This is a genomic window from Pseudomonas sp. PME37.24/025, from assembly GCF_055556615.1.
The window spans coordinates 57532-171301 of the sequence record NZ_JBVHNK010000007.1 but is presented as its reverse complement, the minus strand read 5'-3'; the positions used below and the strand labels follow the sequence as shown (position 1 = coordinate 171301).

Annotated in this window: 98 protein-coding genes and 1 pseudogene (2 of these 99 running past the window's edge); 46 read left to right on the top strand and 53 right to left on the bottom strand. The window is 58.6% G+C overall.

Annotation, left to right across the window (positions count from 1 at the left end; translation table 11 throughout):
• A protein-coding gene (locus tag ACZ3HH_RS14575) for a putative bifunctional diguanylate cyclase/phosphodiesterase (protein WP_465805578.1) crosses the window boundary here: on the top strand, nucleotides 1-225 show its end. 1476 nt of this gene lie to the left of the window's left edge; only the last 225 of its 1701 coding nucleotides appear in the window; its start codon lies off the left edge, out of view; its stop codon occupies nucleotides 223-225.
• Nucleotides 226-230: 5 nt separating this feature from the next.
• Here the strand turns inward: ACZ3HH_RS14575 and ACZ3HH_RS14570 are convergent, their stop codons facing one another.
• A complete protein-coding gene (locus ACZ3HH_RS14570; protein WP_465805576.1) occupies nucleotides 231-971 on the bottom strand; it encodes a substrate-binding periplasmic protein in 741 nt (246 codons plus the stop codon).
• A 134-nt stretch (nucleotides 972-1105) separates the two neighbouring features.
• On the opposite strand from ACZ3HH_RS14570, the gene dnaX reads away from it, so the two are divergent.
• The 4 genes from dnaX (at nucleotide 1106) to recR (ending at nucleotide 5589) form a co-directional block, all read left to right on the top strand.
• Nucleotides 1106-3205 carry a DNA polymerase III subunit gamma/tau gene (gene dnaX / locus ACZ3HH_RS14565; protein ID WP_465805574.1) on the top strand — a complete coding sequence of 700 codons (2100 nt, stop codon included), beginning with the start codon at nucleotides 1106-1108 and terminating at the stop codon, nucleotides 3203-3205.
• Between the two features lie 67 nt (nucleotides 3206-3272).
• Complete coding sequence (locus ACZ3HH_RS14560) at nucleotides 3273-3611, top strand: YbaB/EbfC family nucleoid-associated protein (protein ID WP_007905413.1); 339 nt, start codon at nucleotides 3273-3275, stop codon at nucleotides 3609-3611.
• Between the two features lie 263 nt (nucleotides 3612-3874).
• On the top strand, nucleotides 3875-4912 hold the full coding sequence (locus ACZ3HH_RS14555; RefSeq protein ID WP_465805571.1) for an NADP-dependent oxidoreductase: 1038 nt from the start codon (nucleotides 3875-3877) through the stop codon (nucleotides 4910-4912).
• 74 nt (nucleotides 4913-4986) lie between these two features.
• The gene (gene recR / locus ACZ3HH_RS14550) at nucleotides 4987-5589 is read left to right on the top strand and encodes a recombination mediator RecR (RefSeq protein ID WP_465805570.1); all 603 of its coding nucleotides are present in this window, start codon (nucleotides 4987-4989) and stop codon (nucleotides 5587-5589) included.
• A gap of 59 nt (nucleotides 5590-5648) precedes the next feature.
• Here the strand turns inward: recR and ACZ3HH_RS14545 are convergent, their stop codons facing one another.
• The 8 genes from ACZ3HH_RS14545 to ccoG all read right to left on the bottom strand — a co-directional run bounded on the left by ACZ3HH_RS14545 (nucleotide 5649) and on the right by ccoG (nucleotide 14247).
• Entirely contained in the window at nucleotides 5649-6197 is a 549-nt protein-coding gene (locus tag ACZ3HH_RS14545) for an adenine phosphoribosyltransferase (protein WP_367372239.1), read from the bottom strand.
• Nucleotides 6198-6276: 79 nt separating this feature from the next.
• Complete coding sequence (gene fnr / locus ACZ3HH_RS14540) at nucleotides 6277-7011, bottom strand: fumarate/nitrate reduction transcriptional regulator Fnr (protein ID WP_123360018.1); 735 nt, start codon at nucleotides 7009-7011, stop codon at nucleotides 6277-6279.
• A 130-nt stretch (nucleotides 7012-7141) separates the two neighbouring features.
• The gene (hemN, locus tag ACZ3HH_RS14535; RefSeq protein WP_465805567.1) at nucleotides 7142-8524 is read right to left on the bottom strand and encodes an oxygen-independent coproporphyrinogen III oxidase; all 1383 of its coding nucleotides are present in this window, start codon (nucleotides 8522-8524) and stop codon (nucleotides 7142-7144) included.
• A 214-nt stretch (nucleotides 8525-8738) separates the two neighbouring features.
• On the bottom strand, nucleotides 8739-9422 hold the full coding sequence (locus ACZ3HH_RS14530) for a sulfite exporter TauE/SafE family protein (protein WP_465805566.1): 684 nt from the start codon (nucleotides 9420-9422) through the stop codon (nucleotides 8739-8741).
• Entirely contained in the window at nucleotides 9415-9633 is a 219-nt protein-coding gene (ccoS, locus tag ACZ3HH_RS14525; protein WP_007905420.1) for a cbb3-type cytochrome oxidase assembly protein CcoS, read from the bottom strand. The genes ACZ3HH_RS14530 and ccoS overlap by 8 nt, the downstream gene beginning before the upstream one ends.
• A gap of 22 nt (nucleotides 9634-9655) precedes the next feature.
• Nucleotides 9656-12106, bottom strand: coding sequence for a heavy metal translocating P-type ATPase (locus tag ACZ3HH_RS14520; RefSeq protein ID WP_465805563.1), 2451 nt, complete (start codon nucleotides 12104-12106; stop codon nucleotides 9656-9658).
• A gap of 174 nt (nucleotides 12107-12280) precedes the next feature.
• A complete protein-coding gene (locus ACZ3HH_RS14515; RefSeq protein ID WP_460146948.1) occupies nucleotides 12281-12820 on the bottom strand; it encodes a FixH family protein in 540 nt (179 codons plus the stop codon).
• Between the two features lie 11 nt (nucleotides 12821-12831).
• Nucleotides 12832-14247, bottom strand: coding sequence for a cytochrome c oxidase accessory protein CcoG (ccoG, locus tag ACZ3HH_RS14510; protein ID WP_465805561.1), 1416 nt, complete (start codon nucleotides 14245-14247; stop codon nucleotides 12832-12834).
• Nucleotides 14248-14613: 366 nt separating this feature from the next.
• Here ccoG and ACZ3HH_RS14505 point away from each other — a divergent pair, with 366 nt between their 5' ends.
• The gene (locus ACZ3HH_RS14505; protein WP_465805559.1) at nucleotides 14614-15612 is read left to right on the top strand and encodes a metallophosphoesterase family protein; all 999 of its coding nucleotides are present in this window, start codon (nucleotides 14614-14616) and stop codon (nucleotides 15610-15612) included.
• 117 nt (nucleotides 15613-15729) lie between these two features.
• Here the strand turns inward: ACZ3HH_RS14505 and ccoP (ACZ3HH_RS14500) are convergent, their stop codons facing one another.
• From ccoP (ACZ3HH_RS14500) to ccoN (ACZ3HH_RS14465), 8 genes are all read right to left on the bottom strand, one after another.
• Nucleotides 15730-16713 carry a cytochrome-c oxidase, cbb3-type subunit III gene (ccoP, locus tag ACZ3HH_RS14500; RefSeq protein ID WP_123360010.1) on the bottom strand — a complete coding sequence of 328 codons (984 nt, stop codon included), beginning with the start codon at nucleotides 16711-16713 and terminating at the stop codon, nucleotides 15730-15732.
• Complete coding sequence (locus ACZ3HH_RS14495) at nucleotides 16710-16895, bottom strand: CcoQ/FixQ family Cbb3-type cytochrome c oxidase assembly chaperone (RefSeq protein WP_003175465.1); 186 nt, start codon at nucleotides 16893-16895, stop codon at nucleotides 16710-16712. The genes ccoP (ACZ3HH_RS14500) and ACZ3HH_RS14495 overlap by 4 nt, the downstream gene beginning before the upstream one ends.
• 5 nt (nucleotides 16896-16900) lie before the next feature.
• A complete protein-coding gene (gene ccoO / locus ACZ3HH_RS14490; protein ID WP_009042961.1) occupies nucleotides 16901-17509 on the bottom strand; it encodes a cytochrome-c oxidase, cbb3-type subunit II in 609 nt (202 codons plus the stop codon).
• Entirely contained in the window at nucleotides 17509-18951 is a 1443-nt protein-coding gene (gene ccoN / locus ACZ3HH_RS14485) for a cytochrome-c oxidase, cbb3-type subunit I (protein ID WP_123360008.1), read from the bottom strand. The genes ccoO (ACZ3HH_RS14490) and ccoN (ACZ3HH_RS14485) overlap by 1 nt, the downstream gene beginning before the upstream one ends.
• Before the next feature lie 482 nt (nucleotides 18952-19433).
• Nucleotides 19434-20387, bottom strand: coding sequence for a cytochrome-c oxidase, cbb3-type subunit III (ccoP, locus tag ACZ3HH_RS14480; protein WP_465805548.1), 954 nt, complete (start codon nucleotides 20385-20387; stop codon nucleotides 19434-19436).
• The gene (locus tag ACZ3HH_RS14475; protein WP_123360719.1) at nucleotides 20384-20587 is read right to left on the bottom strand and encodes a cbb3-type cytochrome oxidase subunit 3; all 204 of its coding nucleotides are present in this window, start codon (nucleotides 20585-20587) and stop codon (nucleotides 20384-20386) included. Before ACZ3HH_RS14475 ends, ccoP (ACZ3HH_RS14480) begins: the two co-directional genes overlap by 4 nt.
• 21 nt (nucleotides 20588-20608) lie before the next feature.
• Nucleotides 20609-21217, bottom strand: a complete 609-nt coding sequence (ccoO, locus tag ACZ3HH_RS14470) for a cytochrome-c oxidase, cbb3-type subunit II (protein ID WP_465805547.1) — start codon at nucleotides 21215-21217, stop codon at nucleotides 20609-20611.
• A 10-nt stretch (nucleotides 21218-21227) separates the two neighbouring features.
• Complete coding sequence (ccoN, locus tag ACZ3HH_RS14465; protein ID WP_465805545.1) at nucleotides 21228-22652, bottom strand: cytochrome-c oxidase, cbb3-type subunit I; 1425 nt, start codon at nucleotides 22650-22652, stop codon at nucleotides 21228-21230.
• 109 nt (nucleotides 22653-22761) lie between these two features.
• Between ccoN (ACZ3HH_RS14465) and ACZ3HH_RS14460 the strand changes: the two genes are divergently transcribed.
• The gene (locus ACZ3HH_RS14460) at nucleotides 22762-23439 is read left to right on the top strand and encodes an alpha/beta family hydrolase (RefSeq protein ID WP_465805543.1); all 678 of its coding nucleotides are present in this window, start codon (nucleotides 22762-22764) and stop codon (nucleotides 23437-23439) included.
• 202 nt (nucleotides 23440-23641) lie between these two features.
• On the opposite strand, the gene ACZ3HH_RS14455 is transcribed toward ACZ3HH_RS14460, so the two are convergent.
• From ACZ3HH_RS14455 to acnA, 3 genes are all read right to left on the bottom strand, one after another.
• The gene (locus ACZ3HH_RS14455; protein WP_465805541.1) at nucleotides 23642-25207 is read right to left on the bottom strand and encodes a methyl-accepting chemotaxis protein; all 1566 of its coding nucleotides are present in this window, start codon (nucleotides 25205-25207) and stop codon (nucleotides 23642-23644) included.
• A 103-nt stretch (nucleotides 25208-25310) separates the two neighbouring features.
• Nucleotides 25311-26102: a lysostaphin resistance A-like protein gene (locus ACZ3HH_RS14450; RefSeq protein ID WP_465805539.1), complete on the bottom strand. Its 792-nt coding sequence runs from the start codon at nucleotides 26100-26102 to the stop codon at nucleotides 25311-25313.
• A gap of 297 nt (nucleotides 26103-26399) precedes the next feature.
• The gene (gene acnA / locus ACZ3HH_RS14445; protein ID WP_465805537.1) at nucleotides 26400-29141 is read right to left on the bottom strand and encodes an aconitate hydratase AcnA; all 2742 of its coding nucleotides are present in this window, start codon (nucleotides 29139-29141) and stop codon (nucleotides 26400-26402) included.
• A gap of 222 nt (nucleotides 29142-29363) precedes the next feature.
• Here acnA and rlmM point away from each other — a divergent pair, with 222 nt between their 5' ends.
• Both rlmM and tusA read left to right on the top strand, forming a co-directional pair.
• Nucleotides 29364-30437 carry a 23S rRNA (cytidine(2498)-2'-O)-methyltransferase RlmM gene (gene rlmM / locus ACZ3HH_RS14440; protein WP_465805535.1) on the top strand — a complete coding sequence of 358 codons (1074 nt, stop codon included), beginning with the start codon at nucleotides 29364-29366 and terminating at the stop codon, nucleotides 30435-30437.
• A 176-nt stretch (nucleotides 30438-30613) separates the two neighbouring features.
• Entirely contained in the window at nucleotides 30614-30865 is a 252-nt protein-coding gene (gene tusA, locus ACZ3HH_RS14435; RefSeq protein ID WP_095634243.1) for a sulfurtransferase TusA, read from the top strand.
• 102 nt (nucleotides 30866-30967) lie between these two features.
• Here tusA and ACZ3HH_RS14430 read toward each other — a convergent pair whose 3' ends face one another.
• Nucleotides 30968-32377: an MATE family efflux transporter gene (locus ACZ3HH_RS14430; RefSeq protein WP_465805532.1), complete on the bottom strand. Its 1410-nt coding sequence runs from the start codon at nucleotides 32375-32377 to the stop codon at nucleotides 30968-30970.
• Nucleotides 32378-32723: 346 nt separating this feature from the next.
• On the opposite strand from ACZ3HH_RS14430, the gene pdxB reads away from it, so the two are divergent.
• On the top strand, nucleotides 32724-33866 hold the full coding sequence (pdxB, locus tag ACZ3HH_RS14425; protein WP_465805530.1) for a 4-phosphoerythronate dehydrogenase PdxB: 1143 nt from the start codon (nucleotides 32724-32726) through the stop codon (nucleotides 33864-33866).
• A 188-nt stretch (nucleotides 33867-34054) separates the two neighbouring features.
• Here the strand turns inward: pdxB and ACZ3HH_RS14420 are convergent, their stop codons facing one another.
• On the bottom strand, nucleotides 34055-34234 hold the full coding sequence (locus ACZ3HH_RS14420) for a PA1571 family protein (RefSeq protein WP_465805528.1): 180 nt from the start codon (nucleotides 34232-34234) through the stop codon (nucleotides 34055-34057).
• Between the two features lie 266 nt (nucleotides 34235-34500).
• Between ACZ3HH_RS14420 and ACZ3HH_RS14415 the strand changes: the two genes are divergently transcribed.
• Nucleotides 34501-36285, top strand: a complete 1785-nt coding sequence (locus ACZ3HH_RS14415) for an ABC transporter transmembrane domain-containing protein (protein ID WP_465805526.1) — start codon at nucleotides 34501-34503, stop codon at nucleotides 36283-36285.
• 80 nt (nucleotides 36286-36365) lie between these two features.
• Here ACZ3HH_RS14415 and ACZ3HH_RS14410 read toward each other — a convergent pair whose 3' ends face one another.
• Nucleotides 36366-38294 carry a transglycosylase SLT domain-containing protein gene (locus tag ACZ3HH_RS14410; RefSeq protein WP_465805524.1) on the bottom strand — a complete coding sequence of 643 codons (1929 nt, stop codon included), beginning with the start codon at nucleotides 38292-38294 and terminating at the stop codon, nucleotides 36366-36368.
• A 213-nt stretch (nucleotides 38295-38507) separates the two neighbouring features.
• On the opposite strand from ACZ3HH_RS14410, the gene ACZ3HH_RS14405 reads away from it, so the two are divergent.
• Complete coding sequence (locus tag ACZ3HH_RS14405; protein ID WP_465805522.1) at nucleotides 38508-40427, top strand: ATP-binding cassette domain-containing protein; 1920 nt, start codon at nucleotides 38508-38510, stop codon at nucleotides 40425-40427.
• Between the two features lie 206 nt (nucleotides 40428-40633).
• Here the strand turns inward: ACZ3HH_RS14405 and ACZ3HH_RS14400 are convergent, their stop codons facing one another.
• Entirely contained in the window at nucleotides 40634-41071 is a 438-nt protein-coding gene (locus tag ACZ3HH_RS14400) for a universal stress protein (RefSeq protein ID WP_030128421.1), read from the bottom strand.
• 104 nt (nucleotides 41072-41175) lie between these two features.
• Between ACZ3HH_RS14400 and ACZ3HH_RS14395 the strand changes: the two genes are divergently transcribed.
• From ACZ3HH_RS14395 to ACZ3HH_RS14365, 7 genes are all read left to right on the top strand, one after another.
• Nucleotides 41176-41613, top strand: a complete 438-nt coding sequence (locus ACZ3HH_RS14395) for a hypothetical protein (RefSeq protein ID WP_465805519.1) — start codon at nucleotides 41176-41178, stop codon at nucleotides 41611-41613.
• 535 nt (nucleotides 41614-42148) lie between these two features.
• The gene (fadB, locus tag ACZ3HH_RS14390) at nucleotides 42149-44296 is read left to right on the top strand and encodes a fatty acid oxidation complex subunit alpha FadB (RefSeq protein ID WP_465805517.1); all 2148 of its coding nucleotides are present in this window, start codon (nucleotides 42149-42151) and stop codon (nucleotides 44294-44296) included.
• Nucleotides 44297-44326: 30 nt separating this feature from the next.
• Nucleotides 44327-45502, top strand: a complete 1176-nt coding sequence (fadA, locus tag ACZ3HH_RS14385; protein ID WP_008007076.1) for an acetyl-CoA C-acyltransferase FadA — start codon at nucleotides 44327-44329, stop codon at nucleotides 45500-45502.
• Between the two features lie 96 nt (nucleotides 45503-45598).
• Nucleotides 45599-45835, top strand: coding sequence for a DUF1653 domain-containing protein (locus ACZ3HH_RS14380; protein WP_007907781.1), 237 nt, complete (start codon nucleotides 45599-45601; stop codon nucleotides 45833-45835).
• A gap of 114 nt (nucleotides 45836-45949) precedes the next feature.
• On the top strand, nucleotides 45950-48577 hold the full coding sequence (gene topA, locus ACZ3HH_RS14375) for a type I DNA topoisomerase (protein ID WP_052965460.1): 2628 nt from the start codon (nucleotides 45950-45952) through the stop codon (nucleotides 48575-48577).
• Nucleotides 48578-48715: 138 nt separating this feature from the next.
• Nucleotides 48716-49240 carry a DUF6586 family protein gene (locus tag ACZ3HH_RS14370; RefSeq protein ID WP_465805514.1) on the top strand — a complete coding sequence of 175 codons (525 nt, stop codon included), beginning with the start codon at nucleotides 48716-48718 and terminating at the stop codon, nucleotides 49238-49240.
• Between the two features lie 141 nt (nucleotides 49241-49381).
• On the top strand, nucleotides 49382-49615 hold the full coding sequence (locus ACZ3HH_RS14365) for a hypothetical protein (protein WP_007907774.1): 234 nt from the start codon (nucleotides 49382-49384) through the stop codon (nucleotides 49613-49615).
• Nucleotides 49616-49708: 93 nt separating this feature from the next.
• On the opposite strand, the gene sulA is transcribed toward ACZ3HH_RS14365, so the two are convergent.
• Together sulA and lexA are read right to left on the bottom strand one after the other, a co-directional pair.
• On the bottom strand, nucleotides 49709-50182 hold the full coding sequence (gene sulA / locus ACZ3HH_RS14360; RefSeq protein ID WP_465805512.1) for an SOS-induced cell division inhibitor SulA: 474 nt from the start codon (nucleotides 50180-50182) through the stop codon (nucleotides 49709-49711).
• Nucleotides 50183-50192: 10 nt separating this feature from the next.
• A complete protein-coding gene (gene lexA / locus ACZ3HH_RS14355) occupies nucleotides 50193-50801 on the bottom strand; it encodes a transcriptional repressor LexA (RefSeq protein ID WP_007907770.1) in 609 nt (202 codons plus the stop codon).
• A 229-nt stretch (nucleotides 50802-51030) separates the two neighbouring features.
• Between lexA and ACZ3HH_RS14350 the strand changes: the two genes are divergently transcribed.
• From ACZ3HH_RS14350 to ACZ3HH_RS14340, 3 genes are all read left to right on the top strand, one after another.
• Nucleotides 51031-51738 carry a TetR/AcrR family transcriptional regulator gene (locus tag ACZ3HH_RS14350; protein WP_123434312.1) on the top strand — a complete coding sequence of 236 codons (708 nt, stop codon included), beginning with the start codon at nucleotides 51031-51033 and terminating at the stop codon, nucleotides 51736-51738.
• Between the two features lie 170 nt (nucleotides 51739-51908).
• The gene (nagZ, locus tag ACZ3HH_RS14345) at nucleotides 51909-52907 is read left to right on the top strand and encodes a beta-N-acetylhexosaminidase (protein WP_465805687.1); all 999 of its coding nucleotides are present in this window, start codon (nucleotides 51909-51911) and stop codon (nucleotides 52905-52907) included.
• Nucleotides 52908-52919: 12 nt separating this feature from the next.
• Nucleotides 52920-53657 (top strand): S-methyl-5'-thioinosine phosphorylase, encoded by a 738-nt coding sequence (locus ACZ3HH_RS14340; protein ID WP_465805510.1) that lies wholly within the window; start codon nucleotides 52920-52922, stop codon nucleotides 53655-53657.
• A gap of 123 nt (nucleotides 53658-53780) precedes the next feature.
• Here ACZ3HH_RS14340 and ACZ3HH_RS14335 read toward each other — a convergent pair whose 3' ends face one another.
• From ACZ3HH_RS14335 to mfd, 3 genes are read right to left on the bottom strand one after another with little or no spacing between them, the layout of a single operon-like run.
• Complete coding sequence (locus tag ACZ3HH_RS14335) at nucleotides 53781-56474, bottom strand: SNF2-related protein (protein ID WP_465805508.1); 2694 nt, start codon at nucleotides 56472-56474, stop codon at nucleotides 53781-53783.
• Between the two features lie 11 nt (nucleotides 56475-56485).
• Nucleotides 56486-57064 (bottom strand): CsiV family protein, encoded by a 579-nt coding sequence (locus ACZ3HH_RS14330; RefSeq protein ID WP_465805506.1) that lies wholly within the window; start codon nucleotides 57062-57064, stop codon nucleotides 56486-56488.
• Nucleotides 57065-57074: 10 nt separating this feature from the next.
• Nucleotides 57075-60524: a transcription-repair coupling factor gene (gene mfd / locus ACZ3HH_RS14325; protein WP_465805505.1), complete on the bottom strand. Its 3450-nt coding sequence runs from the start codon at nucleotides 60522-60524 to the stop codon at nucleotides 57075-57077.
• A gap of 354 nt (nucleotides 60525-60878) precedes the next feature.
• Here mfd and ACZ3HH_RS14320 point away from each other — a divergent pair, with 354 nt between their 5' ends.
• A complete protein-coding gene (locus ACZ3HH_RS14320; RefSeq protein WP_465805502.1) occupies nucleotides 60879-62342 on the top strand; it encodes a glyceraldehyde-3-phosphate dehydrogenase in 1464 nt (487 codons plus the stop codon).
• A gap of 195 nt (nucleotides 62343-62537) precedes the next feature.
• On the opposite strand, the gene tcuC is transcribed toward ACZ3HH_RS14320, so the two are convergent.
• On the bottom strand, nucleotides 62538-63839 hold the full coding sequence (gene tcuC / locus ACZ3HH_RS14315) for a tricarballylate/proton symporter TcuC (RefSeq protein ID WP_465805501.1): 1302 nt from the start codon (nucleotides 63837-63839) through the stop codon (nucleotides 62538-62540).
• Between the two features lie 205 nt (nucleotides 63840-64044).
• Here tcuC and ACZ3HH_RS14310 point away from each other — a divergent pair, with 205 nt between their 5' ends.
• Both ACZ3HH_RS14310 and sthA read left to right on the top strand, forming a co-directional pair.
• A complete protein-coding gene (locus ACZ3HH_RS14310) occupies nucleotides 64045-65094 on the top strand; it encodes an FAD:protein FMN transferase (protein ID WP_465805499.1) in 1050 nt (349 codons plus the stop codon).
• A 206-nt stretch (nucleotides 65095-65300) separates the two neighbouring features.
• Nucleotides 65301-66695, top strand: coding sequence for a Si-specific NAD(P)(+) transhydrogenase (gene sthA, locus ACZ3HH_RS14305; RefSeq protein WP_008073074.1), 1395 nt, complete (start codon nucleotides 65301-65303; stop codon nucleotides 66693-66695).
• Nucleotides 66696-66737: 42 nt separating this feature from the next.
• Here sthA and ACZ3HH_RS14300 read toward each other — a convergent pair whose 3' ends face one another.
• Complete coding sequence (locus ACZ3HH_RS14300) at nucleotides 66738-67460, bottom strand: glycerophosphodiester phosphodiesterase (protein ID WP_465805496.1); 723 nt, start codon at nucleotides 67458-67460, stop codon at nucleotides 66738-66740.
• Nucleotides 67461-67474: 14 nt separating this feature from the next.
• A complete protein-coding gene (locus tag ACZ3HH_RS14295) occupies nucleotides 67475-68056 on the bottom strand; it encodes a PilZ domain-containing protein (protein ID WP_123359981.1) in 582 nt (193 codons plus the stop codon).
• A 94-nt stretch (nucleotides 68057-68150) separates the two neighbouring features.
• Between ACZ3HH_RS14295 and ACZ3HH_RS14290 the strand changes: the two genes are divergently transcribed.
• The 3 genes from ACZ3HH_RS14290 (at nucleotide 68151) to ACZ3HH_RS14280 (ending at nucleotide 71402) form a co-directional block, all read left to right on the top strand.
• A complete protein-coding gene (locus ACZ3HH_RS14290) occupies nucleotides 68151-69401 on the top strand; it encodes a lipoprotein-releasing ABC transporter permease subunit (protein WP_465805494.1) in 1251 nt (416 codons plus the stop codon).
• Nucleotides 69402-69408: 7 nt separating this feature from the next.
• Complete coding sequence (gene lolD / locus ACZ3HH_RS14285) at nucleotides 69409-70092, top strand: lipoprotein-releasing ABC transporter ATP-binding protein LolD (RefSeq protein ID WP_020700644.1); 684 nt, start codon at nucleotides 69409-69411, stop codon at nucleotides 70090-70092.
• Nucleotides 70093-70157: 65 nt separating this feature from the next.
• Nucleotides 70158-71402: a lipoprotein-releasing ABC transporter permease subunit gene (locus ACZ3HH_RS14280; RefSeq protein ID WP_465805492.1), complete on the top strand. Its 1245-nt coding sequence runs from the start codon at nucleotides 70158-70160 to the stop codon at nucleotides 71400-71402.
• Nucleotides 71403-71525: 123 nt separating this feature from the next.
• On the opposite strand, the gene ACZ3HH_RS14275 is transcribed toward ACZ3HH_RS14280, so the two are convergent.
• Both ACZ3HH_RS14275 and ACZ3HH_RS14270 read right to left on the bottom strand, forming a co-directional pair.
• A complete protein-coding gene (locus ACZ3HH_RS14275; RefSeq protein ID WP_465805490.1) occupies nucleotides 71526-72875 on the bottom strand; it encodes a heavy metal sensor histidine kinase in 1350 nt (449 codons plus the stop codon).
• Nucleotides 72875-73555 carry a heavy metal response regulator transcription factor gene (locus ACZ3HH_RS14270; protein ID WP_465805488.1) on the bottom strand — a complete coding sequence of 227 codons (681 nt, stop codon included), beginning with the start codon at nucleotides 73553-73555 and terminating at the stop codon, nucleotides 72875-72877. The genes ACZ3HH_RS14275 and ACZ3HH_RS14270 overlap by 1 nt, the downstream gene beginning before the upstream one ends.
• Nucleotides 73556-73709: 154 nt before the next feature.
• On the opposite strand from ACZ3HH_RS14270, the gene copI reads away from it, so the two are divergent.
• Both copI and queF read left to right on the top strand, forming a co-directional pair.
• Entirely contained in the window at nucleotides 73710-74246 is a 537-nt protein-coding gene (gene copI / locus ACZ3HH_RS14265) for a copper-resistant cuproprotein CopI (protein ID WP_465805486.1), read from the top strand.
• A gap of 61 nt (nucleotides 74247-74307) precedes the next feature.
• The gene (gene queF, locus ACZ3HH_RS14260) at nucleotides 74308-75138 is read left to right on the top strand and encodes an NADPH-dependent 7-cyano-7-deazaguanine reductase QueF (protein ID WP_465805484.1); all 831 of its coding nucleotides are present in this window, start codon (nucleotides 74308-74310) and stop codon (nucleotides 75136-75138) included.
• 84 nt (nucleotides 75139-75222) lie between these two features.
• On the opposite strand, the gene ACZ3HH_RS14255 is transcribed toward queF, so the two are convergent.
• On the bottom strand, nucleotides 75223-75486 hold the full coding sequence (locus tag ACZ3HH_RS14255) for a DUF4404 family protein (protein WP_465805482.1): 264 nt from the start codon (nucleotides 75484-75486) through the stop codon (nucleotides 75223-75225).
• Between the two features lie 109 nt (nucleotides 75487-75595).
• A complete protein-coding gene (locus ACZ3HH_RS14250; protein WP_465805481.1) occupies nucleotides 75596-76216 on the bottom strand; it encodes an HAD family phosphatase in 621 nt (206 codons plus the stop codon).
• Between the two features lie 200 nt (nucleotides 76217-76416).
• Here ACZ3HH_RS14250 and ACZ3HH_RS14245 point away from each other — a divergent pair, with 200 nt between their 5' ends.
• On the top strand, nucleotides 76417-77106 hold the full coding sequence (locus tag ACZ3HH_RS14245; protein ID WP_465805479.1) for an MlaA family lipoprotein: 690 nt from the start codon (nucleotides 76417-76419) through the stop codon (nucleotides 77104-77106).
• A gap of 71 nt (nucleotides 77107-77177) precedes the next feature.
• Here ACZ3HH_RS14245 and ACZ3HH_RS14240 read toward each other — a convergent pair whose 3' ends face one another.
• Nucleotides 77178-77477: a PilZ domain-containing protein gene (locus ACZ3HH_RS14240; RefSeq protein WP_123720896.1), complete on the bottom strand. Its 300-nt coding sequence runs from the start codon at nucleotides 77475-77477 to the stop codon at nucleotides 77178-77180.
• A gap of 277 nt (nucleotides 77478-77754) precedes the next feature.
• Between ACZ3HH_RS14240 and rssB the strand changes: the two genes are divergently transcribed.
• The gene (gene rssB, locus ACZ3HH_RS14235; protein WP_038979995.1) at nucleotides 77755-78936 is read left to right on the top strand and encodes a two-component system response regulator RssB; all 1182 of its coding nucleotides are present in this window, start codon (nucleotides 77755-77757) and stop codon (nucleotides 78934-78936) included.
• Entirely contained in the window at nucleotides 78936-79418 is a 483-nt protein-coding gene (rssC, locus tag ACZ3HH_RS14230; RefSeq protein ID WP_007897104.1) for an anti-sigma factor antagonist RssC, read from the top strand. Before rssB ends, rssC begins: the two co-directional genes overlap by 1 nt.
• Nucleotides 79419-79657: 239 nt before the next feature.
• Here rssC and tal read toward each other — a convergent pair whose 3' ends face one another.
• From tal to ACZ3HH_RS14200, 6 genes are all read right to left on the bottom strand, one after another.
• Nucleotides 79658-80584: a transaldolase gene (gene tal, locus ACZ3HH_RS14225; protein WP_123720897.1), complete on the bottom strand. Its 927-nt coding sequence runs from the start codon at nucleotides 80582-80584 to the stop codon at nucleotides 79658-79660.
• A 187-nt stretch (nucleotides 80585-80771) separates the two neighbouring features.
• Nucleotides 80772-82763 (bottom strand): DEAD/DEAH box helicase, encoded by a 1992-nt coding sequence (locus tag ACZ3HH_RS14220; RefSeq protein ID WP_465805475.1) that lies wholly within the window; start codon nucleotides 82761-82763, stop codon nucleotides 80772-80774.
• On the bottom strand, nucleotides 82760-84496 hold the full coding sequence (locus tag ACZ3HH_RS14215; protein WP_465805473.1) for a DEAD/DEAH box helicase: 1737 nt from the start codon (nucleotides 84494-84496) through the stop codon (nucleotides 82760-82762). The genes ACZ3HH_RS14220 and ACZ3HH_RS14215 overlap by 4 nt, the downstream gene beginning before the upstream one ends.
• A gap of 181 nt (nucleotides 84497-84677) precedes the next feature.
• Nucleotides 84678-85673 (bottom strand): tRNA dihydrouridine(20/20a) synthase DusA, encoded by a 996-nt coding sequence (dusA, locus tag ACZ3HH_RS14210; RefSeq protein ID WP_465805471.1) that lies wholly within the window; start codon nucleotides 85671-85673, stop codon nucleotides 84678-84680.
• 293 nt (nucleotides 85674-85966) lie between these two features.
• Nucleotides 85967-86389 (bottom strand): hypothetical protein, encoded by a 423-nt coding sequence (locus ACZ3HH_RS14205; protein ID WP_465805469.1) that lies wholly within the window; start codon nucleotides 86387-86389, stop codon nucleotides 85967-85969.
• A gap of 2 nt (nucleotides 86390-86391) precedes the next feature.
• Nucleotides 86392-87345: a hypothetical protein gene (locus tag ACZ3HH_RS14200; RefSeq protein WP_465805467.1), complete on the bottom strand. Its 954-nt coding sequence runs from the start codon at nucleotides 87343-87345 to the stop codon at nucleotides 86392-86394.
• Between the two features lie 368 nt (nucleotides 87346-87713).
• Between ACZ3HH_RS14200 and ACZ3HH_RS14195 the strand changes: the two are divergent.
• The 3 genes and pseudogenes from ACZ3HH_RS14195 to ACZ3HH_RS14185 form a co-directional block, all read left to right on the top strand.
• Nucleotides 87714-87860: pseudogene (locus ACZ3HH_RS14195) on the top strand (DUF6124 family protein); the annotation flags it as partial.
• A 36-nt stretch (nucleotides 87861-87896) separates the two neighbouring features.
• Nucleotides 87897-88163: a hypothetical protein gene (locus ACZ3HH_RS14190; RefSeq protein WP_465805465.1), complete on the top strand. Its 267-nt coding sequence runs from the start codon at nucleotides 87897-87899 to the stop codon at nucleotides 88161-88163.
• A gap of 180 nt (nucleotides 88164-88343) precedes the next feature.
• Nucleotides 88344-88541: a hypothetical protein gene (locus ACZ3HH_RS14185; RefSeq protein WP_465805463.1), complete on the top strand. Its 198-nt coding sequence runs from the start codon at nucleotides 88344-88346 to the stop codon at nucleotides 88539-88541.
• Between the two features lie 132 nt (nucleotides 88542-88673).
• Here the strand turns inward: ACZ3HH_RS14185 and ACZ3HH_RS14180 are convergent, their stop codons facing one another.
• The 7 genes from ACZ3HH_RS14180 to ACZ3HH_RS14150 all read right to left on the bottom strand — a co-directional run bounded on the left by ACZ3HH_RS14180 (nucleotide 88674) and on the right by ACZ3HH_RS14150 (nucleotide 95028).
• The gene (locus ACZ3HH_RS14180) at nucleotides 88674-89465 is read right to left on the bottom strand and encodes a transporter substrate-binding domain-containing protein (protein ID WP_465805460.1); all 792 of its coding nucleotides are present in this window, start codon (nucleotides 89463-89465) and stop codon (nucleotides 88674-88676) included.
• A gap of 154 nt (nucleotides 89466-89619) precedes the next feature.
• Nucleotides 89620-89961, bottom strand: coding sequence for a hypothetical protein (locus ACZ3HH_RS14175; RefSeq protein WP_465805459.1), 342 nt, complete (start codon nucleotides 89959-89961; stop codon nucleotides 89620-89622).
• A 154-nt stretch (nucleotides 89962-90115) separates the two neighbouring features.
• Nucleotides 90116-91039: a copper homeostasis membrane protein CopD gene (gene copD / locus ACZ3HH_RS14170; protein ID WP_465805457.1), complete on the bottom strand. Its 924-nt coding sequence runs from the start codon at nucleotides 91037-91039 to the stop codon at nucleotides 90116-90118.
• Nucleotides 91040-91042: 3 nt separating this feature from the next.
• Complete coding sequence (copC, locus tag ACZ3HH_RS14165; RefSeq protein ID WP_465805455.1) at nucleotides 91043-91426, bottom strand: copper homeostasis periplasmic binding protein CopC; 384 nt, start codon at nucleotides 91424-91426, stop codon at nucleotides 91043-91045.
• A 55-nt stretch (nucleotides 91427-91481) separates the two neighbouring features.
• Complete coding sequence (locus tag ACZ3HH_RS14160) at nucleotides 91482-92372, bottom strand: copper resistance protein B (RefSeq protein WP_465805453.1); 891 nt, start codon at nucleotides 92370-92372, stop codon at nucleotides 91482-91484.
• Between the two features lie 10 nt (nucleotides 92373-92382).
• Nucleotides 92383-94176, bottom strand: coding sequence for a copper resistance system multicopper oxidase (locus ACZ3HH_RS14155; RefSeq protein ID WP_465805451.1), 1794 nt, complete (start codon nucleotides 94174-94176; stop codon nucleotides 92383-92385).
• Between the two features lie 147 nt (nucleotides 94177-94323).
• On the bottom strand, nucleotides 94324-95028 hold the full coding sequence (locus ACZ3HH_RS14150) for a murein L,D-transpeptidase catalytic domain family protein (RefSeq protein WP_465805449.1): 705 nt from the start codon (nucleotides 95026-95028) through the stop codon (nucleotides 94324-94326).
• A gap of 81 nt (nucleotides 95029-95109) precedes the next feature.
• Between ACZ3HH_RS14150 and ACZ3HH_RS14145 the strand changes: the two genes are divergently transcribed.
• Nucleotides 95110-96861, top strand: a complete 1752-nt coding sequence (locus ACZ3HH_RS14145) for a L,D-transpeptidase family protein (RefSeq protein WP_465805448.1) — start codon at nucleotides 95110-95112, stop codon at nucleotides 96859-96861.
• 3 nt (nucleotides 96862-96864) lie between these two features.
• Here the strand turns inward: ACZ3HH_RS14145 and ACZ3HH_RS14140 are convergent, their stop codons facing one another.
• Entirely contained in the window at nucleotides 96865-97347 is a 483-nt protein-coding gene (locus tag ACZ3HH_RS14140; RefSeq protein ID WP_465805445.1) for an SH3 domain-containing protein, read from the bottom strand.
• A 361-nt stretch (nucleotides 97348-97708) separates the two neighbouring features.
• Between ACZ3HH_RS14140 and ACZ3HH_RS14135 the strand changes: the two genes are divergently transcribed.
• The 5 genes from ACZ3HH_RS14135 (at nucleotide 97709) to ACZ3HH_RS14115 (ending at nucleotide 105705) form a co-directional block, all read left to right on the top strand.
• Complete coding sequence (locus ACZ3HH_RS14135; protein ID WP_465805444.1) at nucleotides 97709-99280, top strand: diguanylate cyclase; 1572 nt, start codon at nucleotides 97709-97711, stop codon at nucleotides 99278-99280.
• A 185-nt stretch (nucleotides 99281-99465) separates the two neighbouring features.
• A complete protein-coding gene (locus ACZ3HH_RS14130) occupies nucleotides 99466-102051 on the top strand; it encodes a bifunctional diguanylate cyclase/phosphodiesterase (protein WP_465805441.1) in 2586 nt (861 codons plus the stop codon).
• Between the two features lie 85 nt (nucleotides 102052-102136).
• On the top strand, nucleotides 102137-102931 hold the full coding sequence (gene xth, locus ACZ3HH_RS14125) for an exodeoxyribonuclease III (RefSeq protein ID WP_465805439.1): 795 nt from the start codon (nucleotides 102137-102139) through the stop codon (nucleotides 102929-102931).
• Between the two features lie 113 nt (nucleotides 102932-103044).
• Nucleotides 103045-103872, top strand: a complete 828-nt coding sequence (locus tag ACZ3HH_RS14120; protein ID WP_465805437.1) for an arylamine N-acetyltransferase family protein — start codon at nucleotides 103045-103047, stop codon at nucleotides 103870-103872.
• A gap of 315 nt (nucleotides 103873-104187) precedes the next feature.
• Complete coding sequence (locus ACZ3HH_RS14115) at nucleotides 104188-105705, top strand: nucleobase:cation symporter-2 family protein (RefSeq protein WP_465805435.1); 1518 nt, start codon at nucleotides 104188-104190, stop codon at nucleotides 105703-105705.
• 428 nt (nucleotides 105706-106133) lie between these two features.
• Here the strand turns inward: ACZ3HH_RS14115 and ACZ3HH_RS14110 are convergent, their stop codons facing one another.
• On the bottom strand, nucleotides 106134-106562 hold the full coding sequence (locus ACZ3HH_RS14110; protein ID WP_465805433.1) for a MarR family winged helix-turn-helix transcriptional regulator: 429 nt from the start codon (nucleotides 106560-106562) through the stop codon (nucleotides 106134-106136).
• A gap of 104 nt (nucleotides 106563-106666) precedes the next feature.
• On the opposite strand from ACZ3HH_RS14110, the gene surE reads away from it, so the two are divergent.
• Nucleotides 106667-107461, top strand: coding sequence for a 5'/3'-nucleotidase SurE (gene surE, locus ACZ3HH_RS14105; RefSeq protein ID WP_465805686.1), 795 nt, complete (start codon nucleotides 106667-106669; stop codon nucleotides 107459-107461).
• Between the two features lie 197 nt (nucleotides 107462-107658).
• On the opposite strand, the gene ACZ3HH_RS14100 is transcribed toward surE, so the two are convergent.
• Nucleotides 107659-109128 carry an efflux transporter outer membrane subunit gene (locus tag ACZ3HH_RS14100; protein ID WP_465805432.1) on the bottom strand — a complete coding sequence of 490 codons (1470 nt, stop codon included), beginning with the start codon at nucleotides 109126-109128 and terminating at the stop codon, nucleotides 107659-107661.
• Between the two features lie 87 nt (nucleotides 109129-109215).
• On the opposite strand from ACZ3HH_RS14100, the gene ACZ3HH_RS14095 reads away from it, so the two are divergent.
• From ACZ3HH_RS14095 to ACZ3HH_RS14085, 3 genes are all read left to right on the top strand, one after another.
• Nucleotides 109216-109836, top strand: a complete 621-nt coding sequence (locus ACZ3HH_RS14095; protein ID WP_465805430.1) for a TetR/AcrR family transcriptional regulator — start codon at nucleotides 109216-109218, stop codon at nucleotides 109834-109836.
• Nucleotides 109837-110013: 177 nt separating this feature from the next.
• Entirely contained in the window at nucleotides 110014-111135 is a 1122-nt protein-coding gene (locus ACZ3HH_RS14090) for an efflux RND transporter periplasmic adaptor subunit (RefSeq protein WP_465805428.1), read from the top strand.
• Nucleotides 111132-113770, top strand: the 5' portion of a protein-coding gene (locus tag ACZ3HH_RS14085) for an efflux RND transporter permease subunit (RefSeq protein WP_465805426.1). The gene runs 448 nt beyond the window's last position; only the first 2639 of its 3087 coding nucleotides appear in the window; it begins with the start codon at nucleotides 111132-111134; its stop codon lies beyond the right edge, outside the window. Before ACZ3HH_RS14090 ends, ACZ3HH_RS14085 begins: the two co-directional genes overlap by 4 nt.

The following is a 113770-nucleotide window of genomic DNA, read 5'->3' as shown; positions in this document are numbered from 1 at the left end:
CTGGCCCTGACCAAGGCGGTGATTGGTCTGGCCCGCGCGTTCGGTCGGCAGGTGATTGCCGAGGGGCTGGAAAGCCTTGAGCATGGTGAGTTGCTGTTGCGGCTGGGATGCGAAGTCGCTCAAGGCTATTTCATCGCTCGCCCGATGCCGCCCGGTGAAGTGCCGAGCTGGGTGGCGGGATTTGTCGCCCCGTCACAATGGCAGACGCTTGATCAGACAGCCTGAACTGGCTAAGGCTTGTTACCGGTATAGAGCCGGATAATGTCATCGATCTCCCCGGACGTTTTCATTTGCAGCAACGTGTTCAGAATGCGTTGCACGGGTACTTTGGGGTCATTGCGCACGTAGCAGCCGACGGTTTGTTCATGTACCAGCGCTACGCTTTGCAATTGCTGGTCGGGTAGCAGGCGCTGGTTGAACCAGTCCAGGGTCCATTGGTTGCTCACCGCGTAGCGGTAGCGTCCGACCAGCAGTTTTTCCAGCACCTGTTCCTGATTGCGCGCGTCATCGCGGTGCAGTTGGTCGGCGTCGAACAGCGATTGCAAGGTCGGGTAGCTATAGCCACGCACGGTGCCGATCGACTGGTGCGGCAGCTCTGCCGGGTTGACCGTGTCGGGTGAGCCTCGCCGACCAATCAGCAAGTCGCGCTGAACCAGCAGCGGAACGCTCCAGATATAGTTGCCGGACTGATTAGGCAGCCAGGATGTTGAGATATAACAGCGCACATCGACTTCGCCATGCTCCATGGCGTTCTGCACCCGTGCCCGAGGCAAAATGTGAAACTCAGCCGGCACGCCGACTTGAGTCGCCAGGCTGATCATCATGTCGAGCAGGATGCCTTGGGTCGGTCGGCCACGCTCGATCTGCACCATGGGCATGGCCCAGCTGTCGGACACGACAAACCGCAATGGCGCCTCGGCGGCCGCGACGCTCAGGCTGATCAACAGCAATGCCCCCAAGGCAAAACGCATAAACGCTCCGATATGAGCCAATAAAAGCCTCCACAAAGTGCAGCTTAGCCAGAATAGGCGAGCGCACCGGATGCAATTTTGGCCTTGCTCCGCTAGCATTAGCCGCTTCTGTTCCTTCGTTGCGACGGTTTTCGATGAGTTATCAGGTTCTTGCACGTAAATGGCGTCCGCGCTCGTTCCGCGAAATGGTCGGCCAGACCCATGTGCTCAAGGCTCTGATCAATGCCTTGGACAGCCAGCGGCTGCACCACGCGTACCTGTTTACCGGTACCCGCGGGGTCGGCAAGACCACCATCGCGCGGATCATCGCCAAATGCCTGAACTGTGAAACAGGTATCACTTCGACCCCCTGCGGCGAGTGCTCGGTGTGCCGCGAAATCGATGAGGGTCGCTTCGTCGACCTGATCGAGATCGACGCCGCGAGCCGGACCAAGGTCGAAGACACCCGCGAGCTGCTCGATAACGTGCAGTACGCGCCGAGCCGCGGGCGCTTCAAGGTCTATCTGATCGACGAAGTGCACATGCTCTCCAGCCATTCCTTCAATGCGCTGTTGAAAACCCTTGAAGAGCCGCCGCCCTACGTCAAGTTCATCCTGGCGACCACCGATCCGCAGAAGCTTCCTGCAACGATTCTTTCGCGGTGCCTGCAGTTCTCCCTGAAGAACATGACCCCGGAACGGGTGGTCGAGCATTTGACCCATGTGCTCAGCGTCGAGAACGTGCCGTTCGAAGACGACGCGCTGTGGCTGCTGGGCCGCGCCGCCGACGGTTCGATGCGCGACGCCATGAGCCTGACCGACCAGGCCATCGCCTTCGGTGAAGGCAAGGTCATGGCTGCCGACGTGCGGGCCATGCTCGGTACCCTTGATCACGGCCAGGTCTACGACGTTTTGCATGCGCTGATCGAAGGCGACGCCAAGGCGTTGCTCGAAGGCGTGCGCCATCTGGCCGAACAAGGCCCGGACTGGAACGGTGTGCTCTCGGAAATTCTCAATGTGCTGCACCGTGTCGCCATCGCCCAGGCCCTGCCTGAAGGCGTCGACAATGGTCATGGCGACCGTGATCGCGTATTGGCTCTGGCCCAGGCATTGCCGGCTGAAGACGTGCAGTTCTATTACCAGATGGGCCTGATCGGTCGCCGGGACTTGCCGCTGGCGCCGGACCCGCGCGGCGGTTTCGAAATGGTCCTGCTGCGCATGCTCGCGTTCCGGCCGGCAGACACTACGGACGCACCGAGGCAACCGCTAAAGACAGTGGGGATCAGCCAGGCCACAGTTGATTCCGCAAATTCAGTGGCTGCCGCGCGGGTTGTTGCGCCGGTAGTCGCTACGGCCGTTACACCGGCTCCAGTTGCGCCCGTAGTGGCACCGGCCCCTGTCCCGGTAGCTGCGCCTGAGCCGGTCGCGCCTGTGGCTGTGCCCGTGGTCGCGCCAGAGCCTGAGCTTGTTGCCGAACCCGTAGCGGTCGAAGAAGTCGTCGATCTGCCGTGGAACGACCCGGTAGAGCCGGAAGTTGTCCAGCAGCCCGCCGTCGAGCCGGTGCTGGAAACGGCTGGCGAACAACCCGAATTGCCGCCGATGCCCATGCCGACCCCGGACAGTGTGGTGCCGGATGCGCCGGAATGGGCAGCTGCGCCGATTCCGGAACCGTCCATGGCCGAAGTCGATGCCGCCACGCCAGGTATGGACCAGGACGACGAGCCGCCGCTGGACGAGGACTACATCGAGCCAGACATGGATTCGGCCTACAGTTACCTCGACGAACTGGCCAGTGAGCACACCGCCGAACCTGCGCCGGAGCCCGAGCCTGAACCGGCCGCGATGCCGGCCACCGGTCTGGCCCTGCAATGGCTGGAGGTGTTCCCGAAACTGCCGGTGTCCGGCATGACCGCCAGCATCGGCGCCAACTGCACGCTGATCGCCGTCGATGGCGACAATTGGCTGTTGCACCTGGACCCGGCCCACAGCGCCTTGTTCAACGCGACTCAGCAACGTCGCCTCAACGATGCACTGAACCAGTTCCACGGGCGTACGCTGACCTTGAGCATGGAGCTGATCAAGCCCGAGCAGGAAACCCCGGCTCAGGCCTCATCCCGCCGTCGTGCCAACCGTCAGCGTGAGGCCGAGGAATCGATCCACGGCGATCCGTTCATCCAGCAAATGATGCAGCAGTTCGGGGCGGTGGTCCGTCACGATACTATTGAACCTGTCGAGGCCCTGGTCAGTCAGGACTAATAACTGAAGGCGCTTGGCCGCATTTGCCGGGCGCTGTTTTTATCCAAGTACTTTTGAGGTGATTCCCATGATGAAAGGTGGCATGGCCGGCCTGATGAAGCAGGCGCAGCAGATGCAGGAAAAAATGGCCAAGATGCAGGAAGAACTGGCCAACGCCGAAGTCACCGGTAAAGCCGGCGGCGATATGGTCACCGTGGTGATGACCGGTCGTCACGACGTCAAGCGCGTGACCATCGATCCAAGCCTGGTCGAAGGCCTGAGCGAAGACGACAAGGAAATGCTGGAGGCGGTATTCGCCGCAGCCGTCAACGACGCCGTACGCAAGATCGAAGCCAACAGCCAGGACAAAATGTCCGGCGTGACCGCTGGCATGCAATTGCCACCGGGTATGAAACTGCCATTCTGATTCGCCAACGCGCATCGGATGGGTTACAAAAAAATGCCAGGCATCGCGCCTGGCATTTTTGTTTCTGTCTGTTGGAAGTAGGGTGCCTGTGAGGCAGCCATCGCGGGCAAGCCCGCTCCCACAGGGATCACCTGAATCCTGTGGGAGCGTGGCTTGCCCGCGATGAAGTCACCTAGGTACAACTGACGAAACTTCGAACGCGACAGCGCCACAAAGGTCTGCTCCCTATACAGCCGAAATTCATCGATCAAGGAGACGTTCACATGCCGCAAGCATTGACCCTCAACCAGCGTATCGTTCTGGTGTCCCGCCCGGTGGGCGCGCCGACGCCAGAGAATTTCCGCCTGGAACGGGTAGCGCTGCCAGACCTGGCCGATGGTCAGGTACTGCTCAAGACGCTTTATCTGTCGCTCGATCCCTACATGCGCGGTCGTATGAGCGACGCGCCGTCCTACGCTGCACCGGTAGAAATCGACGAGGTGATGACCGGCGGGGCTGTCAGTCGTGTCGAGCGCTCGTTGCATCCTAAATTCCATGAAGGCGATCTGGTGGTCGGCGTCACGGGGTGGCAGAGTCACAGCATCAGTGACGGGCGCAACATCATTCCGATCCCGTCCGGGCTACAGAGCCCGTCGATGGCCCTGGGTGTACTGGGCATGCCCGGCATGACCGCCTACATGGGGTTGATGGACATCGGCCAGCCCAAGGAAGGCGAAACCCTGGTAGTAGCCGCTGCGTCCGGCGCGGTGGGGTCGGTGGTCGGCCAAGTGGCGAAGATCAAGGGCTTGCGAGTGGTCGGTGTGGCCGGCGGCGCGGATAAATGCCGCTACGTGGTCGAGGAGCTGGGCTTTGATGCCTGTATCGATCACAAGCGCCCGGACTTCGCCGAAGAGTTGGCGCTGGCCTGCTTCAAAGGTGTCGATATCTACTTTGAAAACGTCGGTGGCAAGGTGTTCGATGCGGTGCTGCCGCTGCTCAACCCCAAGGCGCGGATTCCTCTTTGCGGTCTGATTGCGTCCTACAACGCCAATGAGAAGCCGAGCGGGCCAGATCGCTTGCCACAATTGCAGCGCACGCTGCTGACCAAGCGCGTGCGGATTCAGGGCTTCATTGTGTTCGACGACTACGGTGACCGTCAGCCAGAGTTCATCAGCGCAATGGCGCCATGGGTGCGTGACGGCAAGGTGAAATTCCGTGAAGACGTGGTCGACGGCCTGGAGAACGCGCCCCAGGCGTTCATCGGTCTGCTGGAGGGACGCAACTTCGGCAAACTGGTGGTGCGGGTTGCGCGGACTGAGTAATTGACGCTGCTATTTGACGCTAAACAGAGGCGCGGGTATAAACCGCGTCTCGTTGTTATGTCGGACTTTTTTCCATGAGCTTCAGCCCTTTGATTCGCCAACTGATCGATGCCCTGCGAGTTTTGCCGGGTGTGGGTCAGAAAACTGCCCAGCGCATGGCGTTGCAACTGCTTGAGCGGGATCGCAGCGGCGGTTCGCGACTGGCCCAGGCGCTGAGCCAGGCCATGGAAGGAGTGGGCCACTGCCGCTTGTGCCGCACGCTGACCGAGGACGATCTGTGCCCGCAATGCGCCGATCCACGCCGCGACGACACCTTGCTGTGTGTGGTGGAAGGTCCGATGGATGTTTACGCAGTGGAGCAGACCGGTTTCCGCGGTCGCTACTTCGTGCTCAAAGGCCACCTGTCGCCGCTCGACGGGCTAGGGCCGGACGCCATCGGCATTCCACAATTGATGGCGCGGATCGAAGAGGCGGGCACGTTTGCCGAAGTCATCCTCGCCACCAACCCGACAGTAGAAGGCGAAGCCACGGCGCATTACATCGCCCAGTTGCTCAGCAACAAAGGCCTGATCGCCTCGCGCATCGCCCATGGTGTGCCGTTGGGTGGCGAGCTGGAATTGGTGGACGGCGGGACATTGGCGCATTCGTTTGCCGGGCGTAAGCCGATCTCGTTGTAACGGTGCTGTCTGGACGGACGCCTTCGACTTGCCCGCGATGGCGTCAGTACAGACGCTGCTTATTTATCGGTAAGGGCAAACTGCGTCAGACAGAAAGTAGGAATCCCCATGTCTTCCAGCCGCTGCGAACCACCCAGCTCCGGCAAATCAATGATCGCCGCCGCTTCATGCACCCGCGCGCCCATGCGCCGAATCAGGTTGGCCGCCGCGATCAGCGTGCCGCCAGTGGCGATCAGGTCATCGAACATCACCACCGCATCACCCTCGCACAGGCTGTCGGCATGGACTTCGAGAAACGCTTCGCCGTACTCGGTGGCATAACCCTCGGCCAGCACGTCGGCCGGAAGTTTGCCCTGCTTTCGGAACAGCACCAGCGGTTTGTTCAACTGATAGGCCAGGATCGAACCGATCAGGAAGCCACGGGCATCCATGGCGCCGATGTGGGTGAAGTCGGCTTCGACGTAACGATGGGCAAAGCTGTCCATCACCAGGCGCAGGGCCGTGGGTGACTGGAACAATGGGGTGATGTCGCGAAAGATCACGCCCGGCTTGGGGAAGTCGATTACGGGGCGGATCAGGGATTTGATGTCGAAGGAGTCGAAGACCATCGTCGAGGTGTCCTGGCGGGCTGCAAACGTCGCAGTATAACGGCGGCTGAACCGTTTCGCTCAGCCGCAATCGTCGCTATCAGCCTTCGAGCGAACCGCCGGCCAGGGCGCAGAGCTGGATCGGGTCGAGGATGTGGATTTCCTTGCCTTCAGCGGCGATCAGTTCGTTTTGCTGGAAACGGGTGAACACCCGGGACACGGTTTCTACCGCCAGGCCCAGGTAATTGCCGATTTCGTTGCGCGACATGCTCAACCGGAACTGGTTGGCCGAGAAGCCCCGGGCGCGGAAACGTGCCGACAGGTTGACCAGGAAAGTGGCGATGCGCTCGTCGGCGGTTTTCTTCGACAGCAGCAACATCATTTGCTGATCGTCGCGAATCTCGCGGCTCATTACCCGCATCAACTGACGGCGCAGTTGTGGCAGTTGCAGGGCCAGTTCGTCGAGGCGATCGAAAGGAATTTCGCACACCGAGGTGGTTTCCAGGGCTTGCGCCGAGACCGGGTGCTTTTCAGTGTCCATGCCCGATAGGCCGACCAGTTCACTCGGCAAGTGGAAGCCAGTGAGCTGCTCTTCGCCACCATCGCTCAGGCTGAAGGTTTTCAGGGCGCCGGAGCGTACTGCATAAACGGAATCGAACGTGTCGCCCTGGCGAAACAGAAACTCGCCTTTTTTCAGCGGGCGACCACGTTTGACGATATCGTCCAGCGCATCCATGTCTTCCAGATTCAGAGAAAGTGGCAGGCAGAGCGGGGCCAGGCTGCAATCCTTGCAATGGGCCTGACTATGAGCGCGCAGCTTTACTGGCTCGGACATTTCTTTAATCCTTGTGGGAAAAACACACATAAGCTGTAAGGGTAACCCACGGGAGGACATTCAGGCACGCGGCGATTTTGTCGCAGGGTCGTAAAATCAGCATTTAGCAGACCGGCCAGTGAGCTGATGGCTAGATAACCCGTGAAAACCGCTGGCGATTTTGCTGTTCCAGGTACGCGTCGAACACCATGCATACCGAGCGCACCAACAATCGTCCGGCGGGCAGTACGGTAATCCGTTCATTATCAAGTTCGATCAGTCCGTCGTCGGCCATTCCCTGCAACTGTGGCCAGAGTTCGCCGAAGTAACCCTGAAAGTCGATGTTGAAGGCTTGTTCGATCTGGGCGAATTCCAGGCCGAAAGTGCAGATCAGTTGTTGGATGACCGCACGTCGCAGGCGGTCATCGGCGTTGCACAGCAGACCACGGCTGGTGGCCGGCTGTGCGCTGGCCAGCGTGTTCTGGTACTGATTCAGGTCGCTGCTGTTTTGGCAATACAAGTCGCCGATCTGGCTGATGGCCGACACGCCCAGGCCAATCAGGTCGCAATGACCATGGGTGGTATATCCCTGGAAGTTGCGTTGCAGGGTCGATTCTTCCTGAGCAATCGCCAGTTCATCGTCGGGCAGCGCGAAGTGGTCCATGCCGATATAGCGGTAACCGGCCTTGGTCAGCTGCTCGATGGTTCCCTGGAGCATTTCCAGTTTTTGCGCCGGTGTCGGCAGTTCGTCGCTGTTGATCCGCCGTTGTGGCATGAAGCGTTCCGGCAGATGGGCGTAGTTGAACACCGAGAGCCGATCCGGTTGCAGGCTGATGACTTCGTCGACGGTGCGGGCGAAGTTTTCGGGTGTCTGCTTCGGCAGGCCGTAGATCAGATCGATGTTGATCGAGCGAAATTGCAGGGTCCGGGCGGCATCGATCACCGCACGGGTTTCTTCCAGGCTTTGCAGGCGATTGACCGCCCGTTGCACCGCCGGATCGAGGTCTTGAACGCCAATGCTGACCCGGTTGAAGCCCAGTTCCCGGAGCAGGCCCATGGTCGACCAGTCGGCCTCGCGAGGGTCAATCTCGATGCCGTAGTCGCCGGAATCGTCGTTCAGCAGATTGAAATGCTTGCGCAGCTGAGCCATCAACTGGCGCAGTTCATCATGGCTGAGAAAGGTCGGTGTGCCGCCGCCGAAATGCAATTGCTCGACTTTCTGCGAGGGGTCGAGATGGCAGGCAATCAGCTGGATTTCCTGTTCCAGGCGCTGCAAATAGGGCAGGGCGCGGCCGCGGTCTTTGGTGATGACTTTGTTGCAGGCGCAGTAGTAGCAAATGTTCGCGCAGAATGGCACGTGCACATACAGCGACAGCGGCCGCAAGGCTTTACGGCTGTCGCGCAGGGCGTGAAACAGGTCGAAGGTGCCGACCTGGCCGTCGAATTGTACGGCGGTCGGGTACGAGGTGTAGCGCGGTCCCGCCAGGTCGTAACGGCGGATCAGATCAGTGTCCCAACGAATGGCGTCGAGCATGCGGGCATTCCCCCGGATAGGCTGGCAGTGTGGGCGAGTCTAGGGGGAGGAGCGTATGGGCATGTTGATTTGCATCAACGGTCGGGATTTGTGTTGTCGGTGCGGGCCTCATCGCGGGCAAGCCCGCTCCCACAGGGTTGTGCTTGGACCACCAAACTGGGCAATCCTCAATTCCTGTGGGAGCGGGCTTGCCCGCGATGGGGCCGACGCCGATCTAATGGCCCATCAACCAATGCTGATGCGGCCCCGGCAAGGTCCAGATACCAAACACCATCACCAGCAAGCCACCGGTCATGCGTACGCTGCGTTTGCGCAACAACGCTGTGACGCGCTCGGCAGCCAGCCCTGTGGCGAGCAGCACCGGCCAGGTGCCCAGCCCGAATGCCAGCATCAGCAATGCACTGTCCAGCGCATTGCCCTGGCTCGCCGACCACAGCAATGTGCTGTAAACCAACCCGCACGGCAGCCAGCCCCAAAGTGCGCCCAGCAGCAGGGCGCGGGGCACGTTCGACACGGGTAATAGTTTGTTGGCAATCGGCTGGATATGCCGCCACAGGCCGCGACCGAGGCTTTCGATGCGGGTCAGACCGCTCCACCAGCCGGCCAGGTACAGGCCCATGGCGATCAGCAGCAGTCCGGCGAGGATGCGCATGAACATCGCCGCCGGGCTATTGGCCACGGCCCAACCGGCCAGGCCGATCAGCAGGCCGGCCGCGGCGTAGCTGAGAATTCGCCCCAGGTTGTAGGCCAGCAACAATCGAAAGCGTCGGCTGCGCTGTTCCTTGGGAATTGCCAGGGTCAATGCGCCCATCAATCCGCCGCACATGCCCAGGCAATGCCCGCCACCGAGCAGGCCGAGGATCAGCGCAGACACCAACAGTGGCGCCAACTCAAGCATGGGGCGGCGCCTTGTCGTCCGGTTTGGCCGGATGGCCGCTGGCCTCGTCGACCGCTGCCTTGTGGTTCGGGTCCTGATCGTCGAACAGGATGCTGTGGGCCGGACCGTCGAGGTCGTCGTACTGACCGCTGTCGACTGCCCAGAAGAAAATATAGATAGCGATGGCCACGATCAGCAGCGCGGCCGGGATCATCACGTAGAGAGCTGGCATCTGGACTCCATGCCCGCGCAGCTCAGGCCGGCAGCGGGCGGGTTTCTGGCGTGGTGCTGGTAGCCGGCGCGCTTGGCAGGCGAGTCAGGCGCAGGGCATTCAACACTACGGTCAACGAACTGATGGACATGCCAACCGCAGCCCATACCGGAGTGATCCAGCCGAGGGCGGCGAACGGCAACATGAGGCCATTGTACAGCGCTGCCCACAGTAAGTTCTCGATGATGACCCGACGGGTCCGACGGGCCAGGCTGAAGGCTTGCACCAGCGCGTCGAGGCGGTTCGACAGCAGCACCGCGTCGGCACTGGTTTTCGCCAGATCGGTAGCCGAGCCCATCGCCACGCTGATGTCGGCGGCGGCCAGCACCGGCACATCGTTGACTCCGTCACCGAGCATCAACACCTTGCGACCTTCCTTGTGCAGTTGTTGCAGCACCTGCAATTTATCGTCCGGACGCAAACCGCCACGGGCCTCGTCGATGCCCAATTCGGCAGCGACGCTGGCAACCATCGGTGAGCTGTCGCCGGACAGCAGCAACGTGCGCCAGCCGCGAGCCTTGCAGGCCGCCAACAGGACGGGGGCGTCGGCGCGCAAACGGTCGTCGAGTACAAACCACGCCAGCGGCCCTTGATTGTCGCCGAGCAGCAGCCATTGGCCGGGCTCATCGGGCATTACTGGCACTTGAGCGCCGCTGAGTTCGCAGACAAACCCTGGCTGGCCAATGCGCAGGCGTTGTGCGCCGACCAACCCCTCCAGGCCCAGGCCCGGCGTGCTGTGCACTTCTTCAGCGGCCAGCGGCGCGCGACCAAAAGCCCGGGCAATCGGGTGTTCGGAGCGGTTTTCCAGGGCGGCGGCGAGGCTCAGGCATTGATCGCTGGTGAAGGCACCAAGCGGCCGGATCGAACGCAAGGCCAAGCGGCCTTCGGTGAGGGTGCCGGTCTTGTCGAAAATCACCGTGTCGATCTGATTCAGGCCTTCCAGCACATGACCGCGCGTCAACAAAAGACCGAGCTTGTGCAGCGTGCCGGTGGCGGCGGTGAGGGCGGTTGGCGTGGCCAGCGACAAGGCGCACGGGCACGTGGCAACCAGCATCGCCAGGACAATCCAGAAGGCTCGCGATGAATCCAGTTCCCACCACAGCAGGCCTATGGCGGCCACCGCGATAAGCGACAACAGCAAAAACCATTGGGCGGCGCGGTCGGCGATTTCCGCCAGTCGCGGCTTTTCGGCCTGGGCGCGATCCAGCAGGCGGACGATGGCCGACAGTCGCGTGTCCTGTCCCAGCGCCAGGACTTCCACGGTCAGCGCCCCTTCAACGTTCAAGGTGCCGGCGGTGACGGCGTCACCCGGGGTCCGTGGTTGTGGCAGGTATTCGCCGGTGAGCAGGGATTCGTCGATGCTCGACTGACCGTCGAGGATCTTGCCGTCGGCCGGCAGAATTGCGCCGGGATGCACCAGCACCTGATCGCCGACACGCAACTCGCTGAGCAGAATCCGCTCGCTTTGGCCGTCAGCGCTCAGCCGCAGGCAGGAAGCGGGCAACAGATTGACCAGTTGAGCGGTCGCGGCGGCGGTGCGTTCGCGGGCACGACGTTCCAGATAACGCCCGGCCAGTAGAAACAGCGCGAACATCCCTACCGCATCGAAATACAGCTCGCCGACCCCGGTGATTGAGGTCCAGATCCCGGCGATATAGGCACTGCCGATCGCCAGCGACACCGAGACGTCCATGGTCAGGTGACGGGTGCGCAGATCACGCATCGCGCCCTTGAAGAACGGCGCGCAACTGTAAAACACAATCGGAGTGGTCAGAAACAGCGCGACCCAGCGCAGGATGGTGTGTAGCTCGGGGCTGAGGTCAATGTTGAATTCCGGCCAGGTGGCCATGGTCGCCATCATCGCCTGGAACCACAGAAGCCCGGCAACGCCGAGTTGACGCAGGGCCAGACGGTTTTCACTGGCCAGTTGTTCACTGGCGCGGTCGGCCTGATAAGGGTGGGCGGCGTAACCGATGTGGCGCAATTCGCTGAGCACTTGGCTCAATGGCAATTGCGCGTCGGCCCAGCGCACATGCAGGCGATGGTTGGACAGGTTCAGACGTGCTTCGGCCACCGCTGGCAAGGCGCGCAGGTGCTTTTCGATCAGCCAGCCGCAGGCGGCGCAGCTGATGCCTTCCATCAGCAAGGTGGTTTCGGCGAGTTCGCCTTCGTGGCGGACAAAGGGTTGCTGCACATCGGCGCGGTCGTAGAGCTCCAGCTCGTCCACCAACTGTACCGGCAAGGCTTCGGGGTTGGCCGAGGCCTCACTGCGATGCTGGTAATAGCTTTCCAGCCCACCGGCCACGATTGCCTCGGCCACTGCCTGGCAACCCGGGCAGCAGAACTCGCGGGTTTCCCCGAGGACGGCGGCCGTGAAGCGACTGCCGGCCGGGACGGGCAGGGCGCAGTGGTAGCAGGGGGTTGGACTGGTCATGTTTGTTGCCATGAAAACCATTGTGGCGAGGGAGCTTGCTCCCGCTCGGCTGCGAAGCAGCCGTAATACTGAGAACTCGCTATGTCTGAAAGGACCGGTTTGCAGGTTTCAGGGCCGCTTCGCACCCCAGCGGGAGCAAGCTCCCTCGCCACATTTGATCGCATTCGCAGGTGCTTATTTTTTCAGGTCTTCCGCACCCTGCAGCGGCTCATCACCGAGCAGCAGATCCTTGGCATGGCTGACCTGTTCCTCTTCGAACATGCGCCAGGTCTTGTCATCCTGCACACCCAGCAACTCGACAAAGCGACGACCTTCAATCTTGTCGCTCAACTGGCCGATGTAGCGGCCTTGTTCGGTTTCGCTGCGGGCCAGGGTGATCTTGCGATCTTTCTCCGGTTGGGTTGGCGAAATCAGGTTCAGCTCAAGGGTTTTCGGCTGGCTGTTGCCGCTCAGGCGCAGGTCGACTTCGCCGGTCACGTCATCCAGGTGCACACTGGCACGCAGCTGCAGGGTCTGGGCCAGCAGTTCGCGGTCCAGCGAACGGTTAATACCCTTGCCGGCCTCGTAATAGTTGTCGTTGACCAGGTTGTCCGGGTTGTTCACCGCGATGGTCACCATCGACAGGGTCAAAGTCACCGAGCAGGCCAGGATGGCGATGATGATCCACGGCCAAAGGTGCTTGTACCAGGGACTTGCGGCAGTTGCTGCGGGCATGATCACTTCTCTCAACGAATTTGTGGGCCGATGAATCGGCTCTTGGCTTCAACGTGGACGTTGGCGTCATCGGCATCCTTGAGGATGAATTTCACCTCGTTGGTGCTCGACGGCAGTTGTTCCGGTGCGCTGGACAGTTCGACCGGCTGACTGAAAATCTCCCCGGCGGCAACTTTGATCTCGCGCTTGCCTTGCAGCTTGAGATCCGGCAGGCCGGTGGCTTCCAGCACATAGGTATGGTCGCGCTGATCCTTGTTCATGATCTTCAGGCTGTAGACGTTTTCGATCCGGCCTTCGGCGTTCTCGCGGTACAACACGCGGTCTTTGCTGACATCGAAACCCACCAGCGAACGCATGAAGAATGCAGTCATCAGCAACGCGATCATCGCCAGCAGCACCGTGGCATAGCCGATCAGGCGCGGACGCAGTTTATGGGTTTTTTGCCCCGACAGGTTGTGCTCGGTGGTGTAGCTGATCAGGCCACGCGGGTAGTCCATCTTGTCCATGATGCTGTCGCAGGCGTCGATGCACGCCGCGCAGCCAATGCATTCGACTTGCAGGCCGTCGCGGATGTCGATACCGGTGGGGCAGACCTGGACGCACATGGTGCAGTCGATGCAATCGCCCAGGCCCTGAGCCTTGTAGTCGATGCCTTTCTTGCGCGGGCCACGGCTCTCGCCACGGCGCGGGTCGTAGGAGACGATCAGCGTGTCCTTGTCGAACATTACGCTCTGGAAACGTGCGTACGGGCACATGTAGATGCACACCTGCTCGCGCAACCAACCGGCGTTGCCGTAGGTGGCGAGGGTGAAGAACCCGACCCAGAAATACGACCAGCCATCGGCCTGGCCGGTGAAGAAATCGAGCACCAGTTCGCGAATCGGTGAGAAGTAACCGACGAAGGTCATGCCAGTCACTAAACCGATCAGCAGCCACATCGTGTGCTTGCTGAATTTACGCACGAACTTATTGGCGCTCATCGGCGCCTTGTCGAGCTTGATGCGCTGGTTGCGATCGCCTTCGGTGACTTTTTCGCACCACATGAAGATCCAGGTCCAGACGCTTTGCGGGCAGGTGTAGCCGCACCAGACCCGACCGGCATACACGGTGATGAAGAACAGGCCGAAGGCACTGACGATCAGAATGCCCGAGAGCAGGATGAAATCCTGAGGCCAGAAGGTCGCGCCAAAAATGAAGAATTTACGCTCCGGCAGGTTCCACCAGACGGCCTGATGACCGCCCCAGTTCAGCCACACCGTGCCGAAATACAGCAGAAACAGCCCGGCACCGCCGATCATCCGCAGATTGCGGAACAGGCCGGTGAAGGCGCGGGTGTAGATTTTTTCTCGAGAGGCGTAGAGGTCGACGCTGTTGTTCGCGTTCTTGGCAGGCGGAGTGACGTCGTGTACCGGAATCTGATTGCTCATCATTGCATCCCACGGCAGTGGAAAAATGCCTCGGTCAGTACGTGCCGACCGCGGTCAAAAAGAGGTGTTGCAGTGGCGCAATGATACGCCTGTAGCTCTGGGTCAAGGGTGCGACCTTTGGTCGCGTTGGGTGACGGGGGCGGATGGTGTAGCGGATGTAACAAGTCGTGACCCAGATCAATTGACTATAGCTGCTTCATGGCGCTGGCCTTGGCCGGTTACGGTGGAAAATGGGAGGTCGACATATCTGTTAGTAATCCAAAAGGTTGCACTAATTGTCTTGTCGTTCGTATTGCCATAAGTTTGGAGGCGCAGCATATAACGCCTGTGTATTTAAATAACTATCGTGTCATGAAAAGGATTTCTATGAACTTAACCTTTAGTTCCCCGCGATGGCTGGGACTATTTTTAATATTGACCGGGTTTCCGGCATGGGCCGTTGAAGAATTGCCCGGGCACTTGATCTTCGCCTCTGATTCGCAATATCCGTGGAGTGATCTGACCGATGCCGATATCCGTGATCCGAATGTCGAAAAGCGTTCGGCTGAGCTGATTGACGCGCAATATTCCAGTATGGCCAGTTTTCGCAAGCTCAATGGCGGCGCGGCTCGCGTACCCGTCATGATCAATGGAGACATCACGTCGTACGGGCATGGTGGCGAACGTTCGTTCATGCGTACCGTGTTCGAGGACAAGCTGGAGGGCGCGTATGACTACGGCCTGGGTAATCATGATTACGCCAATAACGTAGATGATTGTTTTCTCAATAACTGTGCGGCCGGGAGTGTTGATGATTTAAAAAACCGTTATTGGGGGCGTGTTGATTCGATGGACTTGGCTGCCCGAGCATCGGGGTTAGGCAAGACTTATTACGGCAGCCTCGCCTATTCAAAAACCTTCGGTGATGTGCACATGGTTCAGTTGCACAAGGAGCCGACTTATACCGTGACCTTCACTTCAGGGATCGTTAAGACAACCACCTATGAAATCACCGATGCGCTTGACTGGCTGGATAAAGATCTGGCTCGGGCACGGGCTGACGGAAAGATCATTATCTTGAACATGCACAAGGTCTATGACTGGAGAAAGGCTAGCGCGGCTCAGATCAAGCGCTTCAGGGAGATGATCAACACCTACAAGGTTACCGCGGTGTTCGGTGGTCATGACCATTGGGGCGTTGGATGGTATGGCCGTGGGGAAGAGCTTTTTGGCGATGTGCCGGTTTTCCTGAGCGGATCGTCTTCGCAACAAACGTATCTGATCGCCAGTTTTATCGAGGACAGGCAGAGCCTTGAGGTCAGCGTCGTCAAAGGCAACAACTGGTCCACTCGTCGAATAGCCGCCGAAGCGCGAGTGCACAAATAACAGGAACCGACCCACGCCTCGCGTCATCTGTACAGCCACCGCTTAAGCCGAGGGCGAATAAAAAGGCCCCGCCAACTTTCATTGGCGGGGCCTTTATGCATCGCTCAGGCTTGGATCTTACTGGGCGTCTTCCGCCGGGGCTTTCTCACCATGAGACAGGCTGTAGACGTAAGCGGCCAGCAGGTGAACCTTGTCGTTGCCTTGCAGCTGTTCTTGCGCAGGCATCTGGCCCTGACGGCCATAACGGATGGTCTGCTGCAGTTGAGCGAAGCTCGAACCGTAGATGAACGCCGCCGGGTGGGTCAGGTTAGGTGCACCCATCGCTGGAGTCCCTTTGCCTTCCGGGCCGTGGCATGCCACGCAGTTGGCGGCAAACAGTTTCTGGCCCGCAACCGGGTCAGCCTTGGTGCCTTCCGGCAACTTGCGACCATCGAGGTTGGTCACCACGAACGCGGCAACGTCAGCGACGCCTTGCTCGCCGATCACTGCAGCCCAGGCCGGCATCACGGCATGACGACCGCCCATGATGGTGGTCTTGATGGTTTCTGCCTCGCCACCCCAGCGCCAGTCGGCGTCGGTCAGGTTAGGGAAACCGTAGGCGCCTTTGGCGTCGGAACCGTGGCAGACCGAGCAGTTGGAGGCGAACAGGCGGCCACCCATCTTCAGGGCTTGCGGGTCTTTGGCGACTTCTTCGATCGGCATGGAAGCAAACTTGGCGAAGATCGGGCCGAACTTGGCGTCCGACCTGAGCATTTCCTTTTCCCACTCGTGAACACCGGTCCAGCCAGTCTGGCCGTTGGCGAACGCGGTCTGCTTGTCGTTATCGAGGTAGTTGTAACCCGGCAACAGGCCTTTCCAGTTACCCAGGCCCGGGTACAGCACCAGATAGCCGAGGGCGAAGATGATGGTGCCCACAAACAGCATGAACCACCATTTCGGCAACGGGTTGTCATACTCCTCGATCCCGTCGAAGGAGTGACCGACCGTTTCATCGGTGGATTCGCTGCGCTGGCCCTTGCGGGTGGACAGCAGCAGCCAGGTCAGGGCGAAGATGGTGCCGAGACTGAGGACTGTGACGTACAGACTCCAGAACGTAGTCATTCTTTGTTACTCCTAGAAGCTTGCTCGACGTGCTTGATGGCTTCGGGATCATCCGCGAAAGGCAGCAAGGTCGCGTCTTCAAACTCCGACTTGCGCTTGGGGCTGAACACCCACAGCGCCAGACCGATGAAGGCCACCATCACAACAACGGTGCCCAGGCCACGAATCATCCCGATATCCATCTAAATCACCGTTTGCTTTTGATGATGGTGCCCAGGCCTTGCAGATAGGCCACCAGCGCGTCCATTTCGGTTTTGCCCTTCACAGCATCCTTGGCGCCGGCGATGTCTTCGTCGGTGTAAGGGACGCCGAGCGTGCGCAAGACTTCCATTTTCTTGGCGGTGTCTTTGCCGTCGAGCTTGTTTTCCACGAGGAACGGGTAAGCCGGCATTTTCGACTCAGGCACTACGTTGCGCGGGTTGTACAAGTGCGCACGCTGCCAGTCATCGGAGTAACGACCGCCGACACGGGCCAGGTCCGGACCGGTACGCTTGGAACCCCACAGGAACGGGTGGTCCCAAACGCTTTCACCGGCGACCGAGTAGTGGCCGTAGCGTTCGGTTTCAGCACGGAACGGGCGGATCATCTGCGAGTGGCAGCCGACACAACCGTTGGCGATGTACACGTCACGGCCTTCCAGCTCAAGGGCGGTGCGAGGCTTCATGCCCTCGACCGGCTTGTTGGTGACGTCCTGGAAAAACAGCGGAACGATTTGAGTCAGGCCGCCGATGCTGACGGCGATAACCATGAAGAAGGCCAGCAGGCCAATATTCTTCTCGACTGCTTCATGCTTCATCAGTGAGCTCCAACTACAGCAATCTGTTCAGCAGCTTTGGCTTCAGCCGGGTTCGAGGCACGTACGGTACGCCATACGTTGTAGGCCATGAACAGCATGCCGCTGGCGAAGAACGCACCGCCCAGGGCGCGAACGATGAAACCAGGGTGGCTGGCTTGCAACGCTTCAACGAACGAGTAGGTGAGGGTGCCGTCATCGTTGATTGCACGCCACATCAGACCTTGGGTGATGCCGTTGACCCACATCGACGCGATGTACAGAACGGTACCGATGGTCGCGAGCCAGAAGTGCGTGTTGATCAGGCCGATGCTGTGCATCTGCGCACGACCGAACAGTTTCGGGATCATGTGGTAGATCGCGCCGATCGAAATCATCGCTACCCAGCCAAGAGCGCCGGCGTGTACGTGGCCGATGGTCCAGTCGGTGTAGTGCGACAGCGAGTTGACGGTCTTGATGGCCATCATCGGGCCTTCGAAGGTCGACATGCCGTAGAACGCCAGCGATACCACGAGGAAACGCAGGATCGGGTCGGTGCGCAGCTTATGCCAGGCGCCCGACAGGGTCATCATGCCGTTGATCATGCCGCCCCAGCTTGGTGCCAGCAGGATGATCGACATCGCCATGCCCAGGGACTGAGCCCAGTCTGGCAGTGCGGTGTAGTGCAGGTGGTGCGGACCGGCCCAGATGTACAGGGTGATCAGCGCCCAGAAGTGCACGATCGACAGACGATAGGAGTAGATCGGACGCTCGGCCTGCTTCGGAACGAAGTAGTACATCATCCCCAGGAAGCCAGTGGTCAGGAAGAAGCCCACGGCGTTGTGGCCGTACCACCACTGGATCATTGCGTCAGTTGCACCGGCATAGGCCGAGTAGGACTTGAAGAAACTGACCGGCAGGGAGGCGTGGTTGACGATGTGCAGCATCGCCGTCACGACGATGAAGGCACCGTAGAACCAGTTACCGACATAGATGTGCTTGGTCTTGCGCTTGGTGATGGTGCCGAAGAACACCAGACCGTAAGTAACCCAGACGATGGCCAGCAGAATAGCCAGGGGCCATTCCAGTTCCGCGTATTCCTTGGTGGTGGTGTAACCCAGCGGCAAGGTCACGATCGCGCCGACGATCACCGCTTGCCAACCCCAGAAGGTGAAGGCCGCGAGGCTGTCGGAAATCAGTCGCGTTTGGCAGGTTCGCTGCACGACGTAATAGGAAGTGGCAAACAACGCACAACCACCGAAGGCGAAAATCACCAGGTTAGTGTGCAACGGGCGTAAGCGTCCAAAAGTCGTCCACGGCAGACCGAAGTTCAATTCCGGCCATACGAGCTGTGAGGCGATGAAGACACCAAGCCCCATGCCAAGGATCCCCCAGACCACCGTCATGATGGCGAACTGGCGGACTACCTTATAGTTATAAGCAGTCGGACTGATTGCTGTGCTCATTCTAAGGTTCCACGGTTTGGGTGTTTTATTAGGAGTAAAAATCGGCCGCAAGTATGGAGAAAGCGGGGGGTCATTGCAACGCGCCATGACGTGGGTCAATGCTTTCAAAAGCTGATTCTGCGGCCTTTCCATGCGCCGCGTAAGGACAAAATTGCCCCTGGACAAATGTCGCAGCGGATGAAAATGGTGAGGGGGTCAGGTCGGATGTAACGGGGTGTGTTCAAACACAACGATCGGGCGCTGAATGGCAATTGGCATGGCAGCCGGTATCTACCAGCCTTTGCGGCCTGTCATCGAGCAGATTCGTCGAACACATCGGGTTGGGTCGACCTGGAACCGGCGCTGACCAGTCCGCATCGCAGGGAAGCTTAGACCCGAATCCGACGAACCGAAAGGAAGACCAAGGGAGGGTGCGACAATGCGTCGCAAAGGGGCAGGGAACTGCCGCATCCGGGTGAATGCGGCAGCAGAGCGGACGAGATTTATTTGCTTTTGCCTTCAGCCTGTAAACGCTCGGTGCTCAACCCCTGAGACAGGCTGTACACATAAGCGGCCAGCAATTGCACCTTGTCGTTGCCGAGCAGTTCGTTCTGCGCCGGCATATGGCCCTGGCGGCCATGACGAATGGTTTGTTGCAGCTGCGCCAGGCTTGTACCGTAGATAAATCCGGCCGGTTGCGTCAGATTCGGCGCCCCCATGGCTTCAGTGCCCTGGCCGTTTGCCCCATGACAAGCTACGCAGGTGGTGCTGAACGCTTGCTGTCCAGCGTGCAGATCAGCTGTGTTGCCTTCCGGCAAGGGCAGGCCGGCCAGTTCATGACGCACATAAGCGGCGACGTTTTTCACGCCAGCGTCGCCGAGGATTTCACCCCAGGCCGGCATCGCGGCCATGCGGCCACCCATGATTGTCGTTTTGATCATGTCGGCATCACCGCCCCAGCGCCAATTGCTGTCGGCCAGGTTCGGGAAACCAAACGCGCCCTTGGCATCCGAGCCGTGGCACACCGAGCAATTGGACGCAAACAGGCGACCGCCCATTTTCAGTGCTAGCGGGTCCCTGGCCACTTCTTCGATGGGCATGGCAGCAAATTTGGCGAAGATCGGCCCGAACTTCGCGTCAGCCTTGTTCATCTCCTTTTCCCATTCGTGGACGCCGGTCCAGCCGTTTTCATAACCGGGCAATATGCCTTTCCAGTTACCCAGCCCCGGGTAAAGGATCAGGTAGCCGACGGCAAACACCAACGTGCCGGCGAACAGCATGAACCACCACTGCGGCAGCGGGTTGTCGTACTCCTCGATGCCGTCGAAGCTGTGGCCCATGGTCTGGTCGGTGCTGCCCTTGGTTTCCCCTCGACGCGTACCAATCAGCAGCCAGGTCAGGCCGATCAGGCTGCCGATGGTCAGTACGCAGATCCACGTACTCCAGAAGGTGGTCATGGCCGGGTACTCCTCGTGGCGGATTCTTGTTGGGTGCTGTTTTCGGATTGCGGCTCGTCGGCGAACGGCAGCAGGCGCGCTTCGGCGAACTCCGGATTACGCTTGCTATTGAACACCCACAGTGTCAGGCCGACGAAGGCCACGAACACCACGACCGTGCCCAGGCCGCGGATCATTCCACTGCTCATTTCGCTTACTATTTCAAAGGGCATGGACATGGCTCACCTCTTGCTCTTGATGGCGGTACCGAGCACTTGCAGGTAGGCGACCAGCGCGTCCATTTCGGTTTTGCCCTGGAGCGAAGCCGTTGCACCGGAGATGTCTTCGTCGGTGTACGGCACGCCGAGGGTGCGCATGGCGCGGATCTTGGTTTCGGTGTGGCTGCTGTCGACCTGATTGGCGACCAGCCATGGGTAGGCTGGCATCTTCGATTCCGGCACCACGTTGCGCGGGTTGTACAAGTGCGCGCGGTGCCAGTCTTCGGAGTAGCGACCGCCGACGCGCGCCAGGTCAGGTCCGGTCCGTTTCGAGCCCCAGAGGAACGGGTGATCCCAGACGCTTTCCCCGGCCACCGAGTAATGGCCATAGCGCTCGGTCTCGGCGCGGAACGGGCGGATCATTTGCGAATGGCAGCCGACGCAGCCTTCGCGGATGTAAATGTCGCGACCTTCCAGTTGCAACGCGGTATAGGGCTTCATGCCTTCGACCGGTTTATTGGTCACGTCCTGAAAGAACAGCGGGACGATCTGGGTCAGGCCGCCGATGCTCACGGCCAGCACCATCAGCAACATCAGCAGGCCGACGTTTTTCTCGATTGTTTCGTGTTTCATCGCGGACTCCTCAGGCTATCTGCGCGGCAGCGGCGGCTTCGGCAGGCTGCGAGGCCCGCACGGTGCGCCAGGTGTTGTAAGCCATCAGGAACATGCCACTGAGGAAGATCGCGCCGCCCACCAGTCGCACGACGAAGCCTGGGTGGCTGGCCACCAGGGTTTCGACGAAGGAATAGGTCAGCGTGCCGTCCTCGTTAACGGCGCGCCACATCAGGCCCTGGGCGATGCCGTTGACCCACATCGACGCGATGTACAGCACGGTGCCGATGGTCGCGAGCCAGAAGTGCGCGTTGATCAGGCCGATGCTGTGCATCTGCGCGCGGCCGAAGACTTTCGGAATCATGTGGTAGAGCGCGCCGATGGAAATCATCGCCACCCAGCCGAGCGCGCCGGCGTGAACGTGGCCGATGGTCCAGTCGGTGTAGTGGGAGAGGGCGTTGACCGTTTTGATCGCCATCATCGGCCCTTCGAAGGTCGACATGCCGTAGAACGCCAGCGACACCACGAGGAAACGCAGGATCGGGTCGCTGCGCAACTTATGCCAGGCGCCCGAGAGCGTCATCATGCCGTTGATCATCCCGCCCCAGCTTGGCGCCAACAGGATCAGCGACATCACCATGCCCAACGACTGCGCCCAGTCCGGCAGCGCGGTGTAGTGCAAGTGGTGCGGGCCGGCCCAGATGTACAGGGTGATCAGCGCCCAGAAGTGCACGATCGACAAACGATAGGAATACACCGGACGCTCGGCCTGTTTCGGCACGAAGTAGTACATCATCCCGAGGAAACCGGCGGTGAGGAAAAAGCCTACGGCGTTGTGTCCGTACCACCACTGCACCATGGCATCGGTCGCACCGGCGTACACCGAGTAGGACTTGGTGAAACTCACCGGCAGCTCAAGGTTGTTGACGATGTGCAGGATCGCCACGGTGATGATGAATCCACCGAAGAACCAGTTGCCGACATAGATGTGTTTGGTCTTGCGCTGCATGATCGTGCCGAAGAACACGACGGCGTAGGCCACCCAGACGATGGTGATCAGGATGTCGATCGGCCATTCCAGTTCGGCGTATTCCTTGGAGCTGGTGTAACCCAGTGGCAGGCTGATGGCCGCCAGCAGGATCACCAGTTGCCAGCCCCAGAAGCAGAACGCGGCGATCTTCGGTGCGAACAGGCGAGTCTGGCAGGTGCGTTGTACCGAGTAGAACGAACTGGCGAACAGGGCGCAGCCGCCGAAGGCGAAAATCACCGCGTTGGTGTGCAGTGGACGTAACCGGCCGAAACTGGTCCATGGCAGATTGAAGTTAAGTTCGGGCCAGACCAATTGGGCGGCGAGAAAAACCCCGAGCCCCATGCCGACGATGCCCCACACCACCGTCATAATGGCGAATTGGCGGACCACCTTGTAGTTGTAGGCGGTACTGATTGAAGTGTTCATGGTTCCCCATCCACGGTTCAGCCGAAGTGAGGGCCTGTCTTTGCGAGTAAGCCGCACGGCAGACGCTCCCTTCGCCTGGAGTTATAGGCAGACTAAAAGCGAGGCAAGCATGGACAAAGAGCACAAGGCCAGTATTGACGGGGATCAATGGGCGCAGTGCGTGCGGGATCATGGATGGTTGTGGAATGCCGCCTCGACGCCGGCCTCGGCAACGCTGATTCTCGCTCACGGCGCCGGTGCGCCGATGGACAGTGGCTGGATGAGCGACATGGCTGCGCGCCTTGCTGCGCATGGGGTCAACGTGCTGCGTTTCGAGTTTCCGTACATGGCGCAGCGGCGTATCGATGGCGGTAAACGTCCCCCGAACCCAGCGCCAAAATTGCAGGAATGCTGGCGTGAGGTGTATGCCGTGGTGCGACGCCATGTCGCTGGGCGCCTGGCCATTGGCGGCAAGTCCATGGGCGGGCGGATGGCGAGTTTGTTGGCCGATGAGTTAGGCGCGGATGCGCTGGTGTGCCTGGGGTATCCGTTTTATGCGGTGGGCAAACCGGAGAAGCCGCGGGTTGAACATTTGGCGGCGTTGAAGACTCGCACATTGATTGTGCAGGGTGAACGGGATGCATTGGGTAATCGGGCGGCCGTCGAGGCTTATAACTTGGCGCCGAGTATCGAGGTGTTTTGGCTCGCAGCGGCGGACCATGACTTGAAGCCGTTGAAGGCTTCGGGGTTTACGCATGAGCAGCATTTGGCGGCTGCGGCGGGGAAGGTGTCCGAGTTTCTTCAGTGAGATTTGCAGTGCCAGTTCGGGTCTCTTCGCGGGCAAGCCCGCTCCCACAGGGTTTCGTGTCGATCCCAAAATCCAGCCACACCACAGTTCACTGTGGGAGCGGGCTTGCCCGCGATGGCGGCCTCACAGCTAACAAATTTTCAAAGGGATAATAAAAAACCGGACGCTTTCGCCGTCCGGTTTTTTTTGCCTTCAAGCGCTATCAGCGATTAAACCGCTCCACCAACGAATACTGGGTATTCGCCGTTTTGGTCAGCTCTTCACTCAACAGTGCCGAGTGCTGCGCCTGTTCCGAGGTCTGATCCGCCAGGTGCGAGATGTTGCTGATGTTGCGGCTGATTTCTTCGGCCACTGCACTTTGCTCTTCGGTGGCGGCAGCGATCTGGGTGGTCATGTCGGTGATGTTGGCTACCGCTTCGCTGATGCCCACCAGCGCCTGATCCGCTTCCAATACCCGCGCCACACCTTCTTCGGCCTGGCGGTGGCCAGTCTCCATGGTTTGCACTGCAGTGCTGGCGGTTTGTTGCAGCTTGGCAATCAAGGCGTGGATCTGCCCGGTGGATTCGCTGGTGCGTTGCGCCAATTGACGCACTTCATCGGCCACTACCGCAAAACCGCGGCCCATCTCACCGGCACGCGCGGCTTCAATCGCGGCGTTCAAGGCCAGCAGGTTGGTCTGGTCGGCAATGCCTTTGATTACATCGACCACGCCGCCGATTTCGTCGCTGTCCTTGGCCAGTTGCGTGACCGTCAGGCCGGTTTCACCGACCACCGCCGACAGACGCTGAATGGCTTCGCGGGTTTCCCCGGCGATGTCACGACCGCGACCGGTCAGGCGATTGGCTTCTTGAGTGGCGTCAGCGGTGCGCTGCACGTGGCTGGCGACTTCCTGAGTGGTGGCGGCCATTTGATTCACAGCGGTCGCCACTTGCTCGGTTTCGACGCGTTGACGTTCCAGGCCGGTGGAGCTGTTGTGGGCCAGGGTGTCGGACTGTTTCGCTTGTTCGGTCAGGTGTTCGGCGGTGTCCTGCAAACGGGTCAAGCAGGTTTTCAGGCGTGCTTCCTGACTGAGGATCGACATCTCCAGGCGTGCCTGGGCGCCACGACTGTCGGTGTACATCTGCGCGATCAGCGGGTCAGACGTGGTCTGTTCGGCCAGGCGCAGCAAACGCTTGATACCGCGCTGTTGCCAGCTCAAACCCATCAAGCCCAACGGCACCGAAAGGCCGGCGGCGAGGGCGAAGCCCCATTGGGACGTCAGGGTGGCGCCGATCATGAAGCTCAACTGGCTGACCAGAATGAACGGCAGCCAGTCCTGAAGCACCGGCAGCCATTTGTCTGTAGCGGGAATCGCAGACTTGCCCTGATTGATGCGTTGGTAAAGCGCTTCGGCGCGGCGGATCTGCTCGGCGGTGGGTTTGACCCGCACCGACTCGTAACCGATCACCTGATTGCCGTCGAACACCGGTGTGACATAGGCGTTAACCCAGTAGTGGTCACCGCTCTTGCAGCGATTCTTGACAATGCCCATCCATGGCAAGCCTTGTTTCAGCGTGCCCCACATGTGCGCGAACACCGCAGCCGGAACGTCGGGGTGACGGACCAGGTTATGCGGCGCACGGATCAGTTCCTCACGAGAAAACCCACTGATTTCGATAAAAGCATCGTTGCAGTAGGTGATCACGCCCTTGGCATCGGTGGTGGAAATCAACCGTTGCTGAGCCGGGAAGGTCCGTTCGCGTTGTGTAATGGGCTGGTTGTTACGCATGGCTTTTTCAATCCGCAAGGCTTTGAGGGCGTATCGGCATCGTCAGGTATTTATTGAAGTGTTTTTTTCAATAATCAGAGATGCGTCGCGAAACGACCGTGCGTCAGCCGGCGAGCATTGGATAGGTGAACAGCCCGAAATGCAGCAGATTCAAACCAAAATGGGTGGCGATGGCCGCGCCCAACCCACCAAAACGATAGGCCAGGCCATAACCGACCCCCGCCAGGCCCGCCAGCAACACCCATTGCCAGCCGGCCCCCAGATGAACGAGACCGAACAGTAACGAGGCGAGCAACAGCGCGAGGTTTTCCCCATAAGGCAAGTGTTTGAAGTGCCGGCTCAGACCGCCCTGGATGTAGCCGCGAAACAGCGCTTCTTCTACCAGCGTCACCAGCAACAGATTGTTCAGTACCCACAACCAGGCTTGATCCGGCCACTTCGGCGTCCAACTGATCACGCCCAGTAACAACGCGCCACCCAAAGCCAGCACGGCGCTTACGGTCAGGGCGAGGGCGGTGGCATAAACGGACAACCGCAACGAGCGCCGGCCGACAATCCATGGACAAACCAGCAACAGCCAGAAGCCGATCAGCGGTTTGTCCTGATTCAGGTACATGGCAAACGACACGGCATCGTCGGTGAAGCGCTGGGGATTGATGGCGCGACCGTTATAAAAACCGGGAAGCCAGTGCATTGCCAGTGCCACCGCCAGGACGATAAACAGGCCGTGGCCGAGGTAGCGGCCAATGGGAACGTGTTGTTGGCGAACGGCGAAACCGGCGAACAGCAGCAATGCGAAAGAGATAGCGGCGAGCCAGCCGAGATGGCCGTAGATCAAAGCCAGGCCGTAGCCAATGGAGAGAAGTGCCAGATAAGTCCATGGCAGAGCGATCATTTGAAGTCCTAGTGTCTGAATTCTGCAGATTGCCTCGGTCCATGTGGGAGCGAACTGTGGCGAGGGGGCTTGCCTCCGTTGGGCTGCGAAGCAGCCCCCAAAATCTCTGATATGCCAAAGATCTTGTGAGTGCTACGCACTCAAACGGGGCGGTGCGGCGTTCCGACAAGCCCCCTCACCACAGGGCTCCCACATTTGATCTGTGATCGACACAAAATTAATGGGCGCGCGATTATAGAGACGTACACCGCACAAACAAAAACACCGCCCAAAGGCGGTGTCGTTGTCGGCAGGCTGTTACGAAGCAATCAACTGCCGCAACACGTAATGCAAAATCCCGCCGGCCTTGAAGTACTCCACTTCATTGAGGGTATCGATCCGGCACAACACCTCTATCTTTTCCTTGCTGCCGTCTTCGCGGGTGATGACCAGTGTCAGGTTCATGCGCGGAGTCAGTTCGACGCCCGTCAGGCCAAGGATATCCACGGTTTCCTTGCCGGTAAGGTTCAGGCTCTTGCGGTTCTGATCCAGCTTGAACTGCAACGGCAACACGCCCATGCCGACCAGGTTGGAACGGTGAATCCGCTCGAAGCTCTCGGCGATGACGGCTTTGACTCCCAGCAGATTAGTGCCTTTGGCTGCCCAGTCGCGGCTCGAACCGGTGCCGTATTCCTGGCCTGCGATTACCACCAGCGGGGTTCCCGACGCCTGGTAACGCATGGCCGCGTCGTAGATCGGTATCTTCTCCCCGGTGGGAATGTAGATCGTATTGCCGCCCTCTTCGCCGCTGAGCATCTCGTTACGAATGCGGATGTTGGCGAAGGTGCCGCGCATCATCACTTGATGGTTGCCGCGACGGGAGCCATAGGAGTTGAAGTCCCGCGGTTCCACCCCTTTCTCGCGCAGGTAGTGGCCTGCGGGGCTGTCGACCTTGATGTTGCCGGCCGGGGAGATGTGATCGGTGGTCACCGAATCACCCAGCAGCGCGAGGACTCTGGCACCGACGATGTCCCTGACCACCGGCGGCGGCCCGCCGATGTCATCGAAGAACGGTGGATGCTGGATGTACGTCGAATCGTCCTGCCAGACATACGTCGCCGCTTGCGGCACTTCAATCGCTTGCCATTGCTCGTCTCCGGCAAACACTTCGGCGTATTCCTTGTGGAACATCGCGGTGTTGACCTGAGTCACCGCATCGGCGATTTCTTTGGTGCTCGGCCAGATGTCCCGCAGATAAACCAGGTTGCCCTCTTTGTCGGTACCCAAAGGCTCGCTGCTGATGTCGATGCGCATCGTGCCGGCCAGCGCATAGGCGACGACCAGCGGCGGGGAGGCCAGCCAATTGGTTTTCACCAGCGGATGCACGCGGCCTTCGAAGTTGCGGTTGCCCGACAACACCGAGGCGACGGTCAGGTCGGCGGCCTGAATGGCTTTTTCGATCGGCTCCGCTAATGGCCCGGAGTTGCCGATACACGTGGTGCAGCCGTAGCCGACCAAGGCAAAACCCAGTTCATCAAGGTACTGGGTCAGGCCGGCAGCCTTGTAGTAATCGGTGACCACTTTCGAGCCGGGGGCCAGCGAACTCTTGACCCACGGTTTACGCTTCAGGCCTTTCTCCACGGCTTTCTTCGCCACCAGGCCGGCGGCCATCATCACGCTCGGGTTGGAGGTGTTGGTGCAGGAGGTGATCGCGGCAATCACTACCGCGCCGTTTTTCAACCGATAGGTCTGACCGTCGTATTCGTAGTCGGCCTCACCGGCCAGATCGGCATTGCCCACCGCGACGCCACCGCCGCCTTCACTTTCGAGACGACCGACTTCCTTGCTGGTGGGTCTGAATTGCAGGTCGACGAAGTCACTGAACGCTTGCGCGACATTTGGCAGCGATACCCGGTCCTGGGGGCGTTTCGGCCCGGCAAGGCTGGCTTCGACGCTACCCATGTCCAGCGCCAGGTTGTCGGTGAATACCGGTTCCTGGCCCGGCAGGCGCCACAGGCCCTGGGCTTTGCTGTAGGCCTCGACCAATTTCACGGTTTCGCTGGTGCGACCCGATAAACGCAGGTATTCCAGGGTGATGTCATCAACCGGGAAAAAGCCGCAGGTGGCGCCATATTCCGGGGCCATGTTGGCGATGGTCGCGCGATCGGCCAACGGCAGGTCGGCGAGGCCGTCGCCGTAGAACTCGACGAACTTGCCGACCACCCCTTTCTTGCGCAGCATTTGGGTCACCGTCAGCACCAGGTCGGTGGCGGTGATGCCTTCTCTGAGCTTGCCGGTGAGTTTGAAACCGATCACTTCGGGAATCAGCATCGACACCGGTTGACCGAGCATCGCCGCTTCCGCTTCGATCCCGCCCACGCCCCAGCCGAGTACGCCGAGGCCGTTGATCATGGTGGTGTGGGAGTCAGTGCCAACCAAGGTGTCCGGAAAGGCATAGGTGCGACCGTCCTCGTCCTTGGTCCAGACCGTGCGGCCCAGGTACTCGAGGTTGACCTGGTGACAGATGCCGGTGCCCGGCGGCACCACGCTGAAATTGTCGAAGGCGCTCTGGCCCCAGCGCAGGAAGGCGTAACGCTCGTGGTTGCGCTGCATTTCGATGTCGACGTTCTGTTCGAAGGCACTTGAACTGGCGTACTTGTCGACCATCACCGAGTGGTCGATCACCAGATCCACCGGCGACAGCGGATTGATTCGCTGCGGGTCGCCACCGGCCTTGGCCATGGCGGCGCGCATGGCGGCCAGGTCGACCACGGCGGGAACGCCGGTAAAGTCCTGCATTAATACCCGCGCGGGCCGGTACTGGATTTCGCGATCGGAGCGACGCTCCTTGAGCCAGGCGGCAATCGCCTTGAGGTCGGCGCCGGTAACGGTTTTCTCGTCCTCCCAGCGCAGCAGGTTTTCCAACAGCACTTTCAACGACATCGGCAGCTTGTCGAGATCGCCCAGGCTTTTGGCGGCTTCGGGAAGGCTGAAATAGTGATAAGTCTTGTCGTCGACTTGTAAGGTTTTAAGGGTTTTCAGGCTATCGAGGGACGGCATTGAAATGACTCCTTTAAATCCGCACGGCTACGGACTGAGGGAACGAACTGAGGCTTAAACCTAGTCCTGTTTGATGCTTAAGGCTAATTACTGGACCCTAAGGACAAGTCCAAGGTTCCGATCTCGGCTATCATGCGCCGGTTTTCGTGACAGGCTTTGCTTCAACGCAAGTCTGGGCATCGCGCAGTGGCTGAATTCTTCGCCAACTGCCCAGGAGTAAGAATGAACACCCTCTTTATGCATTGCCGGCCGGGCTTCGAAAGTGAAGTCTGTTCCGAGATTTCCGAACATGCCGCGCGGCTCAACGTGGCCGGTTATGCCAAGGCCAAAACCGCCAGCGCCTGCGCCGAATTTATCTGCACCGAAGAAGACGGCGCCGAGCGTCTGATGCGTGGCCAGCGTTTCGTTGACCTGATTTTCCCGCGTCAGTGGGCCCGTGGGATCTTCATCGATCTGCCGGAAACCGACCGCATCAGCGTGATCCTTGCGCACATGGCGGACTTCCCGCTGTGCGGCAGCCTGTGGCTGGAAATGGTCGACACCAACGATGGCAAAGAGCTGTCGAACTTCTGCAAGAAGTTCGAAGGCCACCTGCGCAAGGCGCTGATGGCGGCCGGCAAACTGGTGGATGACGCCCACAAGCCGCGGCTGCTGCTGACCTTCAAGAGCGGTCGAGAAGTGTTCATGGGCCTGGCGGAGTCGAACAATTCGGCGATGTGGCCGATGGGCATTCCACGCCTGAAATTCCCGCGTGAAGCGCCGAGCCGTTCGACCCTCAAGCTGGAAGAGGCCTGGCACCATTTCATCCCCCGCGACCAGTGGGATGAGCGCCTGCACAGCGACATGACCGGTGTGGACCTCGGCGCCGCACCCGGTGGCTGGACCTGGCAACTGGTCAACCGCGGCATGCTGGTGACCGCCATCGACAACGGCCCGATGGCCGAAAGCCTGATGGACACCGGTTTGGTGCAGCATTTGATGGCTGACGGTTTCACCTTCAAGCCCAAGCAGCCGGTGGACTGGATGGTCTGCGACATCGTCGAGAAACCGGCGCGCAACGCGGCGATGCTGGAAGAATGGATTGGCGAGGGGCATTGCCGCGAAGCGGTGGTCAACCTCAAGTTGCCGATGAAACAGCGTTATGCCGAAGTGAAGCGCTTGCTGGAACGTATTGCCGACGGGTTCAAGGCGCGGGGCATTCGGGTCGAGATTGGCTGCAAGCAGCTGTACCACGACCGTGAAGAAGTGACCTGCCACCTTCGCCGGCTCGACGTAAAGAAACCGAAATCCCGTTAAGGTACACGGACGCTGTGGGAGCGGGCTTGCCCGCGATGAGGGCGGTACATTCAGCATTTATGTTGGCTCAACAACCGCTATCGCGGGCAAGCCCGCTCCCACAGGTACGGTGTACGCGACAGATGACCGAACACCCGGCAATGCGCGACAATGCCGGCAAGTTTCAGGAGTAAATCATGAGTGAAATGATCGATACGCCGGTAGACGGCACCCTCGACGCCACCGGCCTCAATTGCCCGGAACCGGTGATGATGCTGCACCAGCACATCCGTGACCTGGTGCCTGGCGGCCTGCTGAAGGTGATCGCCACCGACCCGTCGACCCGTCGCGACATCCCCAAGTTTTGCGTGTTTCTCGACCACGAACTGGTGGGGCAGCATGAAGAGGCAGGCACTTACCTCTACTGGATCCGCAAGAAACTCGCTTAATAGGCACAAAAAAAGGGCCTGCATAGCGATCCGACTTGCCGGCGAAGGCGTCCTTGAGAGCGCTTTCGCCGGCAAGTCGGATCGCCGCACTGCTGGCTCCTACTAACCCGCCGAACGACTGATGCGGATCCGCTTGCGTGCACTGCGCGTCAGGCGGATCGACAGCATCAGCGCCGCGCAACTCAAGCCCACGATCAAACCCTGCCACAGCCCGCTCGGGCCGCTCGGCGCACCGAGCCAGTCGGTCAGGCCCAAGGCGTAACCCACCGGCAAACCAATTCCCCAGTATGCGAACAGCGTCAGGATCATCGTCACCCGCGTATCCTGATAGCCGCGCAGTGCGCCGGCCGCCGTCACCTGGATCGCATCGGAAAACTGGAACAGTGCCGAATACACGATCAGCATTGCGGCCACCTGAATCACCGTCGGGTCGGCGGTGTAAATCGCAGCGATGGGTTCACGCAGCCACAGCATCATGCTCGCCGACAGGCACGCATACGCCAGCGCGGTGCCCATGCCGACACCGGCGGCGAAGCGGGCTTCGCGTGGTTCCTCTCGGCCGAGCGCCTGGCCGACTCGTACGGTCACGGCCATGCCGAGGGAGTAGGGGATCATGAACACCAGCGAGCTGAAGTTCAGCGCGATCTGGTGCCCGGCGACCACGGTGGCGCCGAGGCTGCCGATCAGCAGGGCAATCACGGCGAAGATGCTCGACTCGGCGAACACCGCGATACCGATCGGCAGGCCGATGCCCAGCAAACGCTTGATCACTGACCACTGTGGCCAGTCGAAACGGCTGAACAACTGGCTCGACTGATAGGCCGGCGCCCAGCGTTCCCAGCAGGCCATGCCCAACGCCATCACCCACATCACGATTGCCGTGGCCCAGCCGCAGCCGACGCCACCCATGGCCGGCACACCAAAGTGGCCATAGATGAAGATGTAATTGAGCGGAATATTCAGCGCCAACCCGCACAGGCCAAGGACCATGGCCGGGCGGGTACGACCCAGGCCATCACTGAAGCAGCGCAGCACGTGATAGAACGCGACGGCAGGCAAGCCGCTGGCGATGCCGTGCAGATACTGCATGCATGGGCCGATCAGCTCGGGATCAACCTTCATGATGTGCAGGATCGGTTCGGCGCTGAACAGCATGCCGGTCGCCATCAAACCCACCACCAGCGCCAGCCACAAGGCCTGACGCACGATCGGGCCAATCTCGCTGTGCGTGCCGGCGCCAAAGCGCTGGGCGACTTTCGGGGTGGTGGCGAGCAGTGTGCCGGTCATCAGCAGAAACACCGGCACCCAGATCGAGTTGCCCAGCGCGACGGCCGCCAGATCCCGAGGCCCGACACGACCGGCCATCACCGCATCGACGAAGCCCATGGCGGTGGTCGCCAGCTGCGCGATCATGATCGGCAACGCCAGGCCGAGCAGGTTTTTCAGCTCCAGGCGAACCCGGGCCGGGCGGTTGAGAGAAATAGCGGTGGGGCGGTCAGTCACGGAATTCAAGGCGAAACGTCCAGAGGGTTTTGATGCGCAGGCGGCGCATTCTACGCCTTGACGCAGTGGTCAGGAAAAGTCCTGTGTTAGGGATTTGTAATCAGTTTTGCAGACGTCCCAACTCTCTGTGGCGAGGGAGCTTGCTCCCGCTGGGTTGCGCAGCAGCCCAAAAATCAGCCACCCCTTTTCTTCTGGTACACCGAGGTATCAGCCTTGGCGACTGCTTCGCTGCCGGACGGGAGCAAGCTCCCTCGCCACAGGGGGAAGTGGTGCCCTTGCAATTAAGGTGAACAATGCCTGCTGGCCCATCACGGTCATCTGCGCCTAAACTGCCGATCCGCCAAAGGAGCCTGCCATGCTGATTGTTGCTGACGAAAATATCCCGCTGCTCGATGCCTTCTTCGCAGGTTTCGGTGAAATCCGCCGGGTACCGGGACGTGCCATCGACCGGGCCACTGTCGAGCAGGCCGATGTGCTGCTGGTGCGTTCGGTGACCAACGTCAACCGCGAATTGCTTGAAGGCAGCAAGGTGCGCTTCGTCGGCACGTGCACCATCGGCACTGATCACCTGGATCTGGATTACTTTCAACAGGCCGGCATCTCCTGGTCCAGCGCGCCAGGCTGCAATGCCCGGGGTGTGGTCGATTACGTGCTGGGTAGCCTGCTGACGCTGTCCGAAATCGAAGGTGCCGACCTGACTCAGCGCACTTACGGCGTGGTCGGCGCCGGTGAAGTGGGCGGGCGGCTGGTCAAGGTTTTGCGAGCTCTGGGCTGGAACGTGTTGGTCTGCGATCCACCACGGCAAGCCGCTGAAGGGGGCGATTACGTCAGCCTCGAGCAGATCATCGAACAATGCGACGTCATCAGTCTGCACACTCCGCTGGACAAGCAAGGCCCTCAGTCGACCTGGCATCTGTTCGATAAAAACCGTTTGAACCAACTTAAGCCGGGCACCTGGCTGATCAACGCCAGTCGTGGCCCGGTGATCGACAACGCCGCTCTGCGCCAGGTGCTGTTGCAACGTGAAGATCTGCAAGCGGTGCTGGATGTCTGGGAGGCTGAGCCTGAAGTTGATGTAGCGCTCGCGGAGTTGTGTGTAATCGCGACGCCGCACATTGCCGGTTACAGCCTCGACGGCAGGCAGCGCGGGACGGCGCAGATTTATCAGGCGCTTTGCGAGTTCCTTGGGCAGCCGGAACAGATCAACCTGAACGACTTGCTGCCAGCGCCGTGGTTGTCGGCAGTGACGTTGAACGCCGACAGCGATCCGGCCTGGGCGCTGGCGATGTTGTGCCGTGGCGTGTACGACCCACGCCGTGACGACGCGGATTTCCGTCGCAGCCTTGTCGGCAATGTGAACGAGCAGCGGGCGGCGTTCGATGCGCTGCGCAAGCATTACCCGCTACGGCGGGAGATCGATGGGTTGAAGGTGCGGATCGAGGGGGATTCGCCGGCGTTGCAGCAGATCGTGGCGGCGTTGGGTGCTTCGGCTGTCTGAGTCCGCGTTGGCCTTATCGCGGGCAAGCCACGCTCCCACAGGTCATGCGTCAATTTTGAAATCGCGGTAATCCTGTGGGAGCGGCGGTGCGGCGATCCGACTTGCCCGCGATAGGGTGCGCAGCACCCTCAAAAGGCACCCATAAAAAACCCGGCCAAAAGAGCCGGGTCAAGAAGACGGTGGCTATATCACTCTTGTTCGGCAGGCTTGACCAATCGTTTCTCCAGTTCGCGGCAAGCGTCCTGGATCATGTTTTCAGTGATCGGTACTTCGTGCCCATCCTTATCGATGATCGAGCAACCCAGAGACTGGTCTGGCTGTGTGCGGATCACTTCAATTTTGTCATCGCTGCTGTTTTGCAAGGACATGGCCTGTCTCCTCATCAGGTTGTGTGCTTACTGTAGAACCGCCAGGTGACCGGGCTGTGACAACTCCCTGCGATCTTCAGGTCGGCATCCTCAGTCCATCAGAAATACCCTGACGTTTCCACCCGGACTTTAGACCAATAATCTCTAGCCACTAGTCTTGGCGGTCATAATTAACCTGACTCATTATGATTTACAGCGTTCAATCCCGTTGACGGTGTAGGCTTGATCGAGTCAAAGCCCATTGGTTGCGCCATCGGATGATCTTCATGCTCTCTTCTCGTCACCGCCGCGCCATTCGTCTGGCCAGTCGTTTCCTTGCGCCTTACCGCTGGCCGGCGTTCGGCGCCTTGTTGGCGTTGATCGTCACTGCCGGCATCACCTTGTCCATGGGGCAAGGGATTCGCCTGTTGGTGGATCAGGGTTTCATGACCCAATCACCGCATTTGCTCAACCGATCCATCGGCGTGTTCATGCTGCTGGTGGTCGGCCTGGCGATTGGCACCTTTGCGCGTTTTTACCTGGTGTCGTGGATCGGCGAGCGTGTTGTCGCGGACATTCGCCGTCGGGTGTTCAACCATCTGGTCTACCTGCATCCGGGGTTTTATGAAGACAACCGCAGCTCCGAGATCCAGTCACGGCTGACCGCCGACACCACGCTGTTGCAATCGGTAATCGGCTCTTCGCTGTCACTGTTCCTGCGTAATGGGTTGATGGTGATCGGCGGGATTGTCTTGCTGTTTATCACCAACCCCAAACTCACCAGCATCGTGGTAGTCGCGTTGCCGCTGGTGGTCGCGCCGATCCTGATTTTTGGTCGCCGGGTGCGTACCCTGTCGCGTCTGAGCCAGGACCGGATTGCCGATATCGGCAGTTATGTCTCCGAAACCCTGAGTCAAATCAAAACCGTGCAGGCCTACAACCATCAGGTTCAGGACGAACAGCGTTTTGCCACGACCGTGGAAGAGGCTTTCAACACTGCCCGCAAGCGCATCTTTCAGCGGGCCTGGTTGATTACCCTGGTGATCCTGCTGGTGTTGGGCGCGGTTGGGGTGATGCTCTGGGTCGGTGGCATGGATGTCATCGCCGGGCGAATTTCTGCGGGTGAACTGGCAGCGTTTGTCTTTTACAGCCTGATCGTCGGCGGTGCCTTCGGCACGTTGAGTGAAGTGATCGGCGAACTGCAGCGAGCGGCGGGGGCGGCGGAACGAATTGCAGAGTTGTTGCGTTCGGAAAACATCATCCGGCCACCAACCCAAGGCCTGGTGACCTTACCTGAACGAGTGAAGGGCGATCTGGTGCTGCAGGATGTGCGCTTTTCCTACCCGTCGCGTCCGCAAAGCTATGCCGTCGATGGTCTGAATCTGACGATCAACGCTGGCGAAACCCTTGCATTGGTCGGGCCGTCCGGGGCCGGCAAGTCGACAGTGTATGACCTGCTGTTGCGCTTTTACGACCCCGCTCAAGGACGCATCCTGTTGGACGGTGTGCCGCTGACTCAACTCGACCCACTGGACCTGCGCCGCTGTTTCGCCCTCGTCTCGCAAACCCCGGCACTGTTCTACGGCAGTATCGAAGAGAACATTCGCTACGGCCACCCGACGGCGACGTTGGCTCAGGTCCAGGAAGCCGCGAAAATCGCCTACGCCCACGACTTCATCGAGCAAATGCCCAACGGCTACCAGACACACCTCGGCGACGCTGGTCTCGGTTTGTCCGGCGGGCAACGCCAGCGCCTGGCCATCGCCCGGGCGCTGCTGGTGGACGCGCCGATCCTGCTGCTGGACGAAGCCACCAGCGCCCTCGATGCCCAGAGCGAGCACCTGATCCAACAAGCGCTGCCCAGCCTGATGAAAAATCGCACCACATTGGTCATCGCCCACCGATTGGCCACAGTGAAAAACGCCGACAGGATCGCAGTGATGGACCAAGGGAAACTGGTGGCGGTGGGGACGCATCAGGCGTTGATTGCGAGTAATGCGCTGTATGCACGGCTGGCGGCGTTGCAGTTTAGTGATGGGCTCCATGCCCCAACCGACCAAGTAACCGACTAAGTAACCGACCCAGTAGAGCACCATAAAAAATGCCCGCATCAATCGATGCGGGCATTTTTTGTCAGTGTTTCAAAGCAGGCTCATTGATCGTCGAAATACCGTTCATGCCAATCCACCAACGGTTGTGGTGAGTTGAGCTTCTGGCCGTAGATCACCGAGTACGACAGCACGTTTTGCACATACTGTCGGGTTTCGTCGAACGGGATGCTTTCCACCCACACATCGAAGCTCAGGTGATCGGCGCCACGCAGCCATTGACGTACGCGGCCGGGGCCGGCGTTGTAAGCGGCGGAGGCGAGGACGCGGTTGCCGTTGAACTGACTGTGGACCTGGCTCAGGTAAGCGGCACCGAGCTGGATGTTCTTGTCCGGATCGAACACTTGCTGCGGCGAAGCGAGAGGAATGCTGAACTTGCGCGCGGTTTCCTTGGCGGTGCCAGGCATCAGCTGCATCAGGCCGCCGGCGCCGACACCGGAACGGGCGTCGTCCATGAAGGCACTTTCCTGGCGGGTGATGGCGAACACCCAACTCGAGTGCAGGCCTCGGACCTTGGCTTCGCGCACCAGGGTTTCGCGATGGGCCATCGGGAAGCGGATGTCCAGGTCGTCCCAATACTGCGCCTGACTGATGGTACGGATCGCGGGGAAATACCATTTCAGGTCGTAAGCCAGTTTCGCCTGGGCGACCATTTCGTCACGGCTGAAGTGCCGGCTGACGTGGTACCACTCGCGCCGACCATCGACGATCTGCCCGCGGGCATGGAATTCCAGGGCGCGCCGCACGCCCGGGGTATTGCGCACCTTGTTGATCAGCGCTTGACTGAGCACCAGCGGTTTGTTGTTCAGCGAATAGGGTGATTGCGAGCGATCAGCCGCCAGAAAACCGTAGAAGTCGCGCTCGCGAGCCAGGCCCTTGTAAAGCGTCTGCGCTTGCGGATTCTGTGGCTGCGCCAGCTCCAGGCTGCGAGCCTGCCAGTAACGCCAGCGGTTGGTGGTGGCCAAGTCCTGGGGCAGGCGGCGGGTCAACTGATAGGCATCGTCCCAACGGGCCAGGCGCAACAGCAGGCGCAAGCGCCATTCAGAAACGGTGTTGTCCCGCAGTTCCGGGTCGTATTTGGTCATTACATCCAGCGCGCGGCTGTCGAAACGACGAGCGAGGGTCAGCCCGATTTCCCGGGCAATCGCGACTTTTTCGTCGCGGGAGAAGTGCATGCTGCTGGCGTAACCGTCGAGCAGGGCCATGGCCTTGTCCGGATCCTGACGGGCCAGACGGCGCAGGCCGAGGCTGACGATGTCGGACATCGGTTCATCGGCCGGGATAAAGCGCGATGGCTGATTGAGCAGCTCGGGATTCTGCGCCACATCCACCAGCAGGCGACCGCGCGGGGCGAGTGTCGTCAGGCCATTGATCAGGCTGTTGGCCAGCGGATAATTGCGCGCCTGGGCGGCGAGCTTGGTGCGTTCCCAGCGTTTCTGTTCGGTCAATTGGCCCTCGGCGGCCCACATGCCGAACAAACCATCGCATGCTTCGGGCTGGGTTTTGCCGCTCAACCAGAGCTTGTCGGCGTTGGCGTAGCCTTCGACCTTGCGGTTGTGGCTGATCTGATACTGCGCGTTCAGGCAGTCCAGTTCGGTGAAATTGAGCTTGGGGTCATAATATTTGACGAAGGTCGCCCAATCGCCGCGTTCGGCCAGCCAGCGCAACCAACGCAATTTCATCCAGTTGGCTTGCGGCAGGTCACCGTGTTCGGCGAGGAATTTCTCGATTTCGGCGTTGCTCGCGGTTTTCAGACGCGCGGTCAATTCGTCATACGCCAGATAGGGCTCCAGCGGATAATCGCTCAGCGCCTGGCTGTAACGGAAATAAGGGCCGGAATCACCTTTGGCCAAGGCACGCTTGGCTTCATCGTAATACTGGCGTTGGGTAGACAGGTCCACCGCCTGGGCGGATTGAGCGGCAGCGGCTGTAAGAAGCAAACACGAAAAAAGATTGAAAAGGCGACTGCGCATGAGACGTCCGGGCAGAGAAATCATGACAAGTGCCGGCAAGCGCAGCACTGAATTGTCTGTAGCTTAGCCTTTTGCCAGCAGCGGGCGAAAGCTTTGCCGAGCTACCGGCACAAGTTCGCAACAATTGTTGTGCAGAGTGCTTCGACATTGAAATTGCCGGCCTTCTGAAGCCTCAAGTCAGGTAGAATGCGCGCCCGGTTTTTGGAGAAGCTCATGACCCTGCTCAAATTCAGCGATGTGTCCCTTGCTTTCGGCGCTATGCCGTTGTTGGACAAGGTGTCCTGGCAGATCGCCCGTGGTGAGCGGGTGTGCATCATCGGCCGCAATGGCACTGGCAAGTCCAGCATGATGAAGCTCGTCAAGGGTGACCAGAAGCCCGATGAGGGCTCTGTTTGGCGCGCACCTGGCCTAAAGATTGGCGAATTGCCGCAAGAATTACCGGTAGCCGACGAGCGGACCGTGTTCGACGTGGTTGCCGAAGGCCTGGACGGTGTCGGCGAGCTGCTCGCGCAGTACCACCACCTGAGCCAGAACATCGTCACCGACGCCGATCTGGACAAACTGATGCATGTCCAGCACGACCTCGAAGCCCGCGACGGCTGGCGTTTGCAGCAATTGGTCGACAGCACCTTGAGCCGCTTGCAACTGCCGGCCGACAAGACCCTCGCCGAATTGTCCGGTGGCTGGCGTCGCCGCGTCCTGCTGGCTCAGGCACTGGTTTCCGAACCGGATCTGCTGCTGCTCGATGAGCCGACCAACCACCTGGACATCGGTGCAATTGCCTGGCTCGAAGAAGCGCTGAAGGATTTCCAGGGCGCCGTGCTGTTCATCACGCACGACCGTTCATTCCTGCAGAACCTTGCGACCCGCATCCTGGAACTGGATCGTGGCGGCCTGATCGACTGGAACGGCGACTACGCCAGTTTCCTCGTGCACAAAGAGGCGACTCTGGCTGCTGAAGAAACCGCCAACGCGCTGTTCGACAAGAAACTGGCCCAGGAAGAAGTCTGGATCCGCCAGGGCATCAAGGCTCGCCGCACCCGTAACGAAGGCCGCGTCCGCGCATTGAAAGCATTGCGCGTTGAGCGTAGCGAGCGTCGTGAGCGCACCGGCAAGGCCAACATTCAGTTGGATACCGCCGACAAGTCCGGCAAGCAGGTCATGGTCCTCGAGAACGTGAGCTTCGCTCACCCGGGTGGCCCGTTCCTGATCAAGGATTTCTCGATGGTCCTGACGCGCGGCGACCGTATCGGTCTGCTCGGCGCCAACGGTACCGGCAAGACCACACTGCTGAAGCTGATGCTCAGCGGTCTGCAACCGACCAGCGGCACAGTGGAAGAGGGGACGCGCATCGACGTGGCCTACTTCGACCAGTTGCGTCATCAGCTGGACCTGGAAAAGACCGTGATCGACAACGTGGCCGAAGGTCGCGACTTTATCGATATCGATGGTCAGAGCCGCCATGTGCTGAGCTACCTCGGCGACTTCCTGTTCAGCCCGCAGCGTGCCCGCACGCCGGTCAAGGCGCTGTCCGGTGGTGAGCGTGCCCGTCTGCTGCTGGCCAAACTGTTCAGCAAGCCGGCGAACCTGCTGGTACTCGACGAACCGACCAACGACCTGGACGTGGAAACCCTCGAGCTGCTGGAAGAGGTCTTGCTGACCTTCAACGGCACCGTGCTGATGGTCAGCCACGACCGGGCATTCCTCGACAACGTGGTCACCAGCACCCTGGTCTTCGAAGGCGAAGGCAAGGTTCGCGAATACGTCGGTGGTTATCAGGACTGGCTGCGTCAGGGCGGCTCGCCGCGCCTGTTGGGCGTGACCGAGAGCAAGTCCGGCAAGGCCGACCTGAACTCGGCTGTCGTCACTGCTGAACCCGTGCCAGTCGCTGCGGCAGCAGAGGCGCCGGTGGCAAAGAAGAAGCTCAGCTACAAGTTGCAGCGTGAGCTGGAAATGTTGCCGAGTCAGATCGAAGCCATGGAGCAGCAGATCGTGGTGGTTGAAGCGCAGATGGCGGATGCCGGCTTCTATCAGCGTCCTGCTGCCGAGACGGCTGCGGTGATCGCTCAACTGGAGCAGTTGCAGGCTGAACTCGACGTGATGGTCGAGCGCTGGGCCGAGCTGGATGCCTGATTGATCCGGCGATAAAAAAGCCCGGCGTTCAGTGATGAGCGCCGGGCTTTTCGTATGAAATGCGATCTACTGGCCGACATAGCTTCACTGTGGGAGCGGTGGTGCGACGATTCGACTTGCTCGCGAAGAGGGACTTACATTCAACGTCAATGCTGACTGAATGTCCGCCTTCGCGAGCACGCCTGCTCCCACAGTGTTCCGTGTTGTCAGCTTTTGATCAGGCGCACCGCCAGCACATCGCAAGGCGCACCGTGGAGTACGTCATTGGCGGTAGAGCCGAGCAGCAGTGCCAGGCCGTGTCGACCATGACTGCCCACCACGATCAGGTCGCACGTTTGCTCCTTGGCCAGGTGGTGAATCTCCTGACGCGGCTGGCCGTAGGTCAAGTGACTGTATTCCTTGGAGAGCTCCGGGTATTTCACGATCAACCGCTCAAGGCGCTCTTTGGCCTGATCGAACTGTTGCTGTTGCAACTGGGAAAGGTCCATCGGCACATCGCCGCCAAAGGCCATGGCCATCGGCTCGACGATATGCACCAGGGACAGCTTCGCGCCATTGCTCACCGAGAGTTCGCGAGCGCGGTGGATTACAGGATCGCACTCTTCGGTTAGATCTACAGCGACCAGAATGTGGTGGTAGGGCATGAGGTGCTCCTCCTGAGGATTGCAATATTGGTAAGTATGGCTGGTTTCAAGCGCATTGGTCTCAAAGTGACTCAATGGGCTCATCAAGAATCGGGAGTACAGATATGACGGTCTGGATAGTGGTGTCAATCCTGCTGGTGGTCTTGAGCCCGCTGGCCTGGTTGCGACCCTCTCGTACACAGAGCGGGCGCATGGCTCTGCGCATGGAGGCGCGGCGCATTGGTCTTGCCATGCAACTGGCGCCCCAGGAATGGCCGCACTGGCTGAATGAGGAACCGCCGAGCCCTTGCGCCCAGTACCATCGGCCGCGCCGTGGCACGCGACCGGCGTGCTGGAGTTATTGGCAGAAGGCGCCGGGCGTGTGGGTCAATCAGTGGCAGGAGGTCTGTGAGGATGGGATGCTGCTGAATCATTTCGAAAAATTGCCTGCCAACGTCTACAAGGTTGAGGCAGACAAGCAAATGATTGCCCTGTATTGGGGCGAGAAGGGCGAGACATCTGTTTTGCAACAAATCGATGCCACGCTCAAAGCACTCGCCTGAAACCCGGTTTCCCCTGCACAGTCATGCGCCATCGTCCGGCAGACAGGCAATAAAAAGCCCGACATTATCATCGGGCTGAGGTTGGCCAGGCAGGCCGGTAATTCGGTGCGCTGATCTTACGCTGGGCATTCGTCAAAGCGTTCAAGTTTTTTCTTCAGGGTCCCGCCAGCGTAGCTTGTTAAACACAGGCTGCCGCTAATTAGGGCGACTTTTCTAACTATTGATTCTATGAATGGCCTCGCATGCATGAGCGTGTTGCAGGGCTTCGTGGTACGGAAGTGACCGGAAAGTCGCGTTTCAACCAGTATTTTGGGCGATTGACAATTGCCGGAAATTCCGTGAAGGTGGCATACCCAAATCAAACGGGCGTATGAATTGAGCGTTTGTATTACAGAGCGCTCCTACAGAATCCCGACTATCGCGTTGGCGGGTGTGCCGGGTGAATTGGCGTAGCATCGACGATAAACGTCCTTGCCGAGCCAGTCGCCTGCGTCCGACGTGTACTGTTCAGCTTCCATATCGTGGAGATCAGTTGATGATTTACGAAGGTAAAGCCATCACGGTTAAGGCTCTTGAAAGTGGCATCGTCGAATTGAAATTCGACCTCAAGGGTGAGTCCGTCAACAAGTTCAACCGTCTTACCCTGAACGAACTGCGTCAGGCTGTAGACACCATCAAGGCAGATGCTTCGATCAAGGGTGTGATCGTCAGCAGTGGCAAGGACGTGTTCATCGTCGGCGCCGACATCACCGAATTCGTCGACAACTTCAAGCTGCCGGATGCAGAGCTTGTTGCTGGTAACCTCGAAGCCAACAAGATTTTCAGCGATTTCGAAGACCTCAACGTCCCGACTGTCGCCGCTATCAATGGCATCGCACTGGGTGGCGGTCTGGAAATGTGCCTGGCGGCAGATTTCCGCGTTATGGCCAATACCGCCAAAATCGGTCTGCCGGAAGTCAAGCTGGGCATCTACCCGGGCTTCGGCGGTACTGTGCGTTTGCCGCGCATCATCGGTGCCGACAACGCCATCGAGTGGATTGCCGCCGGTAAGGAAAACCGCGCTGAAGACGCGTTGAAAGTCGGTGCTGTCGACGCCGTGGTCGCCCCAGAGAAACTGCAGGAAGCGGCGCTGAACCTGGTCAAGGGCGCCATCTCCGGTGAGTTTGACTACAAGGCCAAGCGTCAGCCGAAGCTCGAAAAGCTCAAGCTCAACGCCATCGAACAAATGATGTCGTTCGAAACCGCCAAAGGTTTCGTGGCCGGTCAAGCGGGCCCGAACTACCCGGCGCCGGTTGAAGCGATCAAGACCATCCAGAAAGCCGCGAACTTCGGTCGTGACAAAGCGCTGGAAGTCGAAGCCACCGGTTTCGTCAAACTGGCCAAGACCTCTGCCGCGCAGAGCCTGATCGGTCTGTTCCTGAACGATCAGGAACTGAAGAAAAAGGCCAAGGCTTACGACGAAATCGCCAAAGACGTGAAGCAGGCCGCCGTATTGGGCGCTGGCATCATGGGTGGCGGTATCGCTTATCAGTCGGCCTCCAAAGGTACGCCGATCCTGATGAAAGACATCAACGAGCACGGCATCGAGCAAGGTCTGGCTGAAGCCGCCAAGCTGCTGGTGGGCCGCGTTGATAAAGGTCGCATGACTCCGGCGAAAATGGCCGAAGTGCTCAACGGCATTCGTCCGACCCTGTCCTACGGTGATTTCGGTCACGTCGACCTGGTCGTCGAAGCCGTTGTCGAGAACCCGAAGGTCAAGCAAGCCGTTCTGGCCGAAGTTGAAGGCAAGGTCAAAGAGGACACCATCCTCGCGTCCAACACCTCGACCATTTCCATCACCTTGCTGGCCAAAGCCCTCAAGCGTCCGGAAAACTTCGTCGGCATGCACTTCTTCAACCCGGTGCACATGATGCCGCTGGTTGAAGTGATCCGTGGCGAGAAGTCCAGCGAAGTGGCCGTTGCCACCACCGTTGCCTACGCCAAGAAAATGGGCAAGAACCCGATCGTCGTCAACGACTGCCCGGGCTTCCTGGTCAACCGCGTGCTGTTCCCGTACTTCGGCGGTTTCGCCAAACTGGTCAGCGCCGGCGTGGACTTCGTCCGCATCGACAAGGTCATGGAAAAATTCGGCTGGCCAATGGGCCCGGCGTACCTGATGGACGTGGTCGGCATCGACACCGGTCACCACGGTCGTGATGTCATGGCTGAAGGCTTCCCGGATCGTATGAAGGACGATCGCCGTTCGGCCGTTGACGTGCTCTACGAAGCCAAGCGCCTGGGCCAGAAGAATGGCAAAGGCTTCTACGCCTACGAGACCGACAAGCGCGGCAAGCAGAAGAAAGTCGCCGATCCTTCGGTACTGGAAGTGCTCAAGCCAATCGTGTTCGAACAGCGCGAAGTCACTGACGAAGACATCATCAACTGGATGATGATCCCGCTGTGCCTGGAAACCGTGCGTTGCCTGGAAGACGGTATCGTCGAAACCGCCGCCGAAGCCGACATGGGTCTGGTCTACGGTATTGGTTTCCCTCCATTCCGTGGCGGTGCGCTGCGCTACATCGATTCGATCGGTGTTGCAGAGTTCGTTGCCCTGGCTGACCAGTACGCTGATTTGGGCGCGCTGTACCACCCGACCGCGAAGCTGCGTGCAATGGCCAAGAACGGTCAGAGCTTCTTCGGTTAAGCGCCCACACTAGAGCGAGAGTGAACGTATATGAGCTTGAATCCTAGAGACGTCGTGATTGTCGACTTCGGTCGTACTCCGATGGGCCGCTCCAAGGGCGGCATGCACCGCAACACCCGCGCCGAAGACATGTCGGCGCACCTGATCAGCAAATTGCTGGAACGCAACGTCAAGGTTGATCCGAGCGAAGTCGAAGACGTGATCTGGGGCTGTGTGAACCAGACCCTGGAGCAGGGCTGGAACATCGCCCGCATGGCGTCCCTGATGACGCAGATCCCGCACACCGCGGCCGGCCAGACCGTCAGCCGTCTGTGTGGCTCGTCGATGAGTGCTCTGCACACCGCTGCGCAAGCGATCATGACCGGTAACGGTGACGTGTTCGTGGTTGGTGGCGTCGAGCATATGGGCCACGTGAGCATGATGCACGGTGTCGATCCGAACCCGCACATGTCTCTGTACGCGGCGAAAGCCTCGGGCATGATGGGCCTGACCGCGGAAATGCTCGGCAAAATGCACGGCATTACTCGCGAACAGCAGGACGCCTTTGGCGTGCGCTCCCACCAGCTCGCCCACAAGGCGACTCTGGAAGGCAAGTTCAAAGACGAAATCATCCCGATGCAGGGCTACGACGAGAACGGTTTCCTGAAACTGTTCGACTACGACGAAACCATTCGTCCGGAAACCACCCTGGAAAGCCTGGCGGCTCTGAAGCCAGCGTTTAACCCGAAGGGCGGCACCGTGACAGCCGGTACTTCGTCGCAGATCACCGACGGTGCTTCGTGCATGATCGTGATGTCGGCGCAGCGTGCCCAGGACCTGGGTATCCAGCCGATGGCGGTGATTCGTTCGATGGCAGTGGCAGGTGTGGATCCGGCGATCATGGGCTATGGTCCAGTACCGGCAACGCAGAAAGCACTGAAGCGCGCGGGTCTTGGTATCAACGATATCGACTTCTTCGAGCTCAACGAAGCTTTCGCCGCACAGGCGCTGCCAGTGCTGAAAGATTTGAAAGTGCTCGACAAGATGAACGAGAAGGTTAACCTGCACGGCGGCGCGATCGCCCTGGGTCACCCGTTCGGTTGCTCCGGTGCCCGTATCTCCGGCACTTTGCTGAACGTGATGAAGCAGAATGGCGGCACCTTCGGGGTGGCTACCATGTGCATTGGTCTCGGCCAAGGCATCTCCACCGTCTTCGAACGCGTTTAAGCGTTTCGCTGATGGAAGCCGGGGCCAAGTGCCCCGGTTTTTGTTTTTCCGGATTTATTTTTTTTATTTTGAAAAAATTTCAGTGAGGGCCAAAGCATGCCGATACAACCTGGGCTCTACGAACATTACAAAGGTCCGCAGTACCGCGTATTCGCGGTTGCGCGGCATTCGGAAACCGAAGAGGAAGTGGTCTTTTACCAAGCCCTGTATGGCGATTACGGCTTTTGGGTGCGCCCCTTGAGCATGTTCCTGGAGTCGGTCGAGGTTGACGGCGAACAGGTGCCACGCTTTGCTTTGGTGCAAGCTGAACCGAGCGTTTTTCCGCAGCCATAAGGGGAGTGCGCGCAGAACCCTGCGCTTGACCTCACCTTGTAGCCACTATATATAGCGGTGCCGCGTCAGGCGCCAACCGCCTTTCACTTCTAGAATTCAGGAATTTTCTGATCCATGGGCAAATCGCTGGTCATTGTGGAATCCCCGGCTAAGGCCAAGACCATCAACAAGTATCTGGGTAACCAATACGTGGTGAAGTCGAGTATCGGCCATATCCGAGACCTGCCCACCAGCGGTTCGGCTAGCGCCAGCAAAGAGCCTGCCGCCAAGCGCGGCAAGGCCGCCGCAGGTGAAGGTCCGGTGCTCACGCCGAAAGAGAAAGCGCGCAAGCAGCTGGTCTCGCGCATGGGTGTCGATCCCGATCATGGCTGGAAAGCCAAGTACGAGATCCTCCCGGGCAAGGAAAAAGTCATCGAAGAGCTGCGCCGGCTCGCCAAAGATGCTGACACCATCTATCTCGCAACCGACTTGGATCGCGAGGGGGAAGCCATTGCCTGGCACCTGCGCGAAGCCATCGGTGGTGACGACAGCCGCTATAAGCGCGTGGTGTTCAACGAAATCACCAAGAAAGCGATCCAGGAAGCCTTCTCCAAGCCGGGCGAGCTGGACATCGATCGAGTAAACGCCCAGCAGGCGCGTCGCTTCCTCGACCGCGTGGTGGGTTACATGGTTTCGCCGCTGCTGTGGGCCAAGGTCGCCCGTGGCCTGTCTGCCGGTCGCGTGCAATCGGTTGCCGTGAAGTTGGTGGTCGAGCGTGAGCGTGAAATCCGCGCGTTCAACCCGGAAGAGTACTGGGAAGTCCACGCCGACCTCGGCACCGCCAAGGGCGCGACCGTGCGTTTCGACGTGGCTCGCGAGAAAGGCGAAGCCTTCAAGCCGCTCAACGAAGCCCAGGCCATGGCCGCGCTGGAAAAGCTCAAGGCTTCCAGCTACAGCATCGTCAAGCGCGAAGACAAACCGACCAGCAGCAAGCCGTCGGCACCGTTCATCACTTCCACCCTGCAACAGGCCGCGAGTAACCGTCTGGGCTTCGGTGTGAAGAAAACCATGATGATGGCCCAGCGTTTGTACGAAGCCGGCTACATCACCTATATGCGTACTGACTCCACCAACCTCTCGGTCGATGCCGTGGCGATGGCGCGTACCTATATTGAAGGTGAGTTCGGCAAGAAGTACCTGCCGGAAAACCCGAACGTCTACAGCAGCAAGGAAGGCGCACAAGAGGCTCACGAAGCGATTCGTCCGTCCGACGCCAATACCGAGCCAAGCAAGCTATCGGGCATGGAGCGTGATGCCGAGCGGCTTTACGAGCTGATCTGGCGCCAGTTCCTGGCCTGTCAGATGCTGCCGGCGCAATACCTCTCGACCACGGTCACCGTCGGTGCCGGCGACTTCGAGCTGCGTGCCAAGGGCCGCATCCTGAAGTTCGACGGTTACACCCGCGTCATGCCGCAAATTGCCAAGCCTGGCGATGATGATGTGCTGCCGGATATGGCCCAGGGCGACGCGATGAAGCTGATCAAGCTTGATCCGACCCAGCACTTCACCAAGCCGCCGGCGCGTTACTCGGAAGCGAGCCTGGTGAAAGAAATGGAAAAACGCGGCATTGGTCGTCCTTCGACCTACGCGGCGATCATTTCGACCATCCAGGACCGCGGCTACGTGGCGCTGCACAACCGTCGTTTCTATTCGGAAAAGATGGGCGACATCGTCACCGAGCGTCTGGCCGAGAGCTTCTCCAATCTCATGGACTACGGCTTCACCGCCGGCATGGAAGAGAACCTCGATGACGTGGCTCAGGGCGAACGCGACTGGAAAAACGTGCTCGACGAGTTCTACGGCGACTTCAAGAAGAAACTCGAAGTAGCCGAAAGCGCCGAAGGTGGCATGCGTGCCAACCAGCCGGTAATGACTGATATTCCGTGCGTGTTGTGCGGTCGTCCAATGCAGATCCGTACTGCTTCGACAGGCGTATTCCTCGGTTGCTCGGGCTACAGCCTGCCGCCGAAAGAGCGCTGCAAAGCCACCGTCAACCTGGTGCCGGGCGATGAAATCGCCGCGGACGACGAGGGTGAGTCCGAGTCGCTGGTACTGCGTGGCAAGCATCGCTGCCCGATCTGCAGCACGGCCATGGACGCTTATCTGCTCGATGAGAAGCGCAAGCTGCATATCTGCGGTAACAACCCGGATTGCTCTGGCTACGAAATCGAAGAGGGCACCTATCGCATCAAGGGCTACGAAGGTCCGAGCCTGGAATGCGACAAGTGCGGCAGCGAGATGCAGCTCAAGACCGGTCGTTTCGGTAAGTTCTTCGGTTGCACCAACGCCACCTGCAAGAACACCCGCAAGCTGCTGAAAAGCGGTGACGCGGCGCCGCCGAAGATGGATCCGGTGAAGATGCCAGAGCTGAAATGCGAAAAGGTCAACGACACCTACATCCTGCGCGACGGTGCTTCCGGCCTGTTCCTGGCGGCCAGTCAATTCCCGAAAAACCGCGAGACCCGTGCTCCGCTGGTCATGGAAATTGTGCCGCACAAGGATGAGATCGATCCGAAGTACCACTTCCTCTGCGAAGCGCCGAAGAAAGATCCAGACGGCCTGCCTGCTGTGATCCGTTACAGCCGTAAAACCAAAGAGCAGTACGTGCAGACTGAGGTCGACGGTAAGCCGACTGGCTGGAAGGCGTATTACGACGGCGGCAAGTGGACGGTTGAAGACAAGCGTCCATCAGCCAAGGCGTAAAAGGCTGTACACAAAAGGCCGCATGACAACCCTCGGGTTTTCATGCGGCCTTTTGTTTTGGGCTTGCGGGAAACTCAGGTGATCCACGACACTGTCTGACCTGCGTAAAGCAATTATTTCGTTGTGGAGGCTGCCGTCATGGCCCACGAACTCTATACCCGTACCAACCAGAAGATTTATTTCGCCGGCCTGTCGCTGGAAGCGCTCGCCAGAGCCGAAGAGGGGCGGGCGATGAACTCCCTGGCGCTGATTCAGGCCGGACGCGAATCAGCGTTGTTTCACCTGTACGGTGCGCTGTTGGGGCTGTGCCATGAAATCGCCGGTTTCTATCGTCTGCCTCAAGCCAATGCGCCGCGGGCAGAGATGCTGTTGACCCGCGAAGTGCTGGAAACCATCGCCATTCCGGAAATGGCCGAGATGGTCGAACTGGCGCAAAACCCTGAAACCTGGCTGGCGAAGCTGCTGTCGGCACATGCCGCACTGTTTCAGCCGCCTCGCGCTCCGCACAAGCCCAAGGGCGATGTGACGCAGCCGCTTATTCTGGCCGTTAATCTGGATGAAGAAGAGGCGCCGCAAGAGCTGAGTCGGGAAGAGCTGGAGAGCTGGCGTCAGAACCTTAAAGGCCTGGCGATTCGGTTTCGCGAAGGGTTGAACGAGTGCTGAAAATTTGAGTGTTTAGGGGTGGGTCCGCTCAAGGATGAGTGATGTCAGAAATTTCTCTTCGTGATGGCATTTGGTCAAGATCCCGAGCGAAGCTTGGCTGATGCCTATATAATCCCCGCCTTTCGTGGAGAACAGACCTTTATGCCAACGTCCTTTCTAGAAATTGTCGAGTTACCAGACGGCCGAATCGAGCTGCGCAGGGCCGAGGACGAGGGTTCTCTGGTTACTTTGGATTTCTCCGAGGATGCCAAGGTTTTCCTGCAAGGCCAGCATGTGGAAGTCGCCAAGGCGATGTTGAGCGTCGGTGTTCAGATGGCAGGACGCCTGGTTGAAGGCGAATTTGATAAGGAAGAGGGGCCTCGGGTTCTTCATTGATCCCGCCCGTCGGATTCTTCGGATACCCTTACAGATTGGCTTCTCTATCCTTGGAGAAGCCCCGCGCTGTTCAGCGCGCACAGTGTTTGTCAGTTAACCCAGTCGAATATTCAGACTTTGCGCATCCCCGATACGGGCGGCGCTGATCAACTGTTGCCGCGATGTTGTGCTCAGCGGGTTAAGCCAGCTGACGACCGTATGGCTGCGGCCAAGTCGCAAGGCTTCGCAGGTCAACTGCTGAGCGCTCTGTGTGCCGCGCGGTTGCAGGAGCAGAATGCGCTCACGGTTCAGACCGGCGTCCCGTAACCAGGTTTGTGTCAGGCTGGCTGGCGGGGCGATCAGTGTCAGCCAGCGTGCATCCTGATCCTGGCTCAGTTCCCTGAGAATCGGTGCCAGAAGGTTCAGGCAGTTCCCGGCCGCGCCGCGCAGTGATAGCTCGCTGAAGACTTCGGGCTCGGCGCTCCAGGGCGATTCGACCACGTCTTTCAGGATCGGCGCCAATGGCTGTGCCATGAACGCCTCAAACAGCGGCAGTTGGGCTTGCTGTGAGGTATGTGGGAACTGCATAAAGCCTCCTTTAGCGGCGAATCACGCCGACACTCAAGCCTTCGATAACCAGTTCCTGATCTTTCAGGTTGACTTCGATAGGGGCGAATTCAGGGTTTTCGGCAATCAACCAGACCTTGCTGCCGTCGCGCTTGAAGCGCTTGACGGTCACTTCGTCGCCGATCCGCGCCACCACGATCTGACCGTTACGGGCTTCACGGGTGGTATGGACGGCGAGCAGGTCGCCGTCGAAAATGCCGACGTCCTTCATGCTCATTCCATGGACCCGCAGCAGATAGTCAGCGCGAGGATGGAAGAACGAGGGGTTGATGTTGCAGGATTCCTCGATGTGCTGCTGGGCGAGGATTGGCGCACCGGCAGCCACCCGGCCAATGATCGGCAAGCTGGATTCGTCGGCCTTGGCTTCGAAGCCAGGGATGCGAATGCCGCGGGAGGCGCCCGGGGTCATCTCGATCGCCCCCTTGCGGGCCAGCGCCTTGAGGTGTTCCTCCGCCGCATTGGGCGACTTGAACCCCAGTTCCTGAGCGATTTCCGCGCGGGTCGGCGGGTAGCCGTTGTCTTCAAGGCAACGTTTGATGAAGGCCAGAATCTCTGCTTGGCGTGGCGTCAGCTTTAGCATATTGATCGCTCTGTCTTTTTATACAGTGACTGGGATTATATACAGTGAACTGGTCTTGGCAATGCCCCTTTTTTTGTCGGCCGCTGGACGGTCATTTCGCTCGCTGATTGAAGCGGCACTGTTGTATGGTTAAATACCTGACCGACCATTCCCAAAACGAACCGCCAGACTTGACAAGGCCAAGGCTGAAACGTATGTTTCAAACAAGTGTTTGTCAGGCGGAGTAGCCATGGCCCAGTCGGAAACCGTTGAACGCATTCTCGATGCTGCCGAGCAGTTGTTCGCGGAAAAAGGTTTTGCTGAAACCTCATTGCGTCTGATCACCAGCAAGGCCGGTGTCAATCTGGCGGCGGTGAATTATCACTTCGGGTCGAAGAAGGCGCTGATTCAGGCGGTCTTCTCGCGTTTTCTCGGGCCATTCTGCCTCAGTCTCGATAAAGAACTGGAGCGTCGTCAGGCCAAGCCCGAGAACAAACCTACCCTTGAAGAGCTGCTGGAGATTCTTGTCGAGCAGGCCTTGGTGGTGCAGCCACGCAGCGGCAACGACTTGTCCATTTTCATGCGTTTGCTGGGGCTGGCGTTCAGTCAGAGCCAAGGGCACTTGCGTCGTTACCTGGAAGATATGTACGGCAAGGTGTTCCGCCGTTACATGATGCTGGTCAACGAGGCCGCGCCGCGCATTCCCCCGATCGAACTGTTCTGGCGTGTGCACTTCATGCTCGGTGCTGCGGCGTTCAGTATGTCGGGGATCAAGGCCTTGCGTGCGATTGCCGAGACCGATTTCGGCGTCAACACCTCCATTGAACAAGTGATGCGTCTGATGGTGCCATTTCTGGCTGCTGGCATGCGCGCCGAAACAGGCGTCACCGATACTGCCATGGCCACTGCACAGTTGCGTCCACGCAGCAAATCGGCTCCGGCCGCCGCCAAGGTTTAACCGCACACGGGTGGGCGCGGCAGCTGACATCCGCTAAGCTAGCCGCCCATGCCGACTCTCGTTCTGAACCTGCTCCTCATTGATCTCGCCGACCTGCCGGGCACAGCCCATGGCGGCGAATTCGTGCGAGCCGGGTTTATCGTAATCAAGGAATCTCTATGACTGCTGGCCTGCAAGGCTCGTTGATGGTGGACGTCGCCGGTACCTGGCTGACGGCTGAAGATCGCCAATTGTTGCGCCAGCCCGAGGTGGGCGGCCTGATCATTTTTGCCCGCAACATCGAACATCCGCGTCAAGTGCGTGAATTGAGTGCTTCGATCCGCGCCATTCGTCCCGATCTGCTGCTGGCGGTGGATCAAGAGGGCGGTCGGGTTCAGCGGTTGCGTCAAGGCTTCGTGCGGCTGCCTGCCATGCGCGCCATTGCAGACAACCCGAATGCCGAAGACCTGGCCGAGCAGTGTGGCTGGATCATGGCGACCGAAGTGCTCGCGGTCGGTCTCGACCTGAGTTTCGCCCCCGTGCTGGATCTGGATTACCAGCGCAGCGCGGTGGTCGGCACCCGTTCGTTCGAAGGCGATCCCGAGCGCGCCGCCTTGCTCGCCGGTGCATTCATCCGTGGCATGAACCGCGCGGGAATGGCCGCCACCGGCAAGCATTTTCCGGGTCATGGCTGGGCCGAGGCCGATTCCCACGTCGCGATTCCCAACGACGAGCGTAGTCTCGACGAGATCCGCGCCAATGACCTGGTGCCGTTCGCACGACTGAGCAAACAATTGGCCGCCGTCATGCCTGCCCACGTGATTTATCCTCAAGTCGACTCCCAGCCTGCTGGCTTCTCCCGTCGCTGGTTGCAGGACATCCTGCGCGGCGAGTTGCAGTTCGATGGCGTGATCTTCAGTGATGACCTGTCGATGGCTGGTGCGCACGTGGTCGGCGATGCCGCCAGTCGCATCGAAGCGGCATTGACCGCCGGTTGCGACATGGGCCTGGTGTGCAACGATCGCGCGGCTGCCGAGTTGGCCTTGAGCGCCGCCCAGCGATTGAAGGTCAAACCTTCGGCGCGTATAGCGCGGATGCGCGGGCAGGCATACGCCAGCACCGAATACCGTCAAGACCCACGCTGGTTGACGGCCATCGGCGCGCTCAAAGAAGCTCAATTGATTGATTAAGGATTTTTCGTAATGACGGTTTACGCGATTATCGGTGGCACTGGCCTGACACAACTTGAAGGCCTGAGCATTCGTCAGTCACTGGTGGTGGACACACCTTACGGCGCGCCTTCGGCCGAGGTGCAGATCGGTGAGTATGCCGGCAAGGAAGTGCTGTTTCTCGCGCGTCACGGGCATCCACACCGTTTCCCGCCGCATCAGGTGAACTACCGCGCCAACCTGTGGGCCTTGAAGCAGGCGGGTGCCGAAGCAATTCTCGCGGTCAACGCCGTGGGCGGGATTCATGCTGCGATGGGCACCGGACATTTCTGTGTGCCGCATCAATTGATCGACTACACCAGCGGTCGCGAACACACCTATTTCGCCGATGACCTGGAACAGGTCACGCACATCGACTTCAGCTATCCCTACAGCGAACCCCTGCGCCAGCAATTGATCGCGGCATTGGCGGCCGAAGGCGTTGGCTACAGCAGCCATGGCGTGTACGCCTGCACCCAGGGCCCGCGTCTGGAAACCGTTGCTGAAATTGCGCGGCTGGAACGTGATGGTTGCGACATCGTCGGCATGACCGGGATGCCGGAAGCAGCATTGGCGCGCGAGCTGGAACTGGATTACGCCTGTCTGGCGCTGGTGGTGAATCCGGCGGCGGGCAAGTCGACAGCGGTGATCACCATGGCCGAGATCGAACAGGCATTGCATGACGGGATGGGCAAGGTTAAGTCGACGTTGGCGCGGGTGTTGAAAGGTTGATAGATCGTTAAACCGAGTAGACCCCATCGCGGGCAAGCCACGCTCCCACAGGTAAAGTGATTTCCTGTAGGCGCGAGCGGGCGGCGATCCGACTTGCCCGCGAAGGCGATCTGCCTATTGCCGCTACTTATCAATTTTCTCCGGCAACGGCGCAAACAACGCCTCGATATCATCGCTCTGCAATTTCCAGTCCCCCGTCTGGCGTCCATCCAGCACGCCAGCGGCAAGATCGGATTTTTCCTTCTGCAGATGCTGAATTTTCTCTTCCACCGTGCCCCTGGCAATCATCTTGTAGACGAATACCGGCTTCTCCTGACCAATACGATACGCGCGATCAGTCGCCTGATTTTCTGTCGCCGGGTTCCACCAAGGGTCATAGTGAATCACCGTATCGGCTTCGGTCAGGTTCAGTCCTACGCCACCAGCCTTCAGGCTGATCAGAAAGATCTGACGCTTGCCGCTCTGGAATTCTTTCACTGGCGTGCGTCGGTCGCGGGTTTGTCCGGTCAGAATCGCATACGCCACACCGCGTTTTTTCAGCTCATCCTCGATCAACGACAACATTGAGGTGAACTGCGAAAACAGCAGAATCCGCCGACCTTCTTCAAACAACTCTTCCAGCATTTCCATCAGGCTATCAAGCTTGCCGGAGGTGCTGCCGCGCGCGGGCAGGGCGGCGTCGTTGACCAGGCGTAAATCGCAGCACACCTGGCGCAGCTTCAGCAGCGCCTCAAGGATGATGATCTGACTGCGCGCCACACCCTTGAGGGTGATCTCGTCGCGGACTTTTTTGTCCATGGCCAGGCGCATGGTTTCGTATACGTCGCGCTGGGCTTCGTTGAGTTCGACCCAATGAATGATCTCGGTTTTGGGCGGCAGTTCGGTGGCCACCTGTTCCTTGGTCCTGCGCAGCAGGAACGGTTTGATCCGACCGTTGAGGTGTTGAAGTCTTACTTCACTGGCGCGCTTTTCAATCGGCACGCGGTAATCGCGGTTGAAGCTTTTCACGTCACCGAGCCAGCCGGGCAGCAAAAAGTGGAACAGCGACCATAGCTCGCCCAGATGGTTTTCCAGCGGCGTGCCGCTCAGGCATAGACGTTGGCGAGCATTTAGCTCACGGGCCGCATGGGCAGCTTTGCTGTTGGGGTTTTTGATGTACTGCGCTTCATCCAGCACCAGTACGTGCAACGGTTGCGCGGCAAGGCGTTCGACGTCCTTGGGCAGCAGCGCATAGGTGGTCAGAATCAGGTCGTAATCGGCCAGGTGCGCGAAATGCTTTTTGCGACTGGCACCGTACAGCGCCAGCACTTTGAGCTGCGGCGTGAAGTGTGCGGCTTCGTCGAGCCAGTTGGGGATCAGGCTGGTGGGCATGACCACCATGCACGGCCGATCGAGGCGCCCGGCGTTCTTCTCGCTGAGAATATGCGCCAGGGTTTGTAGGGTTTTGCCAAGACCCATGTCGTCCGCGAGAATCCCGCCGACTTCCAGTTGCCGCAACGACTGCATCCAGCTCAGGCCTTCCAGCTGATACGGGCGCAAGGTGGCATTCAACCCTTCGGGCGCCACCGCGGTATGGTCCTTGATATCGCGCAGGCGCTGGGCAAAGGTGCGGATCTGCTCGCCACCTTCCCAAAGCAATGGCAGGCCTTCCAGCGGATTCAATCGTGTGGCGTCGGCCTTGCTCAGGCGCAGTGTGGTTTCGCCGGGCTCTTGCAGATAAAACTCGCCGAGGGTGGCCAATACCGGTTTCAAGCGGCCGAAGGGCAGGGCGACCTGCAACGGACCTTGGTCGGTACTGCGGCGTTGCGGAATGTTCACCAGGATCAGCTCGTCGTCGCGACGCCGGGCGAGTCGTTCCGGGTTGAGGATCTCTGTGTGGGAGCGCATCAGGTTCAACAGGATCGGCAGCAGGCTCAGACGTTCGCCGTTGACGATGATCCCCAGTTCCAGGTCGAACCAGTCGCGCTCAGGTGCCTGCTCGACCGTGGCGTACCAATCATCCACGGCGGTCAGGTCGAAGCCGAAATCTTCGTCGATCTGCAACTCCCAACCCTGGGTGCGCAGCTTCGGCAGCTCGTTCAGGGTGAAGGTCAGCCAGGCACTGTCGTTGACCATCTCGTAGAGTTCGCCGGCACTTTCCGGCAGGGCCTTGCTTTGTCGGGTGGCGATCTTGAAACCGAGGATTCGCAGCTGTTCCCTGTAGGCCTGTTCGACTTCCGGGTGACGTTTTATTCGCAGCGTCTGCGTCTCTTGGCGAATCAGGATGTCAGTGTTTTTCTGTCCGCTGACGTATTCATCCAGATAGCTGAAAGACAGTGCCGCGCGATGCTGGATGTACCGCTGCATCTTGCCGTTGCGCGGTTCGAAGGCACTGAACTCGATGCTCGCCAGCCACAGGCGCGGCACCGGTTGCACGTTGTCCACCAACACTTGCGGCGGCGCTTTGGGGCTACGGTTTTCCAGTACGGCCTGAAGTTTTTCCAGCAGTTCAGCGTCTTTGGCGGCGGCCGGATAAGCAAGGGTTTCCTGCACTTGCAGCAACACCGCCGCGCAATGTTTGCAGTTGCTATGAACCGGGCAGGTGCACGTGGCGTCGATCATCAGCAAGGTGCCTTTGGCCGACTCGCGCAGGCGAATGGTCTGGCGGTAAACGTTACCGCCAGAGCCTTCGCAACTGGCGGTGATGGTGGCATCGCCGACTTCGACGATCCTGACGCGGTTCTCCAGCGCGTAGCGGCGGCCACGCTCCAGGCTCTGTTCCTTGAATCGGCTGACCCAGGAAGTTGCCAAGGGTTTGCTCAGGGTCGCGGAGGACATAAGGGCTTCAATCAGTCCGGAATTACATCAGGGACTGGCCGAGGCGCAGGGGCGGTCAGCGAGGTGATCTTGATCAGCAGGCCCAGGTGGCCGTTGTCGAGGAAGTTCAGCTGACCGTTCTTGGTGTGGCTTTCCTGCTTCAGGCGTTCGCTGGCGGTGACCAGGCCGTTGGCATCAATCTTGTTGACCCAGAAGTCTGCATCGACGTCGGTGAAGCGTCCCAGTTTCAGGCTCAGCGTGCCCTCGATCGGGAACTGGCCGAACTGCTCGGTGCCTTCGCTGATCGCGACTTTGCTGGCTTCTTCGCCGAGCTTTTGTTGCCAGGCCTTGTGCAGCACCACGGTGTATTCGTTGCTGGCGGTGAGCTTTTCCACTTCGGGATTAAGGCTTGGCGTGCGAAAGCTGTCGGGGCTGATGCGTTGAGCGCCGGCATCCCAGTCTTCCGGCGCGGCGCGGCTGACGATGGCGGGCACAGCGTTTTGCCGCACCAGAATCATTTCAACCTGATACAGATCATCGGCAAACGCCGTGGGGGCGAGCAGTGACATCAACAACGTCAACAACAAGGTCAGTGAGCGAAACAGGCGCATGCGGCGTCCTTCAAGCAGTGGTCGGAATGAGGCGCTCGAATAGCGCTTCTACAGTATTAAAGCGTTCTTCCGGGCGCTCCATTGGTACCTGGAATTTGAACATTGTGGCGCCTTCGAATTTGTAGCGTTTGGGCTGGCTCTGGATCAGTTTGATCAGTGTCAGCGGGTCGACCGGGGTCTGTGCCGCGAACTCGATGCGACCGCCTTGCGGGCCGCCGTCGACCTTCTTGATGCCCAGTTGTTCGGCCTGCAATTTCAGCGCCGTGATCCGCACCAGGTTCTTGGTCGGCTCCGGCAGCAGACCGAAACGGTCGATCATCTCCACTTGCAGGTCCTTGAGGCCTTCCTCGTCGGTGGCCGAGGCAATGCGTTTATAGAGAATCAGTCGAGCATGCACATCCGGCAGGTAGTCTTCTGGAATCAGTGCCGGTACGCGCAAATTGACTTCCGGACCACCGCCCAACGGTTGATCGAGGTTCGGTTGTTCGCCCTTGCGGATCGACTTCACGGCGCGCTCGAGCATTTCCATGTACAGCGTGAAACCGACGGCCTGGATCTGCCCGCTCTGACCGTCGCCCAGCAGTTCGCCGGCGCCACGGATTTCCAGATCGTTGGTGGCGAGCACGAAGCCCGCGCCGAGGTCCTGGGTATTGGCGATCGCTTCCAGGCGCTTTTCCGCATCGGGAGTGATTTGCTGGCGCGGCGGTGTCAGCAGGTAAGCATACGCCTGGTGGTGGCTGCGACCGACGCGGCCGCGCAACTGGTGCAACTGCGCCAGGCCGAACTTGTCGGCACGCTCGATGATGATGGTGTTGGCGCTCGGCACGTCAATGCCGGTCTCGATGATGGTCGAGGCGATCAGTACGTTGAAGCGCTTGTGGTAGAAGTCGCTCATCACTTGTTCGAGATCACGTTCACGCATCTGCCCGTGGCCGATGCCGATCCGTGCTTCCGGCACCAGTTCGGCGAGGTCGGCGGCGCATTTCTCGATGGTTTTCACGTCGTTGTGCAGGTAGTAGACCTGACCGCCACGTAGCAATTCACGGAGCAGGGCCTCTTTGACCGTGCTCTTGTTCTGCTCCATGACGAAGGTGCGCACCGACAGACGACGGGCCGGTGGCGTGGCGATGATCGACAGGTCACGCATGCCCGATACGGCCATGTTCAGCGTGCGCGGAATCGGCGTAGCGGTTAGTGTCAGGATGTCGACTTCACTGCGCAGCGCCTTGAGCTGTTCTTTCTGACGGACACCGAAACGGTGCTCTTCGTCGATGATCACCAGCCCGAGGTTTTTGATCTTCACATCGTCTTGCAGCAGTTTGTGTGTGCCGATGACGATGTCGATCTTGCCTTCGGCCAGGTCCGCGACCGCAGCGTTCACTTCTTTGGTCGACTTGAAGCGGCTCATCACTTCCACGCTTACCGGCCAGTCGGCGAAGCGGTCGCGAAAGCTGTTGTAGTGTTGCTGGGCGAGCAGGGTGGTCGGCACCAGAATCGCCACCTGACGACCGCCATGCACTGCGATGAACGCCGCGCGCATCGCCACTTCGGTCTTGCCGAAACCGACGTCGCCGCAGACCAGACGATCCATCGGTTTCGGCGCGAGCATGTCGGCGCGCACCGCTTCGATGGTGGTCTGCTGGTCCGGGGTTTCTTCGAACGGGAAACCGGCGCTGAACGTCGCGTAATCGGCTTTCGGGTCGGCGAAGGCATAACCCTCGCGAGCGGCGCGGCGGGCATAGATGTCGAGCAATTCGGCGGCCACGTCGCGCACTTGTTCGGCGGCTTTGCGTTTGGCTTTCTGCCAGGTCTCGGAGCCGAGACGGTGCAGCGGCGCCAAGGCATCGTCGCTGCCGGTGTAGCGGGCGATCAGGTGCAGGTTGGCGACCGGGACGTACAGCTTGGCGTTCTCGGCATATTCAAGGGTCAAGAATTCGGCGGCTTGACTGTCGATTTCCAGGATCGTCAGCCCCAGATAGCGGCCGACACCATGATCGATATGCACAACCGGCGCGCCTTCGCGCAGCTCGGTGAGGTTTTTGATCACTGCATCGTTGTTGGCGTCAGCGCGTTTCTCGCGACGGCGGCGCTGCATCACGCGCTGGCCGAACAATGGGCTTTCAGCGACCAGGGCCAGCGCTGGATCGTCCAGCAACAGGCCTTCGTCGAGCGGCGCGATGGTGATCGCCAAGCGCTCCTTGCTCGCAACAAAGTCTGGCCAGCTGTCGACGGTTTTCGGCCGCAGCTTCAGGCGTTCCAGCAATTCCAGCAGCACTTCACGACGACCTGCGGACTCGGCGGTAAACAGCACGCGCCCAGGGAAATCGTCGAGGAAGCCGGCCAGCGCCGCCAGCGGTTGAGTAGCCTTGGCTTCGATGGCCAGGTTCGGCAGCGGCTGAGCCGGGAAGCGCTCGCGACCGACACCGGTTTCCACGTCCTGTTGACTGGCAACCACACGGGGCCAAGTCTTCAGGCGGGCAAAGCAATCTTCCACGGGCAAGAACAGCTCGGCCGGTGGCAATAAAGGACGGGATGGATCGACGCGACGCTCTTCATAGCGATTGCGTACGTCGTTCCAGAAATTCTCCGCCGCCTGTTCGATGCCCGGCAAAGAGAACACTTGCGTGTCCTGGGGCAGGTAATCGAACAGTGTAGAGGTTTCGTCGAAGAACAGCGGCAAGTAGTACTCGATACCCGCCGGTGTAATCCCGCTGCTCAAATCCTGAAAGATCGGGCAGCGACGAAAGTCGACATCGAAGCGTTCGCGAAAGCGCGCCTTGAAACGGGTGACCGCATCCTTTTGCAGCGGGAACTCCCGCGCCGGCAGCAGGCGAACAGTGTCCACCTTGTCGATGGAGCGCTGGTTTTCCGGATCGAAGGTGCGCAGGGTTTCGATTTCGTCGTCGAACAGATCAATGCGGAAGGGCAGTTTGCTGCCCATCGGGAACAGATCGATCAGCGAGCCGCGCACGGTGAATTCGCCGTGCTCATAGACTGTATCGACGTAACGATAGCCGCTGGCCTCAAGCCGGCTGCGCATTTGCTCGACATCGAGCTTCTGGCCGACATCCAGCACCAGGCTGCTGCCGAGCAGAAATTTGGTCGGCGCCAGGCGGTGCAGGGCCGTGGTGATCGGCACGACCAGCACGCCATGCTCCAGCTCCGGCAACCGATACAGGCTGGCGATGCGCTGAGAGATGATGTCCTGGTGTGGCGAGAACAGGTCGTAGGGCAGGGTTTCCCAGTCCGGGAAATGCAGCACCGGCAAATCCGGGGCGAAGAAACTCAGCTCCTGTTCCAGCCGTTCGGCACTCTGGCTGTCGGCGGTCAGTAGCAGGGTAAAGCGCTTGGCAGCGCTGGCGGCCTCGGCGATGGCCAGGCTCAGGGCGGCACCGGGCAGGTTGCCCCAGTGCTGTTTACCTGCCGCGGCAGGGAGAAGCGGTAGACGCAGAACGGGCACGGAAGGTTGAGCTCCAAGCGTTGCGACAAAGTCGACAATTGTAACGGCCTCAGGTGCCGGCTGTCAGTTGCAGACTGTGTCTATATGCACAGGTTGGGTGAAATGTAGTGGTAATGACAAAAACTGGCGCTTTGATACTGAAAATGTAGTGCCAAAACCGCTCAGTGTTACGGAGGGTTACGGACACGGCATCGTTATCGTCGAAAAATTGACTGTGCTGAAAGCCCCGGTTTTACTGGGCTGGAGCGGGGCGTAATTTTTTTGAACAGGATTTTGTTACCGCCTGTGCGACAGGCGCGCATTGCTACGGGAGGCACTCGGCGGCATAATGTAGCCCCTTTTTTCTGCCCCTACATGTGGAAGGTTCCCGTGACTCAGAAGCCCGACCAGTGTCTTGGTGAATGGATCGACCGTGAAGCACTCGCAGAAGCGATGATTCCGCTTATCGGTCAGCTTTACCGCAATAACAACGTGGTGAGCTCGATCTATGGCCGCAGTCTGATCAACCAGTCTGTCATCGCGATTCTCAAAGCTCACCGCTTTGCTCGCCATCGCCAGTCCGATGACAGCGAATTGTCCGTCCACGAAACATTCCCGCTGCTCAAGGCAATGAGCGAGCTCAAGCTCGGCGCTGCTTCGGTAGACCTGGGCAAGATGGCTGTCAAATTCAAAGCCGAAGGCAATGGCCGTACCGCCGAAGCGTTCGTTCGTGACGAACTGGCCGATGTGGTCGGCAAGCAGAATGGTTCCGGTCGTACCGGCACCGACGTTGTCCTGTACGGCTTCGGTCGTATCGGTCGTCTGCTGGCGCGTATCCTGATCGAGAAAACCGGTGGTGGCGATGGCCTGCGTCTGCGCGCCATCGTTGTCCGCAAGGGCGCCGAGAACGATCTGGTCAAACGTGCCAGCCTGCTGCGTCGCGACTCGGTGCACGGTTCGTTCAATGGCACCATCACCATTGATGAAGCCAACAACACCATCACCGCCAACGGCAACCTGATCCAGGTTATCTACGCGAAGAACCCGACTGAAGTGGACTACACCCAGTACGGCATCAAAAACGCGCTGCTGGTGGACAACACCGGTGTATGGCGTGACGCCGACGGCCTGGGCCAGCACCTGACCTGCCCGGGTATCGACCGCGTTGTTCTGACCGCGCCTGGCAAAGGCAAGCTGAAGAACATCGTTCACGGCATCAACCACGGTGAAATCACTGCTGACGACAAGATCGTGTCCGCCGCTTCCTGCACCACCAACGCCATCGTGCCGGTGCTGAAGGCTGTGAATGACAAGTTCGGCATCATCAACGGTCACGTCGAAACCGTTCACTCGTACACCAACGACCAGAACCTGATCGACAACTTCCATAAGGGCGATCGCCGTGGCCGTAGCGCCGCGCTGAACATGGTTATCACCGAGACTGGTGCTGCCACCGCTGCTGCCAAAGCCCTGCCTGAGCTGGCCGGCAAGCTGACCGGTAACGCGATCCGTGTTCCGACGCCGAACGTGTCGATGGCCATTCTCAACCTGAACCTTGAGAAAGCCGCCACCCGTGAAGAGATGAACGAGTACCTGCGCTACATGGCGCTGCACTCCGATCTGCACAAGCAAATCGACTACGTCAATTCGCAGGAAGTGGTATCCACCGACTTCGTGGGCTCGCGCCACGCAGGTGTTGTGGACGCTGAAGCGACCATCGTTCAGGACAACCGCGTTGTTCTGTACGTCTGGTACGACAACGAGTTCGGTTACAGCTGCCAGGTAGTTCGCGTGATGGAAGACATGGCCGGTGTAAACCCGCCAGCGTTCCCGCGCTAAGCCTTAGCCGCACATGAAAACGCCCCGACTTTGGTCGGGGCGTTTTTGTTTGTGGGGTTTGTCAGTTACAGGTGTGTTGTTTGTATTGGCCTCATCGCGAGCAGGCTCGCTCCCACATTGGAATTGCGGTGTGATCACCAATGTGTGAGCGCCGCAGACTCCTGTGGGAGCGAGCCTGCTCGCGATGGCTATCTATCAGGCGCCGCCGCTAACGATTGCTGCCTGCGCCGTCCGCAGTTCATGTTTGTTACCCCGGAACAACACCAGCGTCGCGATCAACCCCAACACTGCCGCACCACTGAGCCATATCCCTGGCGCAGCCTTGTTATCCAGCACATGGATCAGATACGTACACGCCGCCGGCGTAAACCCGCCGAAGGTTGCTGTCGCCAGGCTGTAGGCCAAAGAGAATCCAGTCGTACGAACTTCCACCGGCATGATCTCGGTCAGGGCTACGACCATGGCGCCGTTGTACGAGCCATACAGGAAAGACAACCACAACTCGACGATCAGCAGATGGCTGAAGCTCGGGTTCGCAACCAGCCATGACAGTGCTGGATAAGCCGTGAGGATCGCCAGAATCGTCGCCGCCACCAGCAGGGGTTTGCGCCCGATCCTGTCAGACACAGAGCCCATCACCGGCAGCCAGAAGAAATTCGACAGACCAATGCACACCGTCACCAGCAACGTATCCAGATCCGACAGATGCAGTTCGGCTTTGCCGAAGGTCGGGGTGTAGGCAGTGATCAGGTAGAACGAAACAGTGGTCATCACCACCAGCGCCATGCCGGCGAGGACGATGCCGAAGTTCTGACCAATCGAGCGGACAATGTCTTGCAGGGTAGGGCGGTGCTTGCGCGCCTGGAATTCCGGGGTTTCTTCCAGCGAGCGGCGGATCACGAAGATCACCGGCACGATCATGCAGCCGATCAGGAACGGCACGCGCCAGCCCCATTCACCCATTTCTTGTGGGCTGAGCCAATGGTTCAAGCCCACGCCGAGCAGGCCGGCAAAGACCACCGCGGCTTGCTGACTGGCGGATTGCCAACTGACGAAGAAGCCTTTGCGGCCTGGTGTGGAGATCTCGGCGAGGTACACCGACACACCGCCCAGTTCCACGCCCGCCGAGAAGCCTTGCAACAAACGACCGAACAATACGATCAGCGGCGCCGCGACACCCAGCGTCGCGTAACCCGGCACGCAGGCAATCAATAGTGTGCCGGCGGCCATCATTGCCAGTGTGATGATCAGGCCTTTGCGGCGACCGTGACGGTCGATGTAAGCCCCAAGGAAAATCGCCCCCAGCGGACGCATCAGGAAGCCGGCCCCGAAAGTGGCCAAAGACAGCATCAGGGAAGCGAAAGCGCTGTCGGCAGGGAAGAAGGTTTTAGCAATGGCCGTGGCGTAAAAGCCGTAGACCATGAAGTCGAACATCTCCAGGAAGTTTCCGCTGACGACGCGAAAAATTGCTTTGCCGTTGCTCGTATTGGAAGACATTAGTAGGTACTCACGCTGGTAAATCTTGTTTGAAAACGCTGCACCTGTGGGAGCGAGCCTGTGTGGCGAGGGAGCTTGCTCCCGTTCGATTGCGCAGCAATCGTAAAGTCGGTCATCGCTATCGCGAGCAGGCTCGCTCCCACAGGTTTGGCGTCTGGCTGACGGGCGCTGGCAGACCTCGCTCTCATGCGCTCTGAGGCCCATAATGGCGGGCGCGGTTTTGAGGGGAGATGAAGATTTGTTAACTGGACGGTGGGTTGGACTTGTGGTGCTGGCCGGCGTTTTGTCCGGTTGTGGCAGCGGCGACAGCCTGGAACGCTTCGACGGCCCGACCATGGGCAGTCGTTATTCCATCCAATACGTAAGACATTCCTCCACGCCTGGGCCGAAAGCGGTGCAGGCCGAAGTAGAAAATATCCTCGCCGAAGTGGATCGACAATTCTCGACCTATCGCAGCGACTCGGACACCGTACGCTTCAACGCACTGCCGGCCGGTCGCTGTCAGGTTATGCCAGGCCCTGTGCTTGAATTGATCCGTGTGGGCGAGCAGTTGTCATCCCAAAGCGACGGCTCCTTCGACTTGACGGTGGAGCCGCTGCTCAATCTCTGGGGATTCGGGCCGCAGTCCCGGGAAGAAAAAGTGCCGACCGCCGAGGTCCTTGCCCTGACGCGACAGCGCGTTGGATATGGTCACTTACGCATCGACGGCGAGCGGTTGTGTAAAGATGCCCCGGTGGAAGTCGACTTCAATAGTCTCGCCGCTGGCTATGCTGTCGACCGGATCGCCGGCAGGCTCGAGGCTTTGGGCATCGACAGTTACCTCGCTGAAGCCACTGGAGAGCTCAAGGCTACCGGGCACAAACCCGATGGCTCGGCTTGGCACGTCGCCCTTGAGGAGCCCCGCGATGACCAACAAGTGGCCAAACGCATCATCGCCGTCGACGGCTACGCTGTGTCCACCTCCGGCGACTACCGCAATTATTTTCAGCAGAATGGCCGGCGCTATTCCCACACCTTCGATGCCCGCACCGGCGCTCCGGTCCTACACGCCCTGGCGTTAGTCACAGTCATTCATCCTTCAGCGTTAATGGCCGATGGCCTATCGACGCTGTTGCTGATTCTCGGTCCTGAACGGGGTTGGGACTATGCCGAAACGCATGACATTGGTGCATTTTTTGTGATTCGTGCCGATACAGGTTTCGTCACGCGCACCAGTCAGGCTTTTGAGCGCCTGGCGGGTGAGAAAACCAAGTGATTGCGGCTTAAAAAGCATTTTTGATGGCGTTGTAGTGCAGGCAAAACTAGCCTACGACGCGACCAAGGGTTAATGTGCCCGGCGTTGACGCTTCTATAGACTGTGTCCGGGTTCTGCACTGGCCCCAAATTGTTCCTTCACGCCGCAGATCGGCGTGATTTAGCCGCAGGTGCCGAGGGCGCCGCGGCCTGTTCTGAGGAGTATGCATGGCTGTCTACAACTACGACGTGGTGGTGTTGGGTTCCGGCCCGGCGGGAGAAGGCGCGGCAATGAATGCCGCCAAAGCAGGGCGCAAGGTGGCGATGGTCGATAGTCGTCGCCAGGTCGGCGGCAACTGCACCCACTTGGGCACCATCCCGTCCAAGGCCTTGCGTCACTCGGTCCGGCAGATCATGCAATTCAACACCAACCCGATGTTCCGGGCGATTGGTGAGCCGCGCTGGTTCTCGTTCCCGGACGTTTTGAAAAGCGCCGAAAAAGTCATCTCCAAACAAGTCGCCTCGCGCACCGGCTACTACGCCCGTAACCGCGTCGACGTGTTCTTCGGCACCGGCAGCTTCGCTGACGAGCAAACCATCGAAGTGGTCTGCGCCAACGGCGTGGTTGAAAAACTGGTGGCCAAGCACATCATCATCGCCACCGGTTCGCGCCCTTATCGCCCGGCGGACATCGATTTCCATCACCCGCGTATCTACGATAGCGACACCATCCTCAGCCTCGGCCACACCCCGCGCAAACTCATCGTTTACGGCGCTGGTGTGATCGGTTGCGAATACGCCTCGATCTTCAGTGGTCTGGGTGTGCTGGTCGAGCTGGTGGATAACCGCGGTCAGTTGCTGAGCTTCCTCGACTCGGAAATTTCCCAGGCCCTGAGTTACCACTTCAGCAACAACAACATCACAGTTCGCCACAACGAAGACTACGACCGCGTCGAAGGCGTGGACAACGGCGTGATCCTGCACCTGAAGTCCGGCAAGAAGATCAAGGCCGATGCCTTGCTCTGGTGCAACGGCCGTACCGGCAACACCGATCAGCTGGGGCTGGAAAATATCGGCGTGAAGGTCAACAGCCGTGGCCAGATCGAAGTCGACGAAAACTACCGTACCTGCGTACCGAACATTTATGGTGCCGGTGACGTGATCGGCTGGCCGAGCCTGGCCAGTGCCGCCCACGACCAGGGCCGTTCGGCCGCCGGCAGCATTGTCGACAACGGCAGCTGGCGCTTCGTCAACGACGTGCCAACCGGCATCTACACCATTCCGGAGATCAGCTCGATCGGCAAGAACGAGCAGGAGCTGACCCAGGCCAAGGTGCCGTACGAAGTGGGCAAGGCGTTCTTCAAGGGCATGGCCCGTGCGCAGATTGCCGGCGAACCGCAAGGCATGCTGAAGATCCTGTTCCACCGCGATACCCTGGAAGTGCTGGGCGTTCACTGCTTCGGTTATCAGGCGTCGGAGATCGTGCACATCGGTCAGGCGATCATGAGCCAGCCGGGCGAACAAAACACCCTGAAGTACTTCGTCAACACGACGTTCAACTACCCGACCATGGCTGAAGCCTATCGGGTAGCGGCGTACGATGGCCTCAACCGGCTTTTTTGAGCGGCTCCGGCCGGTGGCCTGAGCCGGCCGGGGAGACCGATTTCAGCAATTCTCGAGCGTGGCAGTGGCCAAACCGGGAAAGTCTGTAATCAGGCTGTCAACGCCGAAGTCGACGAGTCTGCGCATCAGCGCGGGCTCGTTGACTGTCCACACCGACACATGCAGCCCCTGACGCTGCGCCTTCTGCAGGCGTTCCGGCGTACACAGGGTCCAGTTCAGCGCCAGCATCTCACAGCCATAGTTTTGCGCGACCTTCAACGGGTCGAGCCAGGCGTACTCGGCCACCAATCCGCGAGACACGTCCGGCACCAGGTCCAGCGCGGCTTTCAACACTTCGCGTGAACTCGACGTAATCGTAATCTTGTCCCGCATACCGAAACGCTGCGCCATTTCGCGAATCGCCAGCACGGTGGTCGCGGCACGGGTGCGTGAAGCGCTTTTGACTTCCAGTTGCCAGTGATCGAAATCACATTTTTCGAACAATTCTTCCAGCGTTGGAATAGGGCAGGGTTTGATCCAGCCCGGGCCACCCTTGCGCGCGTCGTAGGTCACCAGCTCCGCGGCGGTATGTTCGACTACTTTGCCGCGATGCTCGGTGGTGCGTTTGAGAGTCGGGTCGTGGATCACCATCAACTCGCCATCCCTGGACAGGTGCAAGTCCAGTTCGCAACGGCGTACGCCGTGCTTGAGGCATTCCTGAAAGCTGGTCAGGGTGTTTTCCGGTGCTTCGCCCTTGGCGCCGCGATGGCCGTAGATGAGAGTCACGGTTCTTCCTTAAATTAAATGCCTGATTCGTTTTGTTCGCGGGCCAGGCGTCGTTCTTGTGCCTGTCGCTGCAAGATGTAACGGGCCAGCAATTGCCGCTGGGCATCGGACAGGTATTCGAACTCGGTGCCGATGTCATAGCCGTCGCCCTTGCGGTCACAATGGGTGACACGGGCCCGCAGCAACAGGCCAAGGGCTTGCGGCATCAGCACCAGTTTCACCGACAGGTGCGCGCCAGTGGCGATGGGCGTCGGATGCTGAAAGTCGATGCCCCCTTCGGAGATAATCACTGGCTGCGGCTCGCCGATCTGTCCGAGCACGGTCAGGGCGACCACTTGGCTCAGCAGATCGATGCGTTTGTTCTGGGATTTCAGGAACGCGGCGATGGTCCGGTCGCGTTCGCTGATCTGTCGCAGCAGGTGTTGCGACTCGAATTCGCTCAGGTGCAGTTCGCTGAGCAGGTTGAATAGAGGGGAAGCATCCTGCAACACTTCCTGGCCTGCGGCTTCGGGAGCAGACAGGGGCCGAATTTCCAGTGCGATCGTGTCCTCGATACGGTAGTATTCGCGGCGATCTTCTTCATCTAATGTCGACATGGCGAACCCATGGTAGCGGCGGTGGTCTGAGTGTAAAGCTGGTTATCGACCCCCGCCACAAGGACGTTCCTTTTCCCTCCGAACAAGCCCCGACATGTTCAGACCTCTCTTCGTATTTATTGGCACGCGTTATACCCGTGCAAAGCGTCGCAATCATTTTGTGTCGTTCATTTCCCTGACCTCGATGATCGGACTCGCCCTTGGCGTGGTCGTGATGATCGTCGTGCTGTCGGTCATGAACGGCTTCGATCATGAGATGCGCACCCGCGTGCTGGGCATGGTGCCCCACGCGACCATCGAGTCCGGTGAGCCGATCAGCGACTGGCAAAGCCTGGCCACCAAGGTCAAGCAGAGCCCGCAGGTGACGGCGGTTGCGCCCTTCGTCCAGATGCAGGGCCTGCTGACCAACAACGGCAAGGTCTCCAAAGTGCTGCTCAATGCCATCGACCCTGTGCAGGAGCGGCAGGTATCGATCATTGATAACTTCATGCAGCAGGGCAAACTCGACGACCTGGCGCCGGGCAGTTTCGGCATCGTCATCGGCGACAAGGCCGCGGCCAAGCTCGGCGTGGCGGTCGGCGACAAGCTGACGTTTGTCGCGCCGGAAGTCACCGTGACCCCGGCCGGGATGTTCCCGCGCATGAAACGCTTTACCGTGGTCGGCATCTTCCATGTCGGTGCCGGTGAGATCGACGGGTATCTGGGCATCACCAATTTGCAGGATCTGGCGAAGCTGCACCGCTGGAAGCCGGATCAGGTCCAGGGCCTGCGCTTGAAGTTCGACGATTTGTTCCAGGCGCCACGCGTCGCGTGGACCATCGCCCAGCAACTCGGCGAAGACAAATATTACGCCCGCGACTGGACCCGCACCCACGGCAATCTGTATCAGGCGATCCGCATGGAAAAAGCCATGATCGGCCTGCTGTTGCTGCTGATCGTCGCCGTTGCGGCGTTCAATATCATTTCCACGCTGGTGATGGTGGTGAACGACAAGAAGGGCGACATCGCGATCCTGCGCACCCTTGGCGCCACGCCGGGTTCAATCATGGCGATCTTCATGGTCCAGGGTACGGTCATTGGCGTGGTCGGTACGCTAATCGGCGCTGTGGTCGGGATCTTCGCCGCGCTCAACGTCAGCGCCGCGATTTCGGCCCTTGAAGGGCTGATCGGCCACAAATTCCTGAACGCTGACGTGTATTTCATCGATTACCTGCCGTCGCAGGTGCAGAGCCAGGACGTGTTGATGGTCTGCGCCGCCGCGTTGGTTCTGAGTTTCCTCGCCACCCTGTATCCAGCCTGGCGTGCCGCGCGCACCCAGCCTGCGGAGGCGCTACGTTATGAGTGAGTCGGGCATGAGTGATAAAGCAATCTTGAGTTGCCGCAACCTGGGCAAATCCTACGTGGAAGGCCCGGAATCGGTAGAGGTTCTGGCGGGTCTGCAACTGGAGTTGCACCCAGGTGAGCGAGTGGCGATCGTTGGTACGTCGGGTTCGGGCAAAAGTACCTTGCTCAACCTGCTGGGTGGCCTCGATACGCCGACCAAGGGCAGCGTCTGGCTGGCCGGTGAAGAGCTCTCGGCATTGAACGAAAAGGCCCGTGGCCTGCTGCGCAATCGGTCGTTGGGTTTCGTTTACCAGTTCCACCACTTGTTGCCTGAGTTCACCGCGCTGGAAAACGTCTGTATGCCGTTGCTGATCGGTAAAACCGCGATCCCGGAAGCGCGTCAGCGTGCGACGGCTTTGCTGGAGCGGGTAGGGCTGGGCCATCGTCTGGAGCACAAGCCGGCGGAATTGTCCGGTGGTGAACGCCAGCGTGTGGCCATCGCTCGTGCCTTGGTGAACAAACCAGGCCTGGTGATGCTCGACGAGCCGACCGGCAACCTCGACTCTCATACTGCTCAAGGCATTCAGGATTTGATGCTGGAACTCAGCACCTCGATGCGTACCGCGTTTCTGGTGGTGACCCACGACATGAACCTGGCTCGCCAGATGGATCGCGTCCTGCATTTGCAGGAAGGTTACCTGACACCCATCTGATTGGCCGAAACCCGGCGCACCGAACAGTGCGTCGGGTCTTTTATTTTTATACGGTGCCCCAGCGAATGTTCAGACCGTTATCGATCTTTATCGGCATGCGCTATACCCGCGCCAAGCGCCGCAATCGCTTTGTTTCCTTCATCTCGATGACCTCGATGATCGGCCTCGCCCTGGGCGTGCTGGCGATGATCGTGGTGCTGTCGGTGATGAACGGCTTCCAGCGCGAAATGAGCTCGCGCATCCTTGGCATGGTGCCCCACGCGACCATCGTCGGCGTGAACCCTATCGACGATTGGCAGCCAGTAGCCGCCGCGGCGATGAAAAATCCTGAAGTCACCGCCGCCGTGCCGTTTACCGAGATGGAAGGCATGCTGTCCTACAAGGGCACGATGCAGCCGATCCAGGTCAGCGGTGTCGACCCGGCGCTGGAAGGCAAGGTCTCGATCGTTGCCAAGCACATTGTTCAGGGGCGTCTCGATGCCTTGAAACCAGGCGAGTTTGGCGTGGTGGTCGGTGAGATCACTGCACGACGCTTTCGCTTGAATGTCGGCGACAAGATCACCCTGATCGTGCCGGAAATCAGCACTGCACCGGGCGGCATCACCCCGCGCATGCAGCGACTGAACGTGGTTGGCGTGTTCAAAGTTGGCGCCGAGTTGGACGGCTCGATGGCGCTGATCCACCTCGCCGATGCCGCGCAGATGCAACACTGGCAGCCGAATCAGGTGCAGAGCGTGCGCTTGGCGGTGAAGGATCTGTACGCCGCGCCGCAAGTGTCGAGCGACATCGCGACAGGCCTGGGCGCCGCCTACAAGGCTGACGACTGGACCCACACCCAAGGCAGTCTGTTCAGCGCGATGAAAATGGAAAAAACCATGATCGGCCTACTGTTGCTGATGATCGTCGCGGTGGCGGCGTTCAACATCATCGCCACCCTGATCATGGTGGTGAACGACAAGGGCGCGGACATCGCAATCCTGCGCACCATCGGCGCGACGCCTCGGCAGATCATGGCGATCTTCATGGTGCAGGGCACGGTGATCGGGGTTGTCGGTACCTTGATTGGCGGCGTGCTGGGCGTGATCGCAGCGCTGAACGTCAGTGAACTGGTGGGCTGGATGGAGCGGGTCAGCGGGCAGCACATCTTCAGTTCCGATGTGTACTTTGTCAGTAACTTGCCGTCGGAACTGCAGGGCGCGGATGTGTTGTTGATCTGTTCCGCCGGTTTCATCATGAGCTTTTTGGCGACGGTGTATCCGGCGTGGCGGGCGGCGAAAGTCGAGCCGGCTACTGCATTGCGGTATTCGTAAGCCTGTAGATCGCTATCGCGGGCAAGCCCGCTCCCACAGTGACCGAGTTGAATCACAATGCTGTGAACGACTCAAAACCCTGTGGGAGCGGGCTTGCCCGCGATGGAGCCAGACCTGCTGCCCTCAATCCCCCTTCGGCAACTCAATCACAAACCGCGTCCATCCGTTATCCGATTCGCAACCAATCTGCCCGCCATGGGCGCGAATGATCGATTGGGTGATCGCCAATCCCAACCCCGCATGTTCACTGCTGCCTTCACGACGCGCCGGGTCTGCCCGGTAGAAACGGTCAAACAAACGCGGCAACAAGTCTTCAGAAATCCCTTCACCACTGTTTTCAACAGTCAGGCTCAAGCCATTCGGCTGCTCGATAATCCGCACCCGCACCTCGCCACCGACCGGGGTAAACCGCAACGCATTGTCCAGCAAATTGGACAGCGCCCGACGCAACATACTGCGGTCGCCCTGCATGCGCGCGCTGCCGTCACGACTCAACTTCACCTGAGCGTCCTCGGCCAGCGGTGCAAAGAACTCCAGCAACACATCGGCTTCTTCCGCCAGCTCCAGCGGTTCGCGCTTGGGCATCAGCAAACCGTGGTCAGCCTTGGCCAGGTACAACATGTCGTTGACCAGTTGCGCCATCCATTGCAGTTCTTCGAGGTTGCTGTGCAGCGCTTCGCGGTAATCCTCGATGGGGCGAGGGCGGGTGAGGGTGACCTGGGTGTGGGTCAGCAGGTTCGACAGCGGTGTGCGCAGTTCATGGGCGATGTCGGCGGAGAACGCCGAGAGGCGCTGAAAAGAGTCGTCGAGGCGTCCGAGCATGGCGTTGAAGCTGTGGGCCATTTCCGCGAGTTCCGGCGGCATGTTGGCTTCCGGCAGGCGGGCGTTGAGCGATTGCGCCGATACGCCGCTGGCGACCGCACTCATGCGCCGCAGTGGGCGCAAACCACTGCGCGCGGCCCAGGCACCGAGCAGGGCGGTGGCCAGGGCCGAGAGGCCGACCGTCAGCCAAATCAGATGCTGCATGCGTTGCAGAAAGTGTTGGTGATGGGTGATGTCCAGCAGCAAAGTCAGTTGCGGTGAATCGGGTTTATCGGGGATCAGCGGCGCATTCAGGACGCGATAGTCGGTGCCGTCGTCACTCACTGTCGATAGGCCCAACTGGCGCGGCAAGTCTTTGGGTAAACGGTCCGAGCTGTCGTACACGCGTTGGCCGTCGCTGCCAATGATGCGCAGCGAAAGATCGGCTTGTCGGCTCAATTCATCGGCCAGTCTGGTCTCGGTTTCACTGGACTGAATGTCATCCAGCGCCCGACGCAAGCCAATCAGTTTGCCGTCGAGCAATTGCTGGTCCAATTCGACAAAGTGCGCCTCGCTGGCGCGGCTGAACAACACCCCGGCGAACAACGACACCACGGCAGTGCATGCTGCGAACAGCAGTGCCAGACGATTGCTTAGTGAGAGTTGGCGCATCAGGCAGGGCGCTCTTCAAGGACATAACCCATGCCACGCACGGTGTGGATCAACTTGTTTGGGAAGTCATCGTCGATCTTCAGGCGCAAACGGCGGATCGCCACTTCAATAACGTTAGTATCGCTGTCGAAATTCATGTCCCACACCTGGGAAGCGATCAGCGACTTGGGCAGAACTTCGCCTTGGCGCCGTAGGAGCATTTCCAGCAGGGCGAATTCCTTGGCGGTCAGGTCGATGCGCTGACCGTTGCGCTCGACCCGGCGGCGGATCAGGTCCAGGCGTAAGTCGGCCAGTTGCAGGCTGGTTTCCTGAGGCGTGGTGCTGCCGCGACGCAGCAGGCTACGAACCCGCGCCAGCAGTTCGGAGAAGGCGAACGGTTTGACCAGATAGTCGTCGGCGCCCAGTTCCAGGCCGTGGACCCTGTCCTCCACTGCGTCTCGCGCTGTAAGAAACAGTACCGGTGTGTCGAGGCCTGCGCCGCGCACTGTTTGCAGAATCTGCCAGCCATCGCGTCCAGGGAGCATCACATCGAGAATCAGCAAGGCGTAATCGCCGCTCAACGCCAATTGCTGACCGGTGTTGCCGTCAGCCGCCAGTTCGGTGGTGAAACCGGCCTCGGTCAGGCCCTGACGCAGGTAATGGCCGGTTTTCGGTTGGTCTTCGACAATCAGCAGTTTCATGGGCGACTCGGGCAATTGGAACGGGTGCGTTATACCGTGGGCGGCGGCGATAATGGCCAACCTGACAAAGTTGTAATCTGCCTGTCAGGTGGGTGGCAGTAGCTGCGGGTTAGAGTTTCCCACAAGCTGAACCTCATCTTGTTGGAGTACGACTATGTTTTTGCGAAAGCATCTGGTGTTGGCCGCTTGCTTGCTGACACTGAGTGTAGGGCTGGAGGCCTCGCCGGCACATACCTACGACTTCGGTCAGCCGGCCCCGGCCGCCCAGGCTACCCGTAGCATTGAAGTGGTGATGGGCGATATGTCCTTCACTTCCAAGGCGATTGATATCAAGGCCGGAGAAACCGTTCGCTTTGTACTGGTGAATAAAGGCCAGTTGCTGCACGAATTCAACCTCGGCGACGCAGCGATGCATGCCCGGCACCAGCAGGAAATGCTTCAGATGCAGCAAAGCGGCATGCTGATGCCTACAGGCATGAAGGCCATGGACCACGGCTCCATGGCCGCAATGGACCATTCCTCCCAAGGGCATGGCATGAAACACGATGACCCGAACAGTGTGCTGGTGGAGCCGGGTAAAACTGCCGAGTTGACCTGGACCTTCACCAAGGCCGTCAATCTGGAATTTGCCTGCAATATTCCCGGCCACTATCAGGCCGGTATGGTCGGCAAATTGACAGTCAGTCAGTAAGCACTCAAAGGCGGGAGCAAAGGCTGGTAGAATCCGCTGATTCTTCAGTCAGGTTTCCGCCATGCATCCCGCAGCCGAACATTCGCCGCTGGGCAAATCCAGCGAATACATCGCCACCTACACGCCGTCCTTGCTGTTCCCGATTCCGCGCACCGCGAAATGGGCCGAATTGGGCCTGACGGCTGAAACCCTGCCGTATAAGGGCGTGGACTTCTGGAACTGCTTCGAGCTGTCGTGGCTGTTGCCGTCCGGCAAGCCTGTGGTGGCGATTGGCGAATTCAGCATTCCGGCGGATTCGCCGAACATCATCGAATCGAAGTCGTTCAAGCTGTACCTCAACTCGCTGAACCAGACAGCGTTTGCCGACACCGCAAGCCTTGAAGCAACACTGGCGAAAGACCTCTCGGCCGCTGCCGGCAAACCGGTGGGCGTGCGAATTCGCAGCCTGAAAGAGGTTGAGGCAGAAGGCGTCGTGGCGTTGCCGGGTGTGTGCATTGATGACCTGGACATCAGCGTCAGCAACTATGAACATCCGCGTCCGGAACTGCTGCGGTGCGATGAGTCGCTCATTATTGAAGAGTCCGTGCACAGTCATTTGCTCAAATCCAACTGCCCGGTCACCAGTCAGCCGGATTGGGGCAGCGTAGCGGTGGAGTATCGCGGCGCGGCGCTGGATCATGCGAGTTTGCTGGAGTACATCGTGAGCTTCCGTCAGCACTCGGACTTCCATGAGCAGTGCGTGGAGCGGATTTTCCTCGACCTGCAACGGTTGCTGAAGCCAGAGAAATTGACGGTGTATGCGCGGTATGTGCGTCGTGGCGGGTTGGACATCAACCCGTATCGCAGCACCGAAGATGTGCAACTGCCGAACCATCGGCTGGTTCGTCAGTAAAGCTCCCACAAGGGATTGCATTTCAGGTCGCAGACATTAAAAAGCCCCGCTATCAAGAGCGGGGCTTTTTTGTATTTGATGGGTTCAGATCCCCATGTTGCCCAAGGCTTGCACGATGTTGCGCAAGGTGCCGGCAAGGGTCGGGTGTTCGATTTCGAAGCGTTCGACGGCTAGGTTCACATTGTCGGCGAGGCTGGAGTCCTGGGTTTTGGTTTCCAGCTCAAGCTCAAGTTCGATCTGTTGCATCAGCGCGTGCAGGTCTTCGCGCTCGGCTTCGGTCAGCGGTGGATTCTGTTCCAATTGCTCGCGCAGAGTATTGAGCTGTTGTTGCAGTTCGCGGGCAGGCATGGCGTTCTTCCTTTTATCGATAGGCACTGGCATAGACCGTAGCAGCGCGCCAAAAGTCTATGGCTGACCTTTAGATTAATCCACTCCCGGGCAAACTGCATGATCTCGATCAGGGCTTCTCGCCCTTGAGCCGGCGCAGGCTGATATCGGCGAGACAGGTGTCGAGTTCGCCCAGATGATCGATCACCGAATGCACACCCAGGCCGAACAGCTGCATTGTCGCCTTGCCGCGCAGATGTTCCCGTTCCTTTTGACTCAAGGCCTGCCATTCGCTTGGTGCCAGACCGCACAGCGAGCCGCAGGACGCCAGGCCAATGGTCCACAACCCGGCATTCAGGCCTGATTGCAGAAGTCGCGGTTCGCCACTGACCAGCACGCAACCGTCCAGTCGTTCGACATTCAACGCCATCAAGGCTTGCCAGCAGGCATTCGGCGCGGGCCATGGATTAATTGTTGCCGGATATTGCGATGGTTTGATCCAGTCCGGGAGTGCGGCAGCCAGAGTGTGGCTGAGGGCAGGGGGCAGTTCGTCGAGCCAGGCGCAAGGAATCTGTTGGCGCTGCAAGCTGGACAGGCTATCCAAAGCGCCGAGCGTGACTTCGGCATGCTCGGCGGTCAGTGTGCCGGCTTGGCGAGTGCGTGCGCCGAAATCCACCAGACATCCACTGAGGCCGAACAGTACAGCGGTCAGGCTGGGTGCGATGAGAGGCGAGGTTTCGGCGCGTGGCATGTCAACATCCTTGAAATAGTAACAAGGCTATTCGTGGACGGTGACAGTTGAGTGACACTGATGTGAATCGCTCTCAGCCAGGAAGAATCATCCGGGGGCCGTCGCGCACGATGCTGCCTAAACCGGGTTATCCGTCATATACTAGCGGTCTTTGCGACTGGGCCTGGCGCCCGTGTCAGTACAATCCAAGGAGTTTCTCTATGCGCTGGAGCAATCGACTCGCTCAGCTTTGTATGTGTGCCAGTGTATTGCTGGTTCCGTTTGCGGCTCAGGCTGCCACGGAAGAAGATCCTTGGGAAAGCATTAACCGCCCGATCTACAAGTTCAACGATTTTGTCGACACTTACGCACTGAAGCCATTGGCTCAGGGCTATCAATTCGTCACGCCGCAGTTTCTGGAAGATGGCATCCACAACATGTTCCGCAACGTCGGCGACGTGACCAACCTCGCCAACGACGTGTTGCAGGTCAAACCCGCCGCGGCAGGCGTCGACACCGCGCGTTTGATCTTCAACACCACCTTCGGCCTGCTGGGCTTCTTCGACGTGGGCACTCAGATGGGCCTGCATCGCAATGATGAAGACTTCGGCCAGACCCTCGGTTACTGGGGCGTGGGCAGCGGTCCATACGTGATGCTTCCGTTCCTGGGCCCAAGCACCTTGCGTGATGCGCCTTCCAAGTATGTCGACGGCTATACCGGCCCGTACCGCTACATCCACGACGTGCCGGTGCGTAATTCGATCTTCGGCCTGAACATCGTCGACACCCGCGCCAACCTGCTGTCCGCCGAGAAACTGGTCAGCGGCGACAAATACACCTTCATTCGCAATGCGTACCTGCAAAACCGCGAATTCAAGGTCAAGGATGGCCAGGTCGAAGACGATTTTTAATCTCGACCGGTAAAACGAAGAAGGCGGCCATTTGGCCGCCTTCTTTCGTTTGGATTACGGGTTGAATCGGGTTATTTCATCTTCAGGATTGTAAGCCCGAGTTTCTGACTGCCACCGTCCTGTGCTTTCACCCACACCACTTCGGTATCGGCCTCAAGGCCTTTTAGCGCCGCATGATCGGAATCGATCCGCACGCTGAGCCGGTCACCGACCTTGAATAAGCGGGGCGCCTCAACCTGCATGCCGCTGCTGGAAAGGTCGATGCAGACGGCTGGCACCTCGTCGCCCTCATGAATCAGCGCCACATCGGCATCGACCCGCATGCGGATGAAATCGCGCTTTTCGCTATAGTCCCGATCAGTTTGGCTCATGGGCTCGATCCTTCCTTTGGGTTACGGTTTTGCCTGTTCTTATAACTCTCGGTGATTTGACAAGTAAAGACGTCAAGCGACCATCGGCGTGAGCTTGAAACACCTCGCGGATGGGAGTACCGTCTGCGCCTTAGAAGGGCACCTTTGGTGGACTTGTGAGTAGGGCAAACGCTCGAAAACAGTGCAGTCAGAGAGGCTAGAAAGCGAATCCAGTAGTGTGAGCAGGGCCAAATGCCCAGCCTGCTACGCCAACCTAATTCTGGCGCCGTTTGCCCACATGCCAAAAACCAGTGCCACGCTGCTGATAATCGATGATGACGAAGTAGTGCGCGCGAGCCTCGCGGCCTACTTGGAAGACAGTGGTTTCAGTGTCCTGCAGGCCAGCAATGGCCAGCAGGGACTTCAGGTATTCGAGCAAGACAAGCCCGATTTGGTCATCTGCGATCTGCGCATGCCGCAGATGGGCGGACTCGAACTCATTCGCCAGGTCACCGAGCTGTCGCCGCAAACACCGGTCATCGTGGTGTCGGGCGCCGGCGTGATGAACGACGCGGTCGAGGCCCTGCGCCTGGGCGCGGCGGACTACCTGATCAAGCCTCTCGAAGATCTGGCCGTGCTCGAGCACTCCGTGCGCCGAGCCCTGGATCGTGCGCGTCTGCTGCTGGAAAACCAGCGCTATCGCGAGAAGCTGGAAAAGGCCAACCGCGAGCTCGAAGCCAGCCTGAACCTGCTCCAGGAAGACCAGAATGCCGGTCGCCAGGTGCAGATGAACATGCTGCCGGTCAGCCCCTGGAGCATCGACGAGTTCCAGTTTGCGCACCAGATCATTCCGTCGCTGTACCTTTCGGGCGATTTCGTCGACTACTTTCGGGTCGACGAGCGTCGGGTAGCGTTTTACCTGGCGGACGTTTCCGGTCATGGCGCCTCTTCAGCCTTCGTTACCGTACTGCTGAAGTTCATGACCACGCGCTTGCTGTTCGAGTCCAAGCGCAACGGCACATTGCCGGAGTTCAAGCCTTCAGAGGTTCTTGGTCATATCAACCGGGGCCTGATCAGTTGTAAGCTGGGCAAACACGTCACAATGGTCGGTGGAGTCATCGACGAGGAGACCGGTTTGTTGACCTATAGCATCGGCGGTCATCTGCCGTTGCCTGTGTTGTACACGCCAGACAGTGTTCGTTACCTGGAAGGGCGCGGTTTGCCGGTGGGCCTCTTCAATGAAGCCACCTACGAAGACCACGTACTGGAATTGCCGCCAGTGTTCAGCTTGACGCTGATGTCTGATGGCATTTTGGACCTTTTGCCAGAACCCACACTCAAAGATAAAGAAGCTGCTTTGCCTCAACGGGTGAAGGCAGCGGGCGGCAGCCTGGATGGTCTGCGCCAGGTTTTTGGATTGGCCACGCTAGGGGAGATGCCGGATGATATCGCCCTGTTGGTGTTGAGCAGGAATCTTTAATGAGTACCGGTAGAATCCAGTTCGCCGAGCAGGACGGCACCTTCGTCCTGAAGTTCGTCGGTGAAGTTCGCCTGACCCTGTGTTCGGCGTTGGATGCGACTATTGAGCGGATCTTCACCGCGTTGAATTTCAACGCCATCGTGATCGACCTGACCGAAACCCGCAGCATCGACAGCACCACTCTGGGTCTGCTGGCCAAACTGTCGATCCTGTCGCGGCAAAAGGTCGGCCTGCTGCCGACCGTCGTCACCACCCACGAAGACATCACCCGTCTGCTGCAGTCCATGGGCTTCGAGCAAGTGTTCAACATCGTTGACCGCCCGATCCCATGCCCTGAATGCCTGACCGACCTGCCAGACCAGGACCAGTCCGAAGAAGTGGTGCGCGTCAAAGTTCTCGAAGCGCACAAAATCCTCATGGGCCTGAACGACTCCAATCGTGAAGCGTTCCATGACCTGGTGAATGCGCTGGAGCGGCACTGATTCCCTGAAGTGATGTGGGTCTTATGGGCCCCATCGCAGGCAAGCCAGCTCCCACATAAGCCTCAGTCGTAAACACTATCGCGACCCACCACAGAACCCCTGTGGGAGCCGGGCTTGCCCGCGATGGCGTCATCACAAACGCCACATCCCTCCGCGCGCAGCCATCCAATACCTAAATTCAACGCAAAAAAAGGGCGAACCCGCTAAGGTTCGCCCTTTTTGCATAGCTACAAACTAGATCACAACTTGGCCTGCAACAACGCCTCAAGCTTCTCCTGATCCCGAGCAAACTGACGAATCCCCTCAGCCAGCTTCTCGGTCGCCATCGCATCCTCGTTGGACAACCAACGGAACTGTGCTTCATTCAAGCTCAGACGCGCTTCACCGGCATGCCCAGGCGCCAATTTGCGCTCCAGCTTGCCAGTGTCCACCGCCAGCTTCTCCAACAGATCCGGGCTGATGGTCAGACGATCACAACCGGCCAACTGCTCGATCTGATTCAGATTGCGGAAGCTCGCGCCCATCACCACAGTCTTGTAGTCATTGGCCTTGTAGTAGTTGTAGATGCGCGTCACCGACTGCACGCCCGGATCATCTGCGCCGGTGTAGTCGTTGCCGGTGGCTTTCTTGTACCAGTCGTAGATGCGGCCCACGAACGGCGAAATCAGAAACACTCCGGCATCGGCACATGCGGCCGCCTGAGCGAAGGAGAACAGCAGCGTCAGGTTGCACTGGATGCCTTCCTTTTCCAGCTTCTCGGCAGCGCGAATGCCTTCCCAGGTTGAAGCGATCTTGATCAGCACACGGTCACGGCCAACGCCGGCCTTGTCGTACAGGTCGATCAGACGGTGCGCACGCTTCAATACGGCGTCAGTGTCGAACGACAGGCGCGCATCCACTTCAGTGGAAATACGGCCCGGTACAACCTTCAGAATTTCTTGCCCTACCGCAACGCCAAAACGGTCGCTGGCCAGGCCCACATCGCCCTTGCAGTCGTGAACGCAAGCGTTCAGCAACTCGGCATAAGCGGGAATGGCCGCCGCTTTGAGCAGCAGGGAAGGGTTGGTGGTAGCGTCCACGGGTTTAACGCGAGCGATTGCTTCGAAGTCGCCGGTGTCGGCAACCACGGTGGTCATTTGTTTGAGTTGTTCCAGCTTGGAAGTCATGAGCGTGCTCTGTCCTATGGGTCCAATGACATTACCCGAGCGCTTGCAGCCACTCAAGGGCGCGTACGTGTATCGATGGCCCCAGCGGCAACATCCTGAAAACGGATGTTTGAAAGGCGGGGCGTGGTATCGGTAGATACGATGCTGAAATGGGGGACAGGTTCAAACTACCTGACGGCCAGTTTTTTCATTCCGCGTTGGCAACTGTGAATAGCTGAGCAATTCGCGTGGGTAGTTCGGCGGATGAGACCAGAATCAGGCGTTGTCCCGCCCGCGTCATAGCCATGTAGAGTTTGCGTGCACTCTGTTCAAGGTCGTCGGCGGAAACCGATTCAGTCTGCGCAGTATCCCTGAGCAGTCTCTCGAATCCCACTAGAAACACTACGCTGGCCTCCAGTCCGGTAGCCGTCTCGACGCTGGAGACTCGCAAGTTATCGAGAGGATCTTGCGCCAAGTCTTTACCATTCAAATCCCAGATTTTTGCTGCGTTGAACCGATCCTGCAATGAGCGGAGCAGCAACTTTTTGTCTGCGCTTCGGCCGTGAATGACGAGCATGTTGGACAAAGCAATCACTTGGGAATCCAAGTGCGCGGCTATTTCGTTGCAGGTTTGCTCGATCGCGTCTTGTGGTGATTGGGAGATAATCAATAAAGGCGCGATGCCCGCTTCCATGCCCTCGAAGTCCGGTTGCAAGTAATCGTCAGGATCAGTTTGGGTGAACTCTGCCAGAACCTGATTGGCCGCGCTAAGAATGGCCTGCGTGGTCCGATAAGACTTGCGCAGCTTTTTGGTTTTACCGGCTACGTCCAGACCCACGCGTTTCCAGCTCAGTCGGCTTTTCAGAAAACCCTGATTAGGGTCTGCACATAGAAACAGGCTGCCTTGGGTTTTTTCCAGCGTGCGCTTGACCAACTGGAACCAGGTGGGGGCGAAGAACTGAGCTTCATCTACGAGGATATGGTGATAGTTGTCGAGTTTTTCCCATTGATCTTTCAGACACAGGTCGCGGGACAGTGAGCTCCATAAGCGCAGTTTTTCTTGGCCGAGTTGCAAGATTACGTAGTTAAAAAGTGACCATACTTGAACCCGCTCTTCCTTACGCAGTGCAAAACCCTGACCCGCACGTTCGGCCGCGAGATAGCTGTCGACTGTTTCGATCAGGTTTTCATTAATAAATTCAAACTCGTCAAACAACTGCTCATCGCTGGGTTTGAGCTCAGGATACTCCTGGCGGTAGTGCTTGATCAGTCCGATCACTTTCGAGTTTGGAGGCATTTTAGGATCGCGTTTGAATACGTTCACCCATTGTTGGCGTATCCATGCCAGCGCAGTAATGACCGTCAAGTTGCCGGGAAGCTTGCCGTGCGCGCGCTCCAGGCGATGATTGAGGTCTTTGACCACCGGCACGTTATGAATCAGCATCAATACCTTCTGTTCTGGAAACCGCTTTGCCAGAATCAGCGCACGGTTCGCCGCAATCAGTGTCTTGCCGCTGCCTGCAACACCGTTCACCAGCCGTACTGAAAAGTCGCTGACGGTTTCCGTTTGCTCTTCTGGTAACTCCAGATCGAGTTTACTGGCCCACTCTTGCTGGTTGTCCAGGAAGTAGCGCAGGGTTTTCGCTGAGTTGTCTCGTGCAAAATGTCGGCGAGTGGTGCAAATACCGGGTATTTCTGCTTCCGGGAAGTAATGGCCCAGGACATTCTGGCAGGCGTCCTGGCTAAGTGGAGTGAGCAATCTGGGCAGCACTTCGTGACCGCTGTCCAAAAAGGTCTTTTTTGACATCAGGCGTATCCCGCGTGACGCACCATAATGCTCCCACAGCGATTTGGACTGATCGGAATCGCAATTCCACATCACCACGAGTTTGCCTATGCGTTGCTCGCCAAGATACTTGGGATCATCAATAGCGCTCAGGGACAAAAGCAGGTTTATAAAATCTTGTTGTTGGCTAGCTCCAAACAGTTGACCAGGATCCAGTGCTTCATAAGGCATTTCACACAGGACCAAGGCCAACCATTGGTGTTCGGCCTGTTGCAGGAAAAAATCCGGCACCCACGGCAGGCTAGTAATGCATTTGCGCACTACGCAGTCGCCTTCGAGTTTCCTGAACAGGCGTTTGATGTGTACATGGGGGCCGCTGCTGCGATGCCACTCCGGGATAAACAAGGTCGTCATGCGTTGAACTCGACTTTGCGGCACTGGCTGATCAAATCGCGATATTGTTCCGCCCACTGCTGGATAGTGTCATTGGCACAAACAATGCCCCGTTCCAATTCAGGCCCGATAATGATGAGTTTGGTCATTGCGCGTGTAATAGAGACATTCAACCGTTCGGGCTGAAAGAAAAACTCGGCTACAGCCCCAATAAACACTTCGTCGCCGCTGGCCAGCGAGAGAATTACTAGTTCACGTTCCTGGCCCTGCATCCGCTCAACCGTATCGGCAACCACCAATTTGGCTGCGTCTCGACCGAAGCGCTTGACCAGTAAATTCCTGATGGCGCGACCTTGAGCTCGATAGGGTGACACGATGCCAATTTCATGCAGTGGCAGGCCCAGAGCCTTGGCAGCCTGGCATAACTGCACGACGCGTTCAGCATCGCTGTGATTGCGGTTTTTTGCGCCGGAGTCCGCAGTGGGGATGAACACGGCGCAGGCCAGGGGATCGAACACCTGCGCAAGCGACCCTTCAAGGTCTGCGCTTTGGAAGCGTCGAAGTTTATTGGGTCCTGCTGCCTTGAGCCGATTGCTGTAGTAGGTGTTGCTCGGCCATTCGGTCAACCAATGATTCATGCGGTAGGTGTCTTCGAGCATCACTGTGTGATCGGCATCTTGGGCAGTCAAAAGGCCAAAAATCGACATTGAATCACCTGACAGAATAGATCGCGACAACATCACCGGCGGCAATTGTTTCTGGTCACCGATGAAGATAAACCGTTTGGCTTTACGCATCGCCATCAAGGCCAAAGGCAATGTGATCTGGCTGGCCTCGTCGAAGATCACCGTATCAAAGGAGTAATTTTCCAGGCGACTGCATGTGGCAAACGGCGTGGCGCCAACCACGTAACCGCTTCCGTTCTTGGGCCAGCCCTTCCAGTTGGCGGGTTCTTGTACCCAGTCCACGGCTTTGTCGAGGTCTTCGGGACGGCCACCTATTTTCACTGTCGGTACATTGCGTGCGGCAATTTTGCTGAGCGCATTATTGATGGCCATGTGTGTATGTGATGTCACGAACACCCGCTCACCCCGTGCGACTAACAACTGCACGATCAACGCCAGCGCTCGAGTTTTTCCGGTGCCTGGAGGGCCCTGAATACAGGCAATCTGCTCTGCACTGAACGCCATGCCCACGGCTTGAGCCTGGCGATCATTACAGCCTTCGTCCAAGGCAAACTGCTCGGCATAATCAAGTTCCGCGACATTGAACGTGATCTCCGGCGACTTACCCAGCAGCGGAATAATCACGCTATTGCCATGAGTGCTCTCTGCAATATCGTTCAGCGCTTTCACGTAGTAGTGAGTCAGGTCCATTCCATCGGGATCGGCGTAACAAGCACCGTTCTGATAATGGTTCCAGACTGTGGACGCCAGTTTCTCGCTTAACAGCCAGCGACCATCTTCCTCACGCTCGAACTTCATTTTTGCGCAAAGTACATGGCCCAGCGGATCACCCAAGTGCAGGCGCAACATGTCACCTTCACGAAACCGTGAATCACCGTCGTCGAGATAAGCCCAGAGCTGTGTCGGGAACTCGGCCTTTTCAAGCCGAATGAAACCTTGTGTCAGACCCTTCGTTAGCTTCTGCTCCAATGGCAGCAGCCATGTCTGCTGAAGTTGCTGCACATTGGCAACGCGTTCTGCTTCGACGAAGGCGTGAAGATCCTGGATAATCGGGTGCTGTCCTTGCATAGCGATAACTCATCCTTAACACGTAATTACAGTGTTACATAATGCGTAACCAGGGCGCGAGCCTGCACTGGGTTGCCAACACTTCGCGTGTCAAGCGTGGCGCATAAAAAAGGGGCTGCCTTTCATTCCTTCGAAAAGAATAAAAGTCCGCCCCTCATCGCTACATCAAATTACTTGGGCCTTATCGCCCCTCAAGCAACTCCGCCGCCTGATCCAGCAACGCCAACGGCTCTTTAGCCTTGTGAATATCCACCGACAACAACTGTCGAAACTTCCGCGCCCCCGGAAACCCGGTGCCCAGCCCCAGCACATGCCGAGTGATGTGATGCATCGCCCCACCCGCCAGCAGATGCTCGGCAATATAAGGCCGCAACTGCGCCAGCGCCTCAGCCCGACTGATCACCGGTGCCTTGCTGCCGAACAGCTGCTGATCCACCTCAGCCATCACATAAGGATTGTGATACGCCTCACGGCCCAGCATCACGCCGTCGAACGTCTGCAAATGCTCGTGACAAGCCTCCAGCGTCTTGATCCCGCCGTTGAGAATAATCTCCAGCTCCGGAAAATCCGTCTTCAACCGCGCCGCGACGTCATAGCGCAGAGGCGGTATGTCGCGGTTCTCCTTCGGCGACAACCCCTCCAGAATCGCAATCCGCGCATGCACCGTAAAACTTGTGCACCCGGCATCCCGAACCGTGCCGACGAAATCGCACAACTCCTCGTAACTATCCCGCCCATTAATCCCGATCCGATGCTTCACCGTCACCGGAATCGACACCGCATCACGCATCGCCTTCACACAATCAGCCACCAACTGCGGATGCCCCATCAGGCACGCGCCGATCATATTGTTCTGCACCCGATCACTCGGGCAGCCGACATTCAGATTCACCTCGTCGTAGCCGTGTTCCTGGGCCATGCGTGCGCAGGCGGCCAAGTCTAGCGGGACACTGCCGCCGAGTTGTAAGGCGAGCGGGTGTTCGGCTTCGTTGTGACGCAGGAAGCGGTCGTGATCACCGTTGAGGAGCGCGCCGGTGGTGACCATTTCGGTGTAGAGGAGGGCGTGTTTGGAGAGCAGGCGTAGGAAAAACCTGCAATGCCTATCAGTCCAATCCATCATCGGGGCGACGGAGAAGCGGCGGGAGAGCGGGGCGGGTGTGGCAGTGATTGGGGGCATTGGCGTTTCTGGAATGGGTGAGGCTGGGAGGTGGGGAGTTTATCAGGATTGGGCTTGCGGGGCTCAGGCGAGTCTTGCTGAGGTAGTTCAGGGCAAGTGAACACGGGAATGGGAGGGATTTAGCGAGATGGCGCGAGTAAATAAATCAGTCCCCTTTTTGTCCCTTTTTGTCAGTCCCTTTTTGCCATCGGTTGAGTCCACCGTCCACTTTTCGCTGTGCGGTAATCTTTCGTGCTCAATGATAAAAGAAGGAATCTAATGCCAGCCATGACTGAGATTCCTATGTGTAGTCATTACGCCTTTAGGTCCTGAACATCGGATTTGAGTTCAGACAGCAGATTCGGGAGCACTAAAAGACTTGTAAGCTTAGGTGCTGGAACAGCCAAGATTGCGCCTATCGCAACGAGGTCAGCGATGATTTCAATGACCTTGCCAGCCAAGAAAATATCGTGAATTGCTTCAGCGGCAGAGCTTGCTGCTTGTGTCAACGACTCTGCCGAGACACGAATCTCATTCGTCATTAACTTGAAGCCCTTCTTTTGAAACTCATAGGCTTGCCCAAGCAGTGGTTTGCTATTGTAATAGAGTTCGTCTTTATCCGAATTACTAAGCCCGGAATCCACTTCCTGCAATTTCTCAGAGCAAGTGTTGTAGGTGTCAAAGTAGCTGTTGGCTAAAGCGAAATAGTTCTCGGATGTTAATTTTGTATTTGACATTTTTACTCTCCCTGTTTTTCAAAAGCATCTTTGTATTGTTTTCTTGCTGCAATAACTTCTTCCTTTGCCTCTTTGAGTTCGCTGATCAATAGCTTAAAAGAATCTGTATCAAATGTACTGATCTTGTCTGTCATCTCCTGATGAGCCTTCCCGGTTGTAAGAAGAGCTCCCTTGTATGCGATGATGGCTTTCTTCTTGTCGGAAAATCCAGATATTAATTCGGATTTGTTTCTTTCTCGTAGGTAAGCTCTATCAAAATCTTTTCCAATTGGTACTTTTCGAGCTTGGTAGTCATACCAAGTGGCAACACTATTTTTTTCACCATCAACAAATTTTGACACGCTGTTCATTGCAGTGGATAGCCCATTTGTTAAAGCCTGGATATCGGCATTATTATCGGTGACGAGCTGCTTCACCTTGTGGTTACGGTAGGCCTCAATTGGAAGCTTGACTAGTTTTAGTATTTCACCATATGCCTTATTAGCAGCAGCGTTTGACGCTTTCTCTTCCTCTCTTTCTTCTGGGGTATTACCTCGGACAGGCAGATTGTCAAGATTGGTTACTAGTCCGTCAACTTGTTTGGAAACATCCACAGATTTATCGTCGGCTAACTCGCCAAGGCGTAACATGTATGCTGATAACACCCCTTGAAGGCCTTTAATTGCGGCAACCTCCTGAGGAGTTGGTGGTGACGATGGGCCTGCAGGTCGATCGGGAAAAGGTTTTCCGGGCTCATGAATCCGATCAAGAGTTGGGTCAAATCGATTCTGTCGTTTGTCCCACGTTGCCCAGTAATCGATGGCCTCCTCAGAGCCAGTTAGGCTAGACGATTGTTTTGCAAAACTACTGACAGACTCCAGGTTGGCGCATCCTTGTAAAGATATTGTTCCAATTAGAAATACTGCGTTTAATGAGAGGCTTTCGCGTCGGGCGAAAATGATCGAACATATCCCCATGACAAACTCCTTTTTGTTTATTGAAGGGCTTTGGTTAAGCTAGTTTATGGTTTGGGGTTTGTCCAAGTGCGGAATGGAATATTTTTTGTAAAGGTGATGGTTGTGCTGTAAGGGTATGATTTTATTTGAAATAATTCACGTTTTTGGTAAGTGCGTTGTTGTGCGTCGATTAAGTAATGAGGAAGTGTCTGTAATGCTATTAAAGAGGGAGTGCTAGCTAAGTCGGTTTTTTGTCGAAAATTAAAAAGCCAAAGAAATCAATAGTCAGTCGTAGTGAAGTGTCCTAGTTAGAGTTTGTTAAGGGTAGGTACAAAGTAGGTGCGTGTAAAAAGTAGATGGTTTTATCAAGCTTTAATTGTTTGGCGTAAGCAATAGTGCTCGAAGGTTCACACCGCAGTCTCGCGCTATCGATTCAGCAATTGGCAGTAGTCGGTGAGTTATTGGTAAACCGAGCCCTGGATAATCTTGACCCGCTCGACGGTGAGTTCGAGATTCCATCCGCCAGCCAAGCCTAAGCGGCCACGCTCGTTTACCTAATGGAGGTTCAAACCATGGCTCGATACATGCCAATTACCGGAATCGATTGCACAATTCCATCGCTGTTGATCGATACCGAAGCACCCGTCGACGTGTTGCACGACACGGCCGCATACCGCATCCGCACCGTGACGCAACTGCTGGAAACCCTTTCTCTGGGCGAAGGCATCAGTCGTGACGCATTGCTCCTGCAGGACTTCGCGCGGGTGTTGGCGATTCCGCTGCGCGATGGCTGCGATTTGATGGGTGTGGTGGGGCGGCGGTTGCAGGCGCAGGTTTAGGCGTCGCTGCCGTTTTAAGAAGAGGGCGTTCCGAGGAACGCCTTTTTTTGCTTCAAGAAACCGCAATAGCTGAATCAGCGCTGTCGCTCAGCAATGTTTCATCAAGTTTGACGAGCTCGCGGCATAGGATGGCCACCTAAGATCGTGTCGCCACGCTTCCAGTCCACAGGAAACTGAAAAATGATCTCTAGCCTCCTCAAACTCATGCTGATCGCCGGTGCTTTACTCCTGAGCGCCTGTTCGGGTATGAGCACCAGCACGTGCTTCTCAGAAGCCTGTCAACAGTTCGATGGCCATAGCCCCAACAAGTTAAACCTTGGCGGGAGCGCCATCGGCAACAGCTTCAATGAATACAGCTCAGGCTTGCTGCACGATTAAAGTTGACGCAACGGCTGAGGTATTTCCGCCGTTGCGTGATTTGCCTGATGTAACGCGTGTTCTGATTTTGCGACTGCTGCACAGTCGGACGCGGGCTTCGCCAGCTGCTACATGGTAGTGGCGACTAACGGGCTATTTAGCTTCTGGCACCGCGATCCACTGACCCAGGATTTTTTGGTAATTGCCCGTCACCTTAGCCAAGTGCAGCCACTGATCAACATACAACTTCCAGCTAATATCATCACGCGGCAACAGATAAGCCTTCTCCCCATACTGCATATACTGCGTCGGGTTAACCGCGCACAAACCCGGTTTGAGTTTCTGCTGGTACAGCGCTTCCGAAGCATCGGTAATCATCACGTCAGCCTTCTTATCCAGCAGCTCCTGAAAAATGGTCACGTTGTCGTGCAGCTGCAATTGCGCCTTGGGCAGGAAGGCGTGAACGAAGGCTTCGTTGGTGCCGCCGGCCGGTTCGACCAGACGCACTGAAGGTTGGTTGATTTGTTCGATGGTCTGGTATTGCGCCTGGTTTTCGCAGCGCACCAGAGGGATTTTGCCGTCGACATCCAGCGTGGTGCTGAAGAAGGCTTTTTTCTGGCGTTCCAGCGTGACGGAGATGCCGCCGACGCCGATGTCGCATTTGCCCGCGAGCATGTCGGGCATCAGGGTTTTCCAAGTGGTCTGGACCCACTCAACTTTGACGCCCAGGCTGTCGGCCAGTGAGCGTGCCATGGCGATGTCGATCCCCGAGTATTCGCTGTCTTCACCTTTGAAGGTATAGGGTTTGTAGTCGCCGGTCGTGCAAACGCGCAGTTGGCCTTGTTGCAGGACGGTGTCGAGATGGGAAGGGGTTTGCTCTGCCTGAACGCCGCTGGCTAGCGCGAGCAGGCCACAGAGCATCATTGTGCTTTTTATGGTTTTCATTGTTATCGGGCTTTTGTGATGGAGTGGGGTTCAAGCGGGAGTCAGTGTAGTGAACGCGCCTCTCGACTGTCATCCACCGTCCCAATAGCCCATTCACTCCAGCGCATGATACGTGTCAGGCAAGGCCCGACACGTATCGCTCCACATTAGTTATTTATCCACAAGCCACGGACTTCGAACTCTTAAGATGAGCTTCAATCGAGTTGCTGGCAGAGTGGACTCTTACTCCCTTGAGTTTATCGAGTGGCGGCTCTTTCCAAAGTTTTGATGCGTCGATGGGAAGGATGACCTGTATATCAGGTCCTTTGGGCGGATCAGCGACAAAATCGAAGTCTTGAATGCCGTCTGGCGGGAACTGAATGTAAATCCGCGGCTCCAGTCTCGGGTTTGTCCATCCACCAGAATTCACAAGGCCAATTGCCGATATGTGTAGCTGCGGTGGGTTTGATTTAAGTATTTTTAAGTCGACATCCACTACCTTCATTACTTCAGCCATTTTCGATCTCCTTTTCGATAATTGCGCCGCTTTTTCACCTTGGCGCTTGGGTGTTGAACCCTCTGGCTTGAAATCTGGTGTGGTTAGACGCTAGTAAAGGCCCCTAATCCTGTCCACTGACTGCTATGGCCGGTCATCGGATGCTTTCATTTCCCTACAGGGCGCCCATCTCCGGACTCAACGTCCCCAACCAAGCCACCAACCCCACAATCAACACCGCCGCTGCCAATTCCACCACCACGCTGCGCCGTAACGCATTGGCAGCAACTGCGTATTGCCCATCCCGCAACGACCGCTCCAAAAGCGGCCCAAGGTGAAACCGGTTCAGCGCGGCGAGCACCAGCATCCCGGCAAACAGCACCACTTTGATGAACAGCAAAACCCCGTAAGTGCTGAGAAAAACTTCATCCAGCTTCGGCCCGACGATGAACAGATAATTCACAACCCCGGTTACCGTGATGACCACCACGATGAGCGCGCCAATCACCTCAAATCGATTAACCGCGCGGGCCAACAACCGGATGCGTGCTTCGGTCTGCAGAGCATTGATTTTCGCCATCAACGCAAACGCTACTAACGCCCCAAGCCAGGCTCCAGCCGCCAGCAAGTGCAGAATATCCACCGCGAAATGCCAAGCACGACGACTGCCTTCATCCATCGCGCCATGTCCGTTCCAGGCCAGGCTGGAGAGGGCGATACCGCCGGCAAAAGCCGCGACCCACAAGCTGAAGCCAGGCGCACGGAGCATCATCGCTAAACCAGCGACGACTAGGGCAACGATGCGAACCACACAGGCCAGACCCACGTCCGTTTCAAACACCATCATCTCGATGTGCGGGCGCAGTTCGGCGAAGTCCGATTCACCGCTCATGGCGCTCACCATCATCACCATGCTGGCGACGGACAGCAGCGCACCCAGCACTGCCGTCCCCGCCAACATCGACCGGAACGGCAGCACCGCCCCGGATACCCGTTCCTGCCCTTTAAGGCTGTACAGCCCAAAAAGTGCCACCCCGAACAACAGCATCAAATCCACATACAACGCAAAGCGCAGGGCAATGCTGACCGAGTCGCTCATCAATCACTTCACTTTGAACGTAACGTTGCCGGTGATCGGGTGAGTGTCCGAAGACACGGCGCGCCATTCGACTTTGTAGCTGCCGGTGGGCAGTGGCGAGAGCGGGGTGATGACCATGGTTTTCGGGTCGCTGCCGCCGGAGACTTTGGCCTTCATCGGCATGGGCGAGTGGGCCATGCCGGGCATTGCGGTCATGACCAGTTTGGCGCCGGAGAATTGGGTCATGAGGTTTTCGGAGAAGCGCAGCTCGATGTTGCTCGGTGCTGTGCCGTCCGCGCCTTCGGCCGGGGTGGAGGAGAGCAGTTTCGGGTGGGCTTGAGCCAGTGCGCTCATCAGCAGCCCGGTGGAAAGTGCGATGGCGACAGCGGTGGTTTTGATGGTGCGCATGCAAGGCCTCTTACCGCTTTAAGCGGTTGTTTTTTAGGTTTTTGAGTTGAAGCGTTTAGAACCACAAACGAACGCCGAGGACGAGGCGGGCTTCGCTGCGGTCCTCGCCTTCGTCCCTGGCGTAATCGGCGGTTTTGCCATAGGTGCGGTTCCAGGTCACGCCGACGTAGGGCGCGAATTCCCGACGAATTTCATAGCGCAATCGCAGGCCGGCTTCGGTGTTGGACAGCCCGGAGCCGATGCCCCGTTGCGGGTCGTTTTTGCCGTAGACGTTGAGCTCGGCGGTCGGCTGCAGAATCAGCCGGTTGGTGAGCAGAATGTCGTAGTCACCTTCAAGGCGTGCGGCGGTTTGGCCACCTTCGCCGATGAAGGCCGTGGCTTCGGCTTCGAAGTTGTACAGCGCCATGCCTTGCAGGCCGAATGCGGCCCAGGTTTGCGGATCGCCGGGTTTGAAATCCTGGCGAACGCCGGTCACCACGTCCCACCATGGGCTGATCGCGTGGCCCCAGAGGGCCTGGACTTCGGCGTCTTCGGTTTTGCCATTGACGCGCTCGCCTTCGGAGCGCAACCACAGGCGATCGATGTCGCCGCCGATCCAGCCAGACAGATCCCACGCCAACGCGCTGCCGTCGTCAGCGTCCTGCCACTCGAGTTTGTCGGCGAGGAAGTAATAGTTGAGCGCACTGTCGTGCATGTCATGGCCGGCGGGGCTGACGTACACGGCGGCGCGGTCGGCGTCGGTCAATGCCGGGATCGGCGTGCGACTTTGGGTTGGCGCGGCGGGCTGCATCTGGCCGTCGTCCATGCTCTGCATTTGGCTGTGATCCATGCCCGACATCTGGCTATGGTCCATGCCCTGCATGTCGTCGGTGGCGGCCATGGCTGAAGAAGCCGTGAAGCCAGCGAGTGCCAAAGCGAGGCGGGTAGAGCGAATCAATCTGGTCATGGGTAGCGCCTCATTCTTCCACGCGAACTTCACGGAACATGCCCATTTCCATGTGATACAGGAGATGGCAGTGATAGGCCCAGCGGCCGAGCGCGTCGGCGGTGACCCGGTAGCTGCGCTTTGATCCCGGCGGCATGTCGATGGTGTGTTTGCGCACCATGAACTGGCCATTCTCGTCTTCGAGGTCGCTCCACATTCCGTGCAAATGGATGGGGTGAGTCATCATCGTGTCGTTGACCAGCACCACCCGGATTCGCTCGCCGTACTTGAGTCGTAGCGGTTCGGCATCGGAGAATTTCACGCCGTTGAACGACCAGGCGAACTTCTCCATGTGCCCGGTGAGGTGCAGTTCGATGGTGCGGCCGGGCTCGCGGCCGTCCGGGTCTTCGAAGGTGCTGCGCAGGTCTGAATAGGTCAGCACGCGACGGCCGTTGTCGCGCAAACCAAGACCCGGGTCGTCGAGTTTCGGCGAGGTGCTCATGGCTTGCATGTCCACCAGCGGGTTGTCTTTTTCCGTATCGGGGTGGGATAGCATACCGGCCATGCCGCCCATGGCCATGCTGCTGTGATCCATACCGGCCATGTTGTCCATGCCCTGCAGGTCACCGCCGTCCATGCCCGACATGCCAGGCATGGTGCTGTGATCCATACCCGCCATGTCGCCGCCCATGCTGCCGTGATCCATCCCGCCCATGCCCATGTCATCCATGCTCACCAGCGGTCGCGGATCCAGCGGTGGCACCGGCGCCGACAACCCGGCCTTCGCCGCGAGGGTGCCTCGAGCAAACCCTGTTCGATCCATCGACTGGGCGAACAGGGTGTAGGCGTCCTGGGTCGGCTCGACGATGACATCGAACGTCTCCGCCACTGCGATGCGGAATTCGTCGACGCTTACCGGTTTGACGTGTTGGCCATCCGCCGCGACCACGGTCATTTTCAGGCCGGGGATGCGCACGTCGAAGTAGGTCATCGACGAGCCGTTGATGAAACGCAGTCGCAGCTTTTCGCCGCGGCGGAACACGCCAGTCCAGTTCATGTTCGGCGCCTGGCCGTTCATCAAGTAGGTGTAAGTGGCGCCGCTGACGTCGGCCAGATCGGTGGGGTTCATCTTCATCTCGGCCCACATCTTGCGATCGGCAACTGTCGATCCCCAGCCTTTCTCGCTGACGTCGTGGATGAAATCGCCCACGGTGCGCTTGTGGTAGTTGTAGTAGTCCGATTGCTTCTTGAGTTTGCTCATCAGGCCGACGGCATCTTCGTCGGTCCAGTCGGTGAGCATCACTACGTAGTCGCGGTCGTACTGGAACGGCTCCGGTTCCCTGGCGTCGATCACCAATGGCCCGTAAACCCCGGACTGTTCCTGAAAGCCCGAATGGCTGTGATACCAGTAAGTGCCGTTCTGCCGGACCTTGAACTGGTAAACGTACGTCCCATCAGGCCCGATGCCGTGAAAGCTCAGGCCTGGCACGCCGTCCATGTTGGCCGGCAGCAAGATGCCGTGCCAGTGAATGGAGGTGCTGTCCTTGAGTTTGTTCTTCACCCGCAGCGTGACGGTGTCGCCTTCACGCCAGCGCAGCAGGGGGCCGGGAATACCGCCGTTGATGGTCATCGCCGTGCGAGGGTTGCCGGTGATGTTGACCGGGGTTTCGCCGATGAACAGGTCGAAGTCGGTACCTGCCAGCACGTTCGGTTCGCCGGGGCTGGTGACCGCCCAGACCGGCGTGCGCCACAGTCCGAGGCCAGCGAGGGCTCCGCCCGCGGCGAGGCCCTTCACGAAGGTGCGTCTTGAGGTGTTGGAATGCATGCCGTTTGGTTCCCGTCCGTCAGCCTGATGAAGCCCTCAAGTCCATCCTGAACGGAGGGAAGAGCACTTAATGAGGTGTAGGCTAGCGGGCGGCGCCTTTCAGCAGACTGAGGCCAAGATTACATTTCTGACAGTTTCACGCAGTGTTCAGTGATTTCCAGTCGGCCTGGCCGAGTCCGCCACGGTGGCATTACCGCAATTGATATACGAAGAAGACTTCAACCAGCGCTGATCCGGATAGTAAGAAAACAATAACTGGCCATCCTTCATCGAGTCGATCAGTTGATGTGCAATCGCAGGCCTTACAGCCGGGCAGCCCAAGCTTCTACCGATGCGGCCATTCGCCCGTGCCAGGTCGGGACTGACATAAGGCGCACCATGAATGACGATCGCCCGATCGAGAGCGTTGTCGTTGAAACCCGGCTCCAGACCTTCCATGCGCAACGAATAACCGTTGTGCCCGACATAGCTGGATTGGGTGCGATACAAGCCGAGGCTGGTGGCGTAGCTGGCATTCTGGTTGGAGAACTGGCGGGCCATGTTTTCGCCGCTGTTGCGACCGTGGGCGACCAGTTCATGGAACAACAATTTGCGTTGTTTAAGGTCGAACACCCAAAGACGCTGCGCGGTCGAGGGCAGGGAATAATCGATGACTGCTAGTCTTTGAACCGGGGCCGCGCTTTGAGCCCGACTGCATTGGGAAGCGCGTACGGCCAGGGCAATCACCTTGGCGTTGGCATTGGGGGCCGCTTTGATCAGCGCGGCTTCAAGCGAATCGGCGTAGGCTGCCGGTAAGGTAAACGCGGTCAGCAACAGGGCCGTCATTAAAAAGCCGCAGCGGTCTAGGGCCATATGCAAGTCTCATCTGATTGTTTCGAGTCTAGCAGCGCGCACAACGCTAGCCGGTTGAAAACGGGAGATTAAGGATTATCCATGGGGCAGTTAACAAGGTTATTCGTCATAAGCCGCATATTTTTTATGGGCTTTCTGATAAGCGGCATGGCAATTGCGGAAACTTCGCCGATTGAGCCGCCATCTCCAGTTAGCGTGGTTGCGGATGCAGCGCCTGGCGATTACGTTGGTCAGGCGATTCAAGCGGCGCTGGCGCCATTGAGTTCGGCATTTCCCCCGTTGCTCACCTCGCCGCGTCATCAACGGGTCGACGTCAATCGAGCGGTGATGGACTTTTACAGCCATCGTGGCTATCGCGCCGCCTGGACGGACGATGACGATGTCGTCCAGTTATTGAAAAGCCTGAGCGACACCGAGGTCGATGGCCTGGACCCTGAGGATTTTCACATTGGCGAACTGGTCACGACCAGAACGGCGATGCAGACAACGACGCCAACTCCTGGGCAACGGGCGGCTTTTGATATCTCGGCGACCCAGACGTTTATCACGGCGCTGCTGCAGTTGCGGCGCGGTAAGGTCGACCCTTCGCGGCTGGACATCCATTGGAATTTCGACCCGGTCGGCATCGATCCTCGGGAGGACGTCAATCTTTTCTTCGCCGCTCTCGACAGCCATGAGGTCGGGCGCGCGTTCGCCCAGGCGCCGCCACAAGAAGCGATTTATGGCACGTTGCGACAGGGCCTGGCGCAACTGCGCAAGGTTCGCGACAGTGGTGGCTGGCCAAAGATTCCAGAAGGGCAGACCCTCAGGCCCGGTATGGACGACGCCTCGGTTGCGCAATTGCGAGCCCGTTTAGTGGCGGGTGGTTATCTAACCGCGAAAATGAGCGCGCGCTCCGACTACGACGACACCGTCATGGCGGCGGTGAAGAAGTATCAGGCCGAGCAATATCTCGGGGCGGATGGTGTGGCGGGGCCGGCGACGCTCGCGGCGCTGAATGTGCCGGTCGAGGCGCGAATCGATCAGGTCCGCGTGAACATGGAGCGGGCGCGCTGGCTGCTGTACAAGCTTCAGGGCACCTTTGTCATCGTCGACATCGCCGGGTACAAGGTTTCGTTCTATCGTGATGGCAAGCTGATATGGCGCTCCCGGGTGCAGGTGGGTAAACCGTATCGCAGCACGCCGATTTTTCAATCCGAGATCACCTACGTCACGTTCAACCCGACCTGGACCGTGCCGCCGACCATTCTGGCCAAGGACATGCTGCCGAAGATTCGCAACAATCCCGGTTACCTTGATGCAAGCCGGATTCGCGTGATCGATCGAGAAGGCAATGTGCTCGACCCGTCGACCGTCGATTGGGACAATCCGCGCGGTCTTACGCTGCGTCAGGATGCCGGGGCGGATAACTCGTTGGGACAGGTGGTCATTCGCTTTCCCAATGACTATTCGATTTATCTGCACGACACACCGCATCGCGAGTTGTTTGCGCAATCCAATCGCGCGACCAGTTCCGGCTGTATTCGGGTAGAAAACCCGCTGCAGTTGGTGGCGCTGTTGTTCAACGACCCGGTTCGCTGGGACAGCGCAGGGATTCAAAAGCAGCTGGCCAACGGCAAGACCGAGAACATCAGGCTCCCCGTGAAAGTGCCGGTGCTGTTGGCCTACTGGACGGTGGACCTGAGCCTTGATGGGCGAGTGACGTTCAAGCCCGATGTGTATGGGTACGATAACCCGGTGTTGCGGGCGCTGAATCTGCCTTCGGAACGGCCAACGCTGGACGGGAGGCGAGCGGCGCCTCCCTCGATGGCGGTGGGGCAGAACAAGCTGTAAAGCTTAAAGCCCCAACCCTTCTTGCACCGCCAGGAGCAGGTTGTGTTCCGTCAGTGCGATCGCATCCGGTTGTTGTCCGGACTGTTCGATCGCCTGAAGCCACCAATGCGTCTCGCCGTGTTCGTCCACGGTCCGCAACAGGGCGAGTTCCTTGCCTGTCGAGTGAATCTCGATCCGCCCGGCACCGTCGGCGGTGAAGCGAGCGACAGGGTCGAAGGTGATGCTGTGGTGGTTGCCTTCGATCAGCAGTTGGTCGATGGCGTAATCGTAACTCGCCTCGTCCGGAGCTCTCTCGAAGACGTGAGTGGAATTGCGTCGCAGCTTCAGGCCCACTTCGATCAGTGGCTGCAGCCAGGCTTCAATCTGGTGATACAGCTCGTAGACCTGGGCGGGCCAGCTATCGATGGCCTGATCGGCGATGGTCGCGTCGGCACTGGTTTGCCGGGATTGTTTCAGCTTCTCGGCGAGCTCGTCTGCTTTACTCATTTCGATTTCCTGTCGTGATGTCAGTTAATCGTAGCTCTTTCAAGGTCATGCGGTTTTGCCTTGCGTCATGGGATTAGTGCCGGGCGGGAGATATCCGGGCTAATGCCAATCAGTCAGTACTTGAACACCACAGCCCCTGTGGTAGCGAGCCTGCTCCGGGCGGCGTTCCGACGATAGCGGTGGGTCAGCAAGATACTGATACTGAATGTGCCGCCGTCATCGCGAGCAGGCTCGCTCCCACAGTTTGTGCACCATTAATCCCCCGACCCCTGCGTTTATTCCTCCCAACCCCGTAGACTAAGCTCACAAAAAACAAGGGCTTTGGGCCTCTGCCCATGCCTTGCCCTTTCAGGACTCACTTTTGCCTATCCCCATTCCCGATCCGCACCACGCGCTCGATGGTGCCTTAAAGCGGCTGCCCCTGCTCAAAGCTGCGGTGCTGTTCATTGCGGCGGTGTGTCTCTGCCTCTGTGGTCTGCTTTACCTGCAACTGGAGCAGTCGCGTCGGCACGACCTGGCGTTGGCCGAGGTGTCTTCGTCAAACCTGACCCGGGCCATGGGGCAGCAGGCCGAAGACACGTTCATGAAAGCCGATCTGGTGCTGACCAGTCTGGTGGACTGGATTCAGGCTGAGGGTTTCGACGCTGCGCAGACGCCACGCTTGCAGAAAACCTTCGCGCGGCGGGTGCAGACGCTGCATCAATTGCACGGGATATTTCTGTTCGACAAGCGCGGGCAATGGGTCGTGACGTCGTTCGAAAATCTACCCCGTGGCCCAGGTGTGGCGGACCGAGAATATTTCAGGTTTCACCAGCAGAACGTATCGTCCCAGGCACACATCGGCCCGGCGATTCGCAGTCGGGAAAATGGCGAGTGGATCATTCCGGTGTCCAGGCGGGTGAACGACCAGAGCGGTAATTTCCAGGGCGTATTGTTGGCCGGAATCAAGATGTCGTACTTCGATCAGTTCTTCAAAAGCTTCAGCATCGATGACAAAGGTGCAATGTTCTTGGCGTTGACCGACGGAACGCTGCTGGCGCGACGGCCGTTTGTGGATTCGCAGATCGGCACGTCCCTGGCCCAGGGTGCGATTTTTCAAAAGCACTTGCCCGGCGCAACTTCCGGCAACGCCATGATTGATTCGGTGGTGGATGGCATCGTCCGGTTGTATGGCTACCGTCAACTCGATGCCTATCCGCTGGTGGTCGCGGCGGCATCCTCCAAAGACGCGATCCTCAAAGACTGGTACAACACGGCGATCCAATCCAGTGTGATCGTCGCTCTGGTCGTCCTCGGTGTGGGCTTGTTCGGTTGGGTGTTCGTTCATCAGGTGCGCGCGGGCGAGCGCATTGAGGCGGATTTGCGCGAGGCGCAGAAAACCCTGGAATTGATCGCCACCCACGACAGCCTGACCGGGTTGGCCAACCGTCGATTGTTCGAGCGGGCGCTGGAGATCGAGTTCGGGCGCGGTGCCCGGCGGTCGAGTCCGCTGAGCCTGATCATGCTCGATATCGATTTTTTCAAACGCTATAACGACACCTACGGCCATGTGGCCGGAGACCATTGCCTGGCCGAGGTATCGCGGGCGCTAAAGAGTTGCTGCCATCGCCAGGCCGATCTGGCCGTGCGCTACGGCGGCGAAGAGTTCGCGGTGTTGCTGCCGGATACCGACATCCATGGTGCGCTGACGATCGCAGAGCAAATCCGTCGCAGTGTCATCGACAAAAACATCATCCATAGCGGTTCACCCACAGGCTATGTGACGATCAGCCTCGGCTGTTATTCATTTGTACCGACGGGGTACGACAGCACCGAGGTGTTGATCAAACGTGCAGATGCGGCGCTGTATCAGGCCAAAAACTCGGGGCGAAATCGCTCGGCGGTGTTGTCCATGGAAGGGGGCGTCGAGGCGCTGATGCGCTCGGATCGATGAGGTTTTCGGTCATTGACTGGCAATGGCTATGTGATCGGTTCTTCAAGTGTGGCAATGACTTACGTTATTCAGGGGCGGTGACCGAGCATGGCTGCTATGGTCAGTGGAGAGCCTGGCTGTCATGACGACAGACCAGACCCCGCCGGTCTCACCCGATAAGGCGATCGATTGACAGGATCAAGTGCATGGATTTGACTGCCGTTACCACCGCTGCACCAGCGCGTCATACACCGATTACCCGCAACCTGATGCTCGTCATCGGCCTGCTATTTATGGTTGGAGTGCTTATCGCGCTGATGGCTCTGTTCAGCATTGCCGCACGGCTCGATGCCGAAGACCTGAGTAAAACCACGTTCTACACGCAACGCGCACTTGAGAACCGCATCACTGCCTCGAAAAACTACATCGCCAGCTACGCCAACTGGACGACCGCCTACGACCACCTGAACGACAAGGTCGATGTGCAGTGGGCCTACGTCGATCAGAATGTGGGTAAAACCCTGTTCACCATCGATCACTACGACGGGGTTTTCGTGATCGATGGTCAGCGAACCAAATACGCCACGGTGCGCGGGCTGCTGGTTCAGGATCAGGCGACAACCTATCTGTCGACTTCGATGGCGACGCTCATAGACGAGGTTCAAAGTCAGGAAAGTCTCATCGAGCCCGTCAGCCGTTACACCTTGTTCGAAGGCAAGCCGGCGCTGTTGACGGCGGCCGCGATCGTACCCAATGACGAACGCCCGGCGGTCGATCCCAAGAGCACCTCGGTGTTGATATATGTCGATCAGTTGAACCCTGAAAAGCTCAAAACCCTGGGTGCCGATTACGGGTTGAATGATTTGAGCCTGACGGCCGGCGACGCCGTTGTTCCCGGTCAGCCAGACATCGCTCTGACCGGCACGGGTTACAGTTTGGTCTCCCGGCTTGAGCGGCCGGGGCATGAGTTGCTCTGGTCGCTGCTGCCGCCACTGGGCGGAGCGCTGTTGATTCTGGCGTTGTTGACGGCTTACTTCTTTCGATATGTCCTGCGCACGTCCGGGCATGTGGATGCCAGTTACACCAGCCTCGACTTGTCGAATCAGGCGCTGGAGGCCAGCGAAGAACGTTTTCGCGCGGTGGCCGAAGCCGCGTCCGACTGGATCTGGGAAATCGATGACCAGCACTGCATCACCTATCTGTCGGGGCGCTTCAGCACCGTCACCGGATTCTCCGATCAGCAGTGGCTGGGGCAGAACATCGGCCAATTGCTCAACTGCGATACCACGCCCTTGTCGCTGTGGCTGAACAAACTCGATGAGGAGCAAGCCGTCAGTCACTTGCGCTGCTCTTACCGCGATCAGTCGGGGCAACAACGGGTGTGCCGGGTGTCGGCGCGACCGATCCAGAGCAAGGGCGCGGTGCTGGGTTTTCGCGGGACGGCCAGCGACATCACCGATGAAGTCGCCGCCCATGCGCAGATCCAGCATCTGTCGATGCACGACGCACTGACTGGCTTGCCGAATCGCAACAAACTGGCTCGCTACCTCGAAGACGCGCTGGCACTGAAAGAGCAATCGGCGGCGCTGACGTTGTTGATGATCGACCTGGATAACTTCAAGCCGATCAACGATTCCCTCGGCCATCCGGCGGGCGATGCGGTATTGCTGGAAGTGGCGATCCGTTTGCACGAGTGCACGCGGGACATCGATCTGGTTGCACGATTGGGTGGCGACGAGTTCGTGCTGGTGCTCCACGGCATGGACAGCCACGCGGAAATCGACCGGTTTTGCGAGCGCTTGCTCGACAGCCTGCATCAACCGATCCATTACGATCACCACACGCTGCACATCGGTGCGAGCATCGGCGTCGCTCTGAGTCGGCGCCAGGGGCATCTTCCGGAGGAGCTGATTCGCTGTGCCGATATCGCGTTGTATCAGGCCAAGTCCAATGGCAAGAAGACCTGGTGCTACTTTGCGGCGCACATGAACGATCAGATCCAGCATCGCCGACAACTGGAAAGCGACCTGCGTCAGGCGATCAAGAACAACGAATTCGTGATGCATTACCAGCCGCGTTATCATGTCGATGGCAAGCAGATCGTCTCGGTCGAAGCGCTGCTGCGCTGGCAGCATCCGGTGCAAGGCTTGTTAAACCCCGACGCGTTTATTCCATTGGCCGAGCAGACCGATCTGATCGTGCCATTAGGGCGCTGGGTGTTGCGCGAGGCGTGCGAGACGGCCCTGACCTGGCCCGGTGCGATGATGGTGTCGGTCAACTTGTCGCCGGTGCAGTTTGCCCGTAGCGATGTGATCGAGGATGTCCGGGAGGCGTTGATCCAGAGCCGCTTGCCCGCCAGTCGACTGGAACTGGAGATCACTGAAAACGTGATGCTCATCGATGTCGATGGCGCCTTGGCGACGATGAATGCGCTCAAGGAGTTGGGCGTACGACTGAACATGGACGACTTCGGCACCGGTTATTCTTCGCTGGGTTACCTGCGCACGTATCCGTTCGACGGGATCAAGATCGACAAGCGCTTCATTGCGTCCATGAGCAGCGGCAGCAATGACCGCGCCGTTGTGCAGGCAATCATCAATCTGGGCAAGGCCATGGGGCTGACCGTGACCGCAGAGGGTGTCGAGACGCTGGAGCAACTGGACTTCCTGATCTCGGACCAGTGCCATGAAGTGCAGGGGTTCTACCTCAGTCGGCCGGTGGACAAGTATGCTCTGCTGCCGTTGCTCAAGGCATCAAGGGATGATTTTCCGCCGCAGGACACGCACCTTTAGTCGCCTGTTTCGTGCGCCACGGCAACTGCCGTGACGCACCCCGGTCACAACTGGATACCGCCCAGTCCGTTGCGAGCGTCGGATCATGAAGAACCTGAAAATCGCCACCTTCAACGTCAATGGCATGCGCGCCCGCTTGCCGAATCTACTGGCCTGGCTTGCGCGGGAGCAGCCAGACATCGCCTGTTTGCAAGAACTCAAAGCGGTCGACGGCGCGTTCCCCGTCGCCGAACTGGAGGCGGCCGGGTATGGCGCCGTCTGGCACGGCCAGGTGTCGTGGAACGGGGTGGCGATTCTGGCGCGTGATGCGCAGCCGCTGGAGAGTCGGCGCGGTTTGCCGGGTGATGACAGCGATACCCATAGCCGCTATGTGGAAGCTGCCGTGCACGGGGTTCTGGTGGGTTGTCTGTACCTGCCCAATGGCAATCCGCAGCCGGGACCGAAGTTCGATTACAAACTGGCGTGGTTCGAGCGGCTGATCTCGCACGCCAAGGACCTGCAGAGCAGCGACCATCCGGTAGTGCTGGCCGGCGACTACAACGTGGTGCCCACAGATCTGGACATTTACAACCCGCGCTCCTGGCTCAAGGATGCGCTGCTGCAACCTGAGAGTCGCGCGTGTTATCAGCGGTTGCTGGATCAGGGTTGGACCGATTCCCTGCGTCATCTGTATCCAGAGGAGCGGATCTACACCTTCTGGGATTATTTCCGTCAGCACTGGCAGAAAAACTCGGGGTTGCGCATCGATCATCTGCTGCTCAACCCGGCACTGAGTCCTTACCTGCAAGAGGCCGGCGTCGATGCCTGGGTTCGCAACGAACCTCATGCCAGCGATCATGCGCCGACATGGATTCGATTGGGTTCGCGCAAGCGTCGATAGTCTTGGCGTGTGCGGCGATTGGCTAAATCAATTGTCAGTCCGACCGTGTTTTCCCTTATACATGGCGCCCATCGGCGGAGCGATCCGCGGACCTCTGCATAAAGGATTGAGCGATGAGCGAGACACGACTGACAAATCTTGCGCTGTACCTGCAACGCCTGGGCGTCGATGCGCCCCCGGCGCCCACCCTGGAAACCCTGCGCCAATTGCAGTTGCGCCACACAGGTGCCTTCCCGTTCGAGAACCTCACCACGTTATTGGGCGAACCGGTGCTCATCGATCTGCCGTCCATCGAGCAGAAAGTCCTGCACGACGGTCGTGGCGGTTACTGCTACGAACTCAACAACCTGTTCCTGGCCTTGCTTCAGACACTGGGCTTCGACGCACGTGGCATCACCGGTCGCGTGGTCATGGGTCAGCCCGAAGGTGCATGGAGCGCCCGAACGCACCGCTTGAGTCTGGTAACCCTCGACGGCGTGCGCTACATCACTGACGTCGGCTTCGGCGGCATGGTGCCCACCGCACCGCTGATGCTGGATACCGAAGCCGAGCAGTTCACCCCCCACGAATCCTATCGCATCGAACCGCACGCCGACGGCTATACCCTGCGCGCCAACGTCGGCGGTGAATGGAGGGCGATGTACATCTTCGATTTGCAACGTCAGGAAGACATCGATTACACCCTCGGCAACTGGTACGTCTCGACCCATCCTGAATCTTCCTTTGTGAAACAATTGATGGTGGCGCGGACGGGAGAGGGATGGCGACGCACATTGCTTAACGGCAGCTTTACCATTCATCGCATGGGCAGTGAGAGCGAACGTCGGGAAGTGGCAGATGTGGATGAGTTGATCGGGTTACTGGAAAGCGAATTCGGGATTCGAGTGCCGGCGCAGGAAGTGTTGAAACGGGTGCTTGAGCGGTTGATTAAGCCTGTGTAGTAGGCAAATTGAGCGACACGTAAAGGGGCGGACTTGATCAATTCGCCCCTTTTTCTTTTGATCGGTTTTGTGTCTAGGAGCGAGCGAGAGGCGGCCGTGCCGGCGGTCGCTTGGAAAGCAAAAGATTAGCGGTGGGGTGGGAAAGGGGAGGACGGATGTATTTCAAGAGTTTTTTACGCTGGGAGCACTATGGCTAAAGGGCAGTGTGAACATCTGTCCATAATCTGACTGGTTAGTTGTATACAACTCTATAGACATTTGTCCTGACTATTGAATACAGTGTGCGCACAACAAAAACCAGGGAACCCCCCAACCATGAAAACGCCCCATGTTTCACAACAACGGCCTGAGGATGAGAATCTCGGGATCGGCGCGAATATGGCTTACGGCCTGCAACACGTTCTGACCATGTATGGCGGTATCGTCGCGGTGCCTTTGATCATTGGCCAAGCGGCCGGGCTCTCGCCGGCGGACATCGGTTTGTTGATTGCTGCTTCATTGTTTGCAGGGGGGCTGGCGACATTGCTGCAGACCCTGGGTTTGCCGTTTTTCGGTTGTCAGTTGCCGCTGGTACAGGGTGTGTCGTTCTCCGGCGTTGCGACCATGGTGGCGATTGTCAGCAGTGGTGGGGAGGGCGGGTTTCAGTCGATTCTCGGGGCGGTGATTGCCGCGTCGCTGATCGGCTTGCTGATCACGCCGGTGTTCTCGCGAATCACCAAGTTCTTTCCGCCGCTGGTGACGGGCATTGTGATCACTACTATCGGCCTGACGCTGATGCCGGTGGCCGCACGCTGGGCCATGGGCGGCAACAGCCATGCCCCGGATTTCGGCAGCATGGCGAATATCGGGCTGGCGGCGGTGACGCTGGTGTTGGTGCTGCTACTGAGCAAGATCGGCAGTGCGACTATTTCCCGTTTGTCGATCCTTTTGGCGATGGTCATCGGAACGCTCATTGCCGTGTTCCTCGGCATGGCGGATTTCTCGTCCGTCACCCAAGGCCCGATGTTCGGCTTCCCGACACCATTCCATTTCGGCATGCCTACGTTCCACTTCGCAGCAATCCTGTCGATGTGCATCGTGATCATGGTGACCCTGGTGGAAACCTCTGCCGACATTCTGGCCGTCGGTGAAATCATCGGCACTAAAGTCGACTCCAAACGCTTGGGCAACGGCCTGCGCGCCGACATGCTGTCGAGCATGATCGCGCCGATCTTCGGCTCCTTCACCCAGAGCGCCTTCGCCCAGAACGTCGGGCTGGTGGCGGTAACCGGGATCAAGAGCCGTTTCGTGGTGGCCACCGGCGGTGTGTTCCTGGTGGTGCTCGGATTGCTGCCTTTCATGGGCCGGGTCATCGCCGCCGTACCAACCTCCGTCCTCGGCGGTGCCGGTATCGTGCTGTTCGGCACTGTGGCGGCCAGCGGCATTCGGACGCTATCCAAGGTCGACTACCGCAACAACGTCAACCTGATCATCGTCGCCACTTCGATCGGTTTTGGCATGATCCCCATCGCTGCACCGAACTTCTACGACCACTTCCCCAGCTGGTTCGCGACAATCTTCCATTCGGGCATCAGCTCCTCGGCGATCATGGCCATCGTGCTGAACCTGACCTTCAACCACCTCACTGCCGGAAACTCGGATCAACAATCGGTGTTTGCGGCCGGTACCGAGCGGGTCTTGCGTTATCAGGACCTGGCGGCATTGCGGGAAGGGGATTACTTCAGCGAAGGTAAGTTGCGTGACTGCGACGGGAATGAGATTCCGGTGGTGGAGGCAGAGCATGGATCGCTGGAACTGCGAGCAGCGCATATGAAGCGTAGTGAGCATGTCTGACGGCGGTACCCGGTAAACAGGCAGGTAGATCAAAAGATCGCAATCTGCGGCAGTTTCTACAGGGATTCGTGTGCGATGCGATCCCCGTAGGAACTGCCACAGGTTGCGATCTTTTGACTTTATGGCGAGCACAAAAAAGTCCCTGAATCTTTCGATTCAGGGGCTTTTCAATTTTGCTGTCTGGGCGACCTGGACTCGAATAGAGAAATAAGTATTTGTTTTACAATGAAATTATGCTGATTTTTAGTATTCATATCCCTACGATTATCCTGATCCAGCCCCTATGTTGCCGCTGACCGAAAACCGACCCAGTAAAGACTTGGTTCCAAACGCCCGCGCTGGGTTTGTCTGGAGCAAGGCCAATTGGTTTTTACACAGCCTCGACCCATAGCTGCCGGTTGTCGTGGCTCATTTTTGGCTCAATTTTACTAATCGCTTAACTTTCTATAGCCGCTCAGCTTCTCCATCAGCGCTCCAGCAGCTTCCAGTTGTTTGCGTTCTTTATCCGAAAGGCAGGCTTCCACCGCGTTGCCAAGCCATTCATCACGCCGATCTCGGCTTGCCTGCAATACCAACCTGCCTTTTTCAGACAGCCCTATCCATGTGCGGCGAAGATCACTGGTGTCTTGAGTGCGCGTAATCAACTCACGAGCGTCCAGGTCGCGCAGCAGAGAGGCCAAGTTCGACGACCGCATGTTTTCTGCTTCTGCAATTTTCGAAGGCGTCGCCGTCCCGTCCATTTGGTCAATTGCACTCAAGACCAACATCTGCGACCACGTTTCAGGGTGATTTTGTGCTTCCTGACGCAGACGTTTGCTTAGTCGAGTCACCCGTTCACGAAACAACGAAATATCCATACGGCTATACCTATAATAAAATAGCTATGCAATTATAGCTAAATGCGGCCTGCAACGGTATTCACTCTCAGACTCGGCCGGAAAAAATCATGACGGGGATTAAGATGCCTAATGACCAACCGAGATTCGAGCGGATTCTTCTCACCAATGATGACGGTATTGATGCTCCGGGGCTCAAGGTTTTGGAGCGCATTGCGTCTCAAATGGCACGGGAGGTTTGGGTTGTAGCGCCGTTACTAGATCAAAGCGGGACTTCTCACTCGCTTAGTCTTCACACTCCATTGCGGCTGAGCTTTCATGGCGCCAGACGCTTTGCAGTCACCGGGACGCCGGGGGATTGTGTGGCAATGGCGCTAGGGCACCTGCTCAATCACGACAGTCCTGATCTGATTTTGTCAGGAGTAAATAGAGGCGCGAACTTGGGAGTCGAAACAGTTTTCTCGGGCACGGTTGGGGCAGCCATGACGGGGTTGCTGTTTGGAATTCCATCTATCGCGTTGAGCCAGTCGTTTACCGACAGGAGTGCTGTGCCTTGGGAAAACGCGCTCAATCATGCGCCGCAAGTCATCGCCCAGCTCATGGACATGGACTGGCCAAAGGATGTTTGCTTGAACATCAATTTCCCCAGCTGCGCCTTGGCCGCCGTGCTTCCATTGAAACTGACACGCCAAGGATCTGGGCGTTTGAGCGGTGTATCTGTACGCACAGAAAATGATCCTCGTGGTCTTCAGTATCACTGGCTGAGCTTGGATAGGCACACACAAGCCGATACAGCAGGTACTGAAACGGCCGAGCTTCTTGCTGGGCACATTACCGTGACACCGCTGCAATTTGAGCGGACTTATGACAAGGCATTTGTATCGCTTGGGCAACAGAATCGAGACTCGCTCGTGGATTAGTACGGCTTAGTGTCTACTTATTGCGAGCATAGTGGGTCGCAGCTGGAGAATAACCATGTGTCGTCTCGACGAGTGACCGCTTTTGGCCGCTTTCTGCCGGTCTCCTAGGCACTGTCTAGTGGTCAATACAAATGCAATCTGTGGTCAGCGTAGATGCAACCAGTTGGTCAAATGGATGCAATTACGCATCTAAGGCCTTACAGTGCCTTTGAGGCAACACGAGCATTTGAGTCGTCTCGCTGCCAACCGCCGCCCAATGCTTTGAACGTGGCCACTGCAGCGCGAGCCGATTCAGTTTGTGCCTGGGCTCTGCCATCAGATGCCGCTAGGAGATGTTCATCGGCATCCAGCACTTCGATCAAGCTGATCACGCCTTTTTCATAGGCGGCAAACGACGTCGCTCTGGCTTTCGCATACGCCGACTCGCCCTGGGCGAGTTTTGTCGATTGTTGCTCGCGGTTGATCAGCGCCGAAAAAGCACTTTCGACATCTTCGCAGGCCCGCAGAACGGACTGGCGGTAAGCGGCCAAGGCTTCGGCTTCTTGGCCTTTCGCCAAATCAATCTGGGCGTTGATGCGGCCAAAATCGAACAGCCTCCAGCGTAATCCCAGTGCCGCCGAAGCCTGACTGGCGCCGTTGCTGAACAGGTTTGCGCTGGATACCGATGTAGCGCTGCCGAGCAGCGCAGCCACAGACAGTTTGGGGTAGTACTCGGACATGGCTTCGCCGATGCGCGCGCTGGATGCCGCAAGACGGCGCTCAGCGACGATCAAGTCTGGACGCCGACGCAGCAGATCGGCCGGAGCACCCATGTCCGTGAGGCCTGGCACATCAGGGATAGGCGCCGGTTTGGTCAACTGCGCGTTATAAGTGCCCGGTGCCTTGCCCAGCATGACATCTAGCGCGTTCACTGCCGCGTCAAGGCCAGCTTGCAGTACCGGCACGGTTGCCTGCGCTTGATTCAGCGCTCCTTGGGTCTGGTTCAACTGCAGTTCAGCTGCCAGTCCTTTTGCGTAGAGATGTTGGATGGTGGTGAGCAGTTGTTGTCGTGTGTCTACTTGCTGCCGGGCAATTTCCAGACGTGCTTGCAGGCCACGGATGCTGATGTAAAGATCGGCTGTCTGCGCGACCACTGCCAGGCGTGTGGCAATCGCTCCGGCTTGCGAGGCCTGATAATCGGCGAAGGCCGCTTCTTTACCTCGGCGCAGCCCGCCAAACACATCCAGCTCCCAGCTGGCATTTAGATTCGCTTCATAGGCACTGCCGTAGCGATTATAGGAAGGGTCTGAATTTAGCACTTGGCCCAACGGAGTCTCCAATGACTGACGGGCTCTGGCCGCTTGAGCGTTGACGGTAGCCGACGGCAGGAGGGCTGCGTTAGCGGCCCCCAAACCGGCGCGAGCCTGATCGATCCTTGCGCTTGCCTGGGCTAAATCGAGGTTCTGTTCAAGTGCTCGATTTATCAGCTGACTGAGTATTGGGTCATTAAATGCGTTCCACCAAGCGGCGAGATCGGCATTTGCGGCGCCCTGTTGTCGTGCCTTGGACGTTTGCGCCGAGAAATGCTCGGGCAACTCCACACTGGGTTTTGAGTAGTCGGGGCCCACTGCGCAACCTGCAACCATACCCAAACACAGTAAGACGGCGAAGCGAGGAGGAGGGTGCATGCGATACCTGCGAAAGGGGTGGTTTGTGACGATATTACAATTTGGTCACAAGTTGTCAACCACCTTTGGGATGAGTAAGCTGCTCGCATGAATCAGCCATCAGTTTCTTCGCCCAGCGCCCGTGGCCCAGCCGATCACGACATTCGAGACCAGATTGTTGCGGCGGCCAACGAACATTTCAGTCAGTACGGTTATGGCAAAACAACGGTTTCTGACCTAGCCAAGGCCATCGGCTTTTCCAAGGCTTACATCTACAAATTCTTTGAATCCAAGCAGGCGATTGGTGAAGCAATCTGTACAAATTGCCTGACTGAAATCGTTGCGGCAGTGGAGCAAGCCATCAATGTAGACGGCATCTCGCCGACTGAACGTTTTCGGCGCCTGGTCAAAACCTTAATCGCTACAGGTGTGAGCCTGTTCTTTAACGACCGTAAACTCTACGACATCGCAGCGTTCGCCGCGTCGGAGCGATGGCCCAGTTCACAAGTCTATGACGCGCAGATCAAGAGCTTCGTGTTGCAAATCGTGCGTGAGGGGCGAGAGCTCGGCGAGTTTGAACGCAAGACACCGCTGGACGAGACGGTAGAGGCGATTCATCTCGCTCTGCGGCCCTTCATCAATCCTCTGCTATTGCAGCACAACCTCGATGTTGTTGAAGAAGCCCCTTCTCTCATCTCCAATCTTGTTCTGCGCAGCCTGATGCCTTAAACCTCTGCTGACGGATGCGCTGCGCATCCGTATCAGCGTGTGCGCCTGAAAAAACCAGATATCGAGCCTCTTTGCCTTGCTCTGATCAAGTGGGCGATGTTCATTCGTCTCGGTAGTGACTATTGACATAAATGGTCACTTGAATAAGCATGGAGCATCCGCTACTGAGAGGTCTCTATGATCCAGCGCCCCCACCTGTCATTCATTTTCATTGGCTTGTTGCCGTTTGCCCTCGCGGCCTGCAACGAGGCCACGCCTGCCGATCCTCGCCTTCAAGTGCCCTTGGTGCGCATCGGCGTGGTTCAGCCCTCCGCGCCTGCGGCACGGGTATTCACCGGTATCGTCGCGGCTCGAGTTCAGAGCGATCTCGGTTTTCGGGTGCCTGGGAAGGTCTTGGAGCGCTTGGTGGATGCTGGACAGAGTGTCAAGCGCGGGCAGCCCCTTATGCGAATCGATGCCAACGACCTGACGCTGACCGCGCGGGCACAGCAGGAAGCGGTACTGGCCGCCATGGCCCGAGCTCGGCAGGCCTCCGATGACGAGCTTCGCTACCGTGATCTGGTGTCCGTCGGCGCGGTATCTGCTTCAGCTTACTCAGGGTTCAAAGCGGCCGCCGACTCGGCGAAAGCTCAGCTAAACGCTGCCCAGGCCCAGGCTGATGTTGCAAAAAACGCGACCGGTTATTCGACGTTGCTGGCGGATGCTGACGGAGTGGTAGTGGATACCTTGGCGGAGCCGGGGCAAGTGGTTGGCGCAGCTCAGGTGGTGGTGCGTGTTGCCCACTCAGGGCAACGCGAGGCGGTGATCCAGTTGCCCGAGACGTTACGTCCTGCGCTGGGCTCGGCGGCGACGGTTGAGCTATACGGCCAGCACCAGACTGCAGGTAAAGCGCGTTTACGCCAGTTGTCCGACTCTGCCGACCGACAGACCCGAACGTTTGAAGCGCGTTATGTGCTGGAGGGGGCGCTCTCCAACGCTACTCTGGGTTCGACGATCTCAGTGGTTATCGCTGACACGGATGTTGCTGATGCCCAGGAATTACAGGTGCCCATGGGGGCCCTCTATGACGCTGGTAAAGGCCCGGGGGTCTGGCTGGTGAGCGGGGAGCCGGAGCAGGTGGCATGGCGCCCGATCAAGGTTCGCAGCCTGAATAATGAGGCCAGCGTGCGCGTGACGGGTGATCTGCAGGTGGGTGATCGTGTTGTCGCATTGGGTGCTCACTTGCTGAGTGAGGGAGAGAAGGTCAGGACTGAACTCGCCGATGCTCCGCAAAATTCAGTGGTTGAGGTCAGTCGATGAGCGGCTTCAATCTTTCGGCGCTGGCCGTACGCGAGCGCTCAATCACCCTGTTTTTGATCCTGCTGATTTCTGTGGGTGGGTTGTACGCCTTCTTCAAGCTGGGGCGTGCAGAAGACCCCGCATTCACCATTAAACAAATGACGGTGGTTACTGCCTGGCCTGGGGCGACGGCCCAGGAGATGCAAGACCAGGTGGTAGAAAAGCTGGAAAAACGCATGCAGGAACTGCGTTGGTACGATCGGACCGAGACCTTTACCCGACCCGGCTTGGCATTCACCACGGTTTATCTGCTCGATAGCACGCCGCCCTCAGCCGTCCAGGAGGAGTTTTACCAGGCACGCAAAAAAATCCTGGATGAGCAGAAGGGGTTGCCGTCCGGGGTGATCGGCCCGATGGTCAATGATGAGTATTCCGATGTCACCTTCGCGCTCTATGCGCTCAAGGCCAAGGGTGAGCCGCAACGTCTGTTGGTGCGCGAAGCCGAGAGCTTGCGCCAGCGTTTGCTGCATGTGGCGGGTGTGAAGAAGGTCAACATCATCGGCGAACAGGCCGAGCGCATTTTTGTCGAGCTGTCCTACGAGCGTTTGGCGACACTGGGCATTTCCGCACGAGACATCTTCAGTGCGTTGAACACGCAAAACATGATAACCCCGGCAGGTTCGGTAGAAGCGAAGGGCCCGCAGGTTTTCATCCGCCTGGATGGTGCGTTTGATGATCTGCAGAAGATTGGTAATACCCCACTGACGGTGCAAGGCAGAACCCTCAAGTTGTCCGATGTGGCTGAGGTCAAGCGTGGTTATGAGGACCCCGCGACGTTCCTGGTACGCAACAACGGCGAGCCGGCACTGTTGCTCGGCGTGGTCATGCGCGATGGCTGGAACGGTCTGGATCTGGGGAAGTCGCTGGAGGCGGAGGCGACAGCGATCAACGAGCAGATGCCTTTGGGCATGAGCCTGACCAAGGTCACGGATCAGGCGGTGAATATTGGCGCATCCGTCAATGAGTTCATGGTGAAGTTTTTTGCTGCCTTGGGCGTGGTGCTGCTGGTGTGTTTTCTCAGCATGGGCTGGCGTGTCGGCGTTGTGGTTGCCGCGGCAGTGCCGCTGACCCTGGCGGCCGTGTTCATTGTCATGGCGGCCACGGGCAAAGACTTTGATCGAATTACCCTGGGCTCGTTGATTCTGGCGCTGGGACTGCTGGTGGACGATGCAATCATTGCCATTGAAATGATGGTGGTGAAGATGGAGGAGGGCTACGACCGAATCAAGGCCTCCGCTTATGCCTGGAGCCACACAGCCGCGCCGATGTTGTCGGGGACGTTGGTGACGGCGATCGGCTTTATGCCCAACGGTTTTGCCAAGTCGACCGCTGGTGAGTACACCGCGAACATGTTCTGGATCGTTGGCATTGCGCTGATCACTTCCTGGGTGGTGGCCGTGGTGTTTACACCTTACCTGGGCGTCAAACTGCTGCCGCAGATCAAGGTGCCTGAAGGCGGGCATACGGCGATTTACGGTACGCCGAACTACCAGCGTTTCAGGCGCCTGCTGGGCAGTGTTATCCGCCGCAAAGGCCTGGTGGCGACATCCGTCGTGGGCTTGTTTGTTGTTGCGATTTTGGGCATGGGCGTGGTCAACAAGCAGTTCTTCCCCACGTCCGACCGACCTGAGGTGCTGGTTGAGGTGCAGATGCCTTACGGCACCTCTATCGAACAGACTGATGTGGCGGCGGCCAAGGTCGAGGCGTGGTTGGCTCAGCAGCCGGAGGCCAAGATCGTCACCGCTTACATTGGCCAGGGTGCGCCGCGCTTCTACTTGGCGATGGCCCCTGAACTACCCGATCCATCCTTCGCAAAAATCGTCGTCCTGACCGCGAATCAGCAAGAGCGTGAGGCGCTCAAACTCCGCCTCAGACAAGCCGCGGCCGATGGCTTGGCGCCTGAAGCCCGGGTGCGGGTGACGCAGTTGGTATTTGGTCCTTATTCACCGTATCCGGTGGCCTTCCGGGTGATGGGCGCCGACCCCGCGGTGTTACGAGATATCGCCGCACAGGTTCGCGAGATCATGACCGCCAGCCCCATGATGAGGACCGTCAACACCGACTTGGGCGAGCGCACACCGGCACTTCATCTCACGCTGGATCAGGATCGCCTGCAAGCATTCGGCTTGACCTCGAGCGATGTCGCGCAACAGTTGCAATTCCTGCTAACGGGGGTGCCTGTCACCGAGGTGCGTGAGGACATTCGCTCGGTTCAGGTGGTGGCTCGCTCGGCGGGCGAAACGCGTCTGGATCCGTCGAAAATTGCCGCCTTCACGCTGACCGGCGCCCAAGGCCAGCGCGTTTCGCTGTCCCAGGTAGGGGCGGTGGATGTGCGCATGGAAGAGCCAATCCTGCGACGTCGTGATCGTACGCCGACAATAACCGTGCGCGGTGACGTGGCTGAAGGTCTTCAGCCCCCCGATGTCTCCAACGCCTTGATAACGCAGCTGCAGCCCATCATCGAAAAACTGCCGGCGGGCTACCGCATTGAGTTTGCCGGCGCGATCGAGGAGTCGGGCAAAGCGAACAAGGCATTGTTGCCGTTGTTCCCGATCATGATCGCGCTGATGTTGCTGACCATCATCATTCAGGTGCG

Excerpts from the sequence above, each read along its gene's own strand:
- ACZ3HH_RS14460 (WP_465805543.1), top strand. The coding sequence starts at position 22,762 with ATGGACAAAGAGCACAAGGCCAGTATTGACGGGGATCAATGGGCGCAG.
- copD (WP_465805457.1), bottom strand. The coding sequence starts at position 91,039 with ATGAGCGACTCGGTCAGCATTGCCCTGCGCTTTGCGTTGTATGTGGAT.
- fadB (WP_465805517.1), top strand. The coding sequence starts at position 42,149 with ATGATTTACGAAGGTAAAGCCATCACGGTTAAGGCTCTTGAAAGTGGC.
- ACZ3HH_RS14100 (WP_465805432.1), bottom strand. The coding sequence starts at position 109,128 with ATGCACCCTCCTCCTCGCTTCGCCGTCTTACTGTGTTTGGGTATGGTT.
- ACZ3HH_RS14570 (WP_465805576.1), bottom strand. The coding sequence starts at position 971 with ATGCGTTTTGCCTTGGGGGCATTGCTGTTGATCAGCCTGAGCGTCGCG.
- ccoS (WP_007905420.1), bottom strand. The coding sequence starts at position 9,633 with ATGCCAGCTCTCTACGTGATGATCCCGGCCGCGCTGCTGATCGTGGCC.
- tusA (WP_095634243.1), top strand. The coding sequence starts at position 30,614 with ATGAGTGAAATGATCGATACGCCGGTAGACGGCACCCTCGACGCCACC.
- ACZ3HH_RS14545 (WP_367372239.1), bottom strand. The coding sequence starts at position 6,197 with ATGGTCTTCGACTCCTTCGACATCAAATCCCTGATCCGCCCCGTAATC.
- ACZ3HH_RS14410 (WP_465805524.1), bottom strand. The coding sequence starts at position 38,294 with ATGCGCAGTCGCCTTTTCAATCTTTTTTCGTGTTTGCTTCTTACAGCC.
- ACZ3HH_RS14405 (WP_465805522.1), top strand. The coding sequence starts at position 38,508 with ATGACCCTGCTCAAATTCAGCGATGTGTCCCTTGCTTTCGGCGCTATG.
- tcuC (WP_465805501.1), bottom strand. The coding sequence starts at position 63,839 with ATGTCTTCCAATACGAGCAACGGCAAAGCAATTTTTCGCGTCGTCAGC.
- ACZ3HH_RS14560 (WP_007905413.1), top strand. The coding sequence starts at position 3,273 with ATGATGAAAGGTGGCATGGCCGGCCTGATGAAGCAGGCGCAGCAGATG.
- ACZ3HH_RS14320 (WP_465805502.1), top strand. The coding sequence starts at position 60,879 with ATGTGGAAGGTTCCCGTGACTCAGAAGCCCGACCAGTGTCTTGGTGAA.
- ACZ3HH_RS14215 (WP_465805473.1), bottom strand. The coding sequence starts at position 84,496 with ATGCAAGGACAGCACCCGATTATCCAGGATCTTCACGCCTTCGTCGAA.
- ACZ3HH_RS14120 (WP_465805437.1), top strand. The coding sequence starts at position 103,045 with ATGAGCGAGACACGACTGACAAATCTTGCGCTGTACCTGCAACGCCTG.
- rssB (WP_038979995.1), top strand. The coding sequence starts at position 77,755 with ATGCCAAAAACCAGTGCCACGCTGCTGATAATCGATGATGACGAAGTA.
- ccoO (WP_009042961.1), bottom strand. The coding sequence starts at position 17,509 with ATGAAGCATGAAGCAGTCGAGAAGAATATTGGCCTGCTGGCCTTCTTC.
- sulA (WP_465805512.1), bottom strand. The coding sequence starts at position 50,182 with ATGCAGTTCCCACATACCTCACAGCAAGCCCAACTGCCGCTGTTTGAG.
- queF (WP_465805484.1), top strand. The coding sequence starts at position 74,308 with ATGCATCCCGCAGCCGAACATTCGCCGCTGGGCAAATCCAGCGAATAC.
- ACZ3HH_RS14400 (WP_030128421.1), bottom strand. The coding sequence starts at position 41,071 with ATGCCCTACCACCACATTCTGGTCGCTGTAGATCTAACCGAAGAGTGC.
- ccoP (WP_465805548.1), bottom strand. The coding sequence starts at position 20,387 with ATGACCACCTTCTGGAGTACGTGGATCTGCGTACTGACCATCGGCAGC.
- acnA (WP_465805537.1), bottom strand. The coding sequence starts at position 29,141 with ATGCCGTCCCTCGATAGCCTGAAAACCCTTAAAACCTTACAAGTCGAC.
- fnr (WP_123360018.1), bottom strand. The coding sequence starts at position 7,011 with ATGTCCGAGCCAGTAAAGCTGCGCGCTCATAGTCAGGCCCATTGCAAG.
- ACZ3HH_RS14090 (WP_465805428.1), top strand. The coding sequence starts at position 110,014 with ATGATCCAGCGCCCCCACCTGTCATTCATTTTCATTGGCTTGTTGCCG.
- xth (WP_465805439.1), top strand. The coding sequence starts at position 102,137 with ATGAAGAACCTGAAAATCGCCACCTTCAACGTCAATGGCATGCGCGCC.
- lexA (WP_007907770.1), bottom strand. The coding sequence starts at position 50,801 with ATGCTAAAGCTGACGCCACGCCAAGCAGAGATTCTGGCCTTCATCAAA.
- ACZ3HH_RS14455 (WP_465805541.1), bottom strand. The coding sequence starts at position 25,207 with ATGCGTAACAACCAGCCCATTACACAACGCGAACGGACCTTCCCGGCT.
- ccoN (WP_123360008.1), bottom strand. The coding sequence starts at position 18,951 with ATGAGCACAGCAATCAGTCCGACTGCTTATAACTATAAGGTAGTCCGC.
- ACZ3HH_RS14340 (WP_465805510.1), top strand. The coding sequence starts at position 52,920 with ATGACGGTTTACGCGATTATCGGTGGCACTGGCCTGACACAACTTGAA.
- ACZ3HH_RS14505 (WP_465805559.1), top strand. The coding sequence starts at position 14,614 with ATGAACTTAACCTTTAGTTCCCCGCGATGGCTGGGACTATTTTTAATA.
- ACZ3HH_RS14415 (WP_465805526.1), top strand. The coding sequence starts at position 34,501 with ATGCTCTCTTCTCGTCACCGCCGCGCCATTCGTCTGGCCAGTCGTTTC.
- ACZ3HH_RS14140 (WP_465805445.1), bottom strand. The coding sequence starts at position 97,347 with ATGAGTAAAGCAGACGAGCTCGCCGAGAAGCTGAAACAATCCCGGCAA.
- ccoG (WP_465805561.1), bottom strand. The coding sequence starts at position 14,247 with ATGAGCAATCAGATTCCGGTACACGACGTCACTCCGCCTGCCAAGAAC.
- copI (WP_465805486.1), top strand. The coding sequence starts at position 73,710 with ATGTTTTTGCGAAAGCATCTGGTGTTGGCCGCTTGCTTGCTGACACTG.
- ACZ3HH_RS14420 (WP_465805528.1), bottom strand. The coding sequence starts at position 34,234 with ATGTCCTTGCAAAACAGCAGCGATGACAAAATTGAAGTGATCCGCACA.
- ACZ3HH_RS14240 (WP_123720896.1), bottom strand. The coding sequence starts at position 77,477 with ATGAGCCAAACTGATCGGGACTATAGCGAAAAGCGCGATTTCATCCGC.
- ACZ3HH_RS14310 (WP_465805499.1), top strand. The coding sequence starts at position 64,045 with ATGGCGGGCGCGGTTTTGAGGGGAGATGAAGATTTGTTAACTGGACGG.
- rlmM (WP_465805535.1), top strand. The coding sequence starts at position 29,364 with ATGAACACCCTCTTTATGCATTGCCGGCCGGGCTTCGAAAGTGAAGTC.
- ACZ3HH_RS14180 (WP_465805460.1), bottom strand. The coding sequence starts at position 89,465 with ATGAAAACCATAAAAAGCACAATGATGCTCTGTGGCCTGCTCGCGCTA.
- ACZ3HH_RS14330 (WP_465805506.1), bottom strand. The coding sequence starts at position 57,064 with ATGCGCCTGTTTCGCTCACTGACCTTGTTGTTGACGTTGTTGATGTCA.
- surE (WP_465805686.1), top strand. The coding sequence starts at position 106,667 with ATGCCTAATGACCAACCGAGATTCGAGCGGATTCTTCTCACCAATGAT.
- ACZ3HH_RS14275 (WP_465805490.1), bottom strand. The coding sequence starts at position 72,875 with ATGCGCCAACTCTCACTAAGCAATCGTCTGGCACTGCTGTTCGCAGCA.
- ccoO (WP_465805547.1), bottom strand. The coding sequence starts at position 21,217 with ATGAAACACGAAACAATCGAGAAAAACGTCGGCCTGCTGATGTTGCTG.
- ACZ3HH_RS14220 (WP_465805475.1), bottom strand. The coding sequence starts at position 82,763 with ATGACGACCTTGTTTATCCCGGAGTGGCATCGCAGCAGCGGCCCCCAT.
- dnaX (WP_465805574.1), top strand. The coding sequence starts at position 1,106 with ATGAGTTATCAGGTTCTTGCACGTAAATGGCGTCCGCGCTCGTTCCGC.
- sthA (WP_008073074.1), top strand. The coding sequence starts at position 65,301 with ATGGCTGTCTACAACTACGACGTGGTGGTGTTGGGTTCCGGCCCGGCG.
- ACZ3HH_RS14255 (WP_465805482.1), bottom strand. The coding sequence starts at position 75,486 with ATGCCTGCCCGCGAACTGCAACAACAGCTCAATACTCTGCGCGAGCAA.
- tal (WP_123720897.1), bottom strand. The coding sequence starts at position 80,584 with ATGACTTCCAAGCTGGAACAACTCAAACAAATGACCACCGTGGTTGCC.
- fadA (WP_008007076.1), top strand. The coding sequence starts at position 44,327 with ATGAGCTTGAATCCTAGAGACGTCGTGATTGTCGACTTCGGTCGTACT.
- pdxB (WP_465805530.1), top strand. The coding sequence starts at position 32,724 with ATGCTGATTGTTGCTGACGAAAATATCCCGCTGCTCGATGCCTTCTTC.
- ACZ3HH_RS14280 (WP_465805492.1), top strand. The coding sequence starts at position 70,158 with ATGTTCAGACCGTTATCGATCTTTATCGGCATGCGCTATACCCGCGCC.
- ACZ3HH_RS14115 (WP_465805435.1), top strand. The coding sequence starts at position 104,188 with ATGAAAACGCCCCATGTTTCACAACAACGGCCTGAGGATGAGAATCTC.
- ccoP (WP_123360010.1), bottom strand. The coding sequence starts at position 16,713 with ATGACTACGTTCTGGAGTCTGTACGTCACAGTCCTCAGTCTCGGCACC.
- ACZ3HH_RS14335 (WP_465805508.1), bottom strand. The coding sequence starts at position 56,474 with ATGTCCTCCGCGACCCTGAGCAAACCCTTGGCAACTTCCTGGGTCAGC.
- topA (WP_052965460.1), top strand. The coding sequence starts at position 45,950 with ATGGGCAAATCGCTGGTCATTGTGGAATCCCCGGCTAAGGCCAAGACC.
- lolD (WP_020700644.1), top strand. The coding sequence starts at position 69,409 with ATGAGTGATAAAGCAATCTTGAGTTGCCGCAACCTGGGCAAATCCTAC.
- ACZ3HH_RS14245 (WP_465805479.1), top strand. The coding sequence starts at position 76,417 with ATGCGCTGGAGCAATCGACTCGCTCAGCTTTGTATGTGTGCCAGTGTA.
- hemN (WP_465805567.1), bottom strand. The coding sequence starts at position 8,524 with ATGCTCGACGCCATTCGTTGGGACACTGATCTGATCCGCCGTTACGAC.
- copC (WP_465805455.1), bottom strand. The coding sequence starts at position 91,426 with ATGCGCACCATCAAAACCACCGCTGTCGCCATCGCACTTTCCACCGGG.
- ACZ3HH_RS14530 (WP_465805566.1), bottom strand. The coding sequence starts at position 9,422 with ATGCTTGAGTTGGCGCCACTGTTGGTGTCTGCGCTGATCCTCGGCCTG.
- ACZ3HH_RS14175 (WP_465805459.1), bottom strand. The coding sequence starts at position 89,961 with ATGGCTGAAGTAATGAAGGTAGTGGATGTCGACTTAAAAATACTTAAA.
- ACZ3HH_RS14150 (WP_465805449.1), bottom strand. The coding sequence starts at position 95,028 with ATGGCCCTAGACCGCTGCGGCTTTTTAATGACGGCCCTGTTGCTGACC.
- ACZ3HH_RS14515 (WP_460146948.1), bottom strand. The coding sequence starts at position 12,820 with ATGCCCGCAGCAACTGCCGCAAGTCCCTGGTACAAGCACCTTTGGCCG.
- ACZ3HH_RS14395 (WP_465805519.1), top strand. The coding sequence starts at position 41,176 with ATGACGGTCTGGATAGTGGTGTCAATCCTGCTGGTGGTCTTGAGCCCG.
- ACZ3HH_RS14145 (WP_465805448.1), top strand. The coding sequence starts at position 95,110 with ATGGGGCAGTTAACAAGGTTATTCGTCATAAGCCGCATATTTTTTATG.
- ACZ3HH_RS14185 (WP_465805463.1), top strand. The coding sequence starts at position 88,344 with ATGATCTCTAGCCTCCTCAAACTCATGCTGATCGCCGGTGCTTTACTC.
- ACZ3HH_RS14160 (WP_465805453.1), bottom strand. The coding sequence starts at position 92,372 with ATGACCAGATTGATTCGCTCTACCCGCCTCGCTTTGGCACTCGCTGGC.
- ccoN (WP_465805545.1), bottom strand. The coding sequence starts at position 22,652 with ATGAACACTTCAATCAGTACCGCCTACAACTACAAGGTGGTCCGCCAA.
- ACZ3HH_RS14370 (WP_465805514.1), top strand. The coding sequence starts at position 48,716 with ATGGCCCACGAACTCTATACCCGTACCAACCAGAAGATTTATTTCGCC.
- ACZ3HH_RS14495 (WP_003175465.1), bottom strand. The coding sequence starts at position 16,895 with ATGGATATCGGGATGATTCGTGGCCTGGGCACCGTTGTTGTGATGGTG.
- ACZ3HH_RS14520 (WP_465805563.1), bottom strand. The coding sequence starts at position 12,106 with ATGACCAGTCCAACCCCCTGCTACCACTGCGCCCTGCCCGTCCCGGCC.
- ACZ3HH_RS14290 (WP_465805494.1), top strand. The coding sequence starts at position 68,151 with ATGTTCAGACCTCTCTTCGTATTTATTGGCACGCGTTATACCCGTGCA.
- ACZ3HH_RS14250 (WP_465805481.1), bottom strand. The coding sequence starts at position 76,216 with ATGCCACGCGCCGAAACCTCGCCTCTCATCGCACCCAGCCTGACCGCT.
- ACZ3HH_RS14350 (WP_123434312.1), top strand. The coding sequence starts at position 51,031 with ATGGCCCAGTCGGAAACCGTTGAACGCATTCTCGATGCTGCCGAGCAG.
- ACZ3HH_RS14295 (WP_123359981.1), bottom strand. The coding sequence starts at position 68,056 with ATGTCGACATTAGATGAAGAAGATCGCCGCGAATACTACCGTATCGAG.
- ACZ3HH_RS14130 (WP_465805441.1), top strand. The coding sequence starts at position 99,466 with ATGGATTTGACTGCCGTTACCACCGCTGCACCAGCGCGTCATACACCG.
- ACZ3HH_RS14155 (WP_465805451.1), bottom strand. The coding sequence starts at position 94,176 with ATGCATTCCAACACCTCAAGACGCACCTTCGTGAAGGGCCTCGCCGCG.
- ACZ3HH_RS14200 (WP_465805467.1), bottom strand. The coding sequence starts at position 87,345 with ATGGGGATATGTTCGATCATTTTCGCCCGACGCGAAAGCCTCTCATTA.
- ACZ3HH_RS14205 (WP_465805469.1), bottom strand. The coding sequence starts at position 86,389 with ATGTCAAATACAAAATTAACATCCGAGAACTATTTCGCTTTAGCCAAC.
- dusA (WP_465805471.1), bottom strand. The coding sequence starts at position 85,673 with ATGCCCCCAATCACTGCCACACCCGCCCCGCTCTCCCGCCGCTTCTCC.
- ACZ3HH_RS14190 (WP_465805465.1), top strand. The coding sequence starts at position 87,897 with ATGGCTCGATACATGCCAATTACCGGAATCGATTGCACAATTCCATCG.
- ACZ3HH_RS14380 (WP_007907781.1), top strand. The coding sequence starts at position 45,599 with ATGCCGATACAACCTGGGCTCTACGAACATTACAAAGGTCCGCAGTAC.
- ACZ3HH_RS14555 (WP_465805571.1), top strand. The coding sequence starts at position 3,875 with ATGCCGCAAGCATTGACCCTCAACCAGCGTATCGTTCTGGTGTCCCGC.
- recR (WP_465805570.1), top strand. The coding sequence starts at position 4,987 with ATGAGCTTCAGCCCTTTGATTCGCCAACTGATCGATGCCCTGCGAGTT.
- ACZ3HH_RS14110 (WP_465805433.1), bottom strand. The coding sequence starts at position 106,562 with ATGGATATTTCGTTGTTTCGTGAACGGGTGACTCGACTAAGCAAACGT.
- ACZ3HH_RS14270 (WP_465805488.1), bottom strand. The coding sequence starts at position 73,555 with ATGAAACTGCTGATTGTCGAAGACCAACCGAAAACCGGCCATTACCTG.
- rssC (WP_007897104.1), top strand. The coding sequence starts at position 78,936 with ATGAGTACCGGTAGAATCCAGTTCGCCGAGCAGGACGGCACCTTCGTC.
- ACZ3HH_RS14365 (WP_007907774.1), top strand. The coding sequence starts at position 49,382 with ATGCCAACGTCCTTTCTAGAAATTGTCGAGTTACCAGACGGCCGAATC.
- ACZ3HH_RS14095 (WP_465805430.1), top strand. The coding sequence starts at position 109,216 with ATGAATCAGCCATCAGTTTCTTCGCCCAGCGCCCGTGGCCCAGCCGAT.
- ACZ3HH_RS14450 (WP_465805539.1), bottom strand. The coding sequence starts at position 26,102 with ATGATCGCTCTGCCATGGACTTATCTGGCACTTCTCTCCATTGGCTAC.